Raw genomic sequence first — 115,343 nt, forward strand, 5'->3', positions numbered from 1 at the left:
CTTCCGAGTTCTTTCGAACTCTTCCGCTCTGAATTTTCTTTTTCAAAGAATCTTCAGGGTCTGTGTATTAATCGATCTTTGATTTTCAAGGTTCTGTTGAGATAAAAATCTCAAACGCAGAGGGTGGGGTTCGAACCCACGTGCCCTTGCGGACAAACGGTTTTCAAGACCGCCTCGTTATGACCACTTCGATACCTCTGCATAATTAAATTTTGACTTAAAATAAATGCTTCTAAGTTGTCCCTCGCTTTTGGCGACTTGCTTAATATATACTATCCCTCATTTTCCGTCAAGCTTTTTTTGAAAAATTTCACATTCATATTCTACATTCTACTTCACAAATACTATAATATCTTCCATTTAGCCTGAAATAAGAATCAACAGTGTTTCAATGCTACTGGGCATCGTATAGTATATCTGATTCATGAAAGTATTAATACTTTATGTGATTAATAGCAAATTGAAATGTTTTTACTTTTACTATTCATATATTAATGCCTTTTAGCTACTGGAATATTTGACACGTGAATTCATATCTATACTGTTATAAAAACTAACTGGTCTTCACTATTATTTACTCTATCTCTTTGTATTTATGAATTACTAAAAACATTAATAGTGGTTTTAGTTTTTGTGTAAATTTAGTTTTGGGGTAAATAATTTATTACAGGCATGCGTATACTTGAAAACCCGATTACACGTAAGATATAAAGTAAACTTTGTGTAATCGGGTATAATGATAAGATTGTATTATTTTTTGATCAATAAAGTTTTTGTTCTCTGAACTCGATTGTTCCGGTAGAAGCATCCATCGAGTCTACAATAGCAAGTGACTCCAGTTTATAGCCCATATTTCGTATTATCTGTCCACCGTTCTGGAACCCTTTTTCGATAGCTATACCTATTCCTGCAACTGAAGCTCCGGCCTGGTTTATGATGGAGATAAGTCCTTGCAATGCACATCCGTTTGCCAGGAAATCATCAATGATAAGTACCTTGTCATCATTGTTCAGGAATTTCTTTGATACTATCACCTGATTCTTGTTTTTATGGGTAAATGATTCAACCTCTGCTGTATACATATCGCCATCGAGGTTCACACTGTGGGATTTTTTGGCAAATACTACAGGTACATCAAACTGTCTGGCTACAACGCATGCTATACCTATTCCTGAGGCTTCTATGGTAAGAATCTTGTTTACCTCTACATCCTGAAATCTCTTAGCCCACTCAATTCCCATTTGTTCGAATAGGGATACATCAAGCTGATGATTAAGAAAACTATCTACTTTGAGAATGTTTCCTTCTTTTACTATTCCGTCTTTTATTATTCTTTCTTCAAGAAAATTCATATTTATACCTGCCTGTTGATAATATGGTGTATTGGGAGTAATTCATCGCTCTTCTCTGAAATAATTGGTTCCAAGACTTCTTGGAGGCTGATTTTCACGTTTATTATGCATACTTGTGATGACTAGAACAACCAGTGTGACTATATAGGGAATCATCTTATAAAGTTCCTTATATTCTGTATGGGTTCCTGAAGGAAGATACAGGTAAAGTATATATAATCCTCCAAACAGAATTGATGAGAATATGCCTACATCGGTTTTCCAGATGGTGAAAATCACGAGAGCGATGGCAAGCCAACCTCTGTCACCGAATGCATCGTTTGACCATACTCCGCAGGCATAGTCCATGACATAATACAGTCCGCCGAGACCCGCTATCATACAACCCAGACAGGTTGATATATACTTATATTTAGTAACATTAATTCCAGCGGCATCGGCTGTTGCGGGATCCTCTCCCACTGCACGAAGCTGGAGACCGGTTCTTGTTTTCTTGAGGATAAATGCAGCAATCAGTGAAATTATTACAGCTGCATAGGCAAGAAATCCATATGAAAGAAAAATCTTACCAAACCAACCTGTTTTATAAGCCAAAGGTAATGTTTTGCTGAAGTATGCTGAGGTTTGTGATAATGAAATCGACGGTACATCAGCACCTGCAAGTTTGATAAGGGAACCACCAAAGAAATTTCCGAAACCTATTCCAAAGGTAGTCATGGCGAGACCCGTTACATTTTGGTTTGCACGAAGGCTTACAGTCAGAAAGCAGTACAATAGTCCCATTAAAAATGATCCTGTAAGAGAACAGATCAGAGGTATCATAACAGCAAGCACCCCATTCAGATTACCTGAAGATACAGACTGCTCATAAAAAAATGATCCTATAACACCACTTATGGCTCCAACATACATGACACCCGGGATTCCGAGGTTCAGATTTCCTGATTTTTCAGTTATAGTTTCACCGGTACTTCCGAACAAAAGCGGGATGCCCTGCTGTACGGCTCTTGGAATAAAAGCAACCAGACTAAACATTATGCATCCTCCTTTCCGGTATTTGTACGAAACCTGACGTCATATCTTATAAAAAATTCGCAGCCGATGATAAAGAAAAGGATTATTCCTGTCAGAATATCCGCAAAACTCTGGTTTAATTCAAAAGCTGTAGAGATCTCACTGGCGCCTCTGTCCATAAAGATGATGAGGAGGCTTGTAAAAATCATTCCGATAGGATGAAATTTGGCGAGCCATGATACCATGACTGCTGTAAATCCCTGTCCATTGGTTATGGTTGTGGTAATGGTGTGATTGATACCGCCTACAAGAAGCAGTCCGGCAAGTCCGCAGAGAGCTCCGGATATAAGCATTGTTCTGACAACCACTTTTTCAACCATGATACCAACGTATCTTGCGGTATTAAGACTTTCGCCTACTACAGAGATTTCATAGCCGTGCTTTGTGTACTTAAGGTAGATGTACATACCGGCTGTTACGATCATTGCTACGATTATACTGAGAAGATATTTATTGCCTATGTTCGGAAGCCACCCGATATTTGAATTCTGGTTGATAATTCCGATTTTTCCTGATCCCTTCGGTACCTCCCAGACTATTGTAAAGAAGGCAACAAGCTGAGTTGCGATGTAATTCATCATGAGTGTTGAAAGGGTTTCATTTGTATTCCAAAGCGCTTTGAAAATCGCAGGGATGACACCCCATACTGCACCTGCAAGTAAAGATGTTACTATCATCAGAAGGATCACTACCCCGTTTGGAAGCTTGTTTTCCAAAGTAATCATACATGCGGCAGCTGCAAGACCTCCCATCAGTACCTGTCCTTCGCCGCCGACATTCCAGAATTGCATTTTGAAAGCCGGAGTAAGAGCCAGGGATATGATAAGCAATACGGCAACATACTGGAGAGTTATCCAGGTTTTTCTTTGAGTTCCGAAAGCACCTTTGAAAATTGTTGCGAATATAGATATGGGATTATCACCTGTACAGATCATGGTTACGATTCCGCATACAATAAGTGACATCACAATAGCGATAATCCTTATTATCCAGGCTTTTTTTCTATCAACCGCTGCTCTCTTTGAAATATAAAAATGAGGCTCTTTACTTTTTACTGACATTACTTAAGCCTCTCCTTTCTGTGTCATCATGGAACCTAAAGTATATTTATCGGTAGTTCTTCCATCTACAATTCCTGTCACTCTGCCTTCGCAAAGCACAAGAATTCTGTCACAAAGCTCTACAAGTACATCCAGGTCTTCACCTACGAATATTACAGCTGCGCCATGTGCTTTCTGCTGATTGATGAGATCATAAATCTGATAGGAAGAATTAATGTCCAGTCCTCTTACGGCATAGGCTGTCAAAAGAACTCTTGGTTTGGATGCAATCTCACGTCCAACCAGAACTTTCTGAACATTACCGCCGGAAAGCTGTCTAACCGGAGTATCAACACTTGGAGTTGCCACCTGAAGCTTATCTACAACCTTTTCTGCCAAAGCTCTCGGGGACTTTTTATCCGTAAAAAATCTTGAACTGCCGTTTCTGTAGGATCTGAGCATCATATTGTCGGCGATATTCATATTTCCAACAAGCCCCATGCCCAATCTGTCTTCGGGAACGAAAGATAGTTTTACACCGAGCTCGGAAATTTCCCTCGGAGTCATTCCGATCAACTCTTCTGTTCGGCCGTCTTTGTGAATATAGGTGACCTTTCCGTCTTTCACTATTTCAAGACCGGCAATGGCACGTAGAAGTTCCTTCTGTCCGCATCCGGAAATTCCTGCGATACCCAGGATTTCTCCTGTATTGGCAGTGAATGAGACATTATCCAGTTTGACAACCCCCTCTTCATCCAGAACGGTGAGGTTTTCTACACGAATGCGTGGTTTTGGATCAACAGGGTCCGGTCTTTCGATATTAAGTGAAACTGCATGACCTACCATCATGTCTGTCATTTCCTTGATGGTGGAATCTGAGGTTTTCATATCACCGATGAACTCTCCGTGGCGGAGAACCGCAACTCTGTCGGAAATGCTTTGAATTTCGTTGAGCTTATGAGTAATGATGACAATTGATTTGCCATCATTTTTCATGTTTCGCATGACCTTGAAAAGATGTTCTGTTTCCTGAGGCGTAAGTACGGCTGTGGGCTCATCCAGTATAAGAATTTCAGCACCTCGGTACAAAACTTTGACGATCTCCACTGTCTGTTTTTCGGATACGGACATATCATAGATCTTTTTGCTGGTGTTGATTTCAAAGCCATATTTGTCGCAGATTGCTTTAATCTTTTTTTCTGATGCAGAAAGATCAAGCTTTCCTTCAAGTCCCAATATGATATTCTCTGTTGCATTGAAAATGTCTATGAGCTTGAAATGCTGATGGACCATTCCTATACCAAGGTCAAATGCATCCCTCGGAGAATTGATTGACACTTCTTTACCGTTAATCATGATCTGGCCTGCATCCGGGTGATATATACCTGAAAGCATGTTCATGAGGGTAGTCTTTCCACTTCCGTTTTCTCCAAGAAGAGATAATATCTCTCCTTTTCTTATATCGAGATTAACATTATTATTGGCTGTTACTTTTCCGACAAAAGTCTTTGTTATATTACGAAGTGATACTGCTATTTCGTTGTTATTCACAATTTTATGCCTTTCTGTAAGAAAATGAGGTGGATTAAAATGGTGTTTCAGGGCTTCTGAGTCAGGATTGAGTCCGGATAATAAGCGAACGTTATACACTGATATCCACCTGAAAGGTTCTTTAAATAAAAATGGGAAAACCTTGCAGTCGGCAGAATATAAACCTTTGCTGGAGATTTTCCCATGTATAGTGTTTCTTAGTAGTTATTCCAATGTTGTTTAATATTTTGAGCGTTCAGCCACGTGCTTTTGAGCGCTTCAAAGGAATCTGTAAGGATTCCTGCTCATTGCACAAGAATGTGTGCGTTGGCACTAATCGGTGAGTGGCAAACACTTTTGACATGTTAATTAATATGCTGTATCAAGAAGTGAAATACCGTCGATCTTTAAATCAAAGTATGGAGCTGAACGGAATCCCTCTCCGGACTCTGAGAAGTAACCATCCTTGATAACTTCTGTATCAGGTGTATAGTCAGCATCTGTATCTACGTCAGCCATGTAAGATGAAAGAGTCTCACCGTCTACAGTGAATGTACTCACATCAAATACATGGAGAGAACCTGACTTCATTTCTTCCTCAGTCTTTGCGATGGCATCTGCTGTTCCTTCAGCTGCGGCTGTTCCAAGATCTGTAAGAACTACAGAACCTGTTTCAAGAGTTCCTGTCCAGTCAGTAGCGATCTCTGTTCCATTTTCAACTGAATCAATGATGTATGCAAAGTAAGGAGCCCAATCGATCTTTGATGAAACGATAAATGTGTCAGGACAAGCAGAAGCAGTGCTTCCGTTATATGAAACATCAGGAACACCGGCCTTTTCACAAGCAGTAGGAGCACCCATGGAATCAGCATGCTGTGAGATAAGAACGCAGCCATCTTCGATAAGCTTGTTTGCGCCTTCCTTTTCCGCAGTTTCATCATACCATGAACCTGTGAATGTAACTTCCATGGTTGCTGATGGACAGATTGAACGGGCACCAAGGAAGAATGATGTATATCCGGAAATAACCTCGGCATATGTATAAGCACCAACGTAACCCATCTTAGCCTGATCCGCAGTGATGTCACCGCTCTCGATCATCTCATTGAGCTTCATACCTGCGGCAATACCTGCAAGATAACGGCCTTCATAGATTGTGGCAAATGCATTGTGATAGTTTGAAAGTCCCTCAGTATGTGCCTTTGTTCCTGTAGCGTGGCAGAACTGAACTTCAGGATATTCCTTGGCAGCCTCTATCATATAATCTTCATGACCAAATGAATCGGCAAAAATGATACTGCATCCGGCGTCTGCAAGTTCGCAGGCTGCCTCATAACACTCCTGTCCTTCTGGAATATTGGTCTTGAACATATAGGTTACACCTGCTTCATCACAGGCTTTTGTAGCAGCGTCAATAAAGTTGAGGTCGTATGTTGAGTTTTCATCGTGTAAGAATATAAAGCCGACTTTAATGTCTGAAACCGCTTTCTGGTCAGAGCTGTTGGCCTCTGCAGCCTTCTCATCAGAAGTGTTCGTTTCTGCTGCATTTGTTGCATTAGCAGAAGTTTTGTTCTCACTTTGGCTTGAACATGCAACTGATGACATCATAATGGATGCGAGCAGGACAGATGACATAATTTTTTTGAATCTTTTCATGGGTACTTCTCCTTTGTAAAAACTCGAAACACAGACCATTTAACATGATGTAATTGCGTTGATTCCACAGATTTTTTAAATCAGGCAGAGGAATGTCTCTTCGCTGCCTAAACGCAGTCCGGATGTCTGAAATGCAGACATCTTCTTTTGAGTAATCCTGTGAGGATAATAAAAAAAGGCGTAGAATCAATGCTTCTACGCCTTCTCAATCCTTAATTTTATATACTGAAAAAATATCAGCTAAAACTGAATCGAAAATTCGATAGTCCGGTAATTTACGGCAACCGGGTAGAAACATCAAATCCATATTATTTGACCTATATCGATAAAATCCAATTTATGGTATCAAAGTAGAAATATTAATTCAAGTGGATTTTTAAGAATAAAAAAGATGTCATGGCCTTTTAAAACCTGACATCTTTTTAAAAAATATCAATTATCTGAGATTTTTAGTTTAAATCTACGCATGTATTGATATTTAGACATTTAAAAATTATAAAAAATGATGAAAATTAAAGTGATCAGTTATTCCTAAGATATAATTCTGCAATTTTTACATCTTCAGGTGTTGTTACTTTAATATTTTCATATGTACCGGCAACGACTCTGACTCTGGCGCCGGAGAAAGATTCCACAACCATTGCGTCATCTGTTACGGGTATCATGAGACGACCTTCTTTCTCCTGAGCGATAAGTTTGGAATATGCACCGTATATCAGTGAAAAATCAAAGCTTTGAGGAGTTTCCATTAGCCATACCGAACTTCTCTCCGGAGTTGACTTGACGAAATGCTCATCGTCAATGATCTTGATGGTGTCCTTGACAGGCATACCTATAACTGCGGCATGGTATTTGAATGCATAACGAATTGCATCGTCTATTATAGCGGAATTGACCATAGGACGGGCGCAGTCGTGTATAAGAACTATAGGTTCTGAAAAGGTTTGCATAGCTGAAAAACTGCCTTTATCCGAGGTCCTTTCAGATGTTACATTGTCAGTAGTAGCAATATGTTCAATCTCCCTAATGGCATCAAGACCGTTGAATACTGAATTGTAACGTTCTTTTCCGCCTTTGACGATAGCCTTTATCTTCTGAAGAGGATAAGTTTTTTCATGAGTATCCTTATCTCCGGTGATATCATTAAAGCAGGTTAATGTCTTCATGTACGGAATATCCTCATCTGCTGTTGTTATGATGATTCCGTCTATAGAAGGGTGGGAATCGAACTTCTCCGCACTCCAGCAAAAAAGCGGCTTATCAAGAATCTTCATAAACTGCTTCTTTTCTTTGCTGTGCATACGTCTTCCGCTTCCTGCAGCCAGAATTATGGCATAAACCTTTCTTCCTTCGTACATAATTACCTCCCGTTTTGTCTTATAGAGTAGATTATACATCAAAAACAAGTGGAGATGTCAGAGTTAATTGCTCTCAGCTGTAAATGTATGTTTCAGTAAATTAATTCCCTGAACACAGCTTCAGATCTAACCGGATATATCAACTGCACTTTTATAAAAAAACAGGACTCTGCGGAAAGCAAAGTCCCTGAAATCTATCTTTCGCCCAGCTTAAGGTTCGGGCATGCATTGAGATTTAAACCATCACGTCTGCCTTTCAGATATTCATAATATCCTGCGCAGCCGATCATGGCAGCATTATCCGTGCAGAGTACCGGACTTGGACGATAGAATCTGATGTCATTTTCTGCACATTCTGCTTCAAGTCTGGCGCGGATATGAGAGTTTGAAGCTACACCACCTGCGATGGCAAGTTTTTTGAATCCTCTCTCTTTGCACAGATTGATAGCTCTGGATACCAGAGAATCGGTAACAGCTTCCTGAAATGAAGCGCATAGATCAGGAATATTGATCTCCTCTTCCTTCATCTTTGCCTTGTTGATGTAGTTAAGTACGGCAGACTTGATGCCGGAAAATGAGAAGTCGTAGGGATTTCCCGCAACTACACCGCGAGGAAACTCGATAGCATGAGAATCACCGTTTCTGGCGGCTTTGTCCACCTTGGGGCCTCCGGGATATCCAAGCCCCACAGCCCGGGCAACCTTGTCAAATGCCTCTCCTGCTGCATCATCACGGGAACGTCCGACGATCTCATACTTGCCATAATCTTCCACAACCACAAGGTGTGTGTGACCCCCGGAAACTATGAGACACGCAAATGGCGGTTCAAGATCCTTATTCTCAATGTAGTTTGCACTGATATGTCCCTCGATATGATGAACTCCTACCAAAGGTTTATCTAAAGCAAAGCTTAAGGCCTTTGCCTCTGCTACGCCTACAAGAAGAGCGCCGACAAGTCCTGGACCATAGGTCACGGCGATTGCGTCAATATCATCGAATGTACATTCAGCTTCTTTTAAAGCCATGGATATGACATCATCAATTTTTTCAATATGCTTACGTGAAGCAATCTCAGGAACCACTCCGCCATACTCGGTATGGATGGCGATCTGAGATGAAATGATATTGGAACGTACTTCACGACCGTTACGTATAACCGCTGCGGCCGTCTCATCACAGCTTGATTCAATTCCTAAAATATTTATATCAGACATTATTTCTCCTCTTCATCAAAGGTAAGATCTTTAGTCCAGCCATCGCGGGCAAATTTAACAGGATAAATCTGCCATATATCATCCTTATAGATATCAGGACGCATCTCACTTGGTGAATAATGTGTGAACCACATCTCTTTTGGTTTTGCTTCGGCTCCAATCGTTGCAGCCTCATACATCATCATGTGTTTATTTTTTTTGGCATTTTCAAGCTTTTCGCGCTCTCCGTACATGCCTTCACAGATAAACAGATCTACATCTCTCGCCATCTCAGTGATGGTCTGAGTAGGACGGGTGTCTGTACAGTAGGTTACGCTAAGACCGCGTCGTGCTTCACCCATAACCATATCAGGGGTGTAAATAATTCCGTCATCCGCCGTAATGGTCTCCCCGTGCTGAAGGCGGTTCCAGAATCTCAGAGGGATGTTCTGAGCCTGGGCCTTTGCTGCATCGAATTTGCCGAGACGACGGATACTCACACGATAACCGTAACAGGTTACCTTGTGGTTGACTTTGAACGCATCAATGACAAAAGGACCGAACTCAAGCTGCTGCACAGATTCTTCAAGCTCGTGATAAATGATTTCGAAAGGAAGCTCGGGAGCAACAACACGAAGGCTGTCTGCAACACGGCGGAGTCCTTTAGGTCCTATAATGTGTATAGGATTTGTGCGGTCTGCATTGGCGATGGAAAGCAGCATTCCGGGTAATCCCGAAATATGATCTGCATGATAGTGCGTGAAACAGATCACATCGATAGGCTTGGGAGACCAGGATTTTTCCTTCATGGCGATCTGAGTACCTTCACCACAATCGATAAGCATATTGCTTCCGCTGCAGCGGAGCATGAGGCTGGTAAGCCATCTATTTGGAAGCGGCATCATTCCGCCGGTTCCCAGTAAACATAAATCAAGCATATATTCTACCTTTCTATAAAAGGTTTCTGGTTATAAAAACGATGTTGTTTTGTAGATTATGAAACAGCAAAACCGTCTCTGGAAACGCTGATTAAAACAGTATCATCTGTGTCAGGGTGTTAATTTAAGAGACATGATAATGGCATCATCCACCGGATCTCTGTAGTAAGCTTTACGAATGTAAGATTCTGTAAAGCCCATTTTGCTGTATAGCTTTCTGGCGGCCTCATTGCAGGAACGAACTTCAAGAAATATCGTAGCGGCATCGTGTTCTATGGCGGTATTGATCATATGATGCATAAGCTTTTCCCCTATACCGCATCTTCTCATGTCACCGGAAACACAGATATTTTCCACTTCTGCTTCCGGACCTAAAAGACGAAGAATGCTGTAGCCGGCAAGATTACCGGCATACTGCTCTTCATCATCAGCATTTCCGACAGGATGTCTGTGTATAATGAACGGAAAGTCATAGGATGATACGATGGCAGATTCAAAGTCATTGGACCTCCATGCCATGCTCCCGAAGGCTTTGCGTTCAGCTTCCAATACGTCAGGTATATCGTATGGAACCATCATTTCTATTTCATTATTGTAATTCATAATTGATCAAAGATTTTCCGGTAAAGACTCGTCTTCGTATCCGGCATCTGTTCCTATCTTATAGTTACGGGCTTCAAGGACATCTGCAGCCTTTGCCTTTTTAAGTTTTTCAGGGTCATCGTGAGTGATGTCATACTCGCGAAGTCCGGCCTCTTCTTTTTCACGCTCTGCCTGAGGCTTGCGAATATAGCTGAGTTTGAAATCAGGTCCGGATACTGATTGTCCGCGCTGATACTTTTCTGCACCGATGATAGCAACTGATGAAGCACGCTGAAGCGTATTCTGGGGACCAGCAAAACAATATGGAACAGTAAGGTTCCCGATCAGATAGTCACGATATACAGGTACAGCATCACCCAGGAACATATGTCTTCCGCCGAGAGCATTGATGTGCTGAACCAGATGATCTATGCTGATAGCCTCTTCCTCACCAACAAGTTCTTCATTGGCAAAGGCTGCTGTATATACCTGATTGCGTCGTGCATCCATGATGGGATGAATGTATAAAACATCACCCGGAATCTGAACGGAGACATTACGCGCAAGAGCCTGAAGAGTGCTGACTTCTATAAGAGGGATTTTATATCCCAGTGCCAGACCCTTTGCGGTTGATGCACCGATACGGAGGCCGGTGAATGAGCCGGGACCTGCACTGACAGCTATAGCATCGAGATCTCTGACCTCTCTCCCGGTACGTGAAAAAATCTCAGCCACCATAGGTAATAGTGTCTGAGAATGTGTGAGGCCTATATTTGTCGAATATTCTGCAAGGACAACGCCATCCTCCAAAAGAGCGCAGGAAGCGGTGTGTCCTGATGAATCAATACCTAAAATAAGCATAATAATAATCCATTTCGTTAGTTCAATACTCAATTTTTCTGTAGTCAAAGCCCTTTTCGAGATCCTTTTTGATGCGGATCCAATGAGCTTCTTCAGGGATCAGTTCTTCTATAAGCTCAGGCCATTCTATGATAGTGACGCCTTTGCCATAGAAATACTCCTCATATCCTATCTCTTCCATCTCGGATGGATCACCGATACGGTATACATCAAAATGATAAAGAGGAAGACGACCTTCATACTCCTTGACTATGGTGAAGGTTGGAGAATTAACATAATCGTTTATGTCAAGTCCGGCAGCAAATCCCTGTGTAAAAACAGTTTTACCAACTCCAAGATCACCATCAAGGCAGATGATATCTCCGGGCTTTGCGGCTTCTCCAAGTTTTTTTCCGAATGCGAATGTCTCATCCGCAGAATTGCTTTCAAAAAACATCAGTTATGTCCCTTCCCAAGTGTAAATGAACGATCATCCAGGTGTGTTTTCCTGTGATAATATCTTCACATATTGAATATTAGACCATGATTCTATCTCATGAATCATGGTATTTATGTCAGAGGTATCTTCCCTTACTTCTATAGAAACTGTAAGAGTGACTATAGAATTGATAGGGATTGATTGGTGTATGGTGAGTATATTTGCTCTGTACTCCGATATCTTGGAGCATATCTTTGAAAGATACCCAAGCTCATCACGCATCTCAATAACAAGAGTAACGGTCTTACCTTTGGAACTGTCGTAAAAAGGAAATATGTCATCCTTGTACTTGTAGAAGGAACTGCGGGAAATACCTGCTTTTTCAGTTGCCTCGGCAATCGAAATACCTTTTTCGGACTCAAGTATACTCTTTACCTCAGCAACCTTCTTCAAAACTGTTGGTAATGCCTTTGTTCGAACAACAAAATAATCTGATTCGTTATTCATCAGAAAGCCTCCATAAATATCATGATGTCAGGCCATCATCCTGTCAGTCATCTCCCTGAATTCTTCTGTCAGGGCATCCAAGCTGCATCCACTTAAGGTAAGCAGTGATGAAACGGTCGATATCTCCGTCAAGTACTGCATCTGTGTTGGAAGACTGCTCTCCTGAGCGGAGATCCTTTACCATGCGGTATGGCTGCAATACGTATGAACGAATCTGAGAGCCCCATCCGTTATCCTTTACTTCTCCACGGATACCGGCGATCATCTCTTCCTGCTCTGCCTTTTCCTTGAGGTAAAGTCTTGCCTTCAACATCTGCATAGCCTTGGCACGGTTCTGTACCTGAGAACGCTCTTCCTGACATGCTACAACGATACCTGTAGGGATATGGATGAGACGTACTGCGGATGAAGTCTTATTGATGTGCTGTCCGCCGGCACCTGATGAACGGAATACTTCCATCTTGATGTCTTCAGGACGTACTTCGATGTCGATATCTGTTTCGATATCAGGCATGATGTCACAGGATACGAATGATGTCTGTCTCTTGCCCTGAGCATTGAACGGGGAAATACGTACAAGTCTGTGAATTCCTGCTTCTGAACGAAGATATCCGTAAGCATACTGACCGTCAATTTCGATAGTGGCTGACTTGATACCGGCTTCATCACCCTCAAGATAGTCAAGGATCTTATAAGTGAAACCATGACGCTCTGCCCAGCGGGTATACATACGGTAAAGCATACCTGCCCAGTCGTTGGATTCTGTTCCGCCGGCTCCGGCATTGAGACGAAGGATAGCGTTCATGGTGTCGTACTCACCTGAAAGAAGTAGTCTTGTAGACATGGAATCAAGCTTTTCTGTGAACTCGTCAAGCATTTCCTTGACTTCGTTAACGCTATCCATATCTTCTTCCTCTTCAGCCATCTCGATAAGTGCACCAATGTCTTCGTATGCCTGAGTGAGATCTTCATATGCCTTAACATCATCCTTGAGACGACGTGCTTCTGTGGAATATTTGTTGGCTGACTCGGGATCTGCCCAGAAAGTCGGCTCTTCCATCATACGGTCAAGCTCAACGATTCTTTTCTGCTTATTTTCAAGGTCAAGAGAGGCACCGAGGTCCTTAAGAGACTGCTCCTTGCCGTTAAGTTCAAATTTGTATTGCTCTAACTCTACGATCATAGTTTTTCCTTTTATCTAATGGTTAATGGGTGTTGATATCATAAAGCTTAACCGAAAAGATGTCATGTATATCTTGGAAAACTTTATGAAAAATGCCGCGAAAATTAATATTTCGCGGCACAGGTCAGGTGGCGAATCGTTAAATACTCCACCTGACGATAAATATTAATCTTTATCTGCTGTGCTCTCAGGCTTGTCAGAAACAGCAATCATGTCCTGATCGCTCATAGACTTGAGATACTCATTACGTCCATGACACTGCTTGTACTTCTTGCCTGAACCGCATGGGCATGGATCGTTAGGATATACTTTGCGGATATCACGCTTCTTAGGTGCCTGAACTGCACTGTCATCACGGTTTGTGCCGGTAACCTGTGCAACCTGCTCACGTTCTACCTTCTGCTCTACCTTGATATGATAGAGGATGCGGATGGTTTCTTCCTTGATAGCTGTAGTCATCTCCTCGAACATGGCAAAGCCCTGAATCTTGTACTCAACGAGAGGATCCTTCTGACCATAAGCCTGAAGACCGATACCGTCACGCATCATGTCCATATCGTCGATGTGGTTCATCCACTTCTGATCGATGACACGAAGAAGGATAACTCGTTCAATCTCACGCATCTGCTCAGGATTTGCGAAATCAGACTCCTTCTGCTCATACAGCTTGATAGCTTCTTCCTTGAGGAGCTGTTTGAACTCGTTCTTAGTCATTGAGTTGTACTGCTCTTCTGTCAGCTTTATCTTAGGGATAGGGATGATGCTCATGAGAGTATCATTGAGTCCGCTGAGATCCCAATCCTTTGCGGTTGTATCTTCGCCGACATTGGCATCAACATAACTCTCGACGATGTCCTGGATAAAGTTAATGATGAGAGAACGAAGGTCGTCACCATTCAGAACCTTTGCACGCTCGTCATAGATAACATCTCTCTGCTCGTTGTTTACTTCATCATACTTTAAGAGGTTCTCACGGATACCATAGTTGTTAAGCTCTATCTTCTGCTGTGCCTTCTCAATGGCATTGGAAAGCATCTTGTGATGAATCTGCTCACCCTCAGGTACGCCCAAAGCTTCAAACATGCTCATGAGACGATCAGAACCGAAGAGTCTCATGAGATCATCTTCAAGAGAGATGAAGAACTGAGACTGACCGGGGTCACCCTGTCTGCCGGCACGTCCACGAAGCTGGTTGTCGATACGTCTTGACTCGTGACGTTCTGTACCGATGATATGAAGACCGCCTGCAGCAAGTGACTCAGGGTCAAGCTTGATATCAGTACCACGACCTGCCATGTTAGTTGCGATAGTAACCGCACCATGCTGACCTGCGTCCGCAACGATGGCAGCTTCCATCTCATGGAACTTGGCATTCAGTACATTGTGCTTGATACCGCGACGCTTGAGCATGCCGCTGAGAAGCTCGGATGTATCGATATTGATAGTACCTATAAGGACAGGGGCACCGGTCTCGTGTACTCTTACTGCCTCGTCTACTACGGCCTGGAATTTCTCTTTCTTTGTCTTGTAAACGGCATCATCAAGGTCGATACGCTGAACAGGACGGTTTGTAGGAATACAGATAACATCCATGTAGTAGATGTTACGGAACTCCTTCTCCTCTGTCTGTGCAGTACCGGTCATACCAGCCTTTTTGTCGAACTTGTTGAAGAAGTTCTGGAATGTGATGGTGGCAAGAGTCTTTGACTCACGCTTAACCTTAACGTGCTCCTTGGCCTCGATAGCCTGATGGAGACCATCGCTGTAGCGACGGCCCGGCATGATACGTCCTGTGAACTCATCAACGATGAGGATCTCATCATCCTTTACTACATAATCCTTGTCACGATGCATAAGGTTGTTTGCACGGAGTGCAAGGATGACACAGTGCTGAATCTCAAGATTCTCAGGATCTGCAAGGTTCTTGATATGGAAGAACTGCTCAACCTTCTGAACACCGTCCTGTGTCAGGTTAACAGTTTTCTCTTTTTCATTTACGATAAAATCGCCGGTCTCTTCAATCACTTCGCCGAGGATGGCATCGAGCTTATTGAACTCTGCTGACTCCTCGCCGCGCTGAAGCTGCTTTGCAAGAACATCACAAACCTCATAAAGCTTTGTGGACTTTCCTGACTGACCGGAAATGATAAGCGGTGTACGTGCTTCATCGATAAGAACCGAGTCAACCTCATCGATGATACAGTAGTGGAGCCCGCGAAGAACCTGCTGGTTCTTGTAAACCGCCATGTTATCACGAAGATAGTCAAAACCAAGTTCGTTGTTGGTTACGTATGTGATATCGCAGTTGTATGCTTTCTGACGCTCCTCTGTTGACATATTGTTGAGTACAACACCAACTTTAAGACCAAGGAACTCATGGATACGACCCATCCATTCAGAGTCACGCTTTGCAAGATAATCATTGACTGTAACGATGTGAACGCCCTTGCCCTCAAGTGCATTCAGGTATGCAGGTGCGGTAGAAACAAGAGTCTTACCTTCACCGGTTCTCATCTCTGCAATACGGCCCTGATGAAGTACTACTCCACCGATAAGCTGTACAGGGAAATGTTTCATGCCGTTGACACGCTTACCTGCTTCACGAACAGTCGCAAATGCTTCAGGAAGGATGTCATCCAGAGTCTCGCCGTTAGCAAGACGCTCCTTAAACTTAGGTGTCTGTGCTTTAAGCTCCTCATCGGACATGGCTGTCATCTGCTCGTCATATGACAGGATTTTTTTGATAATCGGATCAATTCTCTTAAGCTCACGCTCAGAGTGGGTACCGAAAACCTTCTCTAATAAACTCATGTATATACTCCTTAATAACAGTGCGCAGACGTTTGACGCACAGATTTAGTCCTACTTTCAGCTATAACTATGAAATATTATCACTAAACACCTTTTTATTCAAGTCGGCACAGGAACTTTAAATTTATTTCATGATGTAAGGGTCAAAAGTACCAAATCACGTGCCTGCACGTTGATTTGAGACTTTATGACCCGCCCGAACACGAATAACGTAGTCGTTTTGCATAGCAAAAGGACCTAAGTTTGAGTGTTCAGCAGCACAACTGCCTTCGATTTTTAATCGAAGGAGCCACGCGGCTTTGAGCGCTTCAAAGGAATCTGCAAGGATTCCTGCTCTATGCACACGAATGTGTGCGTGCTGTGCATCATCAGTGAGTGGCAAATACTTTTGACACTCACGTCATTTCATATTTTGAGCCAAAAAAATTAAGAGGAGATCTGTATAAGTCTCCTCTCAATCATTAAACCTGTTTTAGTGTTTTGAAACCATTTTATGTCCGGTCCAAAGACAGACGATTCCCGCGATCACCATAATGATCGCACTCCATTTATGCCATTTGAAATAATTCATAAGCTGCTCCTTATTCTGATTCAAACACCGATCATATGACGTGAGTGTTAAAAGTAATTGCAACTCACTGATTAGCGCCAACGCACATATTCGCGTGCAATATGCGTACATCATCGTATAGTAAAGCAGTCCCGATTATGATCGGGAAAATGCTTTGGTTTCTGATTATTATACTTAATCTGACAGCGGAGTCATACTATGAAGTCCTATGCCGATGGTGGACAGATTGTGAAGTAATGATGCCGATGAAGGAGTCAGAATACCCATGGCACCGAGTCCTATGAGTATACTGTTAAAACTCATGATGCTACGGTAATTGCCATTAATTCTTTTTGTAAGAGAATCTGCAATCCGACGCATACGGACTATCTCTTCAAGTGAACCGTTGGAAATCACAATATCCGCAACTTCCTGAGCAATCGGTGCTCCGTTTGAAACGGCAAGTCCGACGTCGGCTTCTGACAGTGCAGGTGTATCATTGATGCCATCTCCTACCATGATAACCTTACGTCCCTTTTGATGCTCTGAACGTACAAATGCCGCCTTATCTTCAGGCAGAACTTCCGCATGGAATTCATCAAGACTCAGCTTTTTTGCCACAGCTTCAGCAGTCTTGCAGTTATCTCCTGTCATCATGCATATCTTATTTATGCCCATATGATGAAGATGTTTGATAACATCCGCAGCTTCTTCTCTTATAGGATCTTCTATGCAAAGAACGGCCGCAAGCTTTCCGTCTACTGCGAGATACAAAGGAGAATACTGCACCGGAATGGAGTTGTATTTCTCCTGTTCGACATCGTTGACTTCGATTTTTTCGTCTTCCATTATGAAATGATGACTTCCGATAACGGCACGTTTTCCGTTTATGGTGGTCGCTATACCGTGGGCAACAATGTACTCTACCTTCGTATGGAATTCGTCGTGGCTAATGTTTCGATCAGCTGCTTCCTTCACAACTGCATTGGCAATGGAATGAGGGAAATGCTCCTCCATGCATGCGGCGAGCCTGAGAGCCTCTGTCTCAGACCATCCGTCAAAGGTGATGATGTCTGCAACCTTTGGTGTGGCATGAGTCAGAGTTCCGGTTTTGTCAAATACTATAGTTTCCGCTTCTGAAACCGCCTCAAGGAATTTGCCACCCTTAACAGAGATGTCGTGCTTACCTGCATCGCGCATGGCTGACATCACAGACAGCGGCATGGACAGCTTTAGTGCGCATGAGAAATCAACCATAAGGAATGACATGGCACGGGTAATGTTTCTAGTCAGCAGATATGTGAGGCCCATACCGATGAAAGCTCCCGGAACGAGCTGATCTGCAAGATGATATGCCGCCGTGACAGTATTGCTCTTCAGCTTCTCGGAGTCTTCGATCATTTTAACTATCTGATCATACTTTCCTTTGCCGGCCTTTTGGGTGACTTTGTAAACAAGTTCGCCCTCATTAAGTACTGTTCCGGCAAAGACAGAAGCTCCTTCTGTCTTGAACACAGGGGCTGACTCCCCAGTCATGGATGCCTGATTGACACTGGCTTCACCGGAGATTACCACACCATCAAGAGGTATGACATTGGAGGTACGTACGATGACCATATCTTCTGTGTTGACCTCATTGGTATTGACTAATACTTCCTCGCCATCAGGACATTTGATCCAGACGCGGTCTGCGTGAAGGCTCATCATCTCCGCCAGGTCATCCACAGATTTCTCACGGGTCCAGTCTTCAAGGATATCGCCGATACCCTGCAGGAAGATGACATTGCCCGCTGTGTCAGGATCACCGCGTAAGAGGGATGCGCCGATGGCAGCTGCATCAAGAACTGTAACCTCGATTTTGCCATGAATAAGAGATCGTAATCCTTTGGCAAAATAAGGAACAGCTGTTATCACTGTTATGGCGGTGTTCAGTACAGCTGGGAAAAACAAGGTTCGAAATCCCTTATTGAGTATGCTGAAAACCAGTTTTTCCTCGTATTTGTTGCGCATCTCACGCCCTGTATGTTCAGGAACGAGAGCGCGTATTTTTTCGTCCTCATAATCCAGCTCGGAAAGTGCCTGTATAACGGCGCGACGATTGCCGCGTTTATACTTGATGATGGCGTTGCCTGTTCGCTCATAAACACGAACATCATCCACACAGCTTAAGTTTCGGATGGCATATTCTGCCATATCTGCCTGCTGGGCAGTCATACGGAACCTGTCGATGTGGACACGCATACGACCGGAGGATTCATGTAAAATTCTGCAATTCATTTTTGCTCTCCATAGTCAGGTATGGTTCGGAAATGATCAGTTTTCAGCATCTGCTTCATCTGCTTTTTTGGCAGCCTCAAGCTCTTCAAGGTGAGCCTGTGCTTCCTCAATCTTTGCCTTTGCGTCGATGATAGCCTTCTCTTCTGCTTCCTTTGCGCGCTTCTCGTTAATGTCTAATGCATCAGCATAGATATCGTCACAGTTCTCACGGATTGTAGTTCCGGTTTTCATAACTGTATCTTTGCATCTCAGAACAGCAGCTGTGCAGTGAGTATAAGCCTTCTTGAGGTCATTGCTCTTGAGAATGCTGATACCTGCTGTACCAAATAAAACTCCGCCTGCAAAACATGCAACTTTTTTCCAACTAATCATGGTTTATATCCTCCATTCATCACTTATGGGAATTCTACGGAAGGTAATCCGGTAGAACTCTTAAATACTTTTACTTAAAATAGAAATATATCATATAATCATTGTGGAAAATTGCCCATATGTCCAGATTTGCGAAAATGTCTATTTTACGTTAAAATGGGTCTTATTATGAAGATTGTAGAAAAACTAAAAAAAGAACTTTGTAGTTTGCCGGATGGAAGTTATCGGGAAGAGGAAAAATGTTTCAGGTCAGATATAGATTCAGGCGGAATGATAATCATGTATCCACTGTTCCCCGGGATAGTTCTGTCATGGATAAAGATACGCCCGCAGGAACTCAAGGTTCCGGAACAGGTGGAACACTCTCTCGTTAAAAATCATATAATCAAGCTTAACTGGTGCCGAAGCGGACGATGTGAAATGATTACGGAGAACAATAATTTCATATACATAAAGTCCAATGAGATATCCATTTCTACTGAGCAGGCCAGGAATAAGTTTCGCTATCCTGCGAAGACCTATACGGGAATAGAAATATTTCTGTCAATAGATGAAATAGTGGAAAATGGAGAAACATTTATACCCTATGATATAGACTTTTCGAATTTTGAACATCGATTTATGAATGGCAGTGATACACAGATCTCTGCTGTTCCTGAGAAGGTCAGAAATATATTGAATTCGATGTATCAGTCTATAGAGCAAAAGGTCGAAAGCAAACTTTCAAACTTAACTGGCGGGTCAGTTACGAGTCCGAATGAATCGGACCAGTTTCTGATAAATGGAAATGATAATAATGATGTTTTAGTGCCAAGGCTTCGTGTGCTGACTGTGGAGTTGTTTTTTCTGCTGATGCATGATGTACTTCTGAAAGAGACAGCTACACATCCGCATCTCCTGCCAAAGCAGGTTAAAGTGGCTCGTATGGCTGAAGAAATTCTTACCCTGGATTTGTCAAAGCCGGTATCCATCTCTACAGCGGCCGCACAGCTCGGTATCAGTGCAACAACTTTGAAGAGATTCTTTTATAATGTCTATGATATGAATGTTTCGGAGTATATGAAGAAAAAACGTATGGAAAAAGCTTCGGAACTTCTGAAAGACAGGTCGGTATCAGTTGCTTCCATTGCTTCAGCTGTCGGGTACAGCAGTACCGGACATTTTTCCAAAGCTTTCAGGGAATATTACGGGGAGACACCGCTTAATTACCGTAATTTCAGAAAAGTGACGATAAAGGACTAAAAAAGGACAGCCCACAGGGCTGTCCTAAAGTTTTGTTATAATCAGGATCCAATCATCAATACTCCGGCTCGATGAGTCCGTAGCTGTTTCCCTTTCTCTTATAAACTACGGCAACATTTCCTGTATCGCCGTTCTGGAATACGAAAAATGCATGACCGACAAGATCCATCTGGAGACATGCCTCCTCAGGGGTCATAGGCTTTAAGTCAAAATGCTTTGTACGAACGATGTTGATTTCTTCTTCTGCGATATCATCATCCGGTTCATCACCGAAAGCATCTGAGAATGAACCTGCTGCGAGCTTACGGTTCATGAGTTTTGTGCGGTGTTTACGGATCTGGCGTTCAATTATATCAACAACAAGATCCAGCGACTGGAATTTGTCTGAAGTTGTTTCCTCCGCGCGGATAACACCATCTCTGATCGGAATGGTGACTTCCACCTTATACATGTTTTTCTCGGTTGAGAGAGTGACATTGCAGATGGTTTCCTCTTTAAAGAACTTTGACAGTTTTCCGAGCTTTCTGTCAATCTGATCCTTCATGCCATCCGATACGTTAATGTTTCTACCCGTGATATTAAACTTCATGGAATCACGCTCCCTTTTTTGGATTTCTCAAACACTATCGTTTAAGATAAGTAGATTATACCACTCCTTGGAAGATAATTCCAATTTTTCAATAAGCCAAAAATGAAATTTTGGTGAATTTTTATATGGATGCTGACAGAAATCAATTATTCAGGAATCTTCCGTATGCATAAGGCTCACGGTAATCATATCTTCCGGTGCAGATTCCTGTACGTTCGTTTGCTGCATGTATGATGACTCCGTCACCTGCGTATATAGCCACGTGGTTGACATAATCACCAGAAGCGTAGAATACGAGATCTCCCGGCTGAAGCTGATCAAAGCTTATGCTCTCTGCATTATCAATCTGATCTCTGGAAGTTCTTCCTGTTGTTATGCCGAAGTACTTGAAAACCTGTTGGACAAATCCGGAGCAGTCGGCACCGTCAGTAAGTGAAGTTCCACCAAATATATATGGATTGCCAAGGAACTGCTTTGCATAGCTGATGAGAGCCTGACGACTTGCTGTGGTTGCGATAGTCGGAAGCGAAGCAGTATTAACAGCTGTTTTCACTGCAGCGGATACAACAGAGACAGTCTCGGAGGATGGCGCTTCGTTTACAGCAATGGCACTGTCATCGGATGCTGAACCTGTACCTGTACTCTGTGCACTGTTTATAATCGAAGATACCATGTTGCTGACGCCCTGCGCCACTGTGGTGATGTTTGTCTTGAAAACACTGAAATCATCTACATCATCCACAACCTCCAAAAGGCTCTCGCTTTCGGAAGACCCCGCAGTTTCTTTCAGTGTCTCTCCGGCGCTTGAGGTTTTTGCTTCGGTGTACTGTTCGGTAACGACATTGGACCTGGTCTCGTCGATACTTGTGATGTTGTATTCGGGTATCATGGATCCGTCTGTCAGAGCAGATACATCTTCATCTGATGTGATACCGAGCTCGGAATCATCTACAGGAACATCTCCTATCTCGAGTAAAAGCTCATCCTCGGAAGCTGCGGTTGATGATGCAGCTTCCGAGGATATCGCTTCATCGGCGTAAGCAGTAAATCCCGGAGTCACGGTTCCGGCGGATATGGTTATTGCTGTACATAAAGCTATATATTTATATGTAAATTTTTTCAAAGTCTCTCCTAATGTAAATAATTAAAAATAAAAGTGGCGAATGTGCAAATAGTAAATGTTTTAATTACATTACTATGGTAGCACACTCGCCACTGACTAATCTCTGTTAATTGTTTACGTTTTGTTTACCGGACTTATACTGCACTCATGAATAGAACGAATCTATACCGTCTGCTATGCCCTTTGCCAGAACAGAGACTGTAGCATCGCTGTAATCTGATACTCTGTCACCGAGCTCAAGATCGATGGAAGGGATCTTTGAGTAGCTGGTCTGGGTGAGATCCATCTGCATGGAACCGCCGCTGAATATCTTCACGCCGTTTGAAGAAAGTCCGTTTATGACATTGGTTCCAAGACGGTCACTCTCCTGCCATATGGTTGAAACAGGATACATACTCTTTATACCGTCGGCAACACTCATAAAGAAAGCACCTTTATCCTTCTCTGTGGAGTCGTAGTGGATCGCGATATGGCAGTTTGCGATTTCATTGGCCATGACAGTACGGGCAATGTTATCGAGCTGAACGTCATCACTCTCTCTTATCATGAGAACATTGTAGCCTCTTTCAAGAAGTATAGGCTTCAGGGCCATTGCAACTTTGAGGTTTACATAAGCTTCTGATGTACCGTCTTTCATAGTGGTTCCTGAGGATACTGCGGTTGCCGAGGTACTGCCTGCTGCGGTACTTCCACCGGTAACTTTGGCTGTTCCGTCAGGGTGACAAAGAGTCTTTACTTTTTCTCCGCCCTTTGTACCGTGTCCTGCATTGACACAGATGGTTCTGCCTTTCTTATTGCTGCCGGTTGCGTAGTAAAGAGTTGCTGTGCCGGAATTAATCTTTGAATTGCCGCCGAATTCCCATCCGGTGTTGAATGCAACAGCTTCAGAAGTCTTCTTCTCAACTACTGTAGTTGTAGTGTAATCGGAACTTATAAATGCAGGCTTTCCGTTGTATTCAATACGGCTCCACTCATCACTGCAGCCTGTGCGATGGAAGCTGTCACCTGTTGAAGCTGTGCCGAGTACCGTACCATCGGTGCCGGCGGTCTCTCTTATATTTACGCCATCTGTCGTAATATAAACTGTCTCATCACGATCCTTAAACACTACAGGAGCTGCGGTTGCTGCTACCGTAGTTTCTGCAACTGCAGCAGTCGTTTCCTGCCCTGCATTGGATGATGCAGAGACGTTAGCAGGCTCTGTGTTTGCAGGTACTGTCGGACCGATGCTTGATGTAACAGAATCAAGAGTTGCAGAGGCATTGTTTGACTCACTGTCTGAGAGACTGCCCTCTTCTACAGAAACGGAAGTCTCTGTTTCCGCAAATTCTGATTCATAGGACTTCTTACAGGAACTTAAAGAGACTGTAAGTGCGGCACAGGCAACTGCCGACAATACAATTGTTTTTTTAAAATGTCTTTTCATACTTAACCTCACTCTAATACGCTTAAACAGCGGAATAAACAGATTTAATCGTCCGGAATGCAGTGTGGCACAGGTTGTGTCTGCTGTATCGTCGTCGGCTGGGAATGCATAGCCATCCGGATCATAAAACAGTTTTGGATGAAAACTACTATAACGATGTTTGCTGTTATCGGGCAATAAATAAAGAATTAAAGTTTTCTGTCAATTGTTCATAGAAAATATCTGATTTATGGTTTGCAATGTGCTTCGCATCATCAGTGAGTGGCAAATACTTTTGCCACTCACTGATGATGTGGGAATCAAAAATTCACTGCTTAAATCCATCCGCCGTCGAACTGGATAATCTGTGCTGTCAGGTAAGCCGGCGCCCGGGCAATAAGATATACAAACTCTCCTACTTCTTTCGGAGTCGCCATCCTGCCATAAGGTATCTCGTCTTCAACTGCCGCCCGGTCTTCTTCTGCCATCCATCCGTTCATGTCTGTATCCACACAACCGATGGCGACTGCATTTACAGGTATATGGTTAGGCGCAAGCTCCTTGCCAAGTGCCCTGGTAAAAGCATTAACAGCGCCTTTGGTGAGACTGTAAACCGACTCCATGGAGGCACCGCATACTCCCCATACGGAAGAAATGTTTAAAATGCGTCCGCTGCCGGTTTTGAGCATATATGGAATAACCGCACGGGTTAATCTGAACATATCGGAAACATTGGCACTCAGCATGGTACTGAGTTCATCGTCAGTTACGTCCTGGCAGAGATTGAAGGTGGAAATGCCGGCATTATTTACAAGTAGGATTTCATCGGAATCCTGCTGTGTTTCTACGGCCGGGTTATGACTATCGCCAGAGGTATCACGAGAGGATTCATCAGAATGTTTATTCGAGATATCATCTTCTGTCAGAACCGGTACAGAGGCATCCAGATCTATCTTAAGTGCCGACTTCAGAACTTCATCGGTGATTGCTCCGTGAACCGTTGTGACTTCTGTAAAGTTTCGAAGCTGCCCGGCAACTTCTTCCAAAAGGTCAAAATTGGAGCGACAGTTAATGATGAGTCTGTAGCCTTTTTGTGCCAATATATCTGCCGTTGCTCTTCCCACTCCGCGGGACGCACCGGTTATGATAGCTGTTTTCATATATAATCTCCTACGTTCATGACATCGGCCCGTTGTGATATCGATTCATCCCGGGGCGACATTACGTGTCAGGGGTTAATGGAAAGCCTGACACAAGAATCATTTCGTTTCAGTGTATATAATAGCACATGATGAAAGTCACAAAAGTAGCAAAGCAGCAAAAAAGACGCCGGCCTGAGAGGTCAGCGTCTGTATCTTTGAGATAAAATATGGATTATGGATAATTATGACTGCGTTGCACCTGCGACCTCAACAGTTTTTTTATCGGACTTGGCATTAATGAAAAGAACTGCAACTCCGATAACTACTCCTACGATTGAGCTTGCGATATCAGGGAAGATAAAGCACATAGCTGCAACGAAGGATACTGCTCTCTGCCATGCCGGCATGGTTGTGTGGAAGTATCCCGATACTGTGATGGCAAGGAAGAATGTTCCAACCAAAAGCTGTGTACCGGCGATAAGGATCTCCACAGGTGTTCCGATGAGCAGAACTGCAGGGTTGTAAACAAATACAAATGGTACAAGGAAACCAACAAGTGCGAAGAGCATTCCCTTGAGACCTGTCTTCATGGCATCACCGTCTGCGATACCTGCTGCTGTGTATGAAGCTACGCAGACAGGAGGTGTGATCTGAGCCATGATACCAAAGTAGAATACAAACATATTGGCAACGAGTGGCTCGATTCCAAGTGAACGAAGTACCGGTACGAAGAGGATAACACCTACAAGGTAAGCCGCAACTGTAGGAAGAGCCATACCGAGAAGCATACATCCGATCATAGCGATAAGAAGTGCAAGGAAAAGATAATTTGTACCAAGTGAACCGATCAGTGAAGAAAGGTTGGTTGCAAGTGATGTCTGTCCTGTTACAACATTGATGATGATACCGCATGCTGCAGTAGGAATGGCGATCTCAGCAGCCTGCTTTGCACCGTTGATGCAGCACTTTCCAAGCTCTCTGATGCCGATAAAGTTTCTCTTGTTCGCTACGAAATAGCTTACTACATTACATACAAGGCAAGAGAAGATTCCAACCATACCTGATCTCATAAGTGATGAACCACGGATGATCCAGAAAACAAGAAGTATAACCGGGATAAGCAGGTAAAGTCTTGGAAGGATAGGCTGGTCGATAGAGATCTTTACATCCTCAGAACCACCGGCTTTACTTGCTCTCTTCTTTGCCAGATAAGTTACGAGTACGAATACGCCGAAATAGTAGGCAACGGCAGGAAGAATAGCTGATGATGCAACCTTGAAATAGCTTACGCCAAGCATTTCAGCCATGATAAATGCACCAACACCCATGATAGGAGGCATGACCTGTCCACCGGTTGAAGCTACAGCCTCAATGGCACCGGCTTCTTCAGGTTCATAACCGATCTTCTTCATCATCGGGATGGTCATAACACCTGTGGTGGAAACATTGGCAACGGCAGAACCTGAAACCATGCCCATAAGTCCTGATGAGATAACGGCTGCCTTTGCAGGACCGCCTGATGACTTGTTGGAGAACTTCATACCGATATCGATAAGAAGCTGTCCACCGCCGCACTCACTGAAGAATACGCCGAATACGATAAAGTAGAAAAGTGATGATGCAGATGTATAAAGAGGTGTTCCGAACACACCTGCTTCTGTCATGGTCATTCCGGTTGTGAACTGGTCAAGCATCTGCTTGAAAGACTTACCCTTTGTGAAAAGGATTCCCGGAAGGTAAGGCGCTGTCCATGCGTAAAGGATAAATACGATGATGAAGCCAAACAGTATATTTCCTAGAGTTCTTCGTACTGCTTCGAGAAGAAGTATGATTGTGATGACCATGGCGATCTTATCAACAGTAGTTACAGGGCTTATGAACTGTACGAAGTCACGAAGTCTTGAATACTGAGATACGGTGTACCAAAGCATATAGAAGATTCCGGCAAAAGAAAGAACATCGATGTAATTGAGGAATGCCCATTTATTAAGCTCTTTTTCATCAGGTGTTCTTCCTGCTGCCTCAGCCTTCTTTGTAACAGATTTACGATATTTTTTATCGATAGGGTTGTATAAAAATACAACAAACAGAGCGAGCACCAGGTGCAGAGGGCTTTGAAGCATAGGTGTGAGCTGCTTAATGAGCGCCAGATACATCTGAAAGCCGAAGAACGCTATAGTAACTATAACTATGGCGATTTTGCGTAAGTCAATCTTATGTTCCGTCATTTGTGTAACCTTTCTATTATTAATGTCAGCCCGTTGGAATTTCGCTTCGCGAGGGGCTGACATTATTTGTCAGGATTTATAAAAACCTGAAATATAGAGATCAAATCTGATGATATATCAGTCTACAGAGTAACCCATCTCCTCATAGTAGCGACGTGCGCCCTCGTGAAGCTGAACACCTGTAAGTGTTGATGTGCCTGCTGTCTCAGGGTTGAAGTAAGACATAGAAGCTACTGCATCACCAAGCTCTGAAGCATTTTCACAAACAGCCTTTGTAAGAGCGTAAGCAAGATCAGCGTCCATTGATGCTGGAACAAGGATGCACTGCTGTGAACCAACAGTCTTGATGTCTGTGTCCTGACCGTTCCATGTGCCGGCATCTACTGTGATGTAGTCATAACCCATGCCTGCAAGCTTCTCAAGAGTTGAATCTGCAAGCTGAATGTCTACCATGTCGTGTGTAAGGCAAAGCTCTGTTGTGTTTGACTGACCTGCACCGATGTGGTCGATGGTCATATCATAGATATCATCCTGAAGACCTGACTTGATAGCGTCTCCACCTGTCTTCTCAACAGTGCCGCCCCATGACTGGATATCGTCAAATGTAACGCCGAGAGCCTCGAATACCTTCTCTGCTGAAAGCTCACCAAGAGTACCGTCTTTCTTGATAACGATCTTTACAGGATACTTCTGCTCTACAAGCTCCTCGAGTGTGCTGATGCCTGTCTTATCAACGAATGCCTTTGTGAACATAACATTGATGAAGTCATGACCAAGACCACCTGCAAGACATGCGATGTCTTCTGTCTTCTCGTTGCCGAGGATTCCGTCCTCGAATGACCACTTGGCAGGTGCTGAGTTTGACATAACGATATCGCACTGTGCACCGCCGTTAACGATGATAGGAGCACCAACGCCTCCCGGTGAAGTTGTTGTGATGTTAATGGTTGAGTTTGCAGGAAGACCCTTGAGCATTACTGTCTGAAGTGCTGCTGCATAGTTGTAAGCTGCTGTTCCGACTTCCTGAGCTGCAAATGTAAGCTGTACAGGATCTGTAAGCTCTCCGCCGGCAGTTGCTGCTGCTGTTGTCTCAGCTTCCTTGCTCTCGGCAGCTGCCTCTGTAGCCTTCTGCTCTGCAGGAGCTGCTGTAGTTGCGGTTGTGCTTCCGGATGAACCGCATCCTGCAAGTCCCATGGTCATCATTGCTGCAAGCCCTAAAGCCAACATCTTGTTCAGTCTCATAATAGTGTTTCCTCCTTGGGTTTTCCCCACACGTTTTCTTAATTTGATACAAGAATTGTATTGGTATTTGAACATTGCAACAACAAAGTGCACAAAACATCGAGTTGCAAAATGAAACAAAAATTGGAAATAAATAAAATCACACAAAAAAACAGCCAAAAATGTTTCAAATGGAAACAGATTGACTGTTTTATCACAAACATAAAGATAATTTGTAGATGCAAGGGTTAAAAGTACCAAATCACGTGCTTGCACGTTAATTTGAGACCTTATGACCCTACCGAACACAAATGTGTGCGTTGACGTTAATCCGTGAGTGGCAAATACTTTTGACACTCACGGCATTACATGTTGTTTATTTAGTCGGGAAGGAATAGAAGCAGTGCTTCATCAGAAAACAAATCCGAAGTCGAACTTATCTCCTGCCGCAAGAATACTATCCCCGGCTTCCGTTACCTCGAAGCTTGCTCCATCCCAGCCTTTTATACGGATGATGCCTTTGATGGTTTCGTCATTTGATTCAAATGAATATTCATCGTTGGTCTTTTTTGTAAAAGTTCCGAAAATCTCTCCCACTCTGTAAAGTGAGACGATGGCTTCATCCTCGTTCTCCCAGCCCTTTCTCATGATAAGTGAACTGTAGACATTTCCTGTACCCTGATTGTCAACATATGTTCCGTAAATGTTTCTTTCAGGCATATTGAAGTCCTCCCCCTTTATCCGGGCGAGCTCAGAAGCAAGAATAACGCATCTGTTTTCTGTTATTTCCCGAAGGAAAGAATTCTCAAGCATGGGATACATACTGCCGCCATCTTCTCGGCGACCTAAGTTGTCTATTACAACCTCTTCCTTCATGGAAATCCAGTTTTGCTCATCCTTGAGAACCCGTTCTTTAGTAGATGCGTCTGCAGAAGCAGAAAACCTTTTCCACAAGCTGTTGAGTTCCTCATCCCAAATCATATATGTGTACCCGGCTGCCATATTGAGCTCAAGCTGAGCCTCACATACTTTAAAAAGTTCATCGTACTTTTCCGTGACCTTTTGAACTTGAGAAAGTTCTTCATTTAGAGATGATGAAGAGGCTGAAGCTCCGGCAATATCCTGCTTGATGTCATCAGTGAAATCATGGTTAAAGATCAGATCCCGGTCCTTGGAATTCCATATGTCTGTGGAATCAGAATCCACATCCCTTTCACTATCAGATGAGTCATCTTCAGAAGAATCCGCTTTGTCATTGTCAGAATCGGTTTCCGTACTCACGTTTTTATTTCCGGTAGATGTATTTGTTCCAATGTTTACATTTTCACTACTGCTCTTTTCACTTTCGGTAACAGTTATGTTAACAGTCTTTTCCTCGTCAGGTTCCGATGCGGATTCCGTTTCCTGTGCGGAAGAATCCGGCGCAGCAGTACTTCCGGCATTTGTTCCGCAGCCTGAAAGAGCCACGGCATTTAACAGAAGACATCCTATAATTATATTTCGTAATCTCATATTCCCCTCCCGATTTCAGACACAAGACGGATCATTCTTGGACGTGTCTGCCACACTGCTATTCTCATCCTCAAAAGGGATGTTACATTTACCATCAAAGTAAGTATGACACCCGAACAACCATTAGTCCATTTTTTCAATTCGATTTAAGAATAAGTTTTTAAAACGAAAAAATTCTTACTATTTGTGAATTACTTCAAAAAAAGTGGCGCCATGTGGCGTCACTTTTTTAAATAATCAGGAGTCTACATCACTTTGGGCAGATTCCACTCATATTTCATCGCAAGGTATCTGAGGATGACAATCAAAACAAATCCTGAGATCACAGAGATGCTTTCATCGGAAGTTAAACCGAATATAAAGGCCATGAGGATACCGCCTGCGATGGAGGCTACGGCGTAAACATGTTTTCTGAGTATGTCCGGCATCTGGTTCGCCATGATATCACGAAGTGCTCCTCCACCGACACCGGTTATGAAGCCGAGAAAAACTATAAGAAACATATTATCCTTGTGACCGGCTTCGATGCCTATCCATATTCCGTCTGCGGTAAATGCAGCAAGACCAAGAGTATCGAACCAGAAAACCAGGGTATCGTACCACTTTACGATCTTCTCCGGTATATGCTTATGCATGGAGAGCCAGATGAACATCACATTGGCAACTATAAAGGCGATGCCTACATAGAACGGATTTCTGAAGGCTCTTGGCGGGATGTCTCCTATGATGATGTCCCTGAGTATTCCTCCACCGCAGGCTGTTGTGATGGCAAGAATGTTTATGCCGAAGATATCCATCTTCTTTTTTACGCCTAAAAAGGCACCGGATATAGCAAAGGCTATGGTACCGACAAGGTCCATTAAGCCAAGGATGGTGATATCCATTGGTAGTTCCTCCGAAAGATAGTATCGATTTCAGTAATGGAGCAAATACTTTTGACACTCACGTCATAACATGATTTTTACATGGAGTCATTTTAGTAAGTCTTATTTTAGGTTCATCGAGAAATGAAATCAATTGTGGTTTAGTTGCCGAGCATTATATTCAGGATTTCTTCATCGGTCGAACGCATGCCTTCTCTTCCCATGCGGCCCACTCTTGCGATAGTTTCCTCGATGTCACTTACAACGAGACCCTCTCCATCCTTGAAATTAAGCCTGTTAACAGCAAGGTCGTACGCCAGGAAGCCCATTGAGATAGATGCTGCAATCTTTGCTGCGCAGGATGACTTGGCTCCGTCGCATACCATTCCGCCAATGGTAGAAATGGAGTTGACAACTATGTTGCCAAGAACTTCCAAAGGCTGCCCTTCGATGTAGGCTATACCTGAAACTGATGCACAGCCTGCGCAGGTGGCACCACAGTAGGCTGAGAGATCTCCGATATATTTTTTCTGAAGAAGTGCGATGAGGTCGGCAAATGCAAGACCTCTTATAAGCTGCTCTTTGCTAATGCCTTTTTCTTTGGCATATACAATGATAGGAACACTGATGGCTATACTCTGGTTGCCTGAACCTGAATTGATAACAACAGGAAGGGCACAGCCATTCATTCGTGCATCACTGCCGGCAGCAGCGTAGGCAACAGCCTTAAAGCGGTAATCATGCTCTCCATACATCTGAAGGTATCTTCTTCCAATCTCAGAGCCGTAGGGATTCTTTATGCCCTCTTCTGCTATTTTGATATTACATTCAATCTGTCTCTCGATGAGTTCATGTACATCCTTCATGTCGAAACAGTTTACAAACTCATAAATTGACTTTAAGTTGAGAATGGAATTGTCGTTCTTAAGAAGGTTGAGAGAAGGATTGGATACAAGAACTTCACCATTCTTCTCGATTCTTGTTATATAGGTATGCTTCTCTGAAATTTCTACAAGAGCGCTATCGGAACCTGCGAAAACTTCTGCCCTTATGTAAAGATTGTCCTTGCCGGTTACGAGATGGCAGTGACAGAGATCCTGCTTGAGAAGACCGTCAAGCTGTGCGATCTCATCCTCTGTGACTTTGCTTACAACTTCGAGTTCCAGAGAAGGATCGCCGAAGGCTGCACCAAGGATGGATGCAACTTCAAGCCCTCTTCTTCCACCGGAATTCGGAACCGTAACGGCTTTTACATTTTTAATGATATTGCCGCTGCAATAGAGCTCAATCCTTTCCGGCATCCTGCCCAGAACTTCACGGGCCTTTGCATTGGCATAAGCAACAGCGATTGGCTCGGTGCATCCCATGGCAAGTCTGAGTTCTGATGTAAGTAATGTTATAAAAGCGTCATAAATTTTCTTTTCCATTTATTATCTCCATTAGCGGAATGTTAGCTCATTGATATTATGAGTCAAGGTACAAATGCCTATCCCACAAATCAAGCTTGCTTGAGAGTGGGGGAGAGACTCTATGATCCGCATCATCAGTGAGTACCAAAAGTATTTGCCACTCAAAAAAAATCTGTGTTTAAGGGGAGCGTCAGTCCCATGAAATATCAGGACTGACGCTTATATCAAATATTGAATTATTTCTGTTTTTTAGCGTAGAAGTAAACAAGGATAGGAATAATAACATATCCGATGAACATTGATACTATTGCAAAGTAGTTAAGGCTTGTGCCGGCCTCTGTAGTTGTCGAGAAGCTGCCTGCCCAGTTGAACTTGAAAAGAAGAAGTGCTGTAAGTACAAGTGAAAGTACAGAAACCACAACATCGGTTGTGAAGTTCTTCTTTGCTGTCTCAACAGTAGGATTCTTGGTATTTCCGTAGTAGAACATGATAACCGCGATAGGTACGAGAATGAACTGTACGAAACGTGCAATGGTTGAAATGATCATGATACCTTTCATGTCATAAGCAAATGCCATAGGAATCACGATTGCGAATAATGTTGTAATGATGAAAGCATTAACAGGGATATCCTTTGCGTTTCTCTTTGCAAATACTGAAGGAACCTGCTTTCTGTGAGCCATAGCCTCGAGAAGTCTTGGTGTGTGGAATGAAGAAGCCACGTTGATACCGAACATTGAAACAAATGCACCGATGACAACGATATTCTTGATGACAGGATTCTGGAAAACGTCTGCAAGGACAACTACTGATGAACTTGTCACCATGGCAACAGGATCGATCATCATGGCTGTAAGGATGATTCCGAAGTAGATGGCTGCAACTATTCCAATGGCAACAGGGATAGCTCTTGGAAGGTTTTTCTCAGGCTCTTCCATATCTTCTGCTCCACTGGCAACACTCTCAAATCCTGTGAATGCATAGAAAGCAGCAACAAGTGCTGTTACGAAATTGGTTGTTGTCATCTCAGGTACAACCTTGATGCCGTCAGCATTAACAAGAGCATCAACTTCTGCCATGTGGTTACCTGTCATCATGGCAATAACTATGCCGGCAAGAATTGCGATTACGAGAGCAACGCATTTACCGATGGTTGAAAGGTTTGAAACCAGTGAGAAAATCTTAGTTCCCATGACATTTACAATGAAGAGAACGATCATAAGGATAATGAATCCGACGGTCTGCATGCCGAAAGTGATATCAGCTGACGAATATCCGAAGATCTGAAATGCTGTCTTGATAACGCCGGTTGCCATAACGCCCCATGCGATACTTGCAGAAACAAATCTTGTGATTCCTACATAGAGACCTGCATCATCTCCGAAAGCTGTTCGTACATAAGCGTAGGCAGCACCACTCTCTTTTGTGTACTTACTTGCACTTGCAAAGGTGAGAGCAAGGATTACAGCGAAAATAGCGGCACATATATAAATGAACGGTGCCATACTTCCTGACTGCTTTGCGACTCCTCCGGGTGAAAGGAATATACCCGTTCCGATGATTGAGTTGATGGTCAGCATAACAATGGACCAGAATTTAAGTTTTGTTTTTTGTTCCATGACTATCTCCTTGAAAAATTTCTATACTATCAGGTTGAAGGGCGATGACTATCTCCTTGAAAAATTTCTATACTATCAGGTTGAAGGGCGATGACTATCTCCTTGAAAAATTTCTATACTATCAGGTTGAAGGGCGATGTTCTGTCCTTTTATTTCGATGAGCGCACATTGTTCGAAATGTGTGCAGGGTTTTGCTCAATCAGAGCAGTTTCAATACAAAGAATTATGTGTCTGATGTCCGCATAAAACAGATATATCACTTGCACTGCTCAACCAGTGTCTTGAAGAGATTGAGCATATGTTCGTTAGTTGCATGCATCATTTCAGGATGCCACTGTACTGCCACGATGAACTTCGCGTTCTTGTGCTCAAGTCCTTCGATAGCGCCGTCCGGAGCCGTTGCGGATACTATGAAATCCTCTCCGACACTTTTAATAACCTGATGATGGAATGAATTGACTGCGATACGGTCTTCGCCGAAGATTTTGTGAAGCTTTGTTCCTTTTGTGATAGTTACATGGTGACTTGGCATGTCAGGAGTATGTCCCTGATTGTGCTTTAAAGCGTTATCCATTTCACTTAAATCCTGATAAAGCTTTCCGCCCTCTGCGGTGGCTATTATCTGGGATCCTCTGCAGATACCGAGAATCGGCATGTCTTTTTCTTTTGCCTCTTTGTAAAGGGCGTAATCAAATTCGTCACGTTCGGGACATACACCGCCAAGTCCTCGGTGAGGCTCTTCACCGTAGTTTAACGGATAAACATCCTGTCCTCCTGAAAGAATCAATCCATCGCAAAGAGAAAGAGCTGTTGATACTGCTTCTTTATCTCTGGACATGGGAATCATGATAGGGATTCCTCCTGCTGCAAGAACTGATCTTACATAATCCCTGTTAACATAAGATCTGTGATATCCCGGAAACATTCCACCTTCATCTATGATAATGCTGGTAGAAATACCGATAATTGGTCTGTTCACTGTTTTATCTCCTTTCAACGTATGATGTGAGATTCAAAGGTATCCTTACAGGAATTTTGTCAGGATAGACCCTTGATTTCTACATCTTTGGATATGTTTAAGACTATACATATCCTTTCGTGTTCACAAACAATTGAATGTAGTGTATCAGAATAAAAACAGATTGACAAAAATATGACAGTTTCATGCGGTGAAACTTTTATGCTAAAAGTATCATGAAAATTGACATAATGGCTTGTGGAGACTATTATTAAGCTTACAATCAACGTAATTGCAAAAATTGCGTTGATTGTTCAATTTTGATGAAACAAAATAAGAGCGTGCTATGAAAGGCGCATAAAGAAATGCAGGAAATACTTAATGAAATAGGCGAAAAGATCAGATTGTATCGAAAGAAACAAAGGCTGACTCTTGATGATTTGGCTAAAATCATTTGCAAAAGCAAGGCCACTGTTTCCAAGTACGAAAAAGGTGAGATATCCATCGATATCTCCACACTGTATGACATAGCTTCGGCACTTGAGGTAAACATTGAACAGTTGCTTTATGAAAAGCCGGTACATAATAATGAATATAGTGGAAGCAAGATTCCACACTTTTTCAGAGACCTCACACATTTTTACGGTTACTGGTATGACGGACGTTCCAATTCTGTTCTCCGAATGCGTTTTGATGTAAGTCATTCGGATGTGGAAAATCAGCAGAAACTTATGGGATATCTGAATTTCTCGGATTATGAACATTATCCTATATGTGAGAATACATATTACGGAACCATCGAGCATTTTGATGCCCTGAGCAATGTCCAGCTGATAAATAAGCATTTCCCGTTAGAAAAAGTCAGTATTCAGATACTGGCAACGTCTTTGGATTTTACTTATAAATGGGGACTCTGGCAGGGGCTTTCAACGAGACCTCTTATGCCTATGGCCACAAAGATGATCATCTGCCGGGAAAGGATGAAAGAGGACGAGGAACTCATAAATATGCTGAAGATATCAAAGGAAGATATACGGCTTTTGAAACATTATAACATGTTGACGGTATTGTGACGTGAGTGACAAATACTTTGTCACTCACGTCATTTTACAGGTATATGAATTCTGTTTTCAGATGACTGGTTCCCGCCGTGATATCGTAAACACACATCGGTATCGTGGTTTTCGGATATATCAGGCTGGTGTTAGGTTCAGGAACCAGCAGATCCTCTCTTCCGTTTCCTTCCAAAGAATGAACGGTGCAGAACAGATCATCATATGATGGGATGACAACTGAAGGGGCAGATGTCTCCTGACTTTCAACATTTTTCATAGTTTTGTCATCTATAAAATGATGGGGCAGGGATTCCTCTTTGAAGCAGGACTTATCGGGAATCGCAAATCCGCAGTCGCAGGCTTTTATCAAAACTCCATCGTAAAGTGTTTTATCAACATCTACTATATGTTCTCTTGTATGCCCGGTTTCTGTCGGTATCAGCACCGTGGTTACGTTAATTCCTCTCACGGGACTCCATCGCATCTCGATATGTTCTTTATCTATGACGTAGTCCGGTTCAGTCATATTTTTTGTGTAAACAAAACCGTCTATAACAAATGCCAGAGTGGAGTCCGGAGCATTTTCCTGAAGGTTCATGTTTGATCGGGCAATGCTGAAGCCGAATCTGCTGCTGTAGGCGAATTTAGAATACTTCTCCACGTTATGACTGTGTCCTTCGTGGTTGGTCTTTCCGGGAACCAGTGCCACCACATGATTGCAGACCCCATCCTTATATCCCCGCTGCAGGAGCAAGGGAACATGAGGGAGGAATAATGAATCAGCGATGTCTTTAGAATCGGATAAATCCCCGGGGGTCTTTGTGACATTCCAGAGCTCGTCTTCATCCTTTAGCGAAAGATAGAAAAATGCCTGAAGTCCCCAATATGGTGATCCCGGAGCATTATAACTCTCCGACATCTGAAGATTCGGGTAGCCGTAGCCTATGGAGAGGATTCCGGCATTATCAAATACCGGACGGTTCAGCCACCAGTGAAGGTTTTTGGAAATCAGCGAAAGCATCTCTTCCTTCGGGATTGGTTCTACATTGGTCTGCAAACATGTGGCCCAAAAGGCGCTTTGTGCGAAACGGTAGGTCATGGAACGCCCATAGGGGAAGCAGGCACCGTTGTCATCAAAGAAGTAACGGTAGTCTTTTCCGAACTTCATGGCACGGTCATAGAAACGCTGGCATCTTTCAGGATCTTCATCCTTCATGAAATCACGGTAGATGAGACCGAAGCTCAGCATCACAAATGGATTGTAGTAGTCTTTGTCTCCGCCGTTTCCGTCATTGTACCAGCCGCCGCCTGCGTAATAGTCTTCGATCATACGCAGTCCTGACTCCATATTTTCCTGACTGTATGTCAGGCCACTGACCTTTAGTGCAAGGTTTGTGATGATCTGGAAGAACTGCCAGTTGCAGGCGCAAAGGTTGTGACGATTGCATTCGTTAAGCCATTCTGTGAGATTGAGTTTGACATTCTCCGGCAGAGGGTCAAAGAAAAATTCAGGGGCGTAAAGCATAGCGAAGCCTATAGCCGGCATCTCGCAGAACTTCTGGTCGAAGTCATGACAAATCCCCCAGTATTCAGGTGACTCTGGTTCAGTTCCGGAAGTTATGCCTTTCTGATAAATAAAAATCAGTTGAGCTATCTGAGTAAGACCGGAACCGGGCACGTCATGACATGAGTAAGAATTAGTTGTTTTATCAAGTTCTGAACAATCAAACCCGAGAGAAGATTCATCTGATTTATTATGACTTATCAGATGAATCAGTCTTTTTACTTCTTGCTTCTCTTCTTCTCTGAGGCCGGCAACCAGTGGTACAAGTCCCCAAAGCGGTCTTGCGAATGCCTCCATTTCCTGAGAAGAAAGCTCGTAGTGAGTTCGTGTATCACCGATACGGAGTCTTGCACATTTCTCGGAATAAAATGGGATGAGTGGTTCAAGCATCTTTAAAAGGATGTTCTGAGCTTCTCGCTTATTCATAAAACTGTTTTGTTTGATGTTTTGGAATAGGTTCATGATATAATCCACCTGTTTTAAGACTTTTTCAATTATTCTTATATCCGAAATTAGGAATCTTCTCCCATCTTCCCTTCAGGAAATGAGCAGCCATTTTAGGTCGGCGCTCTCTCGTGAAGACGCCCTTTCTGTTTCCATCAGCCCTGTACACTCCCTGGATAGTGCCGAAATCCGCAAAAGCCCAGCATTGCTCTCCCATGAAGAAATCACGCTTGTCGAACTCTGCATCTATACGGCGATAGTACTCTGCCTGAAATTCCTCTGTCCACATCTCAGCGACTGTCCCGTGAAGGCCCGGTAAAGTATCACAACCGTACTCAGTCACCATAACAGGCTTTTGCTGTTCTTCCCAGAAATCAAGTTCCTTGTTCCAGGCGTAAATTGCGCTGTCAAGATCTCCCGACAGGTTGTACCATCCATAATAGCGGTTGATGCACACTACATCCATGGTTCTTGTGACGATGTCGCGGGTGTAGTCATTTTGACAGCAGACGAAGGTCACCGGACGATTCTGAGGATCCAGTTCATGGGTGTACTCATAAAGCTCATGCCAGTAGTCGTAGGCAGATTCCGGGAAGTTTTCGGTGTCAGGTTCGTTGCCCATGGACCACATGATAACTGAAGGGTGATTCTTGTCCCTTTCCACAAGATCTCTCAGTATCGACTTGTGATAATCCTTTATTGGGAAGGTGTAGGGATCCACAACTCCGCCTCCGGCGATACCAACAGCCGGTGTTTCATCAATGATTACGATACCCTCTCTGTCACAAAGCCTGTACATCTCTTCTGCATAAGGATAGTGACTTGTACGGAAACTGTTGGCGCCGATCCAGTGAAGAAGGCTAATGTCTTTGACATTAAGTCCCTCATTGATGCCGCGACCTGAAATATAGAAGTCTTCATGCTTTCCAAACCCCTTGAAGTAGAAAGGCTTTCCGTTTATAAGGAATTTTGTGCCGGACACTTCCACGGTTCTGATACCGAATTCTTCAGTATATTCATCATCCCCGAAAGTCACTTTGAGTCTGTAGAGATAAGGATCTTCCGGCCATGGATTCCAGAGACGGGCGTTTTCGATGCGAAGAGTTCCTTCGGCACCTGTACCGCCGGTGACAACACTGCCCCCCCGATCGAGAACTTCAACCTTGATATTTGAATCGTGACAGTTTGCCTTTTCTTTTGAAGAAATCTCTACACTATAATGAACCACGCCATCTTTCCCGTCGAGTTCCGGGACGATGGTTACATCCTTTATATACTCCATTGGAGTTGTATATACAGACACATGACGATTGATTCCGGCGTAGTTAAAGAAGTCAAAATTAGGCAGATTTACGATGCCGCGATGCTCCTTTGCCATCTGTACGGCAGGAACCTGAGCATTGTCGGAACCAAAGAAGGCAGTGCCGTCTTCATTGCCCATGGGGAGGGTGTGATGGTCTACACGGTTGTTGCAGGATACAGTGATGCGGATTTCTTCACCGGGAGTGATAAGGCCGGTAATGTCTTTTTCAAAAGGAAGAAAACCTCCACGGTGAGACATTATCACGGTTCCGTTAAGCCAGACAGTGCTGTCATGGGCAACTGCATCAAAGCGAAGGAAGATACGCTGTCCCTTGAAGAAGCCGGGAACAGTAAAGGTTTTCTCATAGTAGGCTTCTCCTGTATGATTTCTGTATTTCTGATCCTCACGCTGGTCGTTGTAGGATGCGGGAACGTAAAGCTCCTCTGCATCATCCGGAAAGCCTGTCTCCCAATGCTCCGAACTGGCAGAACCATCGTCAATTTTGAATTTCCAAAGGCCGTCAAGCTTCATGACGGCACGGGATTTATTTTCTATAGGATATAACATAATTGCTCCATTCCTCTAAAAATCATCACTTCACCAGTATATATTCCATTCGGGATTGCTGAGTCTGGTCAATGCTTCCATATAGTAGTAGTCACCCCAGATGATGCACTCGTCCACACCCTCTTCCGTGCAGGTATTGTACGGAGTTTTTTTGCTGTAGGTTCCGTGAAGTATCTGACCGTTTGACTGTTCACTGTCAGTCACACGATATCCGTCATACAGTGCCTTCATAAACTTCCTTGCTATGGAGCTGTAGTATGCGGCATCCTTTTCATTCATATACTTTGACATCTCAAGCATACCGCAGGCTGCGATGGCAGCGGAACTTGAGTCACGTGGTTCTGTAATTTCATCGCCATCTCCAAAGGTCAGATCCCAAAAAGGAATGATATCCTTTGGAAGATGATTAAGGAAATAGGTAGCTATTCGCTTGAAATATTCGATGTACTCTTCTCTCCCGGTGTACTTATAGGCTACTGCGGTACCGTAAATTCCCCATGCCTGACCTCTTGCCCAGGCAGATCCGTCTTTATAGCCCTGACAGGTGGAGCCATGGGAGAACCCGCCGGTTTCGGGATCGAGGAAAACCGTGTGCCATGTGGAGTCATCCTCACGAAGGATGTACTTCATGGTGGTATGGATGTGCTTTTCGGCTATATCCCGGTATTTAGAATCTTCGGTGGTTTCTGAAGCCCAATACAGCAGCGGCAGATTCAAAAGACAGTCGATGATGAAACGATAATTCTTAGGATCATCCATGGAGCCCCATGCCTGAAGAAATTCACCTACGGGATGAAATCTTTTTACAAGCTGCTCTGCTGCAAGAATGGCAGCTTCCTTTGCCTTTTCGGAACCTGTAAGCTTGTATGCCGCAACGCAGGATGGACTGAAAAGAAATCCCATGTCGTGGTTGTCGACATCATATTTTTGTGAAATACGGTTATGGAAAGAATCAACCTGTGTGAGACCGGCATGTCTGAAAGCAGTCTTGTCTTTCAGCTCAGCTGCATTTTCATAAGAAAGCCATATCTCTCCTGTCCAAAAACCCGTGGTCCAGTTTTTGTTTTCTCCCGGTTTGTAGAATCCATCAAAGCTTGCGGGACCCGGAAAATGATCTGTGAAATCAGTAAGGTTCTTTTCAACCTGTTTTACAGAAAAGTCTAAGGCCTGTTTTACTTCTGTTTCTGTTATTTCTTTATATTGAGCGATATCCGCTTCTGTGATCCATCTGGACATATATAAGGAATCCTTTCTTTGTTGTGATTTGAGTGTCAAATACTTTTGACACTCATCGATGATGCGCACTGATAGATGATTGCTTTATCTTAAAAAATTCGAAAGAAACCGAAGTATATCTATACCCTTAAGCAGGTAATGTCTCAGGTATACCTTCGGTTTCTTTTTGATAGAGGAGAATCTATGAGAAAGCATCAGAGAATGATGCTGTTCTTTTCGTTATTATCCCTTTACGCCTGAGCTTGCGATACCTGCTACGAAATACTTCTGAAGTGACAGGAATACGATAAGTACAGGGATAAGGCTGATGCAGGATGCTGCCATGATTAAGCCGTATTCTGCTGAATACTGTGATATGAACATCTTGAGACCGATCTGGAGAGTTTTCTTGTTCTCTGATGTGAGGTAGATCAATGGTCCAAGGAAGTCATTCCAGGTATTTACGAAAGTGAAAATCGTAAGGGTCGAAAGTGCCGGTTTTGAAAGTGGAAGCATGATGCTTGTATAAATCTGATACTCGCTCATGCCGTCGATTCTTGCAGCTTCGCAGAGGGAATCGGGTATACCCTCATAGAACTGGCGCATCATGAAAACACCGAAGGCGGTGAAGGCCTGAAGGATGATGATGGACAGATGTGTGTCTGCAAGTCCAAGCTTTCTCATGAAGAGGAACTGTGGAACCATGTAGGACTGCCATGGGATGGCGATGGTCGCAACGTATGCAAGGAACAGGAAGTCTCTGCCTTTAAATCTGAGCTTCGCAAATGCATATGCCGCAAAGCTTGATGTTAGAAGCTGGAAGAATGTAACTATAAAGGTGAGCTTGACTGTGTTTTTTGTAAATATAAGGAGCGGTATCTTGGTCCAGATATCGAGGTAGTTTCTCCACTGAGGTGTGTAGCCCACCCACTGATAAGGGATAACGAAGATATCCTTGTTGAACTTGAGTGATGCGGTGATCATCCAGATGAACGGTATGAGCATGATACTTGCAAAAACTATAAGGATGAAATATACTAGAGCCTTTCCGATGGCCTGATTCGTTGATTTGCTTTTCATTGTTGGTTTCCTTCTGTTCTATTTGCTTCGGCAGCCTGTTGCACACGAACGTATGCGTTAGCTCTGATCAGTTAGTGGCAAATACTTTGACACTAACATGATTTGAACTGTCATCCGGTATAGTGCTTTGTTTACCGGATGGAGTCATTTGCTTCGGCAGAATGTATAAAAGTGGTAATGTTTCAGGTATTTACAAGTACTGTCAGTCGTTTGCATAATTCTTCTCGCCGCTGAACTGTATGATGGTTATAGTCAGGACGATGGCGAAAAGTACCAGTGAACCAGCACTTGCGATTCCCAGATTCCAGTTACGGAAAGCTTCTTCGTAGATGTAGTAAACGAGAACTATGGCTGACTTATTGATGACACCGTTGCTTCCACCTGCCAGCATGTAGACAATGTCATAAACCTTGAAGCAGTTTATGGTGAGCATGATGATAACGAAGAAAGTGGTTGGTTTAAGCTGAGGTACTGTCACAAATCTAAACTTCTGCCATACATTGGCGCCGTCAAGGCCTGCCGCTTCGTAAAGCTCGGTGTTGATATTCTGAAGACCTGCGAGATAGATGACCATGTAGTAACCCATGTTTTTCCATATTGAAAACATGATGATGGTCATGAGTACTGTTTTCGGAGATGCTGCCCACTTGAGAGCCGGAATATGGAAAATGTTTATGAGGAGCTGATTGATAACTCCGCCCTTTGCAGGGGTGAAGAGCATATTCCATACTGCTGCAACTGCTACGAGTGATGCTACATAAGGGAAGAATGTGACTGTTCTGAAGAAGTTTCTTCCTTTTATCTTCTGATTGAGAAGGATAGCAAGTCCCAAAGCTATGATAAGTGTAAGTGGAACAGTGAAGACACTGTATACTACAGTATTCTTAAGAGATGCCAGAAAACGTTCATCACCGAAGATGGTTACGAAGTTCTGTATGCCTACAAATTTCCATGGATTGCTACCATCCCATTGCATAAATGCCATGATCATGGCAAGAATGATAGGCCCCAGTGTAAAGATGGCGAAACCTAAAAAGTTCGGTGCGATGAAGGAATAAGCTACAAGAGCCTGTCGTATTTTCCTGCGCTTTGCTTCCTGTGCGCCTGTTGCTTCAATAGCTGTTGCGTGTGCTGTCATTATGTGCCTCCGTATTAAGGTATTTTGATACTGCATTCTGATAAAAGAATCATGGTTAATGTTTACGTTAGACATAAGCATTGAGCGAAGCTCCTTTAAAAGAATCCGGTTTCAAATAATGGTGTGGTTATGGGATTTAGTGATTTTCAAAAGAATATGAAAAAAGAAAATTTTAGATAGTTAGAGCTGTCACACTGTCGTGCGACAGCTCTTTATACCATTATGATATTCGTCTTTTCAGGTTAGAGACGAAAGATTCGAGTGAAAGGATTAGTCTATCTGCAAGTCAAAGATTAGCCTGTATCGTTTCTGATTAGGAGGATCAGCCGATAACTGCCTGAACACCCTCATTCATAGCCTGAACAGCCTCGTCGATAGTCGAAGACTCTGTCATGATGAGGTCGTGCTGCTCGTTGAGAACTGTCTCAATCTCTGATGACTTCTCATTTGCAGGCATCTCGAGGAAAGTATGTGATGTTACGAGAGCTTCCTTTGAATTCTCATCCTGTGGGAATCCGTCCATAGAAGCGATTGCGTTAACGATGTTGTCGTTTGTCATAGCAGGAATGTTTCCTGTTTCAGCAAGTACCTGTGCGCCCTGCTCTCCTGTTACGAACTGGATGAAATCCCATGCCTCATCCTTGTGAGGAGCTGATGTAGGAAGTGCAAGAGCTGTGATGGTTGCAAGTGTTGAACCAGGCTCCACACCCTCAGCGTGAGGATACTTAACCATGCCCCAGTTAGCGCAGTCTGTGTACTCGCCTGAAGCAACCTTGTTGATAAGAGTTGAGATGAACCATGAACCCATGTTCATCATAGCAACATTACCCTGAGCAAATGCATCGCTGTAGTGAAGACCCTGGGTCTTGAGTGTTGCATAGTCCATGCATACACCGTCCTGCTGCTGCTTGAGAACCATCTCGTAGTATGGCTTTGTGAAATCGTAGTTGCCGCCAACGATAGTGTTCTTTCCGTCGAGGATACCATCAAGCTGGATGGTTGAACGCCATGTATGATAGTGAGCACCGTAAACCTCAGAACCAGGTGTTGTATCAGTTACCTTACGAGCAAGCTCATCGTACTGATCCCATGTCATATCGTTTGTCGGATAGTCAACTCCGGCCTTGTCAAATACGTCCTTGTTGTAGTAAAGAACCCAGATGTCTGAACGGAAAGGAAGCTCATAGAGCGCATCATTGATCTTTACCTGATCTGTGATTCCGCCATACTGTGAAAGGTCAATGCCGGCTTCCTTTATCTTGTCATCCAGCGGCTCAAGAACACCCTTGTTTACAAGTGTCATGTAACCCGGAACATCCTTGATGGTAACTACGTCGAAGTCTGAACCTGAACCTGAAAGCTGTGTTCCGAGAACTGTTGAGTAGTCGGTTGAACCAAGGTCTACCATCTCGATGTCAACGTTTGGATGCTCTGCCTTGTAAGCATCGATAAGTGGCTGATAATATGTGATGGATGATGCATCCCAAAGAGCCCACTTAAGAGTAACGGCATCACCTGTACTCTCCTTTGCGGCCTCTGTGGCAGCGCTCTCCTTGGCTGCTTCTGTAGTGGCTGTTTCCTTTGCTGCGGCAGTTGTGGTTGCAGGAGCAGTGCTGCTTCCGCCACAAGCTGCAAGTGATGTTGCTGCAAGAGATGCAACAAGTACTGAACTTACGATCTTCTTCATTTTGATCCTCCCTTGAAAATTGAGTCAGCTTCTTTTATATGTTGGTTTTTGCTGACGTTTTTTTATCGCACGTTCTCGCTTCTGTCACGTGCATGTAGACATGCTGTAACAATGAATCAATAGTTGTTTCCTCGAGTCTTCTGTAAATAAATACTCATATTTACCGGAACAGGTATGAATGCTTTGTTACATTTGCCTTAAGTGTGATTTTATTGTAGAATTCAAATGCCCTTTTCGGAATATAAATTTTTCAAAGTAATTATGTCTTTTTTTAGATGTTTTTTAAAAGATGCACTTTCATTAGATTAAGATGCAAATATTTTATATCCGGAAAAAATATACCCTATTCTGTGTAATATATGATGATGCAAGGGTCAAAAGTACCAAATCACGTGCATGCACACTGATTCGAGACTTTATGACCCGCAAGAACACGAATAACGTAGTCGTTTTGCATAGCAAAAGGACCCAAGTTTGAGTGTTCAGATGGGTATATTTCGGGCAGACGACGGGGTGAAAATGAAAAAATCATCAAATCAAAAGGGCATAAAATTAATAAAGAAAAAACTGAGTTCTATAAGATTTCAGATTGTAATGTATTCCATGGGATTTGCTATCCTGGTATCTGCTCTTCTTGTCAGTATCTGCTACTTCTATATTAGAGCCAATTTAAGGAGAAATGTTCGTGAGACATCTGAGAGCAGTCTTCAGCTTTTAGGTTCAGAGATAGACAAGTCTCTTGATAATGCTGAGAATTTTGCCTTGTGGACCACCATAGACAGTACCATAAACACCTACCTTTATAGAATGACTCAGGAGGCAAAGGAAGCAGATACTCTTGATGCCGAGAAGCTTAAAGAGAGAAATGCTGTCGATCGGAGACTGGCATTATCCACATGGGAACATTTCAATAACGAGTACAATGCCATGGGACGAACGAGACACATTCAGAGAGTCATCGTGAGTACAGTGGATGGACAGCATTATCTTCAATCCATCCAAAATGCTGCCATAACTTCATCCCAGGGCCTCATAGGAAGGATAATGTCTACAAATTACTTCTATCATCTTCTTGAGGCAGAGGATTTTGAGTTTTACGGACTGAAGAATAGTCCTGCAAATCCGTTTTTAACAGAGCCGGTGATTCCTATGGTGAGACCGATCCAGTCATCATCCTCTTCAGAAGAAATTGGATTTGTGTATATGGAGGTATCACCAACAATTATCACATCAGTATTCAGCAACTATATTCTGGAATCGGATGAGCGGGTTTTTATCTCTATCGGACGGGGGCACAAATATGAGTTCAAGGACGGGGCTCTCAGCGAGTGTTCAACATTACCTGACGATATGGTGAGCTATCAGTTTAAGAACAAGGCATTTACACTGTATATTCTGCCATCCCGAAGAGCCATGGATATAAAGATGAACTACTATCTCGCCATCATCGGACTGATAGGTTTTTCCATAATATTCATCGGACTTCTGTTGTGGCTTAGACTTGATCATGTCATTTCAGACCCCATCACAAAGCTCCTATATAAGCTTGAAAAGATAGGTGGCGGTGATTTTTCAAGAGATGAGTCTATCGAGTGGGATACTGAACTTGGGGCCATCGGAGCAGGTATAAATGCATTATCCCAGAATGTAGAGAATCTGATGGAAAAGAAAGTGCAGGATGAAAAGAAAAAGCAGGAGCTGGAGTATCAGATACTTCAATCCCAGATCAATCCCCATTTTCTGTATAACACTTTGAATACCATAAAGTGGATGGCTACGATTCAGGGATCGGATGGAATCGCTGATATGTCCACTGCCCTCTCCCGGCTTCTTCGAAATATCTCGAAGAGCAAGGAAAATGTCATCCCGCTTTCGAAGGAACTTGATCTTGTGAAGGACTATTTCACAATCATGAAGTACAGATACGGTGGCACTATAGAGTTTGATATAGACATTAAGGATCCGGTACTGCTCAGGGCAGGCGTGAACAGATTTTCGCTTCAACCCATCATCGAGAATGCCATCTTCCACGGTATCGAACCTAAGGGCGGCGCAGGAAAGATAGTTGTGTCGGTATTTCTCAAGGAGCAGGGAGATGGAACCGGAATTGAGACTCAGGAAAGAAAACTCATGATCATCGAAGTCAGGGATGACGGCATCGGGATGACACAGGAACAGATAGAAAAAACTCTTTCGGGTGAGCTTGAGGGGGCAGATGATTTCTTCCGTCATATTGGTGTGGCCAATGTTTCTCAGAGGATAAAATACACCTTCGGGGAGGAGTACGGACTGTCCATTGAATCGGAAGTTTCAAAATACACTGTCATGAGGTTTACTTTACCTTACATTGAGGCAGAATGAGATTTCCTTATTGTGATTATAAATTTCATTTGCGGGTGATTATTCTTAAGTGTTGTAGAATAGTCAGGTATAAATACATTTTTTATGATGTGAGTTTCAAGAGTATTTGCCACTCACAGATAAGCGCATCACGCACATAATCGTGCGAAATGTGATTTTATCGTATCAAGAGTAGTAAAGGTATATCCGTGACTTTTGATGGGATACAATATGGTTTAAGGATGTGGATTTATGTATAGAGTTTTGATCGTGGATGATGAACCACTGGTTCAGGTGGGACTTAAGTCCATGTTACAGGGTATGGAAAATGTTGAAGTCATGGGCTCTGCGTCCAACGGACGGGATGCCTATGAAATGATAGAAAGCGGACGCCCGGATATAGTCATCGCAGACATCAAGATGCCTGTGATGACAGGACTTGAGCTTCTGGAGGAGTCCCACAGGCATTTTGGACCGGTGCCTGCATTTATTATGCTAACGGCCTACGAAGAATTTGATATGGTGCGTAAGGCTTTGTCATTTCAGGCTGTGGACTATCTTGTGAAGGTGGAACTTGATAAGCAGCAGCTTTCTGAAGCTATAAAGAAAGCCGTAGTACGTATCGGTCAGGTGAAGAAGCCTGGAGTTAAAGGTTCAGAACAATCGGGACAGAGTGCGGACACGGTACAGCTTGAAGAGCTGAGACAGCGTTTCATGCTGAAGCTTCTTCATGGGGAGTTCACTGATGAAGGAGCGTTAAAACATGAGGCAAAAAATGTCAGGATGGATTTTAAATTCAACAGATATATCGCGGCCTATGCGGAGATTGTGCCGGAATCAGATGACAATAAGCTTTCAAATGTGAATGAAGGATATTCAGCTACAGGATTTCAGGTGAATGAGGATAAAGCCTGTGATGTTAATAGGAACAAGGAAAAATCAGAAAGTCAGAATGAATCCGAAACAAACAGGATCATAACGCTCTACCGGTCATGCCTTTCAATGACGAGAGAAATCGTGGAGAGATATGCGCCGTGCTATCTTGTTTCCAACGATACGGAACATTTCACTATACTCTTCTTCTTTACGGAGAATACCCCGGTTGCAGAAAGTATGAATCATATTCAGGAAGCCGTGGAAAATGCTCACACAATGATAAACAATTACTTTAATGTTTCCATCCGCTTTGGTATAGGAACTGCGGTCTCCTCTCCTATGGATATACATACAACGTTTGAAGAGGCAAGAGACGCTGAAAAAGAGACAGATAAGGACGCTGCTATCAGACTTTTCAGCCATATAGTCGGAGCAAATCGCCGTTCCGGAAAGGATAAGCTTATCGCGGCCATTCAGGACTATATAGATGAGAACCTGAAGGGAAAACTTCAGCTTAATGAAATCGCCGATGCCTTCGGACTTTCACCGGCATACCTGTCAGTTTTGTTCAAGAAGAACACGGATATCGGATTTTCCGAGTATGTCTATACCAGAAAGATCGAACATGCAAAGAAGATGCTTCTCTCTGATGATATGAAGGTTTATGAGGTAGCCGATGCTCTTGGTTTTGAGTCTGCGTACTACTTCTCTAAGGTATTTAAGAAGGTAACGGGAGTTTCACCGAGGGAATTTATTCAGGCTAAGACTGAAGGATGATATTAACCGGAAAAATCAAAAGAGTGAACAATATAATACCCCTCAGCCTGAGCTGAGGGGGTGTAACACATCAGTGTACAATGTTTAATTCAAAATAACTTCCCGGAATTTTCACTACTATCCTGTAATCCTCAATTAAAGAAATTGTGATTAAAGAGCTCACCGAACGGATTGAATGGTGAACGTGGGGTCAGGGTTTCTGTGATGATTCTTCGGATGGATTTCATTCTTGTTTCGTCATCCTTGATGGCATCCACGTACTTTAACAGCTTGAACTGACCTTCCATATCGATTCCCATGGTTTCGTTGAAACGTTTTGAAATCTTACTGATTGAATCGTAGGTCTGCCTCAGACTGCTTCTGTTTTCGATGGCTGTATTGATGGTCTTTATGAACTCTCTCTTCGTAGTCATATCAGACAGCTCGTAGATAGCTTCACGATTATCAAAAACTTTGTGTGCGATATCTCTTTCTTTTGCAGTCCATCCATATTCCTCTGATAACAAATATACGGTTTCGCTTTCTCCGTAATAATACAGTTCCTTATCACGGATAATAGCTAAAAGACCGGTATGTGCTTCTGTGAAATAGTTTTTTATCAGAGTCGGATCATTAAAAGGAAGCCTCACGATGCATAATCCGTTTTCGATACGCTTTGACTTTACGGCCATTGTTTCAAACTCATTCCATCCGTTTTCGTCATAACGATACAGAGCGGCTTCTTTTGCCATGTCTCTGATGGCTTTCTCGATGACTTCCATGCTGAGAGATCTCTTCTGCCCAACCCTGATCATTTCGCGGGCATGGCCTACTGCCTGAGCTTCCAACAGTTCTTCTCGTGCATTTAGCGGATTCATAAGAAGAGATGCCGTCTGAGAGATGACACTCTTATCTTCTGTCTGCACTAAAGGAAGAGTATATGACGGTTCAGGACCTTCAACTCCCACTCCTATATTGATGACACTTCGATAGATTGATAAATATGAGCCGATGGAATTGTTTTGCCAGGTAATCGGATCACCGGTCTTTTCCGGTTCAATCTCAAAGAAATGCACATTGGCATAATTTGTATAGGCAGCCTTCAGCATATCGTATGCAATCTGGTTATACAGGCTGTTTTTAGCAATGAAAATATTAACCTTTTTTCCGACTTGTATGTTCTTTATGAAATCAGTTCGGAGCTTCTTGGTAGTACTGTTTCTGATTTCATTAGCAAGATCATCCATATCAATCTCGATGGAAGGTCTTGCTTTAATGTATGCGTACAGATCAAGGCCGGTCTGTGGTACTACAAAAAACTTTGCCCCTTTGTTTCTTGACTTTTGCAGATCGGATGATAATACCTCCATCATCTTTTCGATTTCAGTTTTATTATCCTGAGATGTATATTCACAAGATAAGAAATCCGTTACTTCATTATCGCCATCTTTTCTTGTTGTGACGGACATGATCAATGTCTTTGTCGGGCCATCGTCTCTTGTGGTTATAGTTGAATGAGAGTCAAAGGAACATAAGAGCCGTCGCTCCAATGAACAAAGTTCCATTGAGTTTTCCTGATTGGATGCAGTTACGTTCCTGCTGGCGCTATCATCCTTGATTGTTTCATCGCTTTTTTTGTCAAAAATATTTAACATGGTATCCTTTTTGTGTGTGATGAGTTTTACCGGAATGGTAAAAAAGTTATGCTGCAATTTCAAACTGTTATTCTTAAGTGTGCAGTATTGCACTAATTTAATTATAAATTCTTTTAAAAATTTTTCAACAATGACAAAATGAAAAGAAGATGAAGAAAAAACAGAAATTAAAATATGAAAAAATGCACAAAAATTTACTGCATAAATATAAATAATTAATACCGCAGGTTATGAAATGCTATAAATGCCATAACCTGCGGTATAACACTCAATCTTGAATCCTTTTGCTATGCCAAACGACTACGTTATTAGTTTTCAAGTGGGTCATAAAGTCTCAAATCAACGTGCAGGCACGAGATCAGGTACTTTTGACCCCTTACATCATCATTCTGTGACTTTCAGATCAACCAGTGCGCAGCTTTGAATGGAAATGTCTCAAAATCAAATGAAACTCAAAGTTACATCTTTTTGAGACGCAGTCATCCGGATTCTGTAGCATGAATGCTTCCATGTTTCTCCGAGACGTGGATCTGCTATGGGAAGCTCTTCTATCGTTATATCAGAGAAACCGCAGGCTTTGATCTTTCCGATAGTTCCAATCCTGATAATGTGTTTATCTTCTTTTATATTATGAAGGCTGTTGGCATTATCCTGATGACAGGAACCTGTTTTATCAGGTAAAAAACCGGCATTTTCAGATAATGATGTATCACGACAGGAATCTTCTGTCTCCGGCTTTTCGTAGCATATTATATTCTCCACTAATGTCAGGTTTCCATCATAATGATCTTCAACCGATACTGCACCCGATTCAGATAATGTATCAAAAGAAGCATTATCGATATCCGATGAGCCTTTATGGAAACTTATGATGCGGTTAAATACTCCATCAAGTCCGGGGTAGGCATTTTGAAGGTCCATGGAAAACATCGAGAGCGACGTGTCCATACTGCAGGAGACATTGGTTGCCCGATACTCCTCGCCGTCGTGCTCCATCAGGAGATTTCCTTCCGAATCATAGAAACATGGCAGATTATGATATTGTGACTGCATGGTCCAGATGTCGTACCTGTCTTTGGAAAATGTCTTTTTCGTGTAACTTCCGACGCCGAGATCGATGATGAATGGGCGATTGTCTTTATAGATTATAAAACTGCCTGCATCGTTATGGTTGTGGGAGTCAGCATTGTCTCCGGCCTTTGCGGCAAGAACATAGTGAGAGTCACGGGTCACCATGAGACCGGTGCCCGGAAACCAGGCATCAGCCTTGGGGGAATGATCAGCACTGTGCTTCATCATTTTTTCATGACACCGGGCGTTCAAAACATGGTACCAGAGGTTCTCTTCATTTACAGAAAGCCGTTCTTCCCAGGTTTCACTTCTGTAGTCCTTTGCGGCGAAATCCATCATGGAAGGATCGGAAACAAGGGATCCGAATAGATATTCTCTGGCTCCTCTTCTTCCGGCATGAGGTGAACAGTCGGCAAAATTGATGTAGTAGTCGTCACCTACATGAACTTTCATGATATATGTGGCAATGTTATGAATCTTTACTGCATCCGAAGAAAACTCATCCCTGAAACATTGAATCTTAGTTGAAGATGTTTTCTCACTTGTCTGTTCTTCTGAATCATTAAATCTGTCGCAGCTGATTTCTTTCTCAAAATGATGTTTCGTTCCGGTATAACATCTCTGAAAGGCATCAGATATATCGTTCAGGATACTGAGACAACCGAAGAGGCAAAGCCCTGCGTGACTGTAATACTGGGCTCCTTCATCGCAACAACCGTCTTCTGCGTACTCAGACAGGAAATGATGAACTGACTTAACTGACGAATCATATATTTTTTCAAGTTCCTGGCGGGTCGGTAAAAGATGTTTTGATTTCCAGTCAGGCGGATCCACTCTTCCGTCTTTATCAGAAAGACATTCAGCTATCTCTTTTGATGACATGATGCTGTTACTGAAGGCTGATACCGTACCGGAATCAATGTTTAAATCATCACCGGTATGGTTATTCATAACCGTAATTTTGTTATCTTTAGAATCGGAATCATCACATACCGGTCTGGTAAATGCTGTCAGAAGTACATTCTGTGTGATCCATGGTGTCCAGTTGCACATAGGCTCCAGTCCGTTCCCCATCCACCAGAAGTGAAATTTCAGATATGGTGAAAGAACCCTCTCATAAAGAGCATTATCGATGGCAATGTTTATATAGGGGCTCTGACTGTTCAGCACCGGGCGAAGAAGTTTCTCCGAAACAGAAAGGATAGCTCCCGTTTCTCCGGCAAAAAGATCAACTACAGGACGAGATACATCGGGATATGTGTACTGTCTTGTATCCCTTATGTAGCTGTTGTGGGCAGGAAGACACCAGGTTGTTTCGCCCATGATAAGATATATTCCATCTATGATCTTTGAGAGAAAACGCCCTTTGTTTTCTATACATTCACCCATGACGAGATGAGTCAGCATCCTGCGTCTTTTGAAGAATTTTTCTTCAAATAATACACGATTTCCATCTTCTGAAAATCTGAGATAATCTGACATCTGTATCTCACTCCAGGGTTCAGCCAGTGCTTTTTCAGAAAGCTTCAGTCTCTCTTTTTTATAATCATCAGGGAGGTTTTCCCAAAATCTTCTGTCAGTTATATCCGGTAACAAAAAAGACCTGGTCTGGCCGAGTATACCATTTGACTCCGAACGCATTTGTTTTTGATTGTTCGCTATTGAATTAGTTTCTAAAGATGACATAAATTACTCCTGATAATTGCATGAGTCAAGGGACAAAAGCCTGTCCCACAGATCAAGCTGTACTATATCGACTTTTGACAAGAACAACCTCAAAGTCTGTACTCGGAACTTTCTGTACCAAATACTTTTATCTGTGTAAGAGCCGGGAACGGGCTTGGATCGTCAGCCTTTATAAGTTCACCGAGAGTCATCCAGCTTACATTATCCTGAGTGATACAGAACTTCTGAGGGCTTCCGTCCTCCCGCTTCTCGAGGGTCAATGTCTCCTTCGCTCCGTTTGAGAAACTGAGAGTGCCTTTCACCCACCAGTTATCATGAGGGAAGTCGCTCCGCTCATATATACAGACTTCGCGGATGTTTACAGGACGTCCGAAATCAAGACGGAACTCCGCGTCATCTCTGCAATTGATGCCCCAGGACTCGTAGGGCCACTCTCCGTGGGATCCGTGAGCAATGTTTCCGTTGATGGCATTTTGTGCAGCAAAGACTGATTCGCCTCTGGTTTCTACATTGGCACTTGCATGAGGGTATAAACCTATAACATCATGACGGTCAAAAGTGTTTTCAGACAGATTCCTGTAAACATTGATTTCGTAGTCCTCAGCCGGACGGATATTTATGACATGGCGATTGCCGACAAAAGCAAGGGGATTGAGATTCTCTTTCATCGCATAAAAAGGTATAGGATATAGTATAGTATCGGTTGTGATATAAACGATGGAAGGAGCCATGACTGCGTCTATCTGAACGACATAAAACCTCGCGGGAATAAGCTCTGATATCTCTATGATGTCGCCCTTTCGGTACTCTCCGTTAAAGGAAAGTGTCAGCTCAGTATCAGATGTTGCGGAAATCTTTGGGATATGATCCCAGTCATTATATATTGCGATTTTCATATGGGTTATCCTTTGTACGTATGATTCGTAAAAAAAGCCTGTCCTTTTATAGTTTAAAAGGACAGGCTTCGGATACCATGTAATTATTTTGGAAAATTTTGTGATTTATTTATCCTGCCGGTGCAGGTACTTATAAAGCTTACAAAAGACTTAAACTGACATCAGATGCCTGTTATCCTGCGAATACGATTCCGGTGAAAAGCTCTTCAATATCCATGCCGTTTGTTGTATGCGGCCAATCTGAAGCATCAACATAGATTCTTGCATATTTACCGTCTTCTGTCTCGGCATCAACCCATGATTCTTCATCGGTACGTACAGGCTTGAGAGTTGTTCCTTCAGGAAGCTCGGTCATGGTTCCGGTATCTGTGCCATCTGCTGTAAGATCATCCATAATGCTGAAGCTTGCTGCTTCGTTAAGCTTAAGTTCGGGCTCGTTATCGATCCACCAGTATTCTGTCAGAGCCTTCGGTGATCCGTCCGGCGCAAGGCAGTAATTTCGGGATATACTGTAGGTGCTGATGAGGCCTGATCTTGTATGCATTATAAAGTCATCCGGATCAACAGGATCGGTATTGTAGAATGCTATATCGTTGTATTCACCTATCTTCTTGACCTTCGGACCGTTCAGATCATACGCATAGGTTAACTGCCAGTCATTGTCAGATGTGCAACGAAGGTACAGATAAGAATTATGATTCTTCTCAAAGAGATAAGCATACATGTTGTATACTCCGCCTATGGTTTCCTTGTATTCGTTTTCATCCAGGGTGATGGTAAGATCATAGCTGTCACCATATTCGTCTGTCGGATCCGTAGGCTCGTAGTCAACCACCAGTGTTCTGCTGAGACCATCAGCCGTCACAACAGTTTGCGGATAAATGAAATCGATCTCTGAGGCATAGTTATCAGTTACGCGAAGGTATTTTTTGTTAAACATATCCTCGTAATCTGAATAAAGCAAAGTTACAAATTCAGGACCGTAGGCATAGGCAGTGAGATCATATGCTGAGAAGGAGATATCGATCCCGTCATGATACATGCTAAACTCGAGTTCCATTTCATCCTTGCCGTCATACATGTCACTTAGTGTGGTTTTGAGATCATCGACTATTAAGCCGTCCTTTATATCCGGATATTCCTCGAGAAGCTTTTTCTCCAATACATCTATAAATGCATCCTTATCTGTGACAATATCCGAAATTTTCAGCACCTTTCCTGTTTTGGAATCGATATTATAGCCTGAAAATACTGTATTGGGGTGAGGTCCGCCCATGAAGGTATAGCAGGAATTAGCGATACTGAAAACAACCTCATCCGAGCGGTTGATTCTGGAATTCATTTCAACCGAGTAGTAATAGCTGTAATCATCTGAAGCCCTGACGGCAAGATCCTGATCGTCCTTTGCAAACTCCTCACACTGTTTCATCAGTTCCTGATAGGATGCATAGGTATCGTCATTAAACTTTTGGATGGCGTCTGAGAGCTCTTCATACATTCCCTGATACTCCATGAAACGGCCATCTTCATAGAACCCGAGTCTGATAGCAGGATAATATCCTGTCGCCCAGAGTTTTGAATCACTTCCGGTTTTTTTGTCTGAGTAGATATCGGTGTAAGTCAGATCAGTTTTGAAACCTATGAAACCAACTGCTGATTCATCATCGTGTTCATTTCCGGAAGATTCTGTATTCTCTTTAGACTCATTGACCGGAGCTTCTGTCTCTGCCTTTTCTGTGGCAGCTTCTGTTTCCTTTGCAGCGGTTGTTTCATTTTCCGAATGGGATGGTATTGCGTTTGAGCCGCAGGCTGTGAGAAGCAGCGACATAGATACGGCACAGGCTGTGCCTTTTAAGATGTGTAACTTCATGATAGTCCCCTCCAAACTATTGTGTAAGTTTCGTCCCAAAGCATTATTAATAATGCCACCTTTATTACTATAACATTTGAAGGAATGTGGCAAAACGGAAAAAAGTTTAAGATTATATAAATTTACAGAATTATTTTCTTCAAGGATATAGCCCGCAGTTTCCTGCGGGCTATTGAAGAAGGGGTATATAATTTATGAAAGAGTGGATGTTAGGGCGCATCCGCTTTATCACCGCATTTTTATCTTTGAGATCAACGGGTCAATCTGCTCGAGAGCATTGTTCAGATCCTCGAAGACGAAACCTTTCTTTGTGATATTTACCATCATAGTATCGATCTCGTTTTCTACCTTGTCATAATAGACTGTGGAATCGCGAACATTGGAAGCCACAAGTGCAATGTTCTGGTTACAGTCATCAAATACCTGAAGCATCTCCTTGTTTCCGTTTGCGATGTCGTCAGAAACTGCATTGATGCTTTCGACTACCGCATCGGTTTCATTTACCTGGTTCTGAGACTCAGTAATGGCAGATCTTGTATTTACTATGGCATCTTTAAGTTTTAAGTTATTGGAATTCAGGTTGTTCATACTGCTGTCGATGGATCCGACGATTTCCTGAATGTTTTTTGAAAGCTTATTTACTTCGGTTGCAACTACGGCGAATCCCTTTCCTGCCTGTCCGGCACGGGCTGCCTCGATGGAAGCATTGATGGCAAGAAGGTTTGTCTGGCTTGCGATTCTATTGATTGCACCGACATTTTTTGAGATATCTGCAAAGCTCTTCTGGAACTCTTCAAATACCTGCTCCACCGCCGAGATGGTTTCATAAACGTCATCAGATTTCTGACGGACCATGTTCATACTGTCGTGAGACTCCGCTACAGTTCCAGCCATCTTAGTGATGATAGCTTCAAAGCGGTCCACGATCTCCTGAACTCTTGAGAACTGAGCCTGGAATGAACTTACTGAATCTGATATATCGTCTGACTTCTGTCGAACAACATCAAATGCATCCTGAATGCCTTTAAGTTCATCAGAGGTTGTGGTCTCTTCTGCCTGAAGCAGATTCTTCTGTCTGATAGCATACTCGCCGATGAATCTAAGTCCTTCAAGCTCACCTTCACGAGAAGAGGTGCTTGGAGCAATCATATCTGTATCCTGATTATTTTTTCCGAAAAACATATCCTGACCTCCTCATCATTCAAATACGGCAACTACCATGGTCTGGTTAACATGCTGATTGTCAACCTGCTCTCCGCCTCCGATGTTTCCGATGTGCGGTCCGATGGCGGCCATGTTCTGCAGCAATGTGGGATAATATCCATTGCCGGTAAAAAGAAGGTATCTGTAAATACAATTAACTGAAATCATGAGAGACGGGCTGCTGGTTTCCGACAGAATCTCAGCACAGGTCTCTTTGTTTATCGATGCAAAATCTTTAAGCTGAAGGATACGTACCGCATCGTTGACATTGAGCCTCTTAAAGAATGTAAGTGAGCCTCCTGACTTCAGCTCCTTCTGAGATGCAATGAAGACCTGATCGCCTACCATTCGTCCGAAAGGATGCTCCAGAGTACTGTCAATGACTTTCTCTACAGGTATGTTCATCTCGCGGCTGTAGACATTGGCGATAGGCTGGTGATCCAGCTCCATGACTTCTTTGTCCTTAAGGTTTGCTCTTGTGACATTATGTGCAGCATGCCCTTCCATAGGTCCGTAGATGACCTCGGAATATACATGAACTCCTCCGTTTGTGTTCTTTATAAGCATGTATGCACAGGCATCCGGATAGAGGATACCGTTTACCGTAACGGCCGGTGTTGCATCGGCAGGGTAGCCGAATTCTGTTCCGCCGACTACATGTATACCGCTCTCGCCCACTGCCATCTGCAGTGTGGTTGTCAGGCGTTCCTCGTCATTTGTGCAGTACTCGATGAGAACTGTATTTTCGCTGCTGCCGTTTACTATACGCATACTCTCTTTAAGGTTAATGAGATCTGCGGCAGGACAAGTGGACAGGTTTCGGATGACTCCGGCATGGAGTACAGCTTCGCCTGTGATTGCAGCAATGATCAGATTGCGATCCGATGACTGTGTGCCGTAATAGTTGATACCGCTCACACCGATGGATTGAGCCTTAGGATACTTTCTTTTGAGTAATGTTGAAATATCCGCGAGACGTGCGTGATCGGTCATGATGATAAGACCGATCGGATCGGATATTCCACGAGTTGCTTCCTCTACTGCAGCCTTAACATCAATGCTAGAGCTATAGCCAACTTTACTTTGCATAGATACCTCCTGATTAGTTTCAGATCCACCCGGATCAACAAAACGAATTTATAAAAAGAATTTAATCCTTATAAGCAACAGGTATATGGAACTGTCTTTAGTTTTATCGGCACTATTTTATAAATTAATACCCTTTTTGAAAAAATATTTTAAAAAAATATGGGTAGAGGGATTGACAAAGCTGAGTTGTAGGAAAATACAGGGAAACGATGATAAAAGTGTTCCCCGGACGGATTTTCGATGCGAAGCATCAACTTCCTTTGAAAATCCGTGCCATCAACAGAGATTTATGATGATTAACGATAAAAGGCAGATGACACTCTCCCTGTGATCATCTGCCTTTTTGTAATAAAGTTCTGATATTTATTAAGCTGTAGCGTCAAAATGTGCGCCAAGATCCGGATCGGCTGACAGCTCCAAAAGCTTAATCACGCCTTCTCCTTCGCTTTCTGCACCGTCCAATGCTTTCTTGAGTACCGCTGTTCCGATACCGAAGCCCACCTTGTTCATGGAAAAATTGGAAAGAGCAGACGAGATGCTTGAAATCATATCCATGAGGGTACCCTCCTTTACGAAACTCCATTCAACTGTAAAAATTATACACCCGACAACAAAATATGTATATAATTTAAGTGTTGAAATATCTATAAAATAATCATATCATTCCAGATAATCAATAAAGGAGATTTATATGGATATTTTCGGTTTATTAAATCCGGGCAGCAGCCTTACAACACTTGTCATTACTATCCTGGCCTGCATCATAGTCTATAAGATAACCAAAAAGGTTTTGAATATCATCATCACTATTGCCGCAATCTTTATCACTATCAGTGTGATCAGTTCCCTGGGAATCATTTGATAAAGGTGGCCCGGCACCGGATCGGGATTATGTTGGTATTCTTAAAGAATCCGGTTCAGTCAAAATCAGATCAGAACTGGTCGTACTGTATTGCTGCTTTAAGCTGCTTTGCGTACTCCGGACTCTTATAGAGAGAAACCAGACGGAGACCGAGATCAAGAGCGTAGCCTACGCCTCTTGCGGTGGTGATATTGCCATCGGTTACAACTCCGTCACGTACATGTCTGGCTCCGATGAGCTGTTCCTCAAAGCCCGGGAAGCATGTGGCTTTTCTGTCCTTGAGAAGCCCAAGTGTTCCCAAAACAGAAGGTGCTGCACAGATTGCGGCTATTGGCTTCTCCTTTGCGGCATGTGCGAGAAGCATATCCGCAAGTTCTTTGGAATCTTTGAAATTCTGAGTGCCCTGACCGCCTCCAGGCAGGAACAGTATGTCTGCGTCTGAAACATTTATGTCAGATATGGTAGTGTCTGCGATGATGTCTATGGCGTGGGCGGTATGTACCAGCTTCTCTTCTTTTACAGCAACGAGAGTTACATCAAACTGTGCTCTCTTCAGAACGTCTATAACTGCGAGGCATTCGACCTCTTCAGAACCGTCTGCGATAAATGCAAAAACTTTCATTGTAGTTTACCTCAAATAAATATTTACTTTCCCGTAGGTATGTATGGCCTGATGCATGCCGCAACCTGAGGAACCGGCATTGTCTGGAGCCAGATGCGTCCCGGACCGGTAATGACGGTATTGAAAAGACCTTCACCGCCGAAGAGAACATTCTTTACACCCTTAACGGTCTGGATATCGATAGCGCAGGTGCTGTCCATGGCTGCGAGGTAGCCTGTATCGATGATCATCTGCTGACCCGGCTGAAGTGTATACTCTTTTACATGACCGTCAAACTCAAGGAACGCGATTCCGTTTCCGGAAAGCTTCTGCATGATGAAACCTTCACCGCCGAAGAATCCCGTGCCGAGCTTTTTCTGGAAAGCTATAGAAAGCTCAACGCCTGTGGTTGAAGCCAGAAATGCTTTTTTCTGTGCGACGATTTCATTGCCCGGAGTGATCTCATAAGGACGAATGGAACCCGGAAAACTTGAAGCAAATGCTATGGTGCCCGGACCGCCCTGAGCAGTGTAGTAGTTAAGGAACATGGATTCTCCGGATACCATACGGCCAAACATCTTTCCGATTCCGCCACCGCTGGTTTCCATATGCATATTGTTTGACATCCATGCCATGGCACCTGACTCGGTAGCCATACTCTCTCCGCTTTCAAGCTCGCAGATAACAACAGGTAACGGTTCGCCTTCGATAGAATATCTCATAATCGGTACTCCTTTCAGGATTGTTATGAATGTAATTGCCAAAATAACTTAATTACAAGTATACTCTTTAGGTGGTCTAAATACACGCGATTTTTTATTTTTATATAATTCTGTAAAAAATTTTCACAATATAGGATAAGGAGAACATATGAATTTAGCAAAAACCATTGATCATACAATATTAAAGGCCGATGCAACTACAGAGCAGGTAAAGAAGTACTGCGCTGAGGCCAGGGAATACTGCTTTCACTCAATATGCGTTAACACCTGCCATATAGGAACAGTTGTTTCCGAACTCAAAGGAACAGACATTACACCTTGCGTTGTGGTGGGATTTCCTCTCGGAGCCATGCTTACAAGTGCAAAGGCATTTGAAGCATCGGAAGCGGTAAAGCTTGGCGCTAAAGAGGTTGATATGGTCATCAATGTAGGCGGTATCAAGGATGGAAACTGGGATTTTGTCAGAGATGATATCAAGGCTGTGGTTGAGGCTTCAAAGCCGGCTATCGTTAAGGTTATCATTGAGACATGTCTCCTTACGGATGAAGAAAAGGTAAAGGCATGTCAGCTTTCTGAAGAAGCGGGAGCCCGATTTGTTAAGACTTCAACCGGATTTTCAACAGCGGGAGCCACTGTTTCCGACGTTAAGCTTATGAAGGAAACTGTAGGCGACCGCCTTCAGATAAAGGCAAGCGGCGGAATCCATACAAAGGAGTTTGCTGAGGAGCTTATCGCAGCCGGTGCAGACAGAATCGGCGCATCAAACGGTGTGAAAATCGTAAATTGATTTATCATATACTCACATTTATCTGATTTTTTTACATCAAAAAAGTCCTGCGAATGCATCTTTTTATGGTGCACCCGCAGGACTTTATGTTTTCAAAATATAAAATGACCGGTAACGATCACATAAGATTCTCTTTTACTTCCGGTTCGCTAAACAGGGAAATCTCCTTCCCCTTCTGTTTCTCAAAATAAAGAATTGTTGCGCCATCCCTGTAAGGTAATGGACATGCCCCGGTTTCTTCAATAAGACGTTGATTACGCTCGAAGCTTCGTAACCTAAGCTCCTTGTTACTGATAATCTCCATAACTACTCTACCCCTCTATATTCGTTTGTCGCCCCTCATAGTAAACATTATAACTCATTTTTCCTGAAAATAAAAACGAATTTTCAAAATATCACGAAAGAAATATCCTTTTTTTGTATATAATTACTAAAAATATTCAAATTTTGACTGAATTTAAGATTTTCATAGTGATAAAAAAGTTAGAAAAACTTAAAATATGTGACACTTTTGTGATAAAGGTAACTGTATATTATTTATAGGTGGAAAACGAGTTGTTTATTTATATGTTTTTTCATCGCATAAAAACACCTTACAAGGCCGGTTGAAGGGAGTTACATGCCGGCACATTTATAGGAGGTCAATTTTTTCAAGGAGGAAAAAGGGTGTTATGAGGATTAGAAAAGCATATTTATTTGTGTTTGTACTGATTGCCATGCTTGCAGTGGGATGTGGTGTGATCAGTCAGATTGAGATAAAGAAAGATGTTATAGATAATGCCAGATTCATCAGAGTGGCTGAAGCTTCCGGATTTGCTGTAAAGGATGATACCGATATGTATGTCAATGTCGGTGGACTCAAGAGTGCGCTTTATGTGTGCAGCAGTGACGGAAAGCTGATCTATCAGTTTTTTGTATTTGATAATGCAGATATTGCAGACGATGAGTTTGATATATTCAGAAAGACACTGGATGATACATTTGTTACCGAAGACCATTCCAGTTTTACAGGAGACAATTTCCTGATATATAAGCTTACAGGTGTAAAGGACTATCATCATTTATGTGCGGTAGATAATACTCTCTTCTACGGTAAATCAAGAACTGAAGATATGGATACTGTGAAGGATTTCGCAAGAGAATTTGGATATAACTGATAACGAAAGGGTATATAATTTGCAAAGGGCAGTTGCTGCGAATGCGGCAACTGCCCTTTGGTGTAGGAGAAAATCATTATTGTTAACGTCTTACGACGCAGTTCCTGATGGAAATAAACTATTATGATGTAAGTGCCAAAAGTACCAAATCACGTGCTCACACGATGATTTGAGACTTTATGATCTGCCCGGACACACATAACTCATGTCCTGTTATGCTTTAATGTCAGCTCTTTATAGCACCGTCAACAAGACCGCCCATGATCTGTTTCTGTGCGAACAGGAAAAGAATGATCATAGGGACGATGGCAAGCATGGCTGCCGTAAGGATGAGATCCCACTGCTTAACATAGGAGCCTACAAATGCCTGAACCGCTACAGGAAGTGTTTTTACCTTTCCGTTATGTCCCAGCATAAGTGAAGGAAGCAGATAATCGTTCCATATCCACATACCGTTTAAGATTGTTACGGTAACGATAGGTGGTTTAAGAAGCGGAAGGATGATCTTGAAGTAGGTTCCTTCCGGAGAACATCCGTCTATGGCCGCAGCCTCTTCCAGTTCGAATGGTACTGTTTTGATAAAGCCGGTCAGGATGAATACTGTCATGGCACCGCCGAAACCTAGATATGCGAATATGATTCCGTGAAAAGTCTGAAGCATTCCTATACCGAGGAACTTTCCGACATCTCTGAAGGTGGATATAAGCGGAAGCATTACCACCTGAAAAGGAATGATCATGGAAGCGATGAATACCATATAGATGAATGTTGACCACTTTGTTTTGTTTCTGCAGATGACCCAGGCTGCCATGCCACCGAAAAGTGCAAGCAGGGCAATGGAAAGAAATGTTACCAGTGCAGAAGTTCCGAAGGCTGACCAGAAACTGAAATTAGTGTTGTTTATGACAGACTTCAGATTGTTGCTAAGGTTACTGAACTTCATTCCCGCAGTGCTTACAGGATTGGCTACGATGTCATTTGCGGTTCTGAAGACATTTATCACAACAAGGAAGAAAGGGAACAGAACATATATGGCCAAAGCAAAGAATACAAGTCTGATGAGAATTCCCGAAAGTGTGAGTTTCTTTACCATTACATTTCTACCTCCCTCTTATTGGATATGTGAACCTGTAACATGGACACGATGGACAGGATGATGAAGAAAAGCACAGCCTTGGCCTGTCCCATGGAGTAATTGTTCTTTGTGATAGCCGTGTTATAGATGTTGAGTGCCAGCATCTGGGTGCCGTTTGACAGGTACTGTCCAAGGAATGTTACAGAGCCGGTTCCGTTTGTCAGGGCCATATTGACATCGAACTGCTTGAATGCTGACTGAAGTGTCAGGAAGGTGCATACTGTGATGGTGGATGCAATCATAGGAAGCTTGATCCTGAAAAAGGTCTGCACTGCTGTCGCACCGTCAATGGCGGATGCTTCGATGACGTCGGAAGGAACCGTGGTAAGTCCGGTGATGTAGATCATCATGATATAACCTGCATACTGCCAGATATAAACGATGATAATGGCCAGAAAACCGGTATTGTATTTTGAAAGCATTGAGCTGTTATATCCGAAAGTTTCGAATGTCCACTTAAGAACAACATTGTTGAAGATAAACTGCCAGATATAGCCTAGAACGATTCCACCGATAAGATTCGGTATAAAGAATGATGCTCTGAAAAATCCGACAGATTTCATTTTGCTGGTGCAGAGCACTGCAAGGGAAAGTCCGATGACATTTACGAGAACCATGTTTACGATAACAAAAAGAACCGTAAGTACCAGAGACCAAAGGAAGCTTTGTTCTTTGAACATGGTGATGTAGTTGCCGAGGCCCGTAAACTTCGTCATCCTGATACCGTTCCAGTCGGTGGTGGAATAAAAAAGTCCAAGTCCGAAAGGAATGATCACTGTAACGACGAAACAGAAAAGCAATGGAAAAAGAAAGATAATGTTTACGATTGCCCGATGATGCTTTTTGGTTGGATAAAGATATAATCCGATGAAAAAGAGGATGACTCCGGCGATCAGAAGTCCGCCTCTGAATGACAGTTTGCTGCCTGTAAAATCCAGTATAAGTGCCGCAAAGGTAACGGCGAGACCCGCAATTAACGGAATCAGTGATATAGCCCTGTCAGTAAAAGGACCGGTATGTGCAATTGTTTGTGCTCCTGAGGTCAGACTATCGTTATCATGTTCATCTCTGACCCGGTTGTCGGCTTGAAAGAGTGATTTCACATTTGTCTCCTTTTTTTACAAGAGCAGGATGGAAATGACTCCATCCTGCCGTGCCAGTCTGATTTTGATGTGCGGCACATTACACACGGGTGTGCGTCAGTGCTGATAGATGAGTGATGATTTATGTCGTTCACACCATTATATCTTAAGAAACACTGATTATATCAGCGCATCCCTAAGTTCATCCTGCGTAAGCTGATGCTGTTACCTGCTTAAAGGTTGAAATGAAAGTGTCCTTATCCATCGAACCAGCTGCAAAGTCTGCAAAAACCTGACCTGTATAGTTCTGAGCATATCCGTCCTTCATGTTGAGCCAGTGCCATGCTGATGTTTTTCCTGCTGCTGTGTAGTCTGAAATAGTTGCGGCAAACGGATCTGATGCAACGTATGTGCATGACTTATAAGGGCTGATGAAGCCTGCTTCATTGACGAGAACCTCCTGTGCCGGTGCTGTTGTGAGCCACTGAAGGAATGCTTCTGCGTCCTGAACATCGCCATCCTTATAAACTGCCCACCATGATGGGGAATTGGTAAGGATAGTATCGATGCCTTCCTCAAATGCATAAGGAATCATGCCGCACTTGAAGTTGCCGGCTGACTTGTAGGCCTCAGCGTCATCTCCTGTCATGGTAGCGCCAATCCATGAACCCTGAGTTACAAATGCATACTTGCCTGATGCAAAGTTAAGGATCTGCTGATCATAGGTTCCTGAAACAAGGAGCTGAGGATCTGAATACTTGTTGAAAAGCTCAACCATTGTGGCAAAATCCGCAAATCTGTTGTCGTCGATCTTTCCGCCATCGTTCAGCATATCGATGTATGTGGAATCATCTCTTGCGAGACCTGAATCAAGATAGTTTGCAAAGAGGTGGTTACCTGTTGACCAGTAAAGATTGACAGGCTCTGCGAAGTAACCGATGACTGCTGTGAGACCAAGCTCATCCTTCTTTGAATCAAGAGTTTCAAAAGCTTTCTTCATGGATTCGGGACCTGTGATTGACTTTGGATCTACGCCGGCCTTCTCAAGAATGTCTGCATTGTAGGCAAGTCCTACTGCCTCTGTGGTGTAAGGGAATCCGATGACACTGTCACCATCTTTGTAAGCGGCTTCGGTGTCACTTGTCCACGCCTGATCGCTCATATCCTGAAGCAGTCCGTCCCAGTTATCAAAATCTGCAGCGCCGCCGCAAACGAAGATATCAGGCATATTGTCTGACTGATAGTAAGCTTTAAGTTCGCCCTGGATGTCTACTCCACCGCCCATGGATTCGATCTCAACGTGAACGCCGGACTCTTTTTCGTACATTTCAGCCAGCTTCTTTAACTGTGAATCTACTTCGATCTTTCCGTTTACGAGACGGATGGACTTGCCGGATGAAGCTCCGCCTGACTCTTTTGCAGCCGAAGTTCCTGCTGCGGTAGTTTCTGTGGAACTGCTTCCGCATGCTACAAGACTTGAAGCCATAAGACATGCCATAACTGCTGATACAACTTTTGCTCTCATAATACTTTTCTCCTTTTTTATATTTGTGCGCCGTTATCCGGCGAATATGTTTTTATTTCTGGATCTCCCAGGCTGCTGCGAACCATGGAGGAAGTTTCATTGATTCCCTAAGGTCTGTTTCAGCATAGTTTGAAATCAGAACAGCTTTGCCATTTTTATCCGTGATACCTGTGTTGTAGTCAATGTCTCTGTCTGTCATGTTGCAGAGTATGTAAAGCTTTCTTCCGTCGAGTTCTCTGGTATATGAAAATACTTCATCACTGTTGTCATCCGTAAGACTGTAGTTTCCATATACGATAAGATCTGACCACTCGCTGTTTCTTCTTAACTCTATAAGCTTCCGGTAGTAATGAAATACTGAATTCTCATCCTTAAGTTCAGCTTCTGCATTGATAACCGTATAGTTTGGATTCACCATGATCCATGGCTGTCCGGTGGTGAAACCGGCATTTTCGGAAGCATCCCACTGCATAGGAGTCCGGGCGTTATCCCGACCTTTTGCCTCTATGCCTGCCATCAGCTCTTCTGCTGTCATCTTTCCGCTTTTTACAAGTGCGTCATAGGCATTGATCTCTTCTATGTCACGAAGGTTCTCAAGACTTCCGAATGGACAATTGGTCATACCAAGCTCTTCACCCTGATATATGTAAGGCGTTCCTTTCATGAAATGAAGAACTGTGGCTATAGCCTTTGCAGAAAGAGGTGAATCATCCCCGAGTCTTGATACAATTCTAGGCTGATCATGATTATCAAAGAAAAGAGAATTCCAGGCTTTGCCTTCAAGTTCATTCTGCCATTTGCTGAGATTCCTCTTCAGGTCTTTGAGGGACATTCTCTTTGTTGTCCACTTTCCATGCTCATCGTAGTCAAGACCAACGTGCTCAAACTGGAATACCATGTTGAGTTCCGAACCGTCCAGAGAAGCATATTTTTTTGCTTCTTCTATTGTGACTCCGGCACATTCACCTACGGTCATGATATCGTATTTGGAGAGAACCCTCTGGTTCATTTCTTTCAGATATTCATGAACGTGAGGTCCGTTGGTTGTGTTCTCAAGTCCGCCGAATCCTGTGGTTTCATCCGGCTTTCCGTCGGGTAGTCCTTCAACTTTGGAGATCATGGAGATGACATCCATTCTGAAACCGTCGATTCCCTTGTCGCACCACCAGGTCATCATCCTGAAGACTTCATCTCTTACTTTAGGATTGTCCCAGTTGAGATCCGGCTGCTTTTTTGAAAAGCAGTGAAGATAATACATACCGGTTTTATCATCATATTCCCAGGCAGAACCTGAGAAGCAGCTTCCCCAGTTGTTTGGCTCGTGACCGTCCTTAGGTTCTCTCCAAATATAGAAATCACGTTTTTCGTTGTCTCTTGAAGAACGGCTTTCGATGAACCATGGATGTTCGTCGGATGTGTGATTCACAACAAGATCCATGACGATCTTAATGCCCAGAGCATGAGCTTCTTTGAGAAGTTCGTCAAAGTCCTTGAGAGTACCAAATTCATCCATGATGTCCTGATAATCGGAGATGTCATATCCGTTATCATCATTTGGCGATTTGTAAACCGGACTAAGCCATATGACATTGATCCCCAGTTCATGAAGATAATTGAGTTTTTTTCTGATTCCGTTAAGATCTCCTATCCCATCTCCGTTTGAATCACAGAATGATCTGGGATAGATCTGATAAATAACACTTTCTTTCCACCATTTCTTGTCCATGTCTGCCTCTGATAGTTTTTCGTGTGTCAGAATTGTTCAAGCGCTTGATCTTTTCTTTTTGACATTGCATAGGTAATTCATTGCTTTTCGGTTATGCGAGTAACTTTGTAAATTTAAAGTAACTCTGATCAGAATTTATGTCAAAGGTTATGCACATAACTATTATAAAAAAATATAATTCGGCGTCGATATTTGTGCAATAGGTACTAAAAAATGCCTTCTGTTCGATTTTGAAGTTGCAGCCCGTGATGCTGCTCTCTACAGCTCTGCAGGCAGTGTTCGTGGTGCATCAAAAGGTGTGGTCAATATAGTTTCAGTGTGGTAATGCAGAAGGTGAGATAACCTTAAAGAAGGCTTCTGCAGGAGTCTCTGACAACAAGTTCTACAGGTAAAGTGATATTGTGTGTGACGTGTTTTCCGGCAAGCATATCCATCATGCTGTTCACAGCCATGACCGCTTTTTCTTCAACATTCTGTCTGATGGTGGTGAGTTCAGGCATCGTAAACTGTGTATAAAAGATGTCGTCATAACCCGATATGGAGATGTCTTCGGGTATCCTTATACCGTTTTTGGAAAAATAGTTCATCAGCTGAAGTGCATAGTTATCCGATACACAAAAGATGGCAGAATGATTTTTTATTTCAGGGAATATTCTGGTGAGACCATCATGAAACTTCTCTTTGTCGATATCGATGATGTAGTGAGAAGCCTCTAAAAGCTTAATGCCTTTATCAAGGTAGGCCTGCCTGAAGCCTCGCCAGCGGTGACGGTTTACTTCCAGAACGCTGTCATCCAGCATGGCCACATTCTTATGACCAAGGCTTAGGAAGTACTCTCCCATGAGGTATCCGCCATGATAATCATCAATGAAGATCTGTACGAGTTTGTCATATTCAAAAACAAAGGATGCATCAATGGTGACTATGGGATTCAGAAACTGACTGCTTATCTCCACCATCATTTCCTTAAGCTGGTTACATAGCACCAGACCGTCCAGATTCCAACGTCTTGCATCACGAATCAGACCATCCATGGACTGATCCAGAAGGACAAGGATATACTTATCCTGTTTTCTGAACTCCTTCTCAAGATAAGATAGCAAAACTCCGAAATACGGATCCGCCATAATATTTTTATTATCCGAGTGATTCATGATGGCTACACCGATCAGACCGGAGGATCTGCTTACAAGTGAAAGCGCTGACTGATTTGATATGTAACCGCTGTTTGCTATTTCCGCTTCGATCTTTTCGCGTACTGCCTGAGATACTTTTGCTGTTTTACCATGGATGACATACGAAACTGTGGCTGTGCTTACACCGCATTTTTCTGCGATATCTTTTATTCTGATCATAACTGTTTCCCCGTTTCAGAAATCCCGTTAAAATATCTATTTTTCGGGAGATTTTTTCGATAAGTACTGAATCCTGAAAGAATCCGGTAGTAGTTCTTTCGGAAATATATTCAACTGCGCAATACAAAGCTCACATAACCCACTATTTATAGGTTATACGCGTAACCTATTTACCTGTCAATATTGATGTGCTAGTTTTTTATCATGTAAGTGTCAAGAGTGCCTGGCCAATACCGTTGACACATATTCTTTCCTAAAAATTTGTGGAGGCTTGTATGAAAGAAAAATGGTGGCATGATAAAGTTGCATATCAGATTTATCCTAAGAGTTTTAAAGATTCCAATGGTGACGGAATAGGCGATATAAGAGGAATAATTGAAAAGCTCGATTATCTTCAGGAGCTTGGTATAGATCTTTTGTGGTTATCTCCGATATACTGCTCTCCTCTTGCAGATCAGGGATATGATATTTCAGATTACTATAACATTGATCCGAGATTCGGTACTCTCGAGGATCTGGATGAACTAATCGCTGAAGGTAAAAAAAGAAATATCGGTATAGTTATGGATCTGGTTGTGAATCATTGTTCTGATGAGCATGAATGGTTCAAAAAGGCTATCGAAGATCCGGATGGTCCTTACGGAAAGTTCTTTTATATTGAGGACTACAAAAAGGGTGATAAGCTTCCGTGCAACTGGAGAAGCTACTTCGGTGGTTCATGCTGGGAGCCGCTTCCGGGACACGAGGATAAGCTTTATCTGCATGTTTTTCACAAGAAGCAGCCGGATCTCAATTGGGAAAATCCATTGCTCAGAAAAGAAATATATAAAATGATCAACTGGTGGCTGGACAGAGGCATCGCCGGTTTCCGAATTGATGCCATCATTAACATCAAGAAGAAACTGCCGTTTTGTGACTATCCTGCCGACAGAGCGGACGGTCTCAGCTCCATCGAGAATATGCTGAAGGAAGCCACGGGTATAGGCGAGTTCCTTAATGAGATGGCTGATGAATGTTTCAGAAAGCACGATTCTTTTACTGTTGGCGAGGTCTTCAATGAAAAGGATTCGGATCTTCCGCTTTTTATCGGCGAGGATGGGTATTTCTCTACCATGTTTGACTTCTCGACAACATTTATAGACGAAACCGGTATTTCAACTGTCGAGCCGGTGAAGGACCTTCAGGAGAAGTATAAGAAGGCTTCGTTTAAAGCGCATAAGCGTGTGGATGGCATAGGACTTCTGTCAAATATCATCGAGAACCATGATGAGCCAAGAGGCGTTTCCAGATATATCCCGAAGGAGGATCTGTCTGATAAGAGCAAGAAAATGCTCGCCGGAGTATACTTCATGATGCCGGGAGTTCCGTTTATCTATCAGGGACAGGAAATCGGTATGGAGAATCTTTCGGAGGTTAAGAGTCTTTCGGAGCTTGATGATTGTGCAAATCCGGATCTTTACAGGAGAGCGATTGAAGATGGATTAACGGAGGAAGAGGCATTAAAGCTTATAAGCTTACGTTCCAGAGACAATGCGAGAACTCCTTTCCAGTGGTCAGGTGATGTTAATGCAGGCTTCAGCGATGCCGAGCCATGGCTTATGCTGAATCCGAAGTATAAAGACATCAATCTTGAGAAGCAGCATGATGATCCGGAGTCTGTATTTTCTTTCTACAAGAAGCTTATAAAGCTGAGAAAGGATAAGGAATACGAAAGAACCGTGGTTTACGGGGATTTTGAGCCTTATGAAGAGGAAAAGAAGAATCTTCTCTGCTTTAAGAGGATACTGGATAAAAGGATACTTGTTGCGGCAAACTATCAGAGGGAGCCACAGGTGCTGGAACTTGATGAGAAGGTTAAGGCTGTGCTGATTTCCAATAATGCAGAATTGGCGGAGAAAGTCACGGAGGCCGGGACTCGTATACTGCTTCAGGGCTATGACTATCTTGTGGCAGAGCTTGGCGAGGAGTGATTGTGATCAGGGCATAGATTTATTCAAGGGATTTTTGTTGAAATAGTGAGATTCAAAGTTTAGGAGCTGAATTTTTGAGGGCTATCGTAAATTTTGGATATCCTGAAATGATACAGAAAATGCAGGGCGGGTGTCGGCCCACTCGATTGGATTTCACATCCAATTTGCCAAGTTCGTACCGATCGCACCAGCGTGCGTCCGGATACGTACTTTTCAAACCGGATGTGCGCTCAACTATTATCAGCATTTTATTGGAAATGCTGATGCCACAAGGCGGCGAGTCTCTTTCGGTATAAGCCGAAATCAAGCGGAAATGCCTGCGCGTAGCGCAATTAAATGGCATTTTCTTCTTAACGAAAGCTTTCCCCCCATACCTGCATTTTCTTCATGTAATGTAATGGTCTATATCGGTTAAAATCAGCTTATCTGCCACGTCACATGGCTTCCGTCCTCTTTCTTTGTGACTATCAGCTGATCTTCTATCTCCTGCTTGAGCTCTGTCACATGGGAAATGATTCCGATAAGTTTGGAGCCGCTTGCCATTTGCTGGAGCACCTTTATGGCCTGATCTCTTGAATGGTCGTCCAGAGATCCGAAGCCTTCATCGATGAACATTACATCGAGGTTGATGGCTGCCGAGGTTTCCTGTATCTGGTCTGCCATTCCGAGAGCCAGTGAAAGTGCAGCCATAAAGGATTCACCTCCGGAAAGGGTTCTGACTTCGCGAACCTTGCCTGTGACTGTGGAATAAACCATGAGATCGAGACCTCTGTTTTTTCCCTCACCGGCCTGTTCATCCTCTACCATTCTGAGTTCGAACTGTCCTGCCGACATATCGCTGAATCTGAGATTTGCAGCATATAGGATCCTCTGAAGATAATATCTCTGAACGAAAGTCTCTATGTCCATTCTGGCTCCGCTGACCTTTCCGGCCAGACGGTTGTAGAGGCTGTCTATTCTGTTGAATTCAGTCATCACATCGGCACGTTCTTCCATTTTGGGATTCAATGCATCGTATGCACTCTTGTTGGCGTTGAATTCATCTTTAAGTGTGTTCAGCACTTCCTGTGAAGTTTTCCATTTGCTTTCTGCTTCATTTACCTGCTGAGTCAGTGCTTCGAGATCAGGCTTTTCTTTATCTCCTATTGCGGCCCTCGCTGTACTGATGGCGGCTTCTGCTGAAGTCTTTTTATGATTGTAGGAATCTATCTTCTGCTGAAGCACTGCGACTTCCTCCTGAGGATGAGATTCAGTGATGCTCTTCCATTCGTCTTCAGAAAGCTTATTTACGGAAAGAAGGGATTCGTACTTTTCTTTTCGTATATTCAGTTCATCTTTTTGTGAAGGGAGTTCCTTACTGTACCTTGTAATGAGTGCTGCAGAACCTTCTTTTTCGGCTTTGGCTTTTTGTGCTTCGGTCTTAGCATCATTCAGAGCTTTTTCAGCATTATCTTTCTTTTGTTTAGCCTCCTTTAAAGCTGATTCTGCGGCATCTGCAGATTCATAATCCTTCTGGCAAACAAGGCTCTCCAATGCCTGTTTTACACCGGCAAGGGAACTCTTCTGTTGTGAAAGCTGCTCAAGAGCAAGCTCTGCCTGTTTTTTGAGTTCGGGTTTCTTTATATCTACATCTTTAAGCTGTGATTTTACGTTTTTTAGAGCAATATCTTTTTCCTTTAATTCATACCCTTCTTTGGTGAATGCTGTTTTCCATTCGTTTAGCTTTGTCATGGCAGCTTTGATGTCTGTATCATCAGGAAGTTCCGGAAGAAGCGCTCTGATCTTTTGGAGTAGTTTCTGAAGGTCATCATCCGAACGCTGTTTCTTCTCAGTCAGAAGTCCATCTGCAGTTTTGGCTGCTGCGGCTGCCTGCTCGTAAGCATTTCTCAATCTGTCATTTTCTTTTGAAAGATCATCAATCAGTTCTCGAGTAAGCTCTTTGTGTTCATCGGACAGATGGCAGGGTGAAGGGTGATCCAAAGAACCGCAGACAGGACAGGGAAGTCCCGGCTTCAGCTTTTCCCTTGCGATGAATCCGGCCTGGGCATCCAGAAAACTGTTCTGCTTTGCAATATAGTCAGCATTATGCTGATTGTACTTTTCCTTTGCATTAATGTAGTTGTCTTTTGCCTTTGCGAAAAGCTTTTCCTGATTCTTTACTGCGGCATATGAATCCTTTGCGGAAGCGTATTCCGTACCAAGATCTGTCAGCTCTTTGTTCTTTGCGTTCCATACAGCTGTTTTTTCCGGAGTATCGGAAAGCTGCTCTTCCAGCTTTCGCCATTCGGCTTCTTTTTGCTCATAGACCTTAAGTGTTTCTGAAGCCGCAAGGGATTTTTTCTCATATTCCGAGAGCTTAAGTGTGGCTTCTTTTAAATCAGACTCAGCCTTTTTGATCTTACTGAATAGCTCGAGGGATTTATTGACTCTGTCGTGAACCTTGGCATAGCTTCCGGTTTCTGATACTGCTACCTTCTGCATTTCGGATTCTATTGCCGCCTTTTTTTGTTCTGCTTCAGAAAGGGCGGGTAATCTTTCTTCCTGTTCTTTCAGTTTTTGTTCAGTATCTGCCACGAGAATCTGTTGATCCCTGAAACGGATAAATCCTGCTTTTATGTCGTATGCTTTATTTATATCCGAGATAAGTTTCAGTGAGTTTTCGATGATTTGTTTTGAAGACTCACATTCCTTTAAACTATTCCCGGCATCTTCAAGCTGTTTAAAGGATATAGCGATGGTCTGTCCCTCGGTAAGAGCTTTTATTTTTTTATCCCTGTCAGCAGTCAGAAGGTCGTAAACTTCCTGTTCTTCCTGCTGTTTTCCGGATATCTGTAAAGTCAGATTCTTCAGCAGATTAAGAAAGTTTTCCATATCGGCAACATTCATACGATCCGAGCCTATGATGCGCTGCTGTAAATCTGACAGCTCTTCTCTATTTTCAAAATAACCGGGAACTTTGACATGACCTGCTTCTGTCTGGCATGCGGTTCTGATCCTTGCGATATTCTCAAGCTTTTCTTTTCTGCGATTGCCGAGCTCTTCCACAAGTTTCTGGAAAAGACCTGTTCCAAAGAGTTTTCGGAATATTATCTTTTTGTCATCGGACTTTGCCCTGAGAAGTTCCATGAATTCACCCTGAGCAATCATGGCAACCTGCATGAACTGGTTCTTGGTGAGCCCCACTATATCCTGAAGCTTTGCATCGGCTTCTTTCTGAGGGTACTCAGATCCGTCAGGCATGATGAGTGACAGAGATTCGCTTATGAATTGATCCTTTGCACCTTTTCGCTTTGCGGGACGAAGGTGTCTCGGGATACGGCGAACTGTGTAGAGTTGATCTTCGCCGCCTTCCGCTTCGGAAAAGACAAGCTCAACGAAGGGTTCAACATCGAAATCCACATACTGACTCTGAAGTTCTGCTCCGTCCTTACGGTTGCTTCCGGAGCTTGCTTCTCCGTAAAGAGCAAATACGATGGCATCAAAAATAGTAGTCTTTCCGGCACCGGTGTCTCCGGTGACAAGAAAGAGATTTTGTTTTGTTTTTCTAAAATCTATGAGAGTTTTCTTTCCATAGGACCCGAAGGCCTGCATGGTCAATGTTATAGGTTTCAAAATTTATATCTCCTGATTTCCGTTTATTGAATTAATCACATCTTTGAGTATCTCCTGTTCATCATCGTCAAGATCTTTCAGAAATGAATTACAAAGTTCAAACGGGTCAAGAGCACGTTCGGGTTTAAAGTCCAGTTTGTAATCTGCTTTTCTCAGTGTCTCACGACGGATCTCCAGAAGATAAGGGAAAGCATTGCGAAGTCTGTCCTGGATGTCAAAAACATCCATATCCACCTTATCTTCAAGAATCACGGTTACATAATCATCACAGCTTTGTGAAAGAACCTCAGAAAGAATGCCTTTGATAACGCGAACCTGTCTCATGGGCTTGAGAGGAAGAACCTCAGTCGAGATATGCCCCTTTTGTTCCATAGTGACCTTGATGATCCCCTTCTCCTGCCCTGCTTCTGAAACTGAGCATGCAAGAGGTGTTCCGCAGTAACGGTAAAACTCGCTGCCAACCTTCATGGGTTTGTGAATGTGTCCAAGTGCGGCATAGTCGAATCTGTCAAGGACGTCAGCATTGACCTGATCAATGTTTCCTACTGACCTCATCTCTGAGTCCATACGTTCGATCTCATCAGGAGTCTTGCCCTTGGGAAGGTAGAACTGATGGCTTACCAGAATATTGCGTTCCTCTTCATTGATTTCCTCACGGTTAAGGAGCTTATGGATAGATTCGTCATAGGAAAAATTATTTCCGTTTTTATCATAGCCTATGATGTCATTTATCATGGATGGCTTCACGAAAGGAAGAAGGTAGAAGTTGACAGGTCCAAAGGAATCTTTAAGAGTTACCTTTTCGATGTGATCATCAGGTTTTGAAGGCGGAGTTCCTATCATGCGGATCTTCTGGCGCTTCAGAATGTTTCTGAAGACATTTACTCTGGGAGCACTGTCGTGGTTGCCGCTTATAAGCATTATCTCTGAATCGGGAGTTGCCTCAATGAGTTTAAGTATGAAATCATCAAACAGTTCCACTGCTTCTATAGGCGGTATAGCCTTGTCGTAAATGTCTCCGGCTATCAGAATGGCATCCGGTTTATCTTCTTTTGCGTATGTGATGACTTTTTCGAGAATGTATCGCTGATCTTCCATGAGATCGTGATTTATGAGTTTGAGACCCAGATGAAGGTCGGATAAGTGATAGATAGTCATGCTGTTCCTCCGTGGGAAATGTTTGATTCATCGAATTGATCCGGCAGGGATTACATATTCGTTTGAATTCTACAAGATAGTATACCATATTCGAGAACGTATATTTGAAATTATAGCTATGGAAACTTTGCCGGCATAAGTGTCTTAATGATTTCTATAAAGTATATAGTGCATGGAAAGATAAGATAACAATGTTTGGGAAAAACAAAGAAAAAGAGGTCTGGAAGAACCAAACCTCTCAACAATCGTCGGAGTGACAGGATTCGAACTTGCGACCTCTTGGTCCCTAACCAAGCGCTCTAACCAAACTGAGCTACACCCCGAAACAATATGAAAATATAAATCGGGGTGACAGGATTCGAACCTGCGACCCCCTGGTCCCAAACCAGGTGCTCTAGCCAAACTGAGCCACACCCCGTGTTTCCTCAAATCAGTATTTGAAAAAGCTTGTATATTATACTGCTGATCTGCAGGAAAAGTCAATAGTATTTTTTGTATACATAGAATGCAAGTGAATACATACGATGGAAATGCGTAATGTATATAACAGACTATAAAAAGTCTGGCATCATCTGGCACCACTAAACTTATAAAGAAAAAATGGGAAGCCTTGAAAACAAGGATTCCCATTCTATTAACATCATCGGGGTGACAGGATTCGAACCTGCGACCCCCTGGTCCCAAACCAGGTGCTCTAGCCAAACTGAGCCACACCCCGATTCATATGAGCCGCTCGCTTCAAGCGACTCATGTATATTACAAAAAGTAGATGCAGTTGTCAACAACATTTTTAATTTATTTTTGTAAGTGAGGTGTAAAGGTAACAGTTCTGTCGGGACATGGGTTTTGATTGGAACCGGAGAATGTCTCGTCTTAATAGGGACGCTCTCCGGTTTGTATCATATCCTCCGGCTGAATTATTCCGCTTGCTGACTGGTTTACTTTATCTCGATATATTTTGGAGCTTCGATCTGCTTGACTTCCTTCTTGGGAAGATCAATCTTCAGGATACCGTCTTCAAACTTTGCCTCGATATCCTGTGGAGTAAAGTCATCTCCTACATAGAAACTTCTCTGCATTGAACCGCTGTAACGTTCACGACGGATTATTCTGCCCTCTTTATCCTTCTCCTCTTTGTTATCATTGTGTGTGGCACTGATCTTCAGATATCCATCATTAAGCTCTAACTTAACATCTTCTTTCTTGTACCCCGGAAGTTCGACTGCCATCTCATAAGCCTTGTCATTTTCCTTGATATCGGTTCTCATCAGATTTGCAGACTGCTTGTTCTGTACAGGTTTTGAATTCCAGCCATAATCAAAATCACCAAAAAGGTCATCCATTAAGTTCTCACCAAAAACACCAGGCATATACAACATATCAATTCCTCCTTTATATCTTAAGGTTCTTTCGAACCCCTTTTCTTATGTACAACTATGTTATAGTCTTATTGTTAGCACTTGTCAACAGTGAGTGCTAACAAAATTATAAATATTCTATAAACAGAATAAAAGCCCTGTCCCGATATTGTGAGACAGAGCTTTCATCTGTTGTGTAATCTTAAAAATGATATATGTGTCATAAGTTTTTCTCCACGATGTGCCTTCACAAAGTGGAGATAGGTAAAACATACATCCATAAACTTAAACCACACTGAAAAAAGAAAAACTCAGTGAAAAACTGCTGATAAAGTCAGTTTTCACTGAGTGATACTTATAGTGCGGGGTCATTCATCCCATTTGGGACGGTTCTTCTTGTTCTCATACAACATTTCATCCGCAAGCTTCTGCAATTTTAAAAAGTCATCCGTACTATAGACTTCGCACATGGCATAGCCGTAACTGCAGGTAAGAGTATGCGGTACACCTTCTATGGAGATGTTGCTCAAAAGATCAAGCCACTGCTTCAACTTCTGGTTGATGTACTTTTCGGTCGGGTCTTTAACCACAACCATAAGCTCATCTCCGCCGTACCGATAACTCGATTCTTTTGAGAATGCTTCGATTGTGGCATTGGCGATATCCTTCAACACCAGGTCTCCGATCTGGTGCCCGTAAGTATCGTTGTACCTCTTGAAGTAATCGATATCTATCATTATCACGCACAGCCTGTGCCCGTGATAGTTATCATAGTCATTGCTGAGGCACAGTCTGTTTCGAAGACCTGTGATGGGATCCTCCCGGGCTTCGCGGTCTAGGGCAATGTTTATACGTTCGAGTTCCCGCATTTGGTTGAGTGAACGGATCTTCAGCTTATATCTGATGAAAGATCCTGCCATGAACATGATGCCAAATGAAAAATAATTCACTGCTATCATTCCTCTTGCGCCGTCATATCTGTACATCAGGATATAAAGAATGATGACAGGAATTGAAATAAGCGGGATGGAAAATCTTGGTGCCAGTGTTACAAAGCATGTGATTCCGACGAGAATCATATACATGATGGTTATCTGTTCGCCTATAGTGTAGTGATAGTATGAGATATTCAGGCTCCATATGATCAGGCTGATAAAATATGCCCCCTGATAGATTTTCTTGGTCAGACTCTTATCAACCTTATAGTTTATGGCCTTGGAACAAATGTGGTATATGAGGTTTATCGAAAATCCGATAATGGCCTGTCTGACGCTGAAGGATTTCATGTAGTGTCCGTTACCCAACAGGAAGAAGAGACAAATTGCAAACACTTCGGAGATTGCAAACAGCAATGAGACAAGGTGCATGATCTGAAGGTTTTCGTTTTCGGCTCTGTCTCTTATCTCATTGTCCGGACGACTGAATACTTCATCTATAATAGCTTTAAATTTACCCATAGTTCTTTGTAAAGCTTAATCAATGTGCCTGCATAGAGCAGGCACTAACAGTCAATATAACGATATTCAGCTGCTGTCCTGGATTTTTTAATCGAAGGAACCGGACAGCTTTGAATAGTACACAGGAATCGGGAAGGATTCCTGATTTCAGTGATAACGCTAAATCACAATATAAGTATATATCTATACTTATAAATTATATATCGGCGATTTTGATTATATCTTTAACATTTTTTAGGCATTAATGTCCCAGTCTCTGATTTCAATGAGAGCAGCTGAAAGTTTTTCTGCGGAACGTCTGAAAATGATTTTGCCCTTTTCGGCAGTAGCCCCCTTCGGGTCCCCTCCGATTCCTATAGGCTTTCCTTCTCCGGTTCTCAGATCCTCTCCCATCCAGTTTATGGCAGCGTCTCCGGAGAAATTCAGTATTTTCTTACCCTTGTATCCGCCGTCCTTGTAGCCTGTTTCCGAAAGCTCGAGTTTAACGGTTTCCGGATGTATAGCCATAACCATTGAGGTTTCCATTTCGCCGCCGTGGAAATCCCAATGATTGTCAGGGCTTATGGTGGCCTGAACTACAGGATCCAGAAATGCACCTGATGAAAGCACAAAGGTAAATATTCCGAAATCGTGGCGAAGCTGTCTTGAAAGAATGTCGGCCATCGGCCGGTTGCCTCCATGACAGATGAGGAATGCAAGCTTTTTAAAGCCATGATGATGTATGGACTCGGCAATGTCGTAAAGCATATGGTAGTAGGTGTCGGGTTTAAATGAAACAGATCCTGCAAAGTTCATATGTTCAATAGAGAGTCCTACCGGAATCACAGGAAATATAAGCATCGGGAAATCAGGGTCAAGCTTTTCAAGCTCTTCCTTCACATATTCCGGCATGGCTTCTGCTATCATGGAATCTGTTCCGACAGGTGCCTGTGAACCATGCTGCTCGATGGCTCCCAGTGGTATAAGGACTATGGTATTGTCCTTATCTATGGCTTCCATTTCTTTTCTTGTTAAATCTCTGTAGTTTTGAATCATGTTCGTCTCCTGTTACTGTTATGTAGAGTTTATCTTACTTAATTAAAGATTCATGTTTAAGCAGGTTTTATACAAAAAAGCGAATGCTTCCGTGAAGGAAACATTCGCCAAAACTTAACCTATCCTGATTAAACTGTCACGGAAATCTCAAGTACGTAAATCTGTTCTGATACTGCGCAGCAGCACGTACACTTTTGTGTGCAAAAAACTTCGGCATTATATCTTGCAAAATATACTTATGAAACTTATGCGCGGGCTGTATTGTTCATGGTGCGAAACCCCGGCACAGCAACCTTTAATCTGTTGTAAAGAACGTATGAAAGTGTGTAAACCAAACCAAGCTTGATAAGGTTGAACGGGATGGTCGCAAGGATGATAAATGTAGGAAGGTTCTTGATGAACGGATTGACTGAAGAAACCATAACAACTACATCGTCAACACTGAGACCCATAGCGGCAGCATACATCGGAAGTGTGATGAAAGCATTGCAGAAGCACATCCATGCTGTACGGATGATGACATTTACAAAGAGTAAGATGACAATGCTCTTGACTGACTTGTCGGACTTCTTGTACATCAACCACATCGGGATAATGAAGACTAAAGCGCCGAGAAGGTTGGAAACCTCACCAACGTACATGCTGTTTGTTCCTACCGTGAAAAGCTTGATGAGAAGCTTTGAAATCTCAACGAAAAGAGCAGGTAACGGACCAAGAGTGAAAAGTGCGATGACGCTTGGCATATCACTGAAATCAATCTTATAAAACGGGGGGAAGAACGGAATGCTGAACTCAAGTGACATGAGTACTCCTGCAAGAGCAGCAAGAAGTCCTGTGTAAACCAGTTTCTGAATGTTGAACTTATTTGACATGATGATGTCCTCCTTAAATCAAAAGATATGAGGAAACAAGTTCTTTGAGATAAAAAAATCTCAGTACCTATTCGGGTACTGAGATAATCATAGCGTATATCACGTTTTCTTCTCTCATCCAGACTATACTGTCGGTACCGGAATCACACCGGATCATGCACAAAGGCTCGCGGACTATACCGCCGGTAGGGAATCACACCCTGCCCCGAAGAACTTATTTCATTTTCTGAATACAGACTAACACGGCGAAGCATTGCTGTCAATCTAAATTTGGGAAATGGTTTTTTTAAGTGCGTAATTATAGAACTCTTCTTTCTTATCGCCTAAAATTCGATCGGACAGCATGTACCCGTGAAGTTTATCAGACATGACTATCACCATGTTTTTCTGTTTTATAACTTTCGGTATCCTGTTCCATGGAATATTTTCATGTTGATCACCCTGTTCAACATACATTCCGCTGTCATCAAAACCAAGTACCACACCCTTTGGCATGTTTTCTTTCTGTTTGATGCTCTGACCGTATATTGCAATAGGGTGAATGACGGGAAACAGCAGGCATCCGAATATGATCAGTGCCTTTACAAAAACATTTGCTGAAGCCCAGAATCTGAACGCAAGTATCAGCATAGCTGCAGTGAAAATAATGTTTACTGTTCCCGCCAGGGATCTGTAGGTTCTGGACATGGTTATATAGAATAATTCGGAAACATTCAGTTCCATATTAAACCGGTATTTCAAACTGTCCTCCGTTTCAATAAAAAAGGGAACATCGGGGATAGATTCATTATCCCTTATGTTCCCGTAAACTCAAGTTATGATGTCAGTGGCAAAAGTATTCACGCACTGACTGGCGCTGATCCATGCGTTCGTGCGCCGTGTGCTGCCAGACACTTCTGTCACATTATCCGGCATATCCGAACATTCTTGGAACTCCCAAAGAGATTGCAGGAATAAAAGTAATAAGCAAAAGTGCTATTATCATGCAAAGGTAGAATGGAAGTGTTGCCTTTACAACTCTCTCCATCTTTACTTTTCCGACAGCAGAACCTATGAAAAGTACTGCACCTACCGGAGGTGTAAGAAGTCCTATACCACAGTTCAGTACCATCATTATTCCAAACTGTACCGGATCGATACCTATGGTTTTTGCGATAGGGAGAAGGATTGGTGTAGCTATCAGAATGATAGGTGCCATATCCATGATACATCCGAGTATAAGAAGTATCAGATTCAGTAAAAGTGCGATGATGACAGGGTTGTCTGTAACGCCTACAACGGCATTGGCTGCTATCTCAGGAACATGCAGTGTGGTAAGGCAATAGCCGAATATACTGGATGTTGAAATAAGTATGAGAACTATGGCCAAAGTATCAACACATTTTTCAAGAGCCTGCCATACACCCTTCCATGTAAGCCCCTTGTAGATATATACACTGACTATAAGACTGTATATAACGGCGATCGCTGCTGATTCTGTTGCGGTAAACCATCCTCCTACTACACCTACTACTACGATGATGACAGCGGCAAGAGCCCAAATGGATTTAACAAGCTGATTGCCCAGATTCTTAAAGGAAAACTTAGCACCCTTTGGATAGTTTCTTTTCTTGGAAATGATATAGGAACCGATCATAAGGGAAATCGCAAGTATAGCACCGGGAACGTATCCTGCAAGGAAAAGGCTTCCTACGGAGATTCCGCCTGCACTCATGGCATAAATGACCATATTATGACTCGGAGGAACCAGAAGTCCTTCACATGAAGATGTGATGGTGACAGCGGTGGAAAAGTCATCATCATATCCCTGATCAACCATCATAGGGATGAGAATGCTTCCCAAAGATGCAGTATCGGCAGATGCAGATCCGGAAATACCTCCGAAGAAGTAAGATGCAACGATATTAACCATCGCCATACCACCGGTCATCCATCCTACACAGGCATCGGCAAGATCTATCAGTTTTTCTGATATTCCACCGGTTCCCATCAGAACACCCATGGTGATGAAGAAAGGTACTGCCATAAGAGAAAATGATCTGATACCTTTGACCATCTGCTGGGATATAGTGGAAAGTGGCAACCCCTGATACATGAGGCATGCAATGGATGCCAATGCTACTGCGTATGCAACGTGGAAACGCAGAAAGATCATAATTGCAAATGTCACGAGAAGAACCGCAATTGCGGAGCTGTTAATAACCATTACCGGACCTCCTTCTTCTCATCTTTGATGAAGATTTTTCTGAAATGTCCGTAGATGGACTCCAGTTCAAAGATAAACATCGCGACTCCTGCTATAGGAATCGGATAATAGTACCATGCCCTTGAAAGCCAAGTGATACTGATGAATGTTCCCTTACTTCCAACGGTAGAGGCGTACTGCCAGCCTACAACCATCATTATCACTGCCAAAATAAGAACAAATACATCTGCAAGAATATCCAAAAATATGATCACACTTTCAGGCAGGTATCTGTCAAATGCAGTCATCCTTATATGCGCTTTACTCCTGATTGCAAGTGATGCGGACAGAACTGCCATATAGGACATAAGTGTGAGTACAACCTCCTCAACCCATGCCTGATGAGGTATGAAATCAAGATAACGTGCCAGGACTGCAAAACTGACAAGAACGATGTCTCCTATAAGCAGAATCTTGCACAAAACAAGAACGAACTTATATACGGCGTCATAGATGGGTTTTGCTTTATCCACTGTTCTGAAAAAGCTTTCCATTTCTTTCCTCCTTAAGACTTTTAAAAAGGGGCACAGCTAAGAATCTGTGCCCCCAATGTTTTTTTAACTTACTTGGCAAGATCAAGAATCTTCTGATAAAGATCTTCCTGTCCCTTGATATTGTCGGCGATGACCTGCTTTGTAGCTTCCTGCCATGGAGTCTTATCGTCAACATCCACAACATTTACTCCGCTTGCTCTAAGTGCATCAAGAACCTCGTTCTCCTTCTGCTCTGAGATTGACTTGTTGTACTCGCCTGCAGCCTTACCGGCCTCCATAAGGATATTCTGCTGCTCTTCTGTAAGCTTGTTCCATGCGTCCTCAGAGATAACAACCTGGATTGCACCAAGTGTATGTCCGTCAAGGATCAGATTAGGAGCAACCTCATCAAAAGCATTAGACTTGTAGTTTGCGATAGGCTGTTCAGCTCCATCACATACACCTGTCTGAAGTGCTGAATAAAGCTCTGTAAATGCAACCTCAGTAGCATTGGCACCAAGACCGGATACAAGACCTACCATTACAGGGTCGTTGGATACACGGATCTTCTTGCCCTTGAAATCATCAATGCCTGAAACAGGATCCTTGGTGAAGAAATGACGGAAACCTTCTTCGCCGTAGAAAAGACCTATAAGATTTGTTCCGTTCTGTGATGGCTCATCAAGGAATTCTCTTGCGAGATCTGACTCTGCAAACTTCCAGAAGTGATCTCTGCTTACAAATGTGTAAGGAAGTGAAAGAAGCTTTGACTTTTCTCCGCCATAGCTTGTAAGTGCAAATGCTGAGATTCTGGAAATATCTACTGTTCCGGTACCGCCAAGCATTCCGTCAAGAACTTCATTCTCAGTACCAAGTACGCCGCTTGCCTGAATATCAATGATGATGCTTCCGTTGGAACGACTCTCAACTTCTTCCTTGAACTTCTGTCCTGTCATACCAACTATGGTATCAAGAGGGTTTACCTCGGCATAAGTAAGGACTATGGCATCCTCTGAAGCTTTGGCAGCTGTCTCTGCAGTAGTCTCTGCAGTAGTCTCTGCTTTACTTTCTGCAGCCTTTTCGGTTGCAGCAGGTGCTGCTGAAGTGTTGCCCCCGTCAGTAGTTGTCTTTCCGCCACATGCAGCCATGGAAACAACCATAGTTGCACATAAAAGTGTTGATAAAACTTTTCTCTTCATCTCTACCTCCTTAAAATTAAAGGATAAGTTCCGTCATTATGCATTTCGGATTCCGGAACATAATATCCTTTTCACAATTAACATATGATTTGATTATAATAACTATCACCCGGAAAGTAAAGCGAAGATTGGTTACCTTGCAATATAACCTCAAATTTGAAAACACTTACAGTCGTGATATTACACAAACGATGTGAACACCAAAAGTATTTGCAGCTTACTGATGATGCATATCATACAAATTCATCTCTCATAGGATTAAAGCAGTCAAGAAGGATGCCTTCCTCAATGCATACACAACCATGCTCTATCCCATTCTTCTTTAAAAGTGTATCTCCTGCACTTACGATTTTTTTCTCATCACCTATGGTGAACTCGAATTTTCCACTGACGATATATGTGATCTGGGTATGCGGATGGGAATGCATGGCACCTATACCGCCTTTTTCGAAATGATTTTCAACCACCATCATCTCATCGGTATAACTTAAGATCTTTCGCTTTACTCCTTTGCCGCATTCCTCAAAGTCAATGTCACTGTTAAATGTCCAAATTGCATTTTTGGTATTTTTCATATATGCCTCCATAAATATTTTGATAAATTCAGTTTACAAAAAATCAGAGGGTATTTCACCTCTGATTTGTAGAATGCGGAATGATCCATATGCATCAATCACGGGATGTTTTCCTGACAAACATCACAAGTTTCATGATACATATCATATCTATAAAGAGCGCAACAGCTATGGTGCTTAATCCTACTGATATGCCGAAATTCTTTGCAACCATACCTACTATGGCTGGCATGATTATTGATCCGAAGCTGGCTGTTGTCAGTATAAAACTCCAGGCCAAACTGTATTTCTTAATGAGCTCACCCGCAAACGAAACCGTGGTGGCGTAAATTCCCGCCATAGAAAATCCAAATCCCATGATTCCGATAATGATGGGTGATGTTGTTTTGGAAGTGATAAGAACAAGAAAGAAAACAACTATGCCGATACCCATGACAGGAAGGAGATTTTCCTTTTTATGGTTTGTTGACAGCCAGGCCACCATAAGTCTTCCGGCAAGTATCATGACCCAAAGGATGCTGGCGGTTATCTGAGACAGATTAGGATTCAGAAGACCCGTGTCCTTGAAATAGGTTATCATCCATCCGATGACTCCCGATTCGGCACATAAGTAGAAAAACAGTGTTGAAGTACAAATGTAAAACAGCGGCTCCCTGAAAAATCCGAAGGCATCTTCTCTTTGTGTGCCAACTTCGGATTTATTATCTTTTTGTCCTTCATCCTCAGGGATAAGATAATAAAGAATACAGGTTATCACTCCAAGTATCGCAAGAAACCAGCATGCATAAATCCAGTGTTCACTGTTTGTTCCGGTAAAAAGCATGAGTATAAGAGGAAATAAAAAAGCTCCCACGGCAAAGCATGCATGAAGGCAGTTTAGAGCCCAGGCCATACCTGTTGCTATAGAATTGATCTTCACATTGCAATAATTGCTGGTTGCACCTCTTGCCAGGCCTGTAGCCAGAAATGCAAATACTAAAAGAGGTCTGCTGCCTGACAGCATCAGCAGCACGGAAATCGGGAAAAAGCTCTCAAACAGCAGTATGCTTTTCTTTTTTCCAATCAACAAAGGAAGCGTTCCTGAAATAAAACCGGCCAGTAGATTTCCTACCGAATGAAGACTTACTATAAGACCACAAAAGGCATAGTCAAGACTATAGGTGTCTCTCAAGAACGGAAGTAACGATCCTATGGAAAGCGCCAGCATTCCATTTGCGATAAATATCGCATAGCAAAATATAAACTCTTTTCTCCTGATAATATCGTTTTTAATAAGTATCCCTCCCCATCCGGCAGATGCATTCTACATCATACGTTAATGTAAAAGCTATTCCGGTTACGTATGATTCGGATCATAAAGCTGAAATCATCGTTCAGGAACGTGATCCGGTACTTTTGACCCTTGAATTATCATAACACATTATGAAACCGTTTTCATACATGATGAGTTATCATGTGGGGCAGGAATTATGATTTAACCGGTGATATCCTTCATTGTTCCTGTAGGAGCTGAACCAAGGAGAACACAGAAGCCGACTTCGGATTCTGCCCTGTCCTGAGCATTTTCATCATCTGCGCTTCCTACGGCTTGAATCACAGAAGTTGAAGATGTACCTGAGAGAGCTGATCCGGAGGTGTCAGTACTTTTATAGTTTGAGTTGCTTTCATAATTCAAGGTTGAACTGATGCCGGGGTTTCCTTCTTCATCCAACTTGCTTACTGCATTTATGACGGGTGTTGTGGAAGTAGCTGCACTTTTCGCAGATGTTTCCCAGGATGAATATGAAGCTGAGGTATCTTGTGATGATACAGTGTTCTGAGTAGCTGTTACAGCATCATCTAAGCTTGAAACTGCATTTATAACCGGTGTTGAAACATAGTTTCTGCTGCTTTCTGATGATGCAGATACAGCTGAATATGATGAGACCGACTGAACCGAACTTATCTCATCTGTTGCAGCTGAAGCAGCTGTGATAGTAGGCACCTGAGTCTGAGAGACTCTGGTACCTGTATTTTGAGAAGAGGAGGTACCTGTACCTGATGTGACTGTAGAGGCAGTGACATAATTTGTATTGTTGTTTAAAACGGTTGATTGTGATGTAGTAGCTGTTGTTGAGGATGATAGCTGAGTTGTTCCAGGTAATGATGAAATCGTTACAACATTGTCGGCCAATGCTGTGCCGGCTGAACCCATAGTTATAAAACTGCTCATCATCAAAATCGCAGAAAGTTTTGTGATAGATTTCTTCATGGTTTTTCCTTTATCATAGCAATCATTACTGACTGAAATATCGTGATGTGTCATATTGTTACTTACATTATATCTTTATTTTTTACTTTGATATTTTACATTTGTTCTACGATTTAAGGATGTAAAAAACACGATTCATGGATTACATGAATCGTGTTTTTAATGAAGTACTGATTAACTTAGTGTTTCCTTAGCGCCTCGGGCGTCTGGACACGTGTTTTTAAAGGGAATTGATGCCTTGCATCAGGAATCCGACTGGGGAAACGCTTTAATCAGCGTTTTATTAAGTATTTATCCCGGAACAATGCATAGACTGTATCCTCCGGAAGTCATGTCACGAAGGGCTTCCGAACTGTCGGCCTGGGATAACTGATATATTGCGGAACCATCAGTATCTTTCCAGAAATATGTTCCGTCAGACTCTTCTGCTTCCCCGAAGAGATTGCTGAGTATCTGCTGCATTTCTTCTTTTGACTTTCCCGTATCTTTTGAATCGATGGTTACTTTTGAAAGGCCATCGCCTCTAAAATGGAAAAGTACCGAAACCGGTGAATCAAAATTAAGTATATATAGATGCCCTGAATAGAGTTTACGGCCATTTCCGTCTGTATCACCTGTTTCGGTAAGACTTACAGCAAAGTTTTCGCATATACGCCTAAATTCTGATGAAGAATTGGATAAAGATACATTATCGGATGAGAACACATCCTTTCCTTTACGAAATGAACCCGAACAAATTACGGTTTTGTCTGAAGAACCGAGTTCCGACAACAATGCGTTCTTTCTCTTTGCTATGCCGAGTATGATATCACCTATCACTGCCGAAGCATCTGCAACTTCATCCTGACTTATGTCTTCTATGGATTTTGCGGAACCCGCCTTTTCGACAGTTGCCTGCCTGAGATATGCAGATGGGATCCCGTTTATATGAAAAGCTGCCGAGCAGTTATGCTTATCCTGATCTGTTGAAGTTTTCTGTCCTGTCATCTTCTTAAGAGAAGCAGAAAGAGAGGATGCAACAGGATTGTTGATTCCGTTTGCTGTATAAATCTCAAATCCTGTGTAGTCGCTTAATGCTTTCATATCAAAAGAAATGTCACAGGCGATACGAGCTTTCTCTTCTTCAGATAATGATTCTATATATCTGTATGCGGCATCCTGTCCTTCTCTTCCGTCTTTCGAAATCATAAACCGGATTTCAAAATCAGCGTCTAAGGCGGATAGCTTCTGCGCCAATGATTCAAGCACTGCTATATCTCCTGCTCCTTCGGAAAATCCATCCCGGGAAGAATCACACGGAAGTGCCGTTGATATAAGAATGATGTCAGAAGAATCGCCGGAAACAGAGGCTTTTTTCACTGCACTGAGATATCTGACAGTCTGCAATGAATCTTTGTTTTCCTGATCAGAACACCTCGGATCTGTATCATGGTTATCCTGGTGCGATTCATCAGATGTTTCCTCATGCGTGTCATCTTCGGTTTTTATGACCTGTTTGCCGGAATTGATGTCTGTTGTTTCGACAAATGACTTTACATTCACATCATATCCGTATCCTGCAAGTCTTCCGGACAGAGCATCAAGCTGGGTCTTTTCATTTTCGGCTTCGTTTCCGCTATGATCTTTATAAACATTTTCAATGGCCTGCAATGAAGATTTCACATACTTTTTGTAGTCGGAACCGTCTGTTCGAATATGCTGGTACACGAGTCTGGGCATAAGCATCAGCACGGAAAGCAGCAATGCCATGATTCCGGAGCAGATGTACTGTTTCTCTTTATACAGATAACCGTGGAGCAGCTGCATGGCACTGTATACTATGGTGAGCACGCCGGTTACATATATCAAAAGCAGGATGATGTCAAAGGGGTCTTTAAGTAGATTGGAAAGATTCATAGCTTACTGGTGCAGACCCTTGATGGTTTCAATAAGTTCAATGTCATCCTGAAGTACTCTCAGATTTGTTGTTACAGGCTGTTCGCCGGGTTTTGTGACAGTCATCTCGATGACAGAACCAACCGGAATGCTGGTGGACAGTTCATGACTGATAAATGACATAACCTTAGGATGATTGCTCTGAAACTTTTTGAATACTCCTGCAACTTTGAACATATCTGCTGGATTTAACATGATTACCTCCGAAAAAAGATGACAGTTATCAATGTCATCAAAATTTATCTTCACTATAGTACGCCAAAACAACAGTTTTAGGAAGTGAAAAATAGCCCTATCCCGGTTTATACAGAGCGGTTTACAGACAGTTACCGCTTCTTCTCTTCCCGCTCAAGGGTGAACCAGAAGTCAACGCCGGTTCTTGTATTCTTCGCTCCGCACTTCTGATGATGAGCGCTTACGATGGCCTTGACTATGCTTAGACCGAGACCACTGCCGCCGTAGCTTCTGGTGTGTGCCTTATCCACTTTGAAGAATTTCTCCCATATCTTCTCAAGATCCTCTTCAGGAATTGGTTTTCCGGTATTTGATACGTGGATGGAAATGATTCCATCCGGTTCTCTCTCGGAGAATATACTTATATTGTTTGGAGCCTCAAGATGGTGAAGAGCGTTATTGAGATAATTGGTGATTATCTGCTCTACCTTGAACTCATCAGCCCATACCATTGTGCCTTCCGGTATATCGACTTCCACATGAGCATCCTGCTGCTTTATGAGAATGTCTGATTTACTGATGACCCCATTCACAACCTTGGAAATATCAAAAAGTGCGAAATCAGGAAGATCCTTACCCTGTTCAATGGAGCTAAGATTCATCAGTGCATGAACCAGCTTATTCATCCTCTGGGCCTCATCCACGATGACTCCACAGTAGTAGGCTCTGGATTCAGGATCGTCGGCAAGCCCTTCATTGAGCCCTTCCGCATAGCCTTGTATAAGAGCGATAGGAGTTTTAAGTTCGTGTGAGACATTGGCCACAAACTCTTTCTGACGTTCCGCATATCGTGTCTTGTTTTCGATATCGGACTGAAGCTCGTTGTTGGCGGTCTTCAGGTCGGCAATGGACTTTTGAAGTCTCTCTGAAAGTGTGTTCATGGAGTTTCCGAGGACACCGATTTCGTCAAGCGAATCACCGTTATACCTTGCAGAAAAGTCCTGAGCGGAAATCTTTTCACTGAGACGTGCAAGCTGGTTTATAGGTTTTGTGATCTCACGGCTCATGAAGTAAACGATGACAGAGCCTCCAAGCATTGCAAAAACTCCTATGAAAAGCAGGAATCTGTTAAAGAAGCTGACGGATTCCTTGACACTTGACACCGGCATCGACATGATGAAGCAGGTTGTGTTATCGGAAAAATATCCCCAGCTTTCAAGATATGTGTTTTTCGAAATGTCATCTACGTTTTTCTCAATGGTGTAATTATCAAAAGATCTGACCATCTGTCTGGTAGTATAATTCCGGTTTCCGAAGATATACTGATTAAGCTTACGGGACTGAAAATTCAGATCACCGAAGGTGGAGAATATAGTGTCAGTCTTTGTGTCCATGACGATGACATTGACATTGTAGGTCTCGGACAGCTGTTTCAGATAGGTTGTGGCCGGAGTTTCCGTGTCAGGATTCGAAGTGTCATAGTTGGAAGGAAAAAGTTTTGATGCCCCTGCTTCGGTGTCAGCTGACAGCTTTATCATATTGTTTAATGTTTCGTAAGCGTGCTCAAGGGTGGTTATCTTCTCTCTGGTATAGTAACGCTCCAACAGAAACGTATTCGCCAGCAGTACAGTGGTAAGCACCAGTGCGATAAGGCAGATGAAGATACACGTGTATCTCCACTTTATACTTTTTTTGATCAAAGGGATTCTTTTCATAAAATCTTTTTCCGCATATATAGCAATGTCTCTTTATGTAAACGGAAGATCCGTTCTGTTTGTAAGGGTTGTCGTCAGACAGCTTCAAATTTATAGCCCATGCCCCAAACGGTCTTAATGTAGTCGCCCTTTTCACCCATTTTTGCCCTAAGTTTCTTTACATGTGTGTCGATGGTTCGGGCATCACCGAAATAGTCATAGTTCCAGACATTGTTGAGGATTTTTTCACGGGAAAGTGCGATTCCCTTGTTCTCAATGAAATAAAGCAGAAGCTCGTACTCCTTGAAGCTAAGTTCAACTTCTGCCCCGTCTATCTTTACGGAATGGGCAGATTTATCCAGTTCTATGCCACCGATGTTTATGACATCGTCCTGATTGACACCTGAACGGCGAAGGATTGCTTCGACTCTTGCCACCAGAATCTTTGGTGAAAACGGCTTGGAAATGTATTCATCCGCTCCGTACTCAAAGCCCTTCAGTTCATCCTGTTCTTCAGAACGTGCTGTAAGCATTATCACAGGAACCTTACTATGCTCACGGACGGTTTTCAGTACGTCCCATCCGTTCATCCTGGGCATCATGACATCAAGGATTATGAGGGCAATGTCTTTATCCGAGAAGAATTTGTCGATGGCCTCTTCGCCATCCGCAGCTTCGAGAACATCATAATCCTTTATTTTAAGAAAGTCAGAAATAAGCTTTCTCATTCTGTCTTCATCATCAACTACAAGTACTTTTAAACGATCCATATATGCCTCTGTTCTTTTTTAGACGTATCAGTTCTTTTGAATCCCCTCCTGAATAAACCTGCTGGGGCTGCAATTCTTACTATATCTTTTATCTGTGAAGTAAATGTGAAATTCCTTACGTGCTCTTGTAAGAGCCACATAGAAGGCTCTGCGCTCCTCTTCGATATCGTCTTTTGTCACGGCTTTGGAAGATGGAACTATTCCTTCGTTCACATCTATGAGGTGGACAATGTCAAATTCAAGCCCCTTGCTGGAGTGGAATGTCATAAGCCGGATTCCTTTATCTTTTTCCGGTTTCATTTTTTTCAGTTCTTCTCCATAGCTGTCAACGAATTCAAGCCACTTTTTCTTATCAGGGAAAGCCTTCGCAGATTCTTCGATTTCATCCATTATAGCATGTATATCGGAAAGATTCTGATGAGTCTCCCGGGCTTTTGCTTCAAGATGCTCCTCATATCCGATCTTCTTTCTGATGTAGATGATGGCGGCCACAGTAGGCAGTTGCCTGAGCGTTTGAAGGTTTTTAAGTAAAACATCAATGCTATGCAGGATTTCCGGTGATTCCCTGTAGTAGGCTTTCAGCTTATTAAAATCAGGTATTCTGTTATCCAGTGCTTTTCTTGATATATACCGAAGGGGTTTATTCATGATTCTGAGGAAATCCGCCCGTGTTCCCATACCCATGGCAAGTCTGATGTAGGAAATCAGATCCAGAGCGGTTCCGCATTCGTACATATTTTTGATCTTGTTTTTTAATGAAAACGGAATCCGGAGAAGTGTAAGTTTTCTTGCGATTCGCTGCGATAGCATTTCAGTTCTGAAAAGTACCGCAATCTCTTCAGGAGGTATACCGGACTTCAGAGATTTCTTTATATTGTGGATGACATATTCATATTCTTTTTTAGGATCGGTGGCCCTATGGCAGTAAATGCTTCCGCCGTTACCGTTTACAGCTGTAACTTTCTTTTTGAACCGCATATTGTTGTGATTTATGATATTTACAGCGAAGCTTACTATCTCTTTTTTGGAACGATAGTTATTACCAAGAAGTATCCTTTTGGAATCGGGATAATCCTTTTCGAAGCCAAGCATAATGGAGGGTTCCGCACCTCTGAACCGGTATATGGACTGGTCATCATCACCTACAATGAATAAATTGTTTTGCGGTGCTGCAAGCATTCTCACTATACTGTATTGAATCGGACTGATATCCTGAAATTCATCCACAAGTATGTAACGAAATCTGTTTTGCCAGAGCCGGAGTTCTGATGGTTCCTTGAGGAAAAGCTCATGACAAAGAAGCAGCATATCATCAAAATCAAGTAACCGTTGTGCCTGTAGCTCTGCTTTATAATTGCTTATGATGCGGTGGAATTTCTCAGTATCAATAAGCTTGGATATGAAAGGTTTGCTGCCATTCGCAGAATCGGAGCTGTCACAGGATGCGATCATGGATTTGTATTTTGATATTTCAGACAGCAGAAGTCTGAAGAAATCCGAGTCATAGGAGCTGTCGATACGCTCTTTGGCCACAAGATCTTTGAGAATCAGTATTTTATCTTTGTCGGTGATGATGTTTTTGAAAGAAAGATGGTATCGGAGACGCAGTATAAAGAAAAAGATCGAATGAAATGTTCCGAAAGTGACCTGATGCCCTGAGATATCTCCGGGGGTCTGTAAGGACAGATCAGTGATGGATGAAGGTTTATGAGAGATGTCAGATGTTTTGTTATTTTGATCAAGAATTGTATGGGGTTCATGTTTATTTACATATCCTGTACAGGAATACCTTTTTTCTCTGACCAGACGGTTGAATCTGGTTTCCATTTCCTGAGCTGCGTCCTTTGTGAATGTTATAACCAGTATATCTTCCGATGGAATGCCTGTATCTAAAAGGTGCAGAATCCGGTGTGTTATTACTGTTGTTTTTCCTGATCCGGGTCCGGCAAGTACCATAGCCGGGCCGTTCACATGTTCTATTGCCTGTATTTGTTCATTAGAAAAGCTCATGGCACAAGTGTACCATGAGCTTTTCAAGTTGCATATTGTCTGAATTTAGACCATATAATGACGTGAGTGTCAGTTCAGACCTGCTCCGTACAGTATCTTTGCAAGTTCTGAATCCTTATCAAGAATTATAGTCTTATCTCCTCTGCCGCTCAATGATGTCTTAAGGGCATCAAGTGATCGGATATAGTTATAGAAATCTGCCTTTTCAGTAGAGTTGTAGGCTTCTGACAGAGTCTTCATATACTCTGCTTCACCCTCGGCTTCAATGATGGCTGCCTTCTTTTTGGCTTCAGCTTCCATGATGGTTACCTGACGATTGGTGTCATTTCTTATCTTCTGAGCCTGGCTGTCACCCTGAGCTTTATATGAGGCTGCGATGTTCTGACGCTCAGAGATCATTCTTTCGTAAACAGCTTCCTTGTTGTCATCAGGAAGGTCAAGAGCCTTTATCTTGGCCTCGGTGATAGTGATTCCATATCCACCGATGTCAGAATTGGAATCTTCTGTTATGAGCTTTGTGAGCTGCTCGCCTCTTGCAGCAATGACTTCGTCCTGAGACATTGATGAAATAGTGTTCTTTGTGGCATTGTAAACTGCAACGCCGACACGATCTTCAGCGGCTCTGGTGGAAGCATTGAGAGTCTGGGTGAACTTTACCGGATCTGTGACTTTCCAGAGAATGAAGTCATCCGCAATCATGGATTTTTTGTCCTTTGTGATAACATCAGACGGCTGGATGTCATATATCTGGAGGTCCTTTGGAATGTATCGGACAGTCTCAAGGAAAGGAACCTTTGCATAAAGACCTGCTTCAGTGCTGACTCTGGTGATTCTTCCAAGGTGTGTTACAACACCGTACTCGTTGGGAGCAACTGTGTAAAAAGAGGAATTTGACAGGAATAAAAGTCCAAGAAGGATAATCACTGCAATCACTCTTATTATGTTAAATGATTTCTTCATGGTGCACTCTCCTCCTCAGTTTCATCCTCTGTTACAGTATCAGGTTTGACACTGTAAGATGTAGCAGTCTGTGTATTGCCTGTTGATGAACCTGTGAAACTCTCAAGAGGAAGCATTGTCTGGGTGCCGCCGTCATCGATGATGACCTTGAGATCAGGAAGTACATCTTCCATTGTCTCATAGAAAAGGCGCTGTTTGGTGATAAGCGGATTAAGCTTGTACTGCTCGTACATGGCATTAAATCTGGCAACCTGACCTTCAGCCTCGGCGATTCTCGCTTCTTTCTTTGCCTCTGCCTGCTTTTCGATCTTGTCGGCATTGGCTTCGGCTGCAGGAAGCTGCTCTGATTTGTACTTGTTGGCATTGTTTATGGATGTCTCTGATCCCTGCTTTGCGTTTTCAACCGCCTTGAAAGCAGACATTACTTCCTGATTTGGCGGTTCAACGTCCTGAATGGAAACATTTACAACCTCAAGACCGATGTTTGCCTGTGTAAGAGCATTTACAAGAGAATCACGAACGTCTGACTGGACTTTGTTTTTGCTTGTCGTCATGACATCGTCAACGTTGTAGTTGGAAACGATGGTACGTATTGCTGCCTGAGCAAGATTTTCGAGTATTGACTTCGGATTGCTTGAATTGTAAAGGTAGCTTACCGGGTCAGATACGCGGTACTCAATATAGAAATCCGTGTTAACAAAGTTAAAGTCCGAGGTGATCATCAGAGACTGTTCACTGACTGATTCTGCTCTTCCGTTTTCTCCGGCATCTTCGTCGTATACCCTGTAACCGATAGGAATACCATAGGTTGTTGTGCGTACCTTGTGGACAGTATCAACAAACGGAATCTTGAAGTACATTCCGGCGGTTTTAACATCCTGAACCTTTCCGAATCTGGTAACTACCGCCTGTTCCTGTTCCGATACTCTGTATAGACCGGATGTAACAAAGCTGAAAGCCAAAAATACAATTACTATAAGTACAAAGACTTTCAGCAGTTTTCCGAAGCTTTCCTTTGCTTTTTTCGGATCAGGCATATCGATATGCGGCATTCCCGGACCGTTGCCGGTTCCGCCATTTGTGAAGTTTTTCATAAACTCTTTCCCTCTCATAGTTAGTATCAGCGTTTTTAGCCTCTGTGCTCTATATCATCCGCAATTTCATTGGACTTTCCGGCTGTTTCAAGAGTTGTTGAAGTGCTTCTTTCATTGAGACAAGGATCAACAGGTCTTGACTTTTTCTCCTTAGGGGACTTATCTATCTCCGTATAATCACCGATTCCCAGAGCCTCTGTTACTGCTCCGAGAGATGAAACGGTTGCTGAAAGATCTGTAGGAAGGAATATCTTTGTAGCACGGCCGTCAGCCACAGTCTTAAGGGCCTCAAGACCGCGAAGCTTGAGAACGGTTTCATTTACATTTGCAGACTTAAGCATTTCAAGACCTTCTGCCTCTGCCTTGTAAACAAGCTTAACAGACTCGGCTTTACCTTGGGCGATGGCAATCTGGGCATCTCTCTCAGCTTCCGCAGCAAGAACCTTTGCGCGCTTGTCACCTTCTGCTCTCTTAACGATAGACTCCTGATGAGCCTCTGCCTGAAGGACAGTCTCACGTCTCTCACGCTCTGCTCTCATCTGTTTTGTCATGACTTCCTCGATCTCACGAGGCGGCTGAATGTTCTTTACCTCAACTCGTGTAACCTTGATGCCCCATGGATCTGTTGCGGTGTCAAGAGCCATCTGCATCTTGCTGTTGATGATGTCTCTGCCTGAAAGTGTCATATCAAGTTCCATCTCACCTACGATTGAACGAAGGTTTGTGGCTGTGAGATTGGCAAGACCGCTCATGGCATTTTCGATTCCGTACTGATAAGCTTTGGGATCGAAAACAGTCATGTAAACTACAGAATCAATGGAAATGGTAACATTATCCTTTGTGATAACAGGCTGCGGATCAAAGTCACAAACCTGCTCTTTAAGTGAGATCTTTCTGAAAACTCTGTCAATGATCGGCATCTTGAAGTGAAGACCCGCTTGCCAAGTATCATGATACTTTCCGAGGCGCTCAACATTAACGGCATACCCTTGTGGAACCACTTTGATGCAACCGCTAAGTACAAAAATCACAATGACCAGTAAAGGTAATGAAAAAATAAATCCCATACTATACTCTCCCGTCTGTCCTTCTTGGTGAAGAACTAAAAAATATTTTCGCTCGCCGTTATCCGGCAGTGAGTCCGGGTCATCAGATGTATGTTCATATTCATAAGTGGGCTTGAATGATGGACTGTCATCTGATACCAAACCTACTTAATAATAACATAAGTTATAAAGATAATTTCTTAACGATTGTATACGAAAAAAAGAAGTTCGTGAGTAACCTATTCTGCTATATATAATGTGGTATAGAACCGGTGGGTATACGTTAAGAAACGTTTAGCTGAGTTGTGAAAAATCAAAATAGCCTGCCTTAGAACCACTTGGAATAATTTTCCCTGACATCATCGGCAATTCTGAGCTTTCATCCGGAAAACTCAGAAACCGCCGATGACCTAGTGATCCTTAGGAGGCTATTTTAGATTTCTCCGACGAATTGACCCGTTTTTAAACGGCTGGCTGCTGGTTCTGATCGATTGTAATAATCGGATGTACTATCACCAATAAAGTAAAAGAAAAAAGCAAGGGATAGGTGCCAATGCTTATGGTTTGAAAGAACAGAATGTACTGTCAAACTTGTGAGCAGGCACACGACCCTTGCTTTTTTGTTCATTTTGATACGTAGTGGGGAGGAATTATCCTTCCAGCTTTCTGATTCCGGCCTCAAGTCTCTTGATAGACTCTTCCTTGCCGAGAACCTCCATGATCTCTGTTGCTCCTGCAGGTGTCATCTGCTTGCCTGAAAGAGCGATACGGATAGGCCACATTACGAAACCTGTCTTAAGCTCCTTCTCCTTTCCGTATTCTGAAAGAAGTGCGAAAAGAGCATCGTTAGAGTAATCCTCCTGAGCCTTGAGAAGAGGAAGAACATCCTTAAGAAGCTCAAGTGAGTTCTCAAGATTTGTCTTTGACTTCTTGTTTACATAAAGCTCTGTTCCGTACTCAGGAACTTCCTCGAAGAATGAAATCATCTCCGGGATATCCGGGAATATCTCGATACGTGTCTTGACCATAGTGGCAATGTGCTTGAAGTCAAGAGGCTTTTTGATGGTCTCTTGGATGAAAGGAAGAGCTCTTTCATAGTACTTGTCGAAATCCATAGCCTTGATATACTCGCCGTTCATCCAGCGAAGCTTGCCCATATCGAAAACAGCAGGACTCTTTGAGATACGTGTGTAATCAAACTTACGGATCAGATCCTGAAGTGACATAATTTCCTCATTGTCATCAGGTGACCATCCGAGAAGAGCTACGAAGTTAACTACTGCCTCTGCTACAAAGCCCTGATCGATGAGATCCTCAAAAGAAGAATGACCTGAACGCTTTGAAAGCTTCTTGTGGTTCTCGTCTGTGATGAGTGGACAGTGAATGTACTTTGGAATCTCCCATCCGTATGCGTCATAGAGACGGTTGTACTTTGGACTTGAACTCAGATACTCGTTACCACGAACAACGTGGGTGATTCCCATGAGATGATCGTCGATAACATTGGCGAAATTGTATGTAGGGAATCCGTCAGACTTGATAAGAACCATGTCATCAAGCTCGGAGTTATCTACTGTAACATCTCCGTAAAGCTCGTCGTGGAATGTTGTTGTTCCCTCTGTAGGGTTGTTCTGACGGATAACGTATGGCTTTCCTGCCTTAAGGTTCTCCTCAACCTCTTCCTTTGAGAGACCGAGACAATGCTTATCATAGTGCATGATCTCTTCACCGTTAACTGTTGTCTTCAGAGTTTCAAGACGCTCCTTTGTACAGAAACAGTAGTAAGCCTTGCCTTCGTTAACCAGTTGCTTTGCATAGTCCATGTAAACACCGGACTGTACTCTCTCTGACTGAACGTATGGTCCGCAATTGCCGGGCTTATCAGGAGACTCATCAGGGATGAGACCTGTATCATCAAGAGTTCTGTTGATAAGGTCTACTGCACCTTCAACAAGACGCTCCTGATCTGTATCCTCGATTCTTAAAAGAAAATCGCCGTCCTCATGCTTAGAAATGAGGTAAGCATACAGTGCAGTTCTTAAGTTACCAACATGCATTCTTCCGGTTGGTGACGGAGCGTATCGTGTTCTGATCTTCATTTTGTTCTCCTAAATGTAAAGAAGGGACTGTCGCCAGCCCCCGCTTTTAGATTTAAAATTCTTTATTTCTTAATGCATAGGGAATTACATTATCATGAAATCCCCTATGCTGATGTTTTAAAACTGAATCAATCCTTGAGATCCTGTGGTCTCATGGTAAGGTTGATTCTACCCATCTTGTCGACTTCCTGTACCTTTACAGTTACTTCGTCGCCGATGTTTACAACATCCTCAACCTTTTCAACTCTGCCGTCAGCGAGCTTTGAGATGTGAACCATACCGTCCTTATTAGGGCTTAACTGTACGAATGCACCGAAGTTCATGATACGTACAACCTTTCCTGTAAGTATCTGACCGGGTTCTATGTCATTAACGATGGACTCGATGATCTTCTTTGCCTTCTCAAGTGCGGAAAGATCAATGCCGGAGATAGATACCATACCGTTATCGTCGATATCGATCTTTGCGCCTGTCTCGTCAATGATTCCGTTGATGGTCTTTCCCTGCTTACCGATGACATCACCGATCTTCTCAGGATCAATCTGGATGGTAATAATCTTTGGAGCATATGGTGAAAGCTCCTTACGAGGCTCTGCGATAGCATCCTTCATAACACCGTCCATGATGAAAAGACGTGCTTCGTGTGCTCTCTTGATAGCCTCTGTTACGATATCCTTTGTAAGACCGTGAATCTTGATATCCATCTGGATAGCAGTGATACCTTCGTGAGTACCTGTTACCTTGAAATCCATGTCGCCGAAGAAGTCCTCAAGCCCCTGGATATCTGTAAGTACGAGATAATCATCATCTGTATCACCGGTTACAAGACCGCAGCTGATACCTGCTACAGGCTCTTTGATAGGAACACCGGCTGCCATAAGTGAAAGGCATGATGCACAGGTTGAACCCATTGATGTTGAACCGTTGGACTCCATAGTCTCGGATACTGCACGGATGGCATAAGGGAACTCTTCTACTGATGGAAGTACAGGAAGAAGTGCTCTCTCTGCAAGTGCTCCGTGACCGATCTCACGACGTCCCGGTCCGCGGCTTGCCTTGGCCTCACCTACTGAGTATCCTGGGAAATTATACTGGTGAAGGTATCTCTTCTCTGTGATGAACTCATTAAGTTCCTCAACCTTCTGAACCTCTGAAAGAGGAGCAAGAGTTACGATATCAAGGATCTGAGTCTGTCCACGCTTGAACATGGCAGAACCGTGTACTCTCGGGATGAGATCCACTTCAGCCTCAAGAGGTCTGATCTCGTCAATCTTACGTCCGTCAGGTCTCTTGTGATCCTTGAGGATCATCTTACGAACAGTCTTCTTCTCGTACTGATATACAGCATCAGGAAGGATGGCAAGAGGCTCTTCATCCTCTTGAAGAGCCTCTTCAAGCTTCTTTGTAACTTCAGCGATGTTTGCATCTCTTTGCTGCTTATCATCTGTAAATACAGCCTTCTCCATCTCCTCAGGAGGAACGATAGACTTGATTCTCTCGAAGAGCTCCTCAGGAACTGCAGCACTTACGTACTCCATCTTAGGCTTTCCGCACTCTGCGATGATGGAATCGAAGAAACCGATGATCTGCTTGTTTACTTCATCAGCCTTGTAGATAGCTTCGATCATCTTGTCATCGGAAATGCAGTTTGCGCCTGCCTCGATCATGATGACTTTATCACGTGTTGAAGCTACTGTAAGAGCAAGATCTGATACAGCCTTTTCTGCGTTTGTAGGGTTGATGATGAACTCACCGTTGATCATACCAACCTGTGTTGATGCACATGGGCCATCCCAAGGTACATCTGATATAGCTGTTGCAAGGGATGAACCAAGCATGGCAAGAAGTTCAGGTGAACAATCCTGATCAACTGACATAACAAGGTTGTCAACGAGACAGTCGTTTCTGAAATCCTTAGGGAAAAGAGGTCTCATAGGACGGTCGATGACACGTGATGTAAGGATTGCATTGTCACCTGCACGGCCCTCTCTCTTCTTGAATCCACCAGGGAATTTACCAACTGAATACATCTTCTCCTCATACTCAATCTGGAGCGGGAAGAAGTCAATGCCGTCACGTGGAGCGGCTGAAGCGGTACATGTTGAAAGAACTGTTGTATCGCCATAGTGCATAAGAGCTGCACCGTTTGCCTGAGCACAAACACGACCGATATCAACGGTGAGTGTTCTGCCGGCGAGTTCCATAGAATAACTCTTGTACATTTATACCTCCTAATAATGACAGAGAGGTCCAAAAACACTAATCAGACTCTGTTTCGACCTGCAAATGATCTGTGTGCTAAACTGTTTATATCAATGTCTAAGACTTCACAAATCAAAACCGGATCTCATCAGTGATCTCGGATGACTCTCCTGTCATAAATATATACATAGTATGGATATCCGTAAAATCTTTCGAAATGGGAAGAAAAAACGGACAGGGTAGCACATCATGCTACTCAACTTTGTATTTTAACAAATTCTTTAAGTAAGGTCGATATGTTTTTTACAAAACATAATAAAAGGGCAGAGAATAAATCTCCGCCCTTCTTTATCAAAATTACTTTCTGATACCGAGCTTCTCGATGAGTGATCTGTATCCCTCAAGGTCTGTCTTAGCAAGGTACTGAAGAAGTCCTCTTCTCTGACCAACCATCATAAGAAGTCCTCTTCTTGAGTGGTGATCCTTAGGGTTCTTCTTAAGGTGCTCAGTAAGCTCGTTGATTCTTGTTGTAAGAATAGCAACCTGAACCTCTGGTGAACCTGTGTCTCCTGGCTTACGGCCATACTGTGCGATAAGCTCTGCCTTCTTTTCCTTTGAAATCATGGTAATTCCTCCTATAAAACTATGGCGACAAACGCCATTACTTACGCTGACAGAGTTTCCGGAAGGAGTTCCGTAAAACTACGCCAACGCGCATACTGAATTAGTATATCTAAGTTCTTTTATTTGTCAATACGGATAATGAATTTCTGCTGTAAACATTATCTAAACATTGTACAAAATCAAATCCCGGATAAGATCCGTCAGTCCACATGAGGCGGAGCGGTCCGATATTTGTCTTTGCAGCTTATATAATGATGATGACGTGAGTGTCAATAATATTTGCCACTCACTGATTAGCGCCAACGCACACATCCGTGTGCAATGAGCAGGAATCCTTACATCATCAAATCGCATCTGTATCACAGATCCATAGGATAATTGGCTGCTGACCAGACGTCCTTCTGAAGCTGTTTCTTCAGGTCTTCCAGTGAAGGGAACTTCTGCTGATCTCTCAGTCTGTCGATGAACTCAACTCTGATCTTCTTTCCGTAGAGATCACCCTTGAATCCAATGATATGGGTTTCGATATCCATAGGATTGTCATCGGCAACTGTCGGATTGGTACCAACATTGGTCATTCCCTTATAGAGATTCTGCCCCACAAGCACTCTGGTCACATAAACTCCCGGGCTTGGAACCAGTTTTCCGTCCTTTGGAAGCATATTGGCTGTAGGGAAACCAAGAACTCTGGTTCCTATCTGCTTTCCGTAAATAACTGTGCCGCTTAATGCAACGTGACGGCCCAAAAGATCTGCAGCAAGTTTGACATTACCCTTCTGAATCTCTTCGCGGATATAGGTGCTGGAGATCTCCCTTGCATTACCATCTTCATCGAGAATCTGACGTTTCTTTATGACATGAGCCTCATAACCGTATTTGTTCTGAAGTTCTGTGAGCAGAGCTGCATTGCCTTGTGCCTTGTGGCCGAAGCTGCAGTCTGTCCCCACAACTATATCTTTCGCGTGCATTCCCTCAACAAGAATGTCTCGAAGGAAATGTTCTGCCGGAACTTTCATGGTGTCTTTGTTTACAGGATAAGAAAAAACATAATCAAAGCCAAGATTCCGAAGTCTTGTGAGATGTTCGTCACTTGATGAAATCGAGTTCTTTTTGATGCCTGTAAAAAGACTTTCCGGATTCTGTGAAAATGTAAGAATCGCAGTTTTCAGGTGTTTTGTTTTCGCTATCCTGAACATGTTGTCAAATATAAGCTGATGCCCGAGATGACTTCCATCGAACTTTCCAAAAGAAACAACTGCCGGTTCCGGCACAAATATAGGGGGCTTCATGATTGAAATCAGTTCACCCTTTTCTTCCATAGATGCTATTTCGGAGATGGTGTGACTTTCCCCTATATCATACTGACCGACCCTTGTACGGATAAGTGATGACATGGCAGCGCCTGTACCGAGCTTTTCTCCGATATCCTTACAAAGTGTTCTGATGTATGTTCCCTTTGAACAGGTGACTTCCATCTGAACATAAGGGATATCTATGGAAAGGATCTTTATATCGTGAATGGTTATACGATTGGGTTTTCTTTCAACTGTTTTCCCCTGTCTCGCCAAATCATAGAGCTTTTGACCGTTTATCTTCTTGGCGCTGTACATGGGTGGAATCTGATCGTAGCTTCCGATGAAGCTTTTCACAGCTTCGCGAATGTCTTCTTCGGAAACATTTACTTCTTTATCGGAAAGCACTGTGCCTGTGGTATCTTCTGTATCGGTGGTGATACCCAGTTTCATCCCTGCAACGTATACCTTTTCTGTACCTGCGATAGCATCCACAAGCTTTGTGGCTGTACCTGCGCAAACCACCAGAACTCCCTCTGCCATGGGGTCGAGAGTTCCCGTATGTCCTATTTTTTTCTCGTGAAGAATGGAACGAAGCTTTTTGGTTACATCAAAACTTGTCCATTCCTTTTCTTTTCTGACTACTATAATTCCGTCCATTTATCCCCTGTATAGAGAACGCCAGTCTGTTTGATTTCGTGACCCGAAGGACTGACGTTTTTGTGGGACAGATGTTATGCCCACGTAAATGACACCACATTATTCACATCTGTGTGGTGTATACCATGTGTGAGTAGCAAATGTTTTAGATACTCACGTTATTATATCAGCTCCTGTTTGAAACAAACTCCGGAGCATACATCTGGAGTGAAAGCTCCTTTGTGATGTTGTTGATGACATCGTGGTATGATCCCTGCAATGTGCATCCGGCGGCCATCTTATGACCTCCGCCACCAAAATGAGCTGCTACACGTGCCACATCAAGCATATGGTTGTTGCTTCGGAGACTAACCTTGAAGTTCTGGTTGGTCATCTCATATATGAAGATGGCACAGTCTATGCCTCTGGTCTCACGCATCACGCTTACAATACCGTCGATATCTTTGGAAGTGACATTGTAAAATTTCATTTCTTTGCAGGTGAGCCAGCCTGCAAGACACCGACCGTCCATGACCATGAGACTTTCCATGAGCACGCGGCCCAGAACCTGCTGCTGAGGATAGGTTTTGGTGAAAAAAGTATCATCGATGATATGACCAAAATCGATGCCTTTTGACATCAAAAAGCCTGCTATCTCCATAGTATGTTGTGATGTGCAGCTGTACTTGAATACACCTGTATCATGTACCATGCCGAGATAAAGACACTCGGCAGTCTCCTTAGTGATTTTATCCTTGTCCAAAAGATCAAAGATGACTTCACAGGCACTGGATGCCTCAGGAATGATGGTACTGTGTTCGAATTTCTGTGATCCCGGTATATGATGATCTGCCACGTATAGAGTTCCGGCATTTTCTGCGAGTGTTTTGTAATCACCGAGTCTGTCATAACCGTTACAGTCACACATGATACATAACTGGTACTTTCTGTCTGAAGGCACGTGTATGATCTCGTCAAATCCGGGCATAAAACGGAACTTTTCGTTGGCTGTCTGGAGATAGACATTAACCTTTTTATCCGGGTATAGATTCTTTATATAGCTTTTGGTGCCAAGGGTGGAACCAAGGCAGTCTCCGTCCGGATTTGTATGTCCAAGAATACAGATGCTATCTGCTGCTTCTATCAACTTTGCAAATTCGTTCATGAAAACCCCTTTCTAAATGGCTTAAGTCGTCAGGCGATCCCGTGTATGCACGATGATGCATCTGACGACCAGTTTTAAGCATGATATCTTCAACACATTCATGCTCCTTTTATCATTACAGGCAGATAATGCAATAATGCATCTCTGCCTGTGAAAAATCAAATATAAGGAAACTGTACTATAGTATATGTTTCCTGAATGAATTGTTCTATAAAACACTTCGCTGTCCTGATTGTTATAACCCGTTCGAACATGAAATTGTACTTTGTAGTCTCACTTATGCAGATAGTGTTCTTTCGGAATCAGGACAATATATTATCAGTTCTCTTCGTTCTCGTCAGAATCTGAAGATATTTCATCCTCAGTTTCCACATGCTTCTCGGCGTCTTCCTTTGCCACCTTGTTAATGAGAGCATCCATACGTGCACCATACTCGATAGAATGATCTTCAACGAACTGGAGCTCAGGTGTGTGACGAAGATTCACTGTCTGAGCCAGCTCTCTTCTCAGGAAACCACCGGCAGCCTTGAGACCCTCCATGGTCTTTCCGAGAGACTCTTCACTTCCGAGAACTGAGATATATACCTTACAGTACTGAAGATCCGGAGTGACTTCCGCTCCGGTCACAGAAACCATAGGTGAGATGCGGGGATCTTTCAGATTGCGGATTGCAACCGAAAGCTCACGCATAACCTCAGCATTTATTCTTGTATTTTTTACAGAATTTTTTCTCAACGCTTAACCTCTTCCATTACATAAACTTCAACATAATCATCAACCTCGATCTCGTTGAAGCCGTCAAATACAAGACCACACTCGTAACCGGCCTTGACTTCCTTTACATCGTCCTTGAAACGCTTTACGGAAGCAATCTCGCCTTCGAACACCTGATCCTGCTTAGGTCCGCGCATGATACGTGCCTTTGCACCTCTCTGTACGAGACCATCCTTAACCATACAACCTGCGATGTTGCCGACACCTGAAGCCTTGAAAATCTGTCGGATCTCTGCATGACCGATAACCTTCTCCTCATAAACAGGAGCAAGCATACCCTTCATGGCATCCTCGATATCCTCGATAGCCTTATAGATAATGTTGTAAAGTCTTACGTCAACGTGCTCACGCTCAGCGATCTCCTTTGCTGTAGCATCCGGCTTAACATCGAAACCGATAACGATAGCATTGGATGCACTTGCGAGAACAACGTCGGATTCACTGATGGCACCAACGCCGGAGTGAATAACCTTAACGGCAACTTCTTCGTTTCTGATCTTCTCGAGAGAATCCTTAACGGCCTCAACAGAACCCTGAACGTCTGCCTTGATAACGATAGGAAGTTCCTTGATCTCGCCGGCCTTGATCTGATCAAAGAGTGCATCAAGAGATACCTTCTTCTTGGACTCTTCAACCATCTTCTGCTTGCTCTCTGTTACGAATGCTGCAGCATAAGCCTTGGCTTCCTTCTCGTTGTCCTTGACCTGGAATATCTCACCGGCATTAGGAACCGCATTAAGACCAAGGATCTCACATGGCTGTGACGGACCTGCCTTTTTGATACGTCTGCCCTTATCATCAGTCATGGCACGTACCTTACCGTAAGCAGAACCTACAGCAACTACATCACCCTGATGAAGAGTTCCCTTCTGTACAAGAAGTCTTGCAACTGAACCACGTCCCTTATCAAGCTCTGCCTCGATAACAACACCGTAAGCTGAACGGTTCTGGTTTGCCTTGAGCTCCATAACGTCTGCCTCAAGAACAACGTTCTCAAGGAGATCCTCAATACCGATACCCTTCTTTGCAGATACAGGAACGCAGATTGTGTCTCCGCCGTAATCCTCAGGAACAAGGTCATACTTCATGAGTTCCTGCTTAACACGGTCAGGGTTTGCGCCTTCCTTATCGATCTTGTTGATGGCAACGATGATAGGAGTATTGGCAGCCTTGGCGTGGTTGATAGCTTCTACTGTCTGTGGCATGACACCGTCATCTGCTGCAACTACAAGTACAGCGATATCTGTTGACTGTGCACCACGCATACGCATGGCTGTAAATGCCTCGTGTCCCGGTGTATCAAGGAATGTGATGAGACGGTCTTCACCGTTTACATTAACTGATACCTGGTAAGCACCGATAGACTGTGTGATACCGCCGGCTTCCTTGGCAGTAACATTTGTATTTCTGATAGCATCAAGGATAGATGTTTTACCGTGGTCAACGTGACCCATTACGCAGACAACAGGAGGTCTTGAAACCATGTCCTCATCTGTATCTTCGATATCATCCTTGACGAGCTCGGCGATAACGTCGATCTTCTCTTCCTTCTCACAAAGGATATCGTAATCAACAGCGATATTCTCTGCTTCCTCGTATGAAAGCTCTGTGTTGAGGGTTACCATCTGACCCTTCATGAAGAGCTTCTTGATGATATCTGCAGGCTTCTGCTTCATCTTATCAGCCAGCTCCTTGATGGTGATAACCTCAGGAATGGTGATGGACTTGATCTCCTCTTCAACCGGCTTAACTACCTCAGGCTTGATAAATGCACCCTTGCCGGTCTTCTTCTTACGTGCTGCCATCTCATCGTCTCTCTCGTAAGACTGCTCTGCAGTATACTTGTTCTGCTTACGGGTGTTACGATTTCTCTTGGCTGCCTCTGCTCTCTCGTTATCGAAATTCTTGTTTCCAAAATTCTTATCAGCAGGCTTGTGAGCATTTCTGTTGGTTGTTGGCTTTGATGAGATATCTACTGCTGCAGCTGTACTTTCAGTACGTCTCTGCCCACCGAAGCCTGTACCGGAAGGTCTCTGGCCCGGTCTCTGCTGACCGTTGCGATCACCTGTGCGACCGGCATTGCCTGCAGGACGCTGACCGTCCTTGTGGAATCCGCCGCCCTGAGGACGATTTCCACGATCATTTCGCTGCCCGAATGGCTTTGACTGATCGTTTCTGTCGTTTCTGTCAAAACGAGGTCTCTGATCATTGCTTCTTGCAGGACGATCTGTAGTTCTTTCCTGAGAAGCGGCAGCTGAACGGGCTTCCTGCTGAGCTTTCTTTCTTGCTTCTTCCTGAGCTCTTGCCTCTTCTTCTGCCTTTCTCTTTGCCTCTTCCTCTGCCTTTCTTCTTGCCTCTTCTTCGGCAGCCTTTCTTTCAGCTTCTCTCTTTGCTTCTTCTTCAGCCTGACGCTTCTGGATCTCATTGAGCTCGCGAAGAGGTGTTACTCTTGCTGTTCCTGGAGGAAGTGGTCTTCCGTTAGGACTTGTCTTTTTAGGCTTTTCCTTCTCTTTCTGCTCGGCAGCCTGCACTGTTTTTCTCGCACCCTGCTCCTTTGCTGTAGAGAGCTTACCGCCAAGAGGATGGTTTTTATGGTTTGCGGAGTTCTGCGAATGGAAAACTACAGCAAGCTTCTTTTTCTTAGGAGCCTCACCCTTCTTTGCATCCTTGCTGTTCAATCCATTTTCTTTCTGGTTCTCATCTGACATTCACATTACCTCCGTCAATATATTTGATCATCGCTTTAGCGAATCCTTCATCTTCTACGCTGAGAGACGAGCGTTCGGACTTGCCGAGCTGCATTCCCAACTTCTCTTTTGTGCCTAATTCAAAATATGGAACATGACGATAAGTTGTCATGTTTTTGAATTTCTTTTTAGTATTATCCGACGCGTCCTCAGGAACAATCACAAGAAGTGATCTTCCGCCCTTAAGAGATTTCTCTACTGCGAACTCGCCACTTTTCAGTTTGCCTGCTCTCTGACATAAGCCGAGCAGGCCGTATATTCTTTCATCTATCAAGCTGTATCAGTTCCTCTCTGAGTGCCTGAGCGGTATCTTCAGAAACTGTAACCTTAAATGCCCGATCCAAAGCCTTACGCTTTATAGCCTTTTCAAGGCATGCCGAGTCGTTGCATATATAAGCGCCGCGACCGTTTTTTCGTCCGGTTGGATCGATGCTGAATGTATCATCCGGTGAATGGACGATACGGATCAGGTTAGGTTTTTCTTTTTTCTGACCGCAACCAATGCACGTTCTCTCGGGTATCTTTTTCATACCTATCACATCTCTCCGTTTTCTTCAGATGTCTCAATGTCATCTGACTCAACGGTTGTATCATCAAAAATTTCCTCGGTCATATCGTCGGCATCCTCTGCGGACTCAGCATCCTCGCCCTGATAGTCGATTCCCATCTCATCGAAGATACCCTGCTCCTGAGCCTGTGACTCGGACTTGATATCGATCTTGTAGCTTGTGAGCTTTGCTGCAAGACGGGCATTCTGACCTTCCTTACCGATGGCAAGACTAAGCTGTGCATCCGGTACGATAACCATGGCTTCCTTGTTGTCCTGATCTGCGATAACTGCGATAACCTTTGCAGGTGAAAGAGCATTCTCAATGAGGTAAGCAGGGTTCTCATCATAGTTGATGATATCGATCTTCTCACCACGAAGCTCCTCAACAACAGTATTAACACGTGAGCCGTTGAGACCTACGCATGCACCAACAGGATCTACATCAGGATCGTTGGACATAACAGCCATCTTTGTTCTTGAACCTGCTTCACGTGAGATAGCCTTGATCTCGACGATACCGTCTCTGACCTCGGAAACCTCTTCTTCGAAGAGTCGCTTAACAAGCTCAGGATGTGTTCTTGACACCATAACACGTGGTCCGCGAGGAGTATCTCTTACTTCAACGACATAAACCTTGACTCTGTCGTTTGGCTCAAGCTTCTCATCCTTGATCTGCTCATTCTCTGAAAGATATCCGTCTACCTTGCCAAGGTTAACGATGATTGATCTTCCTGTGTCTCTTTCGATAGTTCCTGTGACAACTTCCTTCTCCATTGAGTAGTACTCGTTGTAAAGAACCTTACGCTCCTCTTCACGGATACGCTGAACGATAACGCCCTTGGCATTCTGTGTTGCGATACGTCCGAAGGTTTTTGAATCAACCTTTACAGGAACGATTGAGCCGAGTGTGTAACCGGGATCGATCATTCTTGCATCTGCAAGAGAGATCTCTGTGTTCTTGTCAAGAACCTCTTCTACTACTGTTTTGTCAGCGATAACTGAATAATCACATGTATAAGGGTCAACGCTTACACGAATGTTGTCTGAAGAACCGAAGTGGTTCTTGCAAGCGGTCTGAAGTGACAGCTCGATGGCTTCGATTAAAGACTGCTTTGAAATTCCCTTTTCCTTCTCGAGTAGATCGAGTGCTTCACTGAGTTCTGTGTTCATTAGTTTTTACCCCTCCCGGTAATGGAATCTTCTGATATATGGTCTGTAGATTCTTCTGATGTTTCATCATCTACATCCTCTGGTATGATATCGGCATTTCCCGGCTGATCCTTAAATCCAAGGGAACATACTTCCATCATATACTGTTCCGGAATGAAATCTTCCTTATCCAACCACTTGGACAGCTTTCTGGAAACCTTTGCACAGTCGTCGACTGTCATATCAACACCGTCTGTACGATATATGAAAGATCTTAAGTACCACTCATTGTTTTCCTGTGTGAATGTTACACTGTCTACCTGATATCCGTCTTTCGGACATATCTCATCGAGATACTTCTTTACCCTTAGGGTATATTCGCCGTTTGTCTGCATAAAAATTTCCTCTAAACTTAAGTAAAAGGAGCAGGCCTTTTCGCCTGCTCCTTTTAACTAGTCAATAAATACTCTTGAAGAATAACACAAGAATATAGCAAAATCAACACTTTTTTGTAATGTTACATAAGTCCTCTTATAAGAATGATAAGTATAAGAATAGGAAGTATATACTGAAGGTACCATTTCATGGATTTATTTAGTTTTGCACCTTCGCCCTTATTACACTCTGCAAGGTAATTGTCAAATCCCCAGCCCCACTTTGTCACGCAGAAAAGAAGATACATGAGTGATCCGCCCGGAAGAAGGAGATTTGATACTATGAAGTCTTCAGAGTCGAGAACATCCCTTTCGCCTATGATATGAAGGTCTGACCAGATGTTATAGCCTAAAACACATGGAACACTGGTGATGAGAATGAAAATGCAATTGACTATAACGGCTTTTGTTCTGGTCCATCCGAAATTGTCAATGGATGTGGCGAGCAGGTTTTCAAATACTGTGATAACAGTACTGAAGCTTGCAAAAGACATGAACATGAAGAAAAGTGTTCCCCAGAGACGTCCACCCGGCATATTCATGAATACTTTCGGCAATGTCATGAAAATGAGACTTGGACCCGCATCGGGCTCAACATTAAAGCTGAAGCATGCCGGGAAAATGATGAGTCCGGACATGATGGCAACAAAAGTATCAAGTGCACAGATTCTAAGTGACTCTCCTGCAAGGCTGAAACGGTCAGACATATATGAACCAAAGATCTCCATGCAGGCAACGCCAAGGCTCAATGTGAAGAATGCCTGATTCATAGCGGCAGAAATCACGGTTCCAAATCCCTTTATGAAACTTCCGTTACCGGCGGCACTGACCTTACTGAGACTTGGCACCAGATAGAAATTTACACCGTCTCCTGCTCCCGGTAATGTCAGACTGTGGATGGCAAGTATGATAATGAGGCAAAGCAGTGCGCTCATCATGATGGTGGTAACCTTCTCGAGTCCTTTCTGAAGTCCGAAGGAGCAAACCAGAAAACCGACAAGAACCGTGATCATCATGCAAAGCATCATCTCTTCCGGTTTTCCGAGCATATCTGTAAATACCGAATCGGCATTCTCTATAGCAAGATTATCGAAGGTTCCGAAGGCGAATTTGAAAAAGTAGGAAAGCATCCATCCGGATACGGTTGTGTAGTACATCATAAGTATATATGCACCGGCTATGGCAAACCATCCATGAATATGCCACTTGCTTCCCTGCGGTTCAAGCTTTCTGTATGCCAGTACCGCACTCTTGTGAGAGGCGCGTCCTACCGCAAGTTCCATAGTCAGTACGGGAACACCCATGACCAAAAGGAAGATAAGGTAGAAAAGAACAAATATGCCGCCGCCGTTCTGCCCTACCAGATATGGGAATTTCCAGACATTTCCGATACCGATGGCACAGCCGGCGCTGACAAGGATGAAGCCGATTCTTGACTTGAAATTTTCTCGTTTGTTACTCATAAAGCTCCTTAAGACCTTGCAAAACCAAAGCTTTGCTGTATTACGGGTACCAAACCAAAGGTTTAATATCCACCGATATATACTAATGTAAAAAGAGTCCGTAGTAAACTACGGACTCAAAAAAAATTTAGTGCTTTAAAGTATTATCGGTTAAACCCGAAAAAATATCTCTTTACAGGAGATCCCGGTTTGTGGAACCTTCCTTTGCGCCATCAAGTATGGCCGGGATTTCAGCGAGTGAAACAATTCTGTACTTAAGTTCGGCACGTGAACCTGCAAGTTCCTTCAACTTCTTGGAGATTCTATGGTAAATGGTTCCGCAGTCTTCCTTCTTGGTGCCGATAAGAAGGAGCAGATACTGGCTGGAACTGTACTTGGTATATACATCGCCCTGACGAAGCTCTGCGTAAAGAGCGTTCTTGAGGGCTTCAGCTCTTGTCTGAAGCTTTTCCTGATTCTGGATAGGCTTTCCTTCATAGTCCACAAGAGTACAAAGCATCATGAATATCGAATTGCCACGGCGCACAAGGTTACGGCGCAGAACATTGTAGACATCGATAAAGCTTGAAAAAGCGCAATAGTATGATCCGAGACTTCTGCTGTCACCCTTGTTGTTCTTGAGGGCAGCATCCCTTTCAAGGATACCGGCCTGAATCTCTTCGATATCGTCTGAAACAACCTTAATATCATCATAGATACGTTCATAACATCTGATGAGATCATCGGGAAGAGGTACTTCCAGATCATCAAGATAGTATCTGGCTGTCTTGTTGTAGAGCTCATAAGCCTCTTTGTACTCTTTACGTAAAATAAGTGCATCTATGACGTTGATCTGCCATCCGCCGTCAGGATAAATCTGACTTGCGCGATTGTAAAGCTTATACAGATTCTCGTAATCGCCTTTGTTGCGATAGTACTCGCCAAGGAACAGTACAAGCTCGTCAAACATATGCTTAAGCTTAACTGACTCTACGATGACCCAGTTATCTGTTGAGAACTCAGGAAGAAGTTCGCCACGATAAAGCTCAAAGGCCTGTTCATATAAGGAAGCTCTGGCTTCTACATCGTCTGTTTCGCCTGCTTTGCGACATGCATCGGTATAAGTCTTCACATCGAGACTTAATGTATATCCCTCGGGCTTCTCAGGGAAATAGATACCTTTCTTGCCCTCGATATAACGTTTTCCCGGAACACCACTCTTCTTAAGCTGTGTTCTGGCCTGATGCAACAGATTGTTCAGACTGTTGTTTTCATCAAGAAGATCCTTGTAGCCGAAAACTCCGTCAATCAGCTCTCTCTTTGAAATACCCTTCTTATGATTCAAAAGGATGATCTGGATCAATTTAAGAAAATTGGCCTTGTTGTTCTGTCCAAGACCCATATACTGTCCATTGACTGTGATGGAAAAGCCACCAAGCATACGGACGTCAATACGATTTTCATTCTCACTCATTTTCTACCCCTGCCTTTAAGACATTTTATATATTAATCTTAGACTTTATCGTGTGAAAAGTAAACAGAAATCAAAAAAATTTAAGCGGAATTATAACACATTTTATTAAAATGCACATAAGGAATATGAGTAAATAAAAAACCTTCTACAGTTTATTTAACTGAAGAAGGCTTAAAAACCGTTAATTTGTGAAAAATCAACAAAATAGTGTTATATCAGAATGTAATTCCAAGTGACTGAATAACAAGTCCCCAGAAAACCCCCACTCCGTAGAGGATCACAGCGATGCGGAGATTCTCATTAGGATGATAGTTGGTTCTGAAAAGAACGAGGAGTCCGACACCGGCGCCGACAAGTAGTCCTGCCATCATCTGTCCGGCATTAAGGATTCCCATTAGGTAAAGTTGTGTAATGCTTACTGATGCGGCACAGTTGGGAATGAGTCCGACAATACCTGCAAGGAAAACACCGACCACCGGTTTCCCCGCAAGAAACGCTCCGATTGCATCACTGCCGATACCTTCAACAAGAAGTGTTATTACGAAGGTTATAATGAAGATAAATACAGTGATCTGGAAAGTATGGTGGAAAGCCGGATATAAAATTCCGGCAATACCGGTTTTTCCATGATGATGGTGATGACCATGGTGTTCATGATCATGATCGTGTTTGCCACCGCTATGGTGATCGTGTGAATGTTCATGGCTCATGTGGTCGTGTTCATGACTCTGATCGTGAACGTTTGTATGGGAATCTGTCTCACTGTGCCCGGCATGTTCTGTATGATGATCTGGATGAGCGGTTAATGCGAATGTGCTATCTGGATGCTCTTCTGTATGTTCTGTGCCGTTTGCTGATTCTTCCTCTTCATCGTCATCACATTCGCAGTGGTCATGCTCGCAAAGATCATGAATGTGCTTTTCGGGTGCAGGTGTATGCTTTCCGTGATGCATAAAGAAGTCAAGAGCAAATCCGCTTATGATACCAAGAAGCATTTTTGTTCCCAGTATGGATACTATAGTTTGAGGGGCAACCTGTTCCGAGATGAAGATGGGAAGCATCTCATCTGATGTAGAGAGAAATACCGCGATCAATGTACCCAGAGAAATAACACCTCCGGAAAAAAGGCTTGCCGCAGCTGCAGAAAATCCGCACTGCGGAAGCACGCCGGCAGCCCCTCCTATCACAGGACCGAATTTGCCGGCTTTTTCAAGCATGGCTGTGGTGCTTTTTTCTGTTTTATGTTCAAGGTATTCCATAGCCATATATGTTACGAGTAAAAACGGAATAAGTTTTATCGTGTCAAGTATGGCGTCCATTAGTGCGTCAATTATCATGTCCATTTAAGAGTCCTCCATTTCGCAGTATAGAATAGCATACCTGTCAATACGTGGATTTTCACAT

The 115,343-nt window shown here is 43.1% G+C and carries 91 protein-coding genes, 4 tRNA genes and 2 riboswitches; of the genes, 8 read left to right on the forward strand and 87 right to left on the reverse strand.

Translation table 11 applies throughout. The features are described 5' to 3' along the window. Nucleotides 1-115: 115 nt before the first annotated feature. The 17 genes from BM294_RS09060 to BM294_RS09140 form a co-directional block, all read right to left on the reverse strand. Nucleotides 116-201 (reverse strand) — tRNA-Ser (locus BM294_RS09060). A 560-nt stretch (nt 202-761) separates the two neighbouring features. Next, the gene (locus tag BM294_RS09065; protein ID WP_091207201.1) at nt 762-1,352 is read right to left on the reverse strand and encodes a xanthine phosphoribosyltransferase; all 591 of its coding nucleotides are present in this window, start codon (nt 1,350-1,352) and stop codon (nt 762-764) included. A gap of 42 nt (nt 1,353-1,394) precedes the next feature. Further along, entirely contained in the window at nt 1,395-2,387 is a 993-nt protein-coding gene (locus BM294_RS09070) for an ABC transporter permease (protein WP_091207203.1), read from the reverse strand. Continuing rightward, nucleotides 2,387-3,487, reverse strand: coding sequence for an ABC transporter permease (locus BM294_RS09075; RefSeq protein WP_091207206.1), 1,101 nt, complete (start codon nt 3,485-3,487; stop codon nt 2,387-2,389). The genes BM294_RS09070 and BM294_RS09075 overlap by 1 nt, the downstream gene beginning before the upstream one ends. 3 nt (nt 3,488-3,490) lie before the next feature. After that, entirely contained in the window at nt 3,491-5,017 is a 1,527-nt protein-coding gene (locus BM294_RS09080) for an ABC transporter ATP-binding protein (RefSeq protein ID WP_242944494.1), read from the reverse strand. Nucleotides 5,018-5,365: 348 nt separating this feature from the next. After that, entirely contained in the window at nt 5,366-6,652 is a 1,287-nt protein-coding gene (locus BM294_RS09085; protein ID WP_091207209.1) for a BMP family ABC transporter substrate-binding protein, read from the reverse strand. Nucleotides 6,653-6,895: 243 nt separating this feature from the next. Then, nucleotides 6,896-6,997: riboswitch (purine riboswitch) on the reverse strand. Nucleotides 6,998-7,173: 176 nt separating this feature from the next. Beyond that, nucleotides 7,174-8,010, reverse strand: coding sequence for an IspD/TarI family cytidylyltransferase (locus BM294_RS09090; RefSeq protein ID WP_091207211.1), 837 nt, complete (start codon nt 8,008-8,010; stop codon nt 7,174-7,176). A 194-nt stretch (nt 8,011-8,204) separates the two neighbouring features. Beyond that, nucleotides 8,205-9,224 (reverse strand): tRNA (adenosine(37)-N6)-threonylcarbamoyltransferase complex transferase subunit TsaD, encoded by a 1,020-nt coding sequence (gene tsaD, locus BM294_RS09095; RefSeq protein ID WP_091207214.1) that lies wholly within the window; start codon nt 9,222-9,224, stop codon nt 8,205-8,207. Then, a complete protein-coding gene (locus BM294_RS09100; protein ID WP_091207217.1) occupies nt 9,224-10,141 on the reverse strand; it encodes a ribonuclease Z in 918 nt (305 codons plus the stop codon). Before BM294_RS09100 ends, tsaD begins: the two co-directional genes overlap by 1 nt. A 111-nt stretch (nt 10,142-10,252) precedes the next feature. After that, entirely contained in the window at nt 10,253-10,744 is a 492-nt protein-coding gene (rimI, locus tag BM294_RS09105; RefSeq protein WP_091207219.1) for a ribosomal protein S18-alanine N-acetyltransferase, read from the reverse strand. Between the two features lie 6 nt (nt 10,745-10,750). After that, on the reverse strand, nt 10,751-11,584 hold the full coding sequence (gene tsaB, locus BM294_RS09110; RefSeq protein ID WP_091207222.1) for a tRNA (adenosine(37)-N6)-threonylcarbamoyltransferase complex dimerization subunit type 1 TsaB: 834 nt from the start codon (nt 11,582-11,584) through the stop codon (nt 10,751-10,753). A 22-nt stretch (nt 11,585-11,606) separates the two neighbouring features. Next, nucleotides 11,607-12,020, reverse strand: coding sequence for a tRNA (adenosine(37)-N6)-threonylcarbamoyltransferase complex ATPase subunit type 1 TsaE (tsaE, locus tag BM294_RS09115; RefSeq protein WP_091207225.1), 414 nt, complete (start codon nt 12,018-12,020; stop codon nt 11,607-11,609). 33 nt (nt 12,021-12,053) lie between these two features. Then, nucleotides 12,054-12,509: an ACT domain-containing protein gene (locus tag BM294_RS09120; protein WP_091207228.1), complete on the reverse strand. Its 456-nt coding sequence runs from the start codon at nt 12,507-12,509 to the stop codon at nt 12,054-12,056. A gap of 43 nt (nt 12,510-12,552) precedes the next feature. After that, a complete protein-coding gene (gene prfB, locus BM294_RS09125) occupies nt 12,553-13,692 on the reverse strand; it encodes a peptide chain release factor 2 (RefSeq protein WP_330389845.1) in 1,140 nt (379 codons plus the stop codon). Between the two features lie 165 nt (nt 13,693-13,857). Continuing rightward, nucleotides 13,858-16,503 (reverse strand): preprotein translocase subunit SecA, encoded by a 2,646-nt coding sequence (secA, locus tag BM294_RS09130; protein WP_091207231.1) that lies wholly within the window; start codon nt 16,501-16,503, stop codon nt 13,858-13,860. Nucleotides 16,504-17,248: 745 nt separating this feature from the next. Next, the gene (locus BM294_RS09135) at nt 17,249-19,330 is read right to left on the reverse strand and encodes a heavy metal translocating P-type ATPase (RefSeq protein WP_091207234.1); all 2,082 of its coding nucleotides are present in this window, start codon (nt 19,328-19,330) and stop codon (nt 17,249-17,251) included. Nucleotides 19,331-19,366: 36 nt separating this feature from the next. Further along, on the reverse strand, nt 19,367-19,702 hold the full coding sequence (locus BM294_RS09140; RefSeq protein ID WP_091207237.1) for a DUF6110 family protein: 336 nt from the start codon (nt 19,700-19,702) through the stop codon (nt 19,367-19,369). Between the two features lie 168 nt (nt 19,703-19,870). Here BM294_RS09140 and BM294_RS09145 point away from each other — a divergent pair, with 168 nt between their 5' ends. After that, nucleotides 19,871-20,944: a helix-turn-helix domain-containing protein gene (locus BM294_RS09145; protein ID WP_175494614.1), complete on the forward strand. Its 1,074-nt coding sequence runs from the start codon at nt 19,871-19,873 to the stop codon at nt 20,942-20,944. A gap of 55 nt (nt 20,945-20,999) precedes the next feature. Here BM294_RS09145 and hpf read toward each other — a convergent pair whose 3' ends face one another. The 11 genes from hpf to BM294_RS09200 all read right to left on the reverse strand — a co-directional run bounded on the left by hpf (nt 21,000) and on the right by BM294_RS09200 (nt 35,034). Next, nucleotides 21,000-21,533, reverse strand: coding sequence for a ribosome hibernation-promoting factor, HPF/YfiA family (hpf, locus tag BM294_RS09150; RefSeq protein ID WP_091207243.1), 534 nt, complete (start codon nt 21,531-21,533; stop codon nt 21,000-21,002). 142 nt (nt 21,534-21,675) lie between these two features. Next, complete coding sequence (locus tag BM294_RS09155; RefSeq protein ID WP_242944495.1) at nt 21,676-22,656, reverse strand: C40 family peptidase; 981 nt, start codon at nt 22,654-22,656, stop codon at nt 21,676-21,678. A gap of 145 nt (nt 22,657-22,801) precedes the next feature. Further along, a complete protein-coding gene (locus BM294_RS16285; RefSeq protein ID WP_242944496.1) occupies nt 22,802-24,082 on the reverse strand; it encodes an N-acetylmuramoyl-L-alanine amidase in 1,281 nt (426 codons plus the stop codon). A 314-nt stretch (nt 24,083-24,396) separates the two neighbouring features. Continuing rightward, nucleotides 24,397-25,221, reverse strand: a complete 825-nt coding sequence (locus BM294_RS09165; protein ID WP_091207245.1) for an SDR family NAD(P)-dependent oxidoreductase — start codon at nt 25,219-25,221, stop codon at nt 24,397-24,399. 224 nt (nt 25,222-25,445) lie between these two features. Beyond that, nucleotides 25,446-27,431 (reverse strand): TRAP transporter permease, encoded by a 1,986-nt coding sequence (locus BM294_RS09170; RefSeq protein WP_091207248.1) that lies wholly within the window; start codon nt 27,429-27,431, stop codon nt 25,446-25,448. A 117-nt stretch (nt 27,432-27,548) separates the two neighbouring features. Continuing rightward, complete coding sequence (locus BM294_RS09175; RefSeq protein ID WP_091207251.1) at nt 27,549-28,673, reverse strand: TAXI family TRAP transporter solute-binding subunit; 1,125 nt, start codon at nt 28,671-28,673, stop codon at nt 27,549-27,551. 390 nt (nt 28,674-29,063) lie between these two features. Continuing rightward, on the reverse strand, nt 29,064-30,164 hold the full coding sequence (locus tag BM294_RS09180) for a lysozyme inhibitor LprI family protein (protein ID WP_091207254.1): 1,101 nt from the start codon (nt 30,162-30,164) through the stop codon (nt 29,064-29,066). Nucleotides 30,165-30,409: 245 nt separating this feature from the next. Further along, on the reverse strand, nt 30,410-31,048 hold the full coding sequence (locus BM294_RS09185; protein WP_091207256.1) for a trimeric intracellular cation channel family protein: 639 nt from the start codon (nt 31,046-31,048) through the stop codon (nt 30,410-30,412). A gap of 140 nt (nt 31,049-31,188) precedes the next feature. Beyond that, complete coding sequence (locus BM294_RS09190) at nt 31,189-32,454, reverse strand: L-cysteine desulfidase family protein (RefSeq protein ID WP_091207259.1); 1,266 nt, start codon at nt 32,452-32,454, stop codon at nt 31,189-31,191. Nucleotides 32,455-32,672: 218 nt separating this feature from the next. Next, a complete protein-coding gene (locus BM294_RS09195) occupies nt 32,673-34,055 on the reverse strand; it encodes an APC family permease (RefSeq protein ID WP_091207261.1) in 1,383 nt (460 codons plus the stop codon). A gap of 256 nt (nt 34,056-34,311) precedes the next feature. Next, the gene (locus BM294_RS09200; RefSeq protein WP_091207264.1) at nt 34,312-35,034 is read right to left on the reverse strand and encodes a gamma-glutamyl-gamma-aminobutyrate hydrolase family protein; all 723 of its coding nucleotides are present in this window, start codon (nt 35,032-35,034) and stop codon (nt 34,312-34,314) included. Between the two features lie 344 nt (nt 35,035-35,378). Here BM294_RS09200 and BM294_RS09205 point away from each other — a divergent pair, with 344 nt between their 5' ends. Continuing rightward, nucleotides 35,379-36,086, forward strand: a complete 708-nt coding sequence (locus BM294_RS09205; RefSeq protein ID WP_091207266.1) for a helix-turn-helix domain-containing protein — start codon at nt 35,379-35,381, stop codon at nt 36,084-36,086. A gap of 34 nt (nt 36,087-36,120) precedes the next feature. Here the strand turns inward: BM294_RS09205 and BM294_RS09210 are convergent, their stop codons facing one another. The 6 genes from BM294_RS09210 to BM294_RS09235 all read right to left on the reverse strand — a co-directional run bounded on the left by BM294_RS09210 (nt 36,121) and on the right by BM294_RS09235 (nt 45,066). Next, nucleotides 36,121-38,058, reverse strand: a complete 1,938-nt coding sequence (locus tag BM294_RS09210; RefSeq protein WP_175494615.1) for a DUF2264 domain-containing protein — start codon at nt 38,056-38,058, stop codon at nt 36,121-36,123. A 64-nt stretch (nt 38,059-38,122) separates the two neighbouring features. Next, nucleotides 38,123-39,946: a beta-glucuronidase gene (uidA, locus tag BM294_RS09215; protein WP_091207272.1), complete on the reverse strand. Its 1,824-nt coding sequence runs from the start codon at nt 39,944-39,946 to the stop codon at nt 38,123-38,125. Between the two features lie 30 nt (nt 39,947-39,976). After that, nucleotides 39,977-41,182 (reverse strand): glycoside hydrolase family 88 protein, encoded by a 1,206-nt coding sequence (locus BM294_RS09220; RefSeq protein ID WP_091207274.1) that lies wholly within the window; start codon nt 41,180-41,182, stop codon nt 39,977-39,979. 222 nt (nt 41,183-41,404) lie between these two features. Further along, the gene (locus BM294_RS09225; RefSeq protein WP_091207277.1) at nt 41,405-42,241 is read right to left on the reverse strand and encodes a carbohydrate ABC transporter permease; all 837 of its coding nucleotides are present in this window, start codon (nt 42,239-42,241) and stop codon (nt 41,405-41,407) included. A gap of 202 nt (nt 42,242-42,443) precedes the next feature. Continuing rightward, entirely contained in the window at nt 42,444-43,379 is a 936-nt protein-coding gene (locus BM294_RS09230) for a carbohydrate ABC transporter permease (protein WP_091207280.1), read from the reverse strand. A 322-nt stretch (nt 43,380-43,701) separates the two neighbouring features. Beyond that, a complete protein-coding gene (locus BM294_RS09235; RefSeq protein ID WP_175494616.1) occupies nt 43,702-45,066 on the reverse strand; it encodes an ABC transporter substrate-binding protein in 1,365 nt (454 codons plus the stop codon). Nucleotides 45,067-45,585: 519 nt separating this feature from the next. On the opposite strand from BM294_RS09235, the gene BM294_RS09240 reads away from it, so the two are divergent. Together BM294_RS09240 and BM294_RS09245 are read left to right on the forward strand one after the other, a co-directional pair. Further along, the gene (locus BM294_RS09240; protein ID WP_175494617.1) at nt 45,586-47,427 is read left to right on the forward strand and encodes a sensor histidine kinase; all 1,842 of its coding nucleotides are present in this window, start codon (nt 45,586-45,588) and stop codon (nt 47,425-47,427) included. A gap of 231 nt (nt 47,428-47,658) precedes the next feature. Further along, complete coding sequence (locus BM294_RS09245; protein ID WP_091207289.1) at nt 47,659-49,059, forward strand: response regulator; 1,401 nt, start codon at nt 47,659-47,661, stop codon at nt 49,057-49,059. Between the two features lie 131 nt (nt 49,060-49,190). On the opposite strand, the gene BM294_RS09250 is transcribed toward BM294_RS09245, so the two are convergent. The 7 genes from BM294_RS09250 to BM294_RS09280 all read right to left on the reverse strand — a co-directional run bounded on the left by BM294_RS09250 (nt 49,191) and on the right by BM294_RS09280 (nt 59,063). Then, the gene (locus BM294_RS09250) at nt 49,191-50,693 is read right to left on the reverse strand and encodes a hypothetical protein (RefSeq protein WP_139225868.1); all 1,503 of its coding nucleotides are present in this window, start codon (nt 50,691-50,693) and stop codon (nt 49,191-49,193) included. 441 nt (nt 50,694-51,134) lie between these two features. After that, on the reverse strand, nt 51,135-53,450 hold the full coding sequence (locus BM294_RS09255) for a heparinase II/III domain-containing protein (protein WP_091207296.1): 2,316 nt from the start codon (nt 53,448-53,450) through the stop codon (nt 51,135-51,137). A gap of 89 nt (nt 53,451-53,539) precedes the next feature. After that, nucleotides 53,540-54,346, reverse strand: a complete 807-nt coding sequence (locus BM294_RS09260; protein ID WP_091207299.1) for a carbohydrate-binding protein — start codon at nt 54,344-54,346, stop codon at nt 53,540-53,542. Nucleotides 54,347-54,518: 172 nt separating this feature from the next. After that, nucleotides 54,519-56,216 (reverse strand): RsiV family protein, encoded by a 1,698-nt coding sequence (locus BM294_RS09265; RefSeq protein ID WP_091207302.1) that lies wholly within the window; start codon nt 56,214-56,216, stop codon nt 54,519-54,521. Nucleotides 56,217-56,444: 228 nt separating this feature from the next. Continuing rightward, complete coding sequence (locus tag BM294_RS09270; protein WP_091207305.1) at nt 56,445-57,398, reverse strand: methyl-accepting chemotaxis protein; 954 nt, start codon at nt 57,396-57,398, stop codon at nt 56,445-56,447. Nucleotides 57,399-57,413: 15 nt separating this feature from the next. Further along, nucleotides 57,414-58,508 (reverse strand): FIST N-terminal domain-containing protein, encoded by a 1,095-nt coding sequence (locus BM294_RS09275; protein WP_091207308.1) that lies wholly within the window; start codon nt 58,506-58,508, stop codon nt 57,414-57,416. A 366-nt stretch (nt 58,509-58,874) separates the two neighbouring features. Beyond that, entirely contained in the window at nt 58,875-59,063 is a 189-nt protein-coding gene (locus BM294_RS09280) for a YjfB family protein (RefSeq protein WP_091207311.1), read from the reverse strand. A gap of 136 nt (nt 59,064-59,199) precedes the next feature. Between BM294_RS09280 and BM294_RS15900 the strand changes: the two genes are divergently transcribed. Continuing rightward, entirely contained in the window at nt 59,200-59,370 is a 171-nt protein-coding gene (locus BM294_RS15900) for a hypothetical protein (protein WP_175494618.1), read from the forward strand. A gap of 70 nt (nt 59,371-59,440) precedes the next feature. Here BM294_RS15900 and BM294_RS09285 read toward each other — a convergent pair whose 3' ends face one another. Then, a complete protein-coding gene (locus BM294_RS09285; protein ID WP_091207314.1) occupies nt 59,441-59,992 on the reverse strand; it encodes a DJ-1 family glyoxalase III in 552 nt (183 codons plus the stop codon). Nucleotides 59,993-60,015: 23 nt separating this feature from the next. Beyond that, nucleotides 60,016-60,693: a TIGR00266 family protein gene (locus tag BM294_RS09290; RefSeq protein ID WP_091207319.1), complete on the reverse strand. Its 678-nt coding sequence runs from the start codon at nt 60,691-60,693 to the stop codon at nt 60,016-60,018. A gap of 148 nt (nt 60,694-60,841) precedes the next feature. Between BM294_RS09290 and deoC the strand changes: the two genes are divergently transcribed. Next, on the forward strand, nt 60,842-61,480 hold the full coding sequence (gene deoC / locus BM294_RS09295; protein ID WP_091207322.1) for a deoxyribose-phosphate aldolase: 639 nt from the start codon (nt 60,842-60,844) through the stop codon (nt 61,478-61,480). A 118-nt stretch (nt 61,481-61,598) separates the two neighbouring features. On the opposite strand, the gene BM294_RS09300 is transcribed toward deoC, so the two are convergent. After that, nucleotides 61,599-61,784: a hypothetical protein gene (locus BM294_RS09300; protein ID WP_091207325.1), complete on the reverse strand. Its 186-nt coding sequence runs from the start codon at nt 61,782-61,784 to the stop codon at nt 61,599-61,601. 367 nt (nt 61,785-62,151) lie between these two features. On the opposite strand from BM294_RS09300, the gene BM294_RS09305 reads away from it, so the two are divergent. Further along, nucleotides 62,152-62,637, forward strand: a complete 486-nt coding sequence (locus BM294_RS09305) for a hypothetical protein (protein WP_091207328.1) — start codon at nt 62,152-62,154, stop codon at nt 62,635-62,637. Between the two features lie 226 nt (nt 62,638-62,863). Here BM294_RS09305 and BM294_RS09310 read toward each other — a convergent pair whose 3' ends face one another. From BM294_RS09310 to BM294_RS09330, 5 genes are all read right to left on the reverse strand, one after another. Then, nucleotides 62,864-63,730 (reverse strand): carbohydrate ABC transporter permease, encoded by an 867-nt coding sequence (locus BM294_RS09310; RefSeq protein ID WP_091207331.1) that lies wholly within the window; start codon nt 63,728-63,730, stop codon nt 62,864-62,866. After that, nucleotides 63,730-64,797 (reverse strand): carbohydrate ABC transporter permease, encoded by a 1,068-nt coding sequence (locus BM294_RS09315; protein WP_091207430.1) that lies wholly within the window; start codon nt 64,795-64,797, stop codon nt 63,730-63,732. Before BM294_RS09315 ends, BM294_RS09310 begins: the two co-directional genes overlap by 1 nt. 259 nt (nt 64,798-65,056) lie before the next feature. Next, nucleotides 65,057-66,379, reverse strand: a complete 1,323-nt coding sequence (locus BM294_RS09320) for an ABC transporter substrate-binding protein (RefSeq protein WP_091207334.1) — start codon at nt 66,377-66,379, stop codon at nt 65,057-65,059. A 52-nt stretch (nt 66,380-66,431) separates the two neighbouring features. Next, the gene (locus tag BM294_RS09325; RefSeq protein WP_091207337.1) at nt 66,432-68,105 is read right to left on the reverse strand and encodes an alpha-glucosidase; all 1,674 of its coding nucleotides are present in this window, start codon (nt 68,103-68,105) and stop codon (nt 66,432-66,434) included. A gap of 344 nt (nt 68,106-68,449) precedes the next feature. Beyond that, on the reverse strand, nt 68,450-69,460 hold the full coding sequence (locus BM294_RS09330; protein ID WP_091207340.1) for a LacI family DNA-binding transcriptional regulator: 1,011 nt from the start codon (nt 69,458-69,460) through the stop codon (nt 68,450-68,452). A gap of 275 nt (nt 69,461-69,735) precedes the next feature. On the opposite strand from BM294_RS09330, the gene BM294_RS09335 reads away from it, so the two are divergent. Beyond that, the gene (locus BM294_RS09335; protein ID WP_091207343.1) at nt 69,736-71,430 is read left to right on the forward strand and encodes a glycoside hydrolase family 13 protein; all 1,695 of its coding nucleotides are present in this window, start codon (nt 69,736-69,738) and stop codon (nt 71,428-71,430) included. A 417-nt stretch (nt 71,431-71,847) separates the two neighbouring features. Here the strand turns inward: BM294_RS09335 and BM294_RS09340 are convergent, their stop codons facing one another. From BM294_RS09340 to BM294_RS15905, 38 genes are all read right to left on the reverse strand, one after another. Beyond that, nucleotides 71,848-75,042, reverse strand: coding sequence for an AAA family ATPase (locus tag BM294_RS09340; RefSeq protein WP_091207345.1), 3,195 nt, complete (start codon nt 75,040-75,042; stop codon nt 71,848-71,850). 3 nt (nt 75,043-75,045) lie between these two features. Further along, entirely contained in the window at nt 75,046-76,200 is a 1,155-nt protein-coding gene (locus BM294_RS09345; protein WP_091207348.1) for an exonuclease SbcCD subunit D, read from the reverse strand. A 248-nt stretch (nt 76,201-76,448) separates the two neighbouring features. After that, nucleotides 76,449-76,523 (reverse strand) — tRNA-Pro (locus BM294_RS09350). A gap of 20 nt (nt 76,524-76,543) precedes the next feature. Further along, nucleotides 76,544-76,618: transfer RNA gene (locus BM294_RS09355), tRNA-Pro, on the reverse strand. A 225-nt stretch (nt 76,619-76,843) separates the two neighbouring features. Further along, nucleotides 76,844-76,918, reverse strand: a tRNA-Pro gene (locus tag BM294_RS09360). Nucleotides 76,919-77,138: 220 nt separating this feature from the next. Beyond that, nucleotides 77,139-77,576 (reverse strand): Hsp20/alpha crystallin family protein, encoded by a 438-nt coding sequence (locus BM294_RS09365; protein ID WP_091207432.1) that lies wholly within the window; start codon nt 77,574-77,576, stop codon nt 77,139-77,141. Between the two features lie 350 nt (nt 77,577-77,926). After that, nucleotides 77,927-79,015, reverse strand: coding sequence for a GGDEF domain-containing protein (locus BM294_RS09370; protein WP_091207351.1), 1,089 nt, complete (start codon nt 79,013-79,015; stop codon nt 77,927-77,929). Nucleotides 79,016-79,249: 234 nt separating this feature from the next. Next, nucleotides 79,250-80,050 carry a creatininase family protein gene (locus BM294_RS09375; RefSeq protein WP_091207354.1) on the reverse strand — a complete coding sequence of 267 codons (801 nt, stop codon included), beginning with the start codon at nt 80,048-80,050 and terminating at the stop codon, nt 79,250-79,252. Nucleotides 80,051-80,295: 245 nt separating this feature from the next. Then, nucleotides 80,296-80,922 carry an ECF transporter S component gene (locus tag BM294_RS09380; protein WP_091207356.1) on the reverse strand — a complete coding sequence of 209 codons (627 nt, stop codon included), beginning with the start codon at nt 80,920-80,922 and terminating at the stop codon, nt 80,296-80,298. A 102-nt stretch (nt 80,923-81,024) separates the two neighbouring features. Beyond that, a riboswitch (FMN riboswitch) is annotated at nt 81,025-81,139 on the reverse strand. A gap of 47 nt (nt 81,140-81,186) precedes the next feature. Beyond that, on the reverse strand, nt 81,187-81,663 hold the full coding sequence (locus tag BM294_RS09385; protein WP_139225869.1) for a YcxB family protein: 477 nt from the start codon (nt 81,661-81,663) through the stop codon (nt 81,187-81,189). Between the two features lie 163 nt (nt 81,664-81,826). Then, nucleotides 81,827-83,128, reverse strand: coding sequence for a TRAP transporter large permease (locus BM294_RS09390; protein ID WP_091207360.1), 1,302 nt, complete (start codon nt 83,126-83,128; stop codon nt 81,827-81,829). Continuing rightward, entirely contained in the window at nt 83,128-83,661 is a 534-nt protein-coding gene (locus tag BM294_RS09395) for a TRAP transporter small permease (RefSeq protein ID WP_091207362.1), read from the reverse strand. Before BM294_RS09395 ends, BM294_RS09390 begins: the two co-directional genes overlap by 1 nt. 68 nt (nt 83,662-83,729) lie before the next feature. After that, a complete protein-coding gene (locus tag BM294_RS09400) occupies nt 83,730-84,839 on the reverse strand; it encodes a TRAP transporter substrate-binding protein (RefSeq protein WP_091207364.1) in 1,110 nt (369 codons plus the stop codon). Nucleotides 84,840-85,072: 233 nt separating this feature from the next. Continuing rightward, nucleotides 85,073-85,414, reverse strand: coding sequence for a cupin domain-containing protein (locus BM294_RS09405; protein ID WP_091207366.1), 342 nt, complete (start codon nt 85,412-85,414; stop codon nt 85,073-85,075). A gap of 94 nt (nt 85,415-85,508) precedes the next feature. Further along, nucleotides 85,509-86,693: an MFS transporter gene (locus tag BM294_RS09410; RefSeq protein WP_330389850.1), complete on the reverse strand. Its 1,185-nt coding sequence runs from the start codon at nt 86,691-86,693 to the stop codon at nt 85,509-85,511. A gap of 195 nt (nt 86,694-86,888) precedes the next feature. After that, entirely contained in the window at nt 86,889-87,665 is a 777-nt protein-coding gene (locus BM294_RS09415; protein ID WP_091207377.1) for a hypothetical protein, read from the reverse strand. A 291-nt stretch (nt 87,666-87,956) separates the two neighbouring features. Beyond that, nucleotides 87,957-89,561, reverse strand: coding sequence for a zinc-binding metallopeptidase family protein (locus BM294_RS09420; protein ID WP_091207379.1), 1,605 nt, complete (start codon nt 89,559-89,561; stop codon nt 87,957-87,959). Nucleotides 89,562-89,564: 3 nt separating this feature from the next. Continuing rightward, nucleotides 89,565-89,795 carry a hypothetical protein gene (locus BM294_RS09425; RefSeq protein ID WP_242944497.1) on the reverse strand — a complete coding sequence of 77 codons (231 nt, stop codon included), beginning with the start codon at nt 89,793-89,795 and terminating at the stop codon, nt 89,565-89,567. A 131-nt stretch (nt 89,796-89,926) separates the two neighbouring features. Next, nucleotides 89,927-91,489, reverse strand: coding sequence for a sensor histidine kinase (locus BM294_RS09430; protein ID WP_175494620.1), 1,563 nt, complete (start codon nt 91,487-91,489; stop codon nt 89,927-89,929). Between the two features lie 74 nt (nt 91,490-91,563). Further along, entirely contained in the window at nt 91,564-92,238 is a 675-nt protein-coding gene (locus tag BM294_RS09435; protein WP_091207381.1) for a response regulator transcription factor, read from the reverse strand. A gap of 27 nt (nt 92,239-92,265) precedes the next feature. After that, entirely contained in the window at nt 92,266-94,248 is a 1,983-nt protein-coding gene (locus BM294_RS09440) for an ATP-dependent helicase (RefSeq protein ID WP_091207383.1), read from the reverse strand. A gap of 69 nt (nt 94,249-94,317) precedes the next feature. After that, nucleotides 94,318-95,208, reverse strand: coding sequence for a protease modulator HflC (gene hflC / locus BM294_RS09445; RefSeq protein WP_091207385.1), 891 nt, complete (start codon nt 95,206-95,208; stop codon nt 94,318-94,320). Then, nucleotides 95,205-96,302, reverse strand: coding sequence for an FtsH protease activity modulator HflK (gene hflK / locus BM294_RS09450; protein WP_242944498.1), 1,098 nt, complete (start codon nt 96,300-96,302; stop codon nt 95,205-95,207). The genes hflC and hflK overlap by 4 nt, the downstream gene beginning before the upstream one ends. 35 nt (nt 96,303-96,337) lie before the next feature. Continuing rightward, entirely contained in the window at nt 96,338-97,369 is a 1,032-nt protein-coding gene (locus BM294_RS09455; protein WP_091207387.1) for an SPFH domain-containing protein, read from the reverse strand. 629 nt (nt 97,370-97,998) lie between these two features. Beyond that, nucleotides 97,999-99,447, reverse strand: a complete 1,449-nt coding sequence (gltX, locus tag BM294_RS09460) for a glutamate--tRNA ligase (protein WP_091207389.1) — start codon at nt 99,445-99,447, stop codon at nt 97,999-98,001. A 128-nt stretch (nt 99,448-99,575) separates the two neighbouring features. Further along, the gene (locus BM294_RS09465; RefSeq protein WP_091207391.1) at nt 99,576-101,669 is read right to left on the reverse strand and encodes a polyribonucleotide nucleotidyltransferase; all 2,094 of its coding nucleotides are present in this window, start codon (nt 101,667-101,669) and stop codon (nt 99,576-99,578) included. 337 nt (nt 101,670-102,006) lie between these two features. After that, the gene (gene rpsO / locus BM294_RS09470; protein WP_031550722.1) at nt 102,007-102,273 is read right to left on the reverse strand and encodes a 30S ribosomal protein S15; all 267 of its coding nucleotides are present in this window, start codon (nt 102,271-102,273) and stop codon (nt 102,007-102,009) included. A gap of 359 nt (nt 102,274-102,632) precedes the next feature. Continuing rightward, nucleotides 102,633-104,225 (reverse strand): bifunctional riboflavin kinase/FAD synthetase, encoded by a 1,593-nt coding sequence (locus tag BM294_RS09475; protein WP_091207393.1) that lies wholly within the window; start codon nt 104,223-104,225, stop codon nt 102,633-102,635. Nucleotides 104,226-104,391: 166 nt separating this feature from the next. After that, on the reverse strand, nt 104,392-105,369 hold the full coding sequence (locus tag BM294_RS09480) for a DHH family phosphoesterase (protein WP_091207395.1): 978 nt from the start codon (nt 105,367-105,369) through the stop codon (nt 104,392-104,394). A 318-nt stretch (nt 105,370-105,687) separates the two neighbouring features. Further along, entirely contained in the window at nt 105,688-106,104 is a 417-nt protein-coding gene (rbfA, locus tag BM294_RS09485) for a 30S ribosome-binding factor RbfA (protein ID WP_091207397.1), read from the reverse strand. Next, nucleotides 106,101-108,851: a translation initiation factor IF-2 gene (infB, locus tag BM294_RS09490; protein ID WP_091207404.1), complete on the reverse strand. Its 2,751-nt coding sequence runs from the start codon at nt 108,849-108,851 to the stop codon at nt 106,101-106,103. The genes rbfA and infB overlap by 4 nt, the downstream gene beginning before the upstream one ends. Beyond that, nucleotides 108,841-109,161 (reverse strand): L7Ae/L30e/S12e/Gadd45 family ribosomal protein, encoded by a 321-nt coding sequence (locus BM294_RS09495; protein WP_091207443.1) that lies wholly within the window; start codon nt 109,159-109,161, stop codon nt 108,841-108,843. Before BM294_RS09495 ends, infB begins: the two co-directional genes overlap by 11 nt. Beyond that, complete coding sequence (gene rnpM, locus BM294_RS09500) at nt 109,154-109,420, reverse strand: RNase P modulator RnpM (RefSeq protein ID WP_091207446.1); 267 nt, start codon at nt 109,418-109,420, stop codon at nt 109,154-109,156. The genes BM294_RS09495 and rnpM overlap by 8 nt, the downstream gene beginning before the upstream one ends. A 5-nt stretch (nt 109,421-109,425) precedes the next feature. Next, on the reverse strand, nt 109,426-110,610 hold the full coding sequence (nusA, locus tag BM294_RS09505; RefSeq protein ID WP_091207406.1) for a transcription termination factor NusA: 1,185 nt from the start codon (nt 110,608-110,610) through the stop codon (nt 109,426-109,428). Then, nucleotides 110,610-110,984 (reverse strand): ribosome maturation factor RimP, encoded by a 375-nt coding sequence (gene rimP / locus BM294_RS09510; RefSeq protein WP_091207409.1) that lies wholly within the window; start codon nt 110,982-110,984, stop codon nt 110,610-110,612. The genes nusA and rimP overlap by 1 nt, the downstream gene beginning before the upstream one ends. Nucleotides 110,985-111,106: 122 nt before the next feature. Continuing rightward, nucleotides 111,107-112,486: a sodium-dependent transporter gene (locus BM294_RS09515; protein ID WP_091207411.1), complete on the reverse strand. Its 1,380-nt coding sequence runs from the start codon at nt 112,484-112,486 to the stop codon at nt 111,107-111,109. A 172-nt stretch (nt 112,487-112,658) separates the two neighbouring features. Next, nucleotides 112,659-113,939, reverse strand: a complete 1,281-nt coding sequence (locus BM294_RS09520) for a bacterial transcriptional activator domain-containing protein (protein WP_091207413.1) — start codon at nt 113,937-113,939, stop codon at nt 112,659-112,661. Between the two features lie 215 nt (nt 113,940-114,154). Then, nucleotides 114,155-115,282 carry a putative manganese transporter gene (locus BM294_RS15905; protein ID WP_175494621.1) on the reverse strand — a complete coding sequence of 376 codons (1,128 nt, stop codon included), beginning with the start codon at nt 115,280-115,282 and terminating at the stop codon, nt 114,155-114,157. Between the last annotated feature and the right edge of the window lie 61 nt (nt 115,283-115,343).

It is taken from the genome of Oribacterium sp. WCC10, assembly GCF_900113415.1.
Taxonomy (GTDB): Bacteria; Bacillota; Clostridia; order Lachnospirales; family Lachnospiraceae; genus Oribacterium.

Excerpts from the sequence above, each read along its gene's own strand:
- BM294_RS09075 (WP_091207206.1), bottom strand. The coding sequence starts at position 3,487 with ATGTCAGTAAAAAGTAAAGAGCCTCATTTTTATATTTCAAAGAGAGCA.
- rimI (WP_091207219.1), bottom strand. The coding sequence starts at position 10,744 with ATGAATTACAATAATGAAATAGAAATGATGGTTCCATACGATATACCT.
- prfB (WP_330389845.1), bottom strand. The coding sequence starts at position 13,692 with ATGATCGTAGAGTTAGAGCAATACAAATTTGAACTTAACGGCAAGGAG.
- tsaE (WP_091207225.1), bottom strand. The coding sequence starts at position 12,020 with ATGTTTTTTGAAAGCAATTCTGCGGATGAGACATTCGCATTCGGAAAA.
- BM294_RS09145 (WP_175494614.1), top strand. The coding sequence starts at position 19,871 with ATGAAGATTGTAGAAAAACTAAAAAAAGAACTTTGTAGTTTGCCGGAT.
- BM294_RS09480 (WP_091207395.1), bottom strand. The coding sequence starts at position 105,369 with ATGAACGAATTTGCAAAGTTGATAGAAGCAGCAGATAGCATCTGTATT.
- BM294_RS09255 (WP_091207296.1), bottom strand. The coding sequence starts at position 53,450 with ATGTCATCTTTAGAAACTAATTCAATAGCGAACAATCAAAAACAAATG.
- BM294_RS09465 (WP_091207391.1), bottom strand. The coding sequence starts at position 101,669 with ATGTACAAGAGTTATTCTATGGAACTCGCCGGCAGAACACTCACCGTT.
- gltX (WP_091207389.1), bottom strand. The coding sequence starts at position 99,447 with ATGAAGATCAGAACACGATACGCTCCGTCACCAACCGGAAGAATGCAT.
- BM294_RS09320 (WP_091207334.1), bottom strand. The coding sequence starts at position 66,379 with ATGAGAGCAAAAGTTGTATCAGCAGTTATGGCATGTCTTATGGCTTCA.
- infB (WP_091207404.1), bottom strand. The coding sequence starts at position 108,851 with ATGTCAGATGAGAACCAGAAAGAAAATGGATTGAACAGCAAGGATGCA.
- deoC (WP_091207322.1), top strand. The coding sequence starts at position 60,842 with ATGAATTTAGCAAAAACCATTGATCATACAATATTAAAGGCCGATGCA.
- BM294_RS09425 (WP_242944497.1), bottom strand. The coding sequence starts at position 89,795 with ATGTTAAATCCAGCAGATATGTTCAAAGTTGCAGGAGTATTCAAAAAG.
- BM294_RS09085 (WP_091207209.1), bottom strand. The coding sequence starts at position 6,652 with ATGAAAAGATTCAAAAAAATTATGTCATCTGTCCTGCTCGCATCCATT.
- hflK (WP_242944498.1), bottom strand. The coding sequence starts at position 96,302 with ATGAAAAACTTCACAAATGGCGGAACCGGCAACGGTCCGGGAATGCCG.
- BM294_RS09440 (WP_091207383.1), bottom strand. The coding sequence starts at position 94,248 with ATGAGCTTTTCTAATGAACAAATACAGGCAATAGAACATGTGAACGGC.
- rnpM (WP_091207446.1), bottom strand. The coding sequence starts at position 109,420 with ATGAAAAAGATACCCGAGAGAACGTGCATTGGTTGCGGTCAGAAAAAA.
- BM294_RS09310 (WP_091207331.1), bottom strand. The coding sequence starts at position 63,730 with ATGGTAAAGAAACTCACACTTTCGGGAATTCTCATCAGACTTGTATTC.
- BM294_RS09120 (WP_091207228.1), bottom strand. The coding sequence starts at position 12,509 with ATGAATAACGAATCAGATTATTTTGTTGTTCGAACAAAGGCATTACCA.
- BM294_RS09275 (WP_091207308.1), bottom strand. The coding sequence starts at position 58,508 with ATGCAAAGTAAAGTTGGCTATAGCTCTAGCATTGATGTTAAGGCTGCA.
- BM294_RS09370 (WP_091207351.1), bottom strand. The coding sequence starts at position 79,015 with ATGGGTAAATTTAAAGCTATTATAGATGAAGTATTCAGTCGTCCGGAC.
- nusA (WP_091207406.1), bottom strand. The coding sequence starts at position 110,610 with ATGAACACAGAACTCAGTGAAGCACTCGATCTACTCGAGAAGGAAAAG.
- BM294_RS09170 (WP_091207248.1), bottom strand. The coding sequence starts at position 27,431 with ATGACGGAACATAAGATTGACTTACGCAAAATCGCCATAGTTATAGTT.
- BM294_RS09065 (WP_091207201.1), bottom strand. The coding sequence starts at position 1,352 with ATGAATTTTCTTGAAGAAAGAATAATAAAAGACGGAATAGTAAAAGAA.
- BM294_RS09430 (WP_175494620.1), bottom strand. The coding sequence starts at position 91,489 with ATGAAAAGAATCCCTTTGATCAAAAAAAGTATAAAGTGGAGATACACG.
- BM294_RS09185 (WP_091207256.1), bottom strand. The coding sequence starts at position 31,048 with ATGGATATCACCATCCTTGGCTTAATGGACCTTGTCGGTACCATAGCC.
- BM294_RS09305 (WP_091207328.1), top strand. The coding sequence starts at position 62,152 with ATGAGGATTAGAAAAGCATATTTATTTGTGTTTGTACTGATTGCCATG.
- BM294_RS09220 (WP_091207274.1), bottom strand. The coding sequence starts at position 41,182 with ATGTCCAGATGGATCACAGAAGCGGATATCGCTCAATATAAAGAAATA.
- BM294_RS09070 (WP_091207203.1), bottom strand. The coding sequence starts at position 2,387 with ATGTTTAGTCTGGTTGCTTTTATTCCAAGAGCCGTACAGCAGGGCATC.
- BM294_RS09405 (WP_091207366.1), bottom strand. The coding sequence starts at position 85,414 with ATGAAAAATACCAAAAATGCAATTTGGACATTTAACAGTGACATTGAC.
- rpsO (WP_031550722.1), bottom strand. The coding sequence starts at position 102,273 with ATGATTTCAAAGGAAAAGAAGGCAGAGCTTATCGCACAGTATGGCCGT.
- BM294_RS09415 (WP_091207377.1), bottom strand. The coding sequence starts at position 87,665 with ATGAAGAAATCTATCACAAAACTTTCTGCGATTTTGATGATGAGCAGT.
- hpf (WP_091207243.1), bottom strand. The coding sequence starts at position 21,533 with ATGAAGTTTAATATCACGGGTAGAAACATTAACGTATCGGATGGCATG.
- BM294_RS15900 (WP_175494618.1), top strand. The coding sequence starts at position 59,200 with ATGGATATTTTCGGTTTATTAAATCCGGGCAGCAGCCTTACAACACTT.
- BM294_RS09210 (WP_175494615.1), bottom strand. The coding sequence starts at position 38,058 with ATGAATAAGCGAGAAGCTCAGAACATCCTTTTAAAGATGCTTGAACCA.
- BM294_RS09335 (WP_091207343.1), top strand. The coding sequence starts at position 69,736 with ATGAAAGAAAAATGGTGGCATGATAAAGTTGCATATCAGATTTATCCT.
- BM294_RS09280 (WP_091207311.1), bottom strand. The coding sequence starts at position 59,063 with ATGGATATGATTTCAAGCATCTCGTCTGCTCTTTCCAATTTTTCCATG.
- rimP (WP_091207409.1), bottom strand. The coding sequence starts at position 110,984 with ATGCAGACAAACGGCGAATATACCCTAAGGGTAAAGAAGTATCTCGAT.
- BM294_RS09375 (WP_091207354.1), bottom strand. The coding sequence starts at position 80,050 with ATGATTCAAAACTACAGAGATTTAACAAGAAAAGAAATGGAAGCCATA.
- BM294_RS09175 (WP_091207251.1), bottom strand. The coding sequence starts at position 28,673 with ATGAGACTGAACAAGATGTTGGCTTTAGGGCTTGCAGCAATGATGACC.
- BM294_RS09225 (WP_091207277.1), bottom strand. The coding sequence starts at position 42,241 with ATGAAAAGCAAATCAACGAATCAGGCCATCGGAAAGGCTCTAGTATAT.
- secA (WP_091207231.1), bottom strand. The coding sequence starts at position 16,503 with ATGAGTTTATTAGAGAAGGTTTTCGGTACCCACTCTGAGCGTGAGCTT.
- BM294_RS09135 (WP_091207234.1), bottom strand. The coding sequence starts at position 19,330 with ATGAATTGCAGAATTTTACATGAATCCTCCGGTCGTATGCGTGTCCAC.
- BM294_RS09205 (WP_091207266.1), top strand. The coding sequence starts at position 35,379 with ATGCAGGAAATACTTAATGAAATAGGCGAAAAGATCAGATTGTATCGA.
- BM294_RS09300 (WP_091207325.1), bottom strand. The coding sequence starts at position 61,784 with ATGGAGATTATCAGTAACAAGGAGCTTAGGTTACGAAGCTTCGAGCGT.
- BM294_RS09245 (WP_091207289.1), top strand. The coding sequence starts at position 47,659 with ATGTATAGAGTTTTGATCGTGGATGATGAACCACTGGTTCAGGTGGGA.
- uidA (WP_091207272.1), bottom strand. The coding sequence starts at position 39,946 with ATGTTATATCCTATAGAAAATAAATCCCGTGCCGTCATGAAGCTTGAC.
- BM294_RS09390 (WP_091207360.1), bottom strand. The coding sequence starts at position 83,128 with ATGGTTATTAACAGCTCCGCAATTGCGGTTCTTCTCGTGACATTTGCA.
- BM294_RS09230 (WP_091207280.1), bottom strand. The coding sequence starts at position 43,379 with ATGACAGCACACGCAACAGCTATTGAAGCAACAGGCGCACAGGAAGCA.
- BM294_RS09520 (WP_091207413.1), bottom strand. The coding sequence starts at position 113,939 with ATGAGTGAGAATGAAAATCGTATTGACGTCCGTATGCTTGGTGGCTTT.
- BM294_RS09400 (WP_091207364.1), bottom strand. The coding sequence starts at position 84,839 with ATGAAGAGAAAAGTTTTATCAACACTTTTATGTGCAACTATGGTTGTT.
- BM294_RS09515 (WP_091207411.1), bottom strand. The coding sequence starts at position 112,486 with ATGAGTAACAAACGAGAAAATTTCAAGTCAAGAATCGGCTTCATCCTT.
- BM294_RS09455 (WP_091207387.1), bottom strand. The coding sequence starts at position 97,369 with ATGGGATTTATTTTTTCATTACCTTTACTGGTCATTGTGATTTTTGTA.
- BM294_RS09260 (WP_091207299.1), bottom strand. The coding sequence starts at position 54,346 with ATGAAAATCGCAATATATAATGACTGGGATCATATCCCAAAGATTTCC.
- BM294_RS09380 (WP_091207356.1), bottom strand. The coding sequence starts at position 80,922 with ATGTCAAATAAGTTCAACATTCAGAAACTGGTTTACACAGGACTTCTT.
- BM294_RS09325 (WP_091207337.1), bottom strand. The coding sequence starts at position 68,105 with ATGGACAAGAAATGGTGGAAAGAAAGTGTTATTTATCAGATCTATCCC.
- BM294_RS09180 (WP_091207254.1), bottom strand. The coding sequence starts at position 30,164 with ATGAGATTACGAAATATAATTATAGGATGTCTTCTGTTAAATGCCGTG.
- BM294_RS09240 (WP_175494617.1), top strand. The coding sequence starts at position 45,586 with ATGAAAAAATCATCAAATCAAAAGGGCATAAAATTAATAAAGAAAAAA.
- BM294_RS09290 (WP_091207319.1), bottom strand. The coding sequence starts at position 60,693 with ATGAGATATTCTATCGAAGGCGAACCGTTACCTGTTGTTATCTGCGAG.
- tsaB (WP_091207222.1), bottom strand. The coding sequence starts at position 11,584 with ATGCTTATTTTAGGTATTGATTCATCAGGACACACCGCTTCCTGCGCT.
- BM294_RS09395 (WP_091207362.1), bottom strand. The coding sequence starts at position 83,661 with ATGGAAAGCTTTTTCAGAACAGTGGATAAAGCAAAACCCATCTATGAC.
- BM294_RS09435 (WP_091207381.1), bottom strand. The coding sequence starts at position 92,238 with ATGGATCGTTTAAAAGTACTTGTAGTTGATGATGAAGACAGAATGAGA.
- BM294_RS16285 (WP_242944496.1), bottom strand. The coding sequence starts at position 24,082 with ATGAAAAGACATTTTAAAAAAACAATTGTATTGTCGGCAGTTGCCTGT.
- BM294_RS09270 (WP_091207305.1), bottom strand. The coding sequence starts at position 57,398 with ATGTTTTTCGGAAAAAATAATCAGGATACAGATATGATTGCTCCAAGC.
- BM294_RS09420 (WP_091207379.1), bottom strand. The coding sequence starts at position 89,561 with ATGAATCTTTCCAATCTACTTAAAGACCCCTTTGACATCATCCTGCTT.
- BM294_RS09475 (WP_091207393.1), bottom strand. The coding sequence starts at position 104,225 with ATGGACGGAATTATAGTAGTCAGAAAAGAAAAGGAATGGACAAGTTTT.
- BM294_RS09140 (WP_091207237.1), bottom strand. The coding sequence starts at position 19,702 with ATGATTAGTTGGAAAAAAGTTGCATGTTTTGCAGGCGGAGTTTTATTT.
- hflC (WP_091207385.1), bottom strand. The coding sequence starts at position 95,208 with ATGAAGAAATCATTTAACATAATAAGAGTGATTGCAGTGATTATCCTT.
- BM294_RS09330 (WP_091207340.1), bottom strand. The coding sequence starts at position 69,460 with ATGATCAGAATAAAAGATATCGCAGAAAAATGCGGTGTAAGCACAGCC.
- BM294_RS15905 (WP_175494621.1), bottom strand. The coding sequence starts at position 115,282 with ATGGACATGATAATTGACGCACTAATGGACGCCATACTTGACACGATA.
- BM294_RS09190 (WP_091207259.1), bottom strand. The coding sequence starts at position 32,454 with ATGGAAAAGAAAATTTATGACGCTTTTATAACATTACTTACATCAGAA.
- BM294_RS09100 (WP_091207217.1), bottom strand. The coding sequence starts at position 10,141 with ATGCTTGATTTATGTTTACTGGGAACCGGCGGAATGATGCCGCTTCCA.
- BM294_RS09195 (WP_091207261.1), bottom strand. The coding sequence starts at position 34,055 with ATGGAACAAAAAACAAAACTTAAATTCTGGTCCATTGTTATGCTGACC.
- BM294_RS09285 (WP_091207314.1), bottom strand. The coding sequence starts at position 59,992 with ATGAAAGTTTTTGCATTTATCGCAGACGGTTCTGAAGAGGTCGAATGC.
- BM294_RS09345 (WP_091207348.1), bottom strand. The coding sequence starts at position 76,200 with ATGACTATCTATCACTTATCCGACCTTCATCTGGGTCTCAAACTCATA.
- BM294_RS09250 (WP_139225868.1), bottom strand. The coding sequence starts at position 50,693 with ATGTTAAATATTTTTGACAAAAAAAGCGATGAAACAATCAAGGATGAT.
- BM294_RS09265 (WP_091207302.1), bottom strand. The coding sequence starts at position 56,216 with ATGAAGTTACACATCTTAAAAGGCACAGCCTGTGCCGTATCTATGTCG.
- tsaD (WP_091207214.1), bottom strand. The coding sequence starts at position 9,224 with ATGTCTGATATAAATATTTTAGGAATTGAATCAAGCTGTGATGAGACG.
- BM294_RS09165 (WP_091207245.1), bottom strand. The coding sequence starts at position 25,221 with ATGAAAACAGCTATCATAACCGGTGCGTCCCGCGGAGTGGGAAGAGCA.
- BM294_RS09090 (WP_091207211.1), bottom strand. The coding sequence starts at position 8,010 with ATGTACGAAGGAAGAAAGGTTTATGCCATAATTCTGGCTGCAGGAAGC.
- BM294_RS09235 (WP_175494616.1), bottom strand. The coding sequence starts at position 45,066 with ATGAAGAAGATCGTAAGTTCAGTACTTGTTGCATCTCTTGCAGCAACA.